Raw genomic sequence first — 115,343 nt, forward strand, 5'->3', positions numbered from 1 at the left:
ATGGAACCACAAACGGGTGTATCGTATTTACCGTGAACTGGAATTAAATTTACGAATTAAGCCGCGCAAGCGGTTAAAGCGGGGTAAGCCCGAGCCATTGGCTGTGCCAGAACGGCCCAATGACACATGGTCGATGGATTTCATGGCTGATCAACTCACCAATGGCAGATCTTTTCGAACTTTTAATGTGCTGGATGACTTCAACCGTGAAGGGTTGGGAATCGAGGTGGATGTATCGCTTCCATCAGAACGCGTTACGCGGGCTCTGGATCGGATTATTGAATGGCGCGGCAAACCCCAAAAGATTCGTTGTGATAACGGGCCCGAAAATATCAGTAGCACTCTTTGTTGTTGGGCAGAAATTCGAGGAATACAACTTGATTACATTCAGCCAGGAAAACCACAACAGAATGCTTATATAGAACGCTATAACAGAACTGTTCGGCATGAATGGCTGGAGATGAATGACTTTGCAACCATTGAAGAGGCGCAACTCACTGCGACACAGTGGTTGTGGATTTACAATAATGAACGTCCGAGCATGGCGCTTGGAGGTATAACGCCAGCCATGAAGTTGGCAGAAGCTTTTAAACTAAAACCCTCTACTGCAAACTCCTGTTAAATATGGGTGGATTACCCAATCTTCATTTCCTAGTTCCTTGTTCGTTTGATTAAGCAACTACTTTACACTTCGTATACCCCACCGTCTGCGACAGCAACACCTGCTGATCATGCGTCAACCCCAGTGCTTCGGCAATCGCCGCACGGTCGATCCAAGCACGTAGCACGGTTGCCAGGTTGTTGCTCGCCGCGAACAGATAAACGTTTTGCGCGATGGCGCCGGCTTCTACCGAGGCATACGACTCGCGTTGGCTGAATGGTACCCGGCTCAGGCGCGTGTAATCGGCGGCATAGACCAAATCCAGCGGCGCTTCGTCGACGAAATCCTGATAACCGGTGATGCGCCGCACATCGTTGGCAGCAACGAGCATTAGCGTATGGGTAACCGCATCGTAGCGGTATGCACCCGTAGGTAGTGCCACAAAAATATCGATTTCCTGCGCATTGAGCGCGGAAGGCGCGGTGCGGCCGCCATCTTCCCGGTTGATGCCGTACGCCGCCCACAGCAGGTTGGATAACAACGGCAAAGGCAACGCATCGGGGGCAAATTCACGTGACGAATGACGTTTGGCCAGTGCTTCCATCACTGGAATGCCCCCGTGTTTTTCCGGTGGCGGCAGAACTATCGCAGTTGCGGCATCCCCCACAGCCGGTTTTGGCCACAATTGTCCCATCATACCGAGTACGAATTTGCCAATGGTATGCATGCGTTATCTCCTTTCTCTACGCTATCGCCTTAAGCATACGCGCTTTCATCAACGGTTAAAACCAGGTTGATTTTTCATGCAGTTGATGCTGATAATAAACAACGCAGCAAGCGCAGCGCATATCCACTTTATCACCCATTGAACTGCCATCGTTGCCTGCGATGAGTTCACTGAGTAACGCGCCGCTGTGATTTTTATTACAGACTGATGAACCCGGCGTCGTCGCCAACAACAATGAAAACCAAGCCTGGTGGGAAGCCAATAACGCCACTTATATTGGCATCCGCGTGAATTAGTTCCATGCGCACTTAGTTGCATCGGTTAAAAAGCTTCTTTGCTCATCGATCTGTCGCAGTGTGAGCAAAGAAGCTTTCAGGCTAAAATTTCATAGTAAATGTTGATTCCGCTGCCAGAGACATGCGATGGGAAAAATAGCAAACACCCGTCATCACCGCGCCTTTGAAACAAAGCTTTGTGCAAGTCGAATGACACTTACTCTATTGAAAAAATAAGCAAATTACTTATAGGCACCATCTTTTTCTTGAACTACAATGGCATTTCCAATTTAGAGTTAGGAGAAATAAAATGAATGAAATACATGCTCTAACCTTAACAGCGAGTAAAAAATTCCAATCGGCAGCGGTGCTGGTTGTGGCGTTGTCCTCTATCGGCTGGGTAGCTCCGGCCGCTGCCGCCGGGATCAATTATGATAACGGCGGGCCTGATGGAAGCAGGGGCTGGTGGAGTGATTTTGATGGCGTAAATCAACAGATGGCGGATAACTTTGTTCTAATCGCCGGGAGCAGTACCCTCACAGGTGTGAACTGGAGTGGTTCGTATTATTCGACCAATTCACCGGCAGCCACGGATAACTTCCTGATCAGAATATTTGGTGATTTAGGCGGCGTTCCAGACATCAACCCAATCTATTCTTTCAGTGTCGGCAATGCCGTCAATCGCGTAGACAGCGGTATCGATGACGCGACCTTTAGTATCGACATCTACAATTATTCAGCCGCCATACCATCAACTACACTGGTTGCCGGAACGACGTACTGGTTATCAGTTGTCAACAACACCAGCGGTTTCACGGATGATTGGCTGTGGGAAAATTCAAACCCCGTAGGTAGCAGCGCTTTTCGTCTAGGTGATGGCAATAGTTGGAATGCCCACACCACAGAATTAGCGTTTCAAATAACAGCCGTCCCCGAACCTGAAACTTACGCTATGCTGCTGGCAGGTCTTGGGTTATTGGGTTTTGCCGCACGCCGCAGAAAATCGCACGTTTAAGTTCGCTTGCGGTACTTTAAAAAGCCTAGGCAGTGGATTTTCTGCCTAGGCATCTGATGATATTTCGATATCCAACCTGATGCCATAGCCCGGCTTTTTGCCATCCGCGTCAGCACTCTTCGTAATCATCGCATTGCATATCGTAGCCTGTCCGGACAATCCCTTTTCTTCAAGCTGATCAAGAAAATTGCGCGCGGGCTGGTGATCAAAGTAGCCGACGGTGTGATTGTTAATGTTGACACTGACAATATCGCTATCGTAGGGGTTGGTATTGTCTGGTATCAGGTGGGCTTTCAGGGCGTGTGATTGAGCGGTCGCAGCATTTTCAAAATCGATACCGTTTTCCTGCGCCAGTTGCTCAATCGCCTGCTGATACGGTTGCGTTGAGATGGTGCAGGCAAATCGGCCGAACTCCGGCCAGACATAAGTGCCTTGTACTGGTTTGGCACTTTTCCGCGCACCTTTTTCCGGTGCCCCCGAAGCAGCGATTTTATCGCGATTGACGTAGAGAATGATCGCGGAAATCAGCGTAACCGGCAGGATTAGCGACACACCGGCCCCGGCACCGGTGATTAATCCCAAAAACACCGACAACCCCAGAATCGAGGCGATGCTGATTCCCGGCTTTTGTTCGCCTGGATTACCTGAAGAATCAGGTTCCTGGTTCATCGCGTTATTGCTGCAAAGCCTGTTCGATCGCCGACACTACCGCCGGATCGGATGGCTTGGTATGCGGGGTGAATTGTGTGATCAGCTTGCCGTCGCGCCCGATCAGGTATTTCTGGAAATTCCAGGTTGGATAAGTACCCGATAATTCCGCCAATTGCACATAGAAAGGGTGGGCATGGCCTTTTTTCACCGGGGTTTTTTCGAACATCGGAAATTTGACGTCGTATGTGAGGCGGCAGAAATCCTGAATTTCCGTTTCGGTTCCGGGTTCCTGTCCCATGAAGTCGTTGGACGGGAAGCCCAATACAACCAGCCCTTTCTGCTCATAGGTTTCATGCAATTTCTCCAAGCCTTCATACTGCGGCGTATAACCGCATTTACTGGCGGTGTTGACAACGAGCAGCACTTTGCCGGAATAAGCTTCGCATAAATTCACCGTATCACTTCCGGCAAGCTTGCGGAAATTCTGATCCAACAGTGAACTGTTGCAGGCGGCATAAACGGGGTTCATCAAAAAAGTTGTGAGTAAAACGAGCAAAATACGCATGGCGATCTCCTCAATCATTGTGGGCTGCATCGAAACGGATAGCAAAGATTATTCTATCTTACTTCGCGCATTAGAAACTGACTTGAGTGCGGAAAGAAAAAACCGACAGATGATCGGTATGCGCCGCAGTACCTATGCCAGCATTTCCGCGCATGGCTTCGGTCAGGTAGTAGTTGAACATGAAGCGGGTATTCGGATACGGATACCAATTCAAACCCAGCGTAATGACTTGAACCTGGCATTTTGACGTGCCGCTGCGGCACGGATTGGCGCTGAGACTTTGACTGAAATTTTCCGCCAGATCATAGCGCCCGGCTAATTCCAGCGCGCCCCATTTGCCGCTTGGCTGCGGTTTGCCGAAAGCACCGCGGTCTTTTCTATACACGGCATGTTCCCCGGTAACAAACCAGCTTGCCTGCGCATAGAAAGCCTGAATCGTGGAATCCCGGTTACTTCCGCTGACTTGATGCGTGTTATCGAGCCGCGCGATGGCGTATTCGCCTTGCAGTGTGAACGGTCCGGCGGAATATGCCGCTTCTGCGGCAAAAGTCGACTGGCTATTGTGATTGGGCGCGCCCAAGCTGGCTCCGGCGGTTCCTAGCGATTGGCTGATGCCTTGGCGTCCGCCGTACACATCGACAATTCTGGCGGACAGCGAATCTTTATTGGCGGTATCCCGGCTGGCGGAAAGTCCGAGATGCAGAATATGGCCTTCTTGATAGACCGGCAGCCAAACCACACGTCCGCCATAACTGATGCCTTCCACAGGCAGGCCGAAATGCGACAGACTCATCACATCAATGCCGAAACCCAGATTATCCTTGACTAGCGCGCGGTAGCCGATGCCGGTTAAAAATTGCCGTCCGCTGTAGATTCCGGTGGATGACGTGGATGGGCGTTCCATGAAGGTAATTTCGTTGGAACTGGTGATTTCTTCCAGGCCCCGGTACGCTTTGAATTGCCCGACTGTGAGCTGGCCCGGCCCTAATTTGGCGGCTACCCAAGCTTCGCGCAGGCTATGCGGAAAAGCGGTAGTGGCATTGACTGCGAAATCATTCTCGAATTTAAAATTAATACCGTAAATTTTTCCGGTGATCGTCGCGTAGGTTCTGCGCCAATTGAATCCGTCGCGATCATTACCGCTCAATAGCTGACTGCCAAACGCGGGATAATCCGGATTTGCCTGATCCGGATACAACGAATGCACATCGAAATGGCCGCGACCATTCAGGCCGATTTCGAAATTACCGTCATCGGACTTGATCCTGGGGCCGCCCTTGTAGGTGAAGTTAACCGCATGGCATGACGCAATGCCAAAATGAGTCAGTACTACGATATTACAGAGCTTGATCGCGCTTTTCAGGCTTTGTTTACATGCCAGCACACCGCCCCCACCCTTGTATGAACGAAGTGCGTTCGATTATATCTCAACCCAAAACGAGTGCATGACATTGTCCATTGTCATTGGGTCTGGCGCTGCAACCGGATAAATCGATGCCTAATCGGTGCGCAAGGCATCCACCGGGTTCAATTTTGCTGCGCGCATCGCCGGTACCACGCCCGCAGCAAGACCAATCACCAGCGACAAACCGAGCGCACCGAACACAAAATTCCATGGAATACTCACCGGTAATCCGCTGATCAACAGTTTGAGCAACCCGGCGATACCCGATCCGATGAGTAGCCCCGCCAAACCGCCGATGGTCGACAACGCGGTCGACTCCAGCAAAAACAACAGACGGATGCGCCCGCGCGTAGCACCTAATGCGGTGAGCAGGCCGATTTCCGATACCCGTTCGGAAACCGCGATGTGCATCAGCGTGATCATGCCGACCGCGCCGACAATCAGCGAAATGCCGCCCAGCGCGGCGACCGCAAACTTCAACACACTGAGTACGGTGGATAACGTGCTGAGCATCTGCTGTTGCGGCTTGACGGTGAAATCCTCGCGCCCATGCCGCGTAACCAGAATACGATTAATGTCCTCGACCACGGCTTGCACTGGCGCATCCGGGTGATAGGAAAAATTGATTTCCATCACGCCTTGCCGGTTGAATACTTCCAAAGCCCGGGCCGTAGGCACAAAAACCGTATCGTCAAAATCAAAACCGAGCACATTGCCTTTCGACGCCATCACACCGATCACGCGAAAGCGCGTCCCGCCGACTTGCAGTAACGCACCCAACGGATTGGCATCGCCAAACAATTCATTGCGCACTTTAGCGCCGAGCACGGCGTACGCACGCGGGTTGCGCGGATCGTCATCGGGCAGAAATTGCCCGATAGCGACTTGCATGTTGAACGCCCGCGCAAAATCAGGTCCCTGTCCATACGCCGTGACGCGGCGGCTGCGACCTTGCGCGCGGATTTCCGCATTACCGGTCACACTGGCGTTGGTATATTGCGCGTAACGGCTTTGTCTCAATGCGATGGCATCGTCAATGGTCAGCAGCCGTGCGCTGCCGATCGCACCGAGCGAACCGCCGTGCGTATTGATTTTTCCCGGCGTAATCGTAACGATATTAGTGCCGAACTGCGTGAATTCCGCCAGCACGAAACGCTGCACACCGTCACCGATCGCAGTCAGCAAAACCACAGCGGCGATACCGATGGCAATTCCGGATGCCGATAAAATAGTACGTAGCCGATGCGCCGTTAACGACCGGAAAGCAAATTGGAAGGTGTCGACAATATTCATCGCTTGTCTAGCGTTTACTCAAAGCCTTCACGGCATCGAGCCGGGCCGCTTGGGTGGCGGGCCAAAGACAGGCCACGATACCGGTAATCAGCGCCACCAGGATTCCGGCTATCGAAGCCCAGGCTGGCGCCCAGGCAGGAAGCTGCGGATAAGCCAGGCGTAGCATCAAGCTGCCGAATTGCCCCAGCAGAAATCCGAAAATGGCACCGGCAAACGACAACCACACCGCTTCGGCGAAAAATAACCGGCGGATATCGCGGGATGTTGCGCCAATGGCTTTCAGCAAACCGATTTCCGCCGTGCGCTGATTGACCGCCACCAGCATCACGTTCATGACCAGAATACCGGCAACAATCAAACTGATCGCGGCAATTCCGGCAACTGCCAGCGTCATGGTGTGAAGAATGCGGTCAAAGGTCGCGAGGATAGCATCCTGCGTAATGACGGTAATATCTTCTTCGCCGTCGTGACTTTGCTTCAGGGTTGCCAATATGGCCTGCTTAGCCGATTCAATGTCGCTGTGGCTTTTGGCTTCGATCAGGATACGAAATAGCGATGTGGTATTGAACATGGCTTGCGCATAGTCAATCGGAATGATGACGATCTCATCGGTATTAAACCCCATCGATTCCCCTTGCGCCGCCAAGACGCCGGACACCATGAACCGGCTATCGCCCAAGCGCACGCGCTGGCCGATGGCCTGGCTGCGAGGAAAGAATTCATTGGCTATTTTTGCGCCCAATACGATTTGCGCATTACGCTCTGTGCCGTGCGCCAGAAACCCTCCCTGCGCCAGTTTCATGTGCCGGATCGGTATCAAGTCGGCATTGCTGCCCAGCACGGTAACTTCGCGCAGGCGATTGGCACCGGATAATTCCGCAGCGCCAACATTGAGCGGCGCATAGCGCCGCACTTGCGGCAACCGGCCCAGCAGTTGCGCATCTTTCAACGTCAGATCGCGCGGCGTTTGGCCGAGCACGGCGCCGAGAAATGAGCCGGAAGTTTCCGCGCGCCCCGGTAATACAACCAGCAAATTGGTACCGATGGAAGAAAACTGGTTGATGACATATTGCCGCGCACCGTCGCCTAGCGCCGTCAACACCACGACCGCAGCCACACCCAACGCCATCGCCAGGATAATCAACAACGAACGGACGCGGTAACTCACCACCGTTTTAAACGACGTCTGTAAGGTATCAACCAGCGTCATTGGCTTGATCCGTGAGTATTTTCCCATCACGCATCGCGATCTGGCGGTGTGCGCGCGCACCCAGCTCGCGGTCGTGCGTGACGACAATCAATGTGGTTCCGCCATGATGCAGATTTTCCAGTAGCGCCATCACCTCAGCGCCGATCTGATGATCCAGATTTCCCGTCGGTTCATCGGCCAGAATGACGCTGGGCCGCATGATCGTCGCGCGTGCAATCGCTACACGCTGGCGTTGTCCGCCGGAAAGCTCGGCGGGACGATGACTGGCACGCTGTTTCAGCTCAAAGGCTTGCAACGCCTCATTGACACGGATTTGCCGTTGTTCCGGCGGGATGCCGCTCAAGACCAGCGGCAGTTCGATATTTTCCGCCGCGGTCAGGCGCGGAATCAGATGGAACGATTGAAAAACAAAACCGATTTTTTCCCGGCGGATTTGCGCTTGCTCCGTTTCCGGCAAATCGGTGATCAACCGGTCATCGAGTTCATAACGCCCGCTATCGGGCCGGTCCAGCAAGCCGATGATATTCAGCAGCGTAGATTTTCCCGAGCCGGAAGACCCCATAATCGAGACATACTCGCCGGAGGCGATGTGCAGATTAATGTCGCTTAACGCATTCACCACCTGATCACCCATGTGAAATGTGCGCGTAATCGCGCTCAGGTGAATCATGGATTCTTGGGTTGCACCGCAACACCGGCCTTGATTTTGTCTTGATCAAATGAGATCAGCACGCGGTCTCCCGCTTTAAGGCCGGTGCGGATTTCGGTGAAGCTCCAGTTGCTCAGGCCGGTTTCCAGCGTCTGTTCCGCCAGGCGATCATTGGTATCCACTAACCAGACTTTTTTATCTTGCCGGATTGCTTGCGTTGGAATGCGCAGCACATCGTCCTTGCGTTCCAGCACGACTTCGACATCGGCGCTATAACCCACCAGCAGCGTATCCGCCGAAACTTGCAGAAAATCCACTTCGATATCGACGGTACGCGCCTGTTTCTCGATTTCAGTCACATAAGGCGCAATGCGCCGGATTCTACCTGGGAAAATTTTGCCCGGCATCGCGTCCAGTGTAATACGTGCTTCTTGCCCAACTTTGATTTTGGGCGCATCGACTTCGTCCATCGGCGCCGTGACGTACAAACAACTGTCGTCGATCAGATCGATCGTCGGCGGCGTGGGAATGCCCGGAGGCGACGGCGTGGTGAATTCGCCCAGCTCACCGGAAATTTTACCAATCACCCCGGAGAAAGGCGCGACGATCACAGTCCGGTCAATTCCGGCTTGCGATACGCGAATCTGCGCCTCGGCGCGTTTGATATCGGTGCTGGCCGCTTCACAACTGGCCTGACGCGAGCGCGCATTGGCATTGGCATCGTCGGCACGTTGCGAGCTGACAAAACCTTGTTCTACTAATTGTTGCGTGCGGTTCGATTCGCGCCGGGCGTTTTCCGCCAGAATGCAGGTTTCGCGGCGCCGTTCCTGCGCCATCGTCAGCTGCCGCTGCGCCAGTTCGCGTTGGGCTTGCAAATCCTGATTCCAGAGTTCCAGCAACACCTGCCCCTTTTGTACATGATCGCCTTCCTTCACCCAGATTTTGGCGATCTGCCCGCCGGTAATCGGTGCCAGATCGGAACGCTGGCAGGATTTGACCGTGCCAGCGCGCGTGTTAACGATAGTGGCTTCGACACTGCCTGGTGCAATCGTGGCCAATTCCACCTCCAGTGGTTTGGGGCGGGTGTAATACCAACCGGCCAGTGCGATTGCACTAACCATAAGGGCAAAGCTGATTAATTTGAACGGTTTCTTGAGGGGCGGCATGATTGGGTGAATGAGGTCAGTACGATATCCGGTGATCGTGTGTTGTGTTTCGTTGCAAATATGCGTATTTTACACGTTCGTTAACGCATAAAGCCGTTTGCTGGCAATTCATCAAAAACCTTGCATAGACATTTTCGTATGATTGATATCTGGCGCAAAAAATTCATCTTATCCGATTCCGACCAACCCCGGAGCATGGAGGATATACGACCCACTGAGGCGGATTACGAAGCGCTTGATCCGAAAACATTTGCGGCGATAGAAACCGAAGCGCTGTTTCATACCATTGACCGCACAAAAACCGAAACCGGCCGCATGGCGCTGTACCGGTCGCTAGCCCGCCCGAATCAGGATGCGCAGGTCATACAGCAAAAACAGATCGCGCTGCGTGAAATCGAAACGAACCCTGAGCTTTATAGCGCTTTAGCGACCCTTACCGAGCAAGTCGTTTCCGGTGAACGGTCATTGAAGCATCTGCTGTACGGCGAGTTTTCCGGCGGTTTTGCAACCGATGAACCGAGCAGCCGCAGCGATAAGCTGGAATTCGGCGGCTACGGCTACCGGCAGTATCAAGACGGTACTCAATTTGCGGTCGATCTGGTTGAGAAAGCCGTCACATTACCACGCCCGCAGTCGGCATATTTACGCACGCTGCTCGATGCCATTCATGATTTTGGCCAATCGAGGACTTACGCGCTGATGAAAGGCCCGGTTTATTCGATGGGCGGGAAATTCAAAACTAAAAAAGAGAAATCCGGTTTTGATCTGTATTCGCGCTTCCAGCCTTCGCTATTTAAAATTATACCGATGCTGACTTTCCTCGCCGGCGGTTATGGCATCTTATTCTTCTTTGAAACCCTGATGCCGCAATTTGGCACGTCGTATATCAGTTACGGCATTCTAGCGCTGACTGCGCCGGTGCTTCCGATTATCCTGCTGGCAATGGGTGTTTCCGACCGCGACTCGATCATTTACCCGCTGCGCAAGCAATTCCGCGAAAGCCCGGATTTGGCCAAAGCGGTCGAAGCATTGGGATTACTCGATGAATTGCTGTCTTTCTACCGTTATGGACAATCATGTACCGGCGATAAAATCTTGCCGGAAATTATCGATGAGAAACAGCACCGTTTAACCGTCAGTCAGGCCAGGAATCCATTGCTGATCAAGGCAATACCGGACTATGTGCCGAACGATGTTCATCTCGATCTGGCAGGCCGGGTACTAATCATCACCGGCCCGAACAGCGGCGGCAAAACGGCATATTGCAAAACCATCGTGCAAATCCAGTTACTCGGGCAAATCGGTTGCTACATTCCCGCCACGCAAGGGCAACTGGTTCCGGCAGAGCATCTCTATTATCAAGTGCCCGATCCAGGCCAACTCAGCGCCGCGATGGGACGCTTCGGCCATGAGCTCCAGCGCACGCGCGAAATATTCTTCAATGCCACACCACGCAGCCTGGTGGTGCTGGATGAATTATCCGAAGGCACGACTTTCGAAGAAAAAATGACGATTTCGGAATATATCCTGAAGGGGTTCCATAAGCTCGGCGCAAGTACTTTGCTGGTCACGCACAATCATGAACTCTGTGAATTGCTGCAAAAAGACGGTGTCGGCCGGTATCTGCAAGTCGAATTCATGCCACAAGGCCCGACACACCGCCTGATCGCTGGCATCTCCAAAGTCAGTCATGCCGATCGAGTAGCCAGTGCGATTGGGTTCAGTCAGAAAGATGTGGAGGAACATTTAGAGCGGCAGAGCGTGACTCGAGAGAGATAAACCTGCCTTTGGATCTCGCGCTTATAAGCTATTTGGAAGCAATTAAGTCCGGATACACCGTTAAGATTTAATCGCTGAACTACATAAAGAAAAATGAATAAACCGGGAGAATGAAGAAACTATCTGAAACAATTTAGAAATTCGCTGATTCGAATTTCTACAACTAATGGCAAATTTCCCAGTCTATTCAAATTCGGAACTTGCTAATACATTTTGTCAGTTTGACAAAACGAGAAAATGCATTCTCGTGTTAATAACCTCTCGCTGACTCGTTCACGGAGGATTCCACGTGTTGGAAATGCTGCTTAGCATATGCAAATAAACTGAATCGATTCTTAATACCTAATTTGCTAAATATAGAGGTCAGGTGATTACGCAACGTGTGCTCACTCATGCACAATTTTGCCGCGATCTGCTTATTTTGTTCTCCGCCACTTCCATCTGAGAATGCTTTAAGGATCATGCACTCCTTGCGTGTCAGCATTGTGATTTTGTCCGAATCTGCATCAGCAGAGATTTTTCCACGTATGCGTGAATTTTGCAGAAGAATACGCCCTGTTGTTATGCGATCAAGCCATAATTCACCATCATAAATCTTTTCAATCGCGCGAAGTACCGTTTGCATCGATTCTTTTCTGTGCACTACTCCACGCGCGCCACTGAGTACTGCTCTGTCAATGATTTCTTTATCATGTGATTCAGTAAAAATTACCACTCGCGTATTTCCATCACTTGCAAAATCAGGAATATAATTTACGCAGTCTATGTCATCCAAGCAAGTGTTTAGAATAACAATATCCGGTTTTTTCTCCAAGATAAGGCGTTTAGCATCGGAAATATTCGTTGCAGTCCCAACAACTTCCATTTTGGGCTTTTCGCTATTAATCAGCTTTTCCAATCCCCAAAGTACAATTTGTTGATCATCGACTAATAAGACCCGGATAGGCTGAGCCGAAAGCTGCTTGATATGATCATTCGATTTATCAATACCATAGTATTGACAAAAACAAGATTCAAAATCCGCATGATGTCTGTTTGTACTGTTTTTATTGATATCGCAGCCCATGGAAGTAGCGATCGTCATGGTGCGTTGCACAATCAAATCACTCGCATAAGCTGTGAAATAAATACAAAGATTCGTGCTATCAGTTTGTAAATTTAATTGCTGCGCCAAGTAGATACCATCACAATCATTCAACTCCATGTCGGTTAGAATCAAATCAGGTTTGTCTTTTTTAACTCTAACTAAAGCTTCTTGACTTGAAGTGCAAACACCAATGATATTATATTCCCAATCATTCAGTATATTTTTCAATGTCTTGCCAGAGATATATTTATCTACAACAATCAGCACTCTAGTTTCATCAATTCTTCTGTGCGAGATTCTTGCGAGTATGTGCTCTGTTTTGTTGGTCATTTATCTTTACCTTTAAACAGTACTACTTTTAAATTCATTCTCAAATTTGCCATTCTTTGATTCACTCTATGAGTATCTGAAGAAGGGTTACTAAAAGACATTTCCATTAAAAACCATTCTTAATCGATGTACCACTTGGTTAACTATAAGCATTTATGCTTAGCAACACTGTCACAGAAACTGTTACGAATATTTCTTCTAGCTAATTAGAATATCCCGTAGTCTAAAATTTGCCGGTCGTTTGATTTCTTTATTGCTTAAATATCGACCAAGTTTTATTTCGGATTTAATTTGAAAAACTTTAAAAGATTTAATTCAGATAAACGGAGATCTCACGCATGAAGCAGTAACTATGATGCGTTATTTTGTGAAACATCCATACTGTTAAAACTATCACCGTAAAATATTAATCAAGGCTCTAGACTAGCAGAGAGATTAATAAAATCTGATGAGTTGCCATAGTTCACTGGCAAGCTCATCAGGATGCTTTTTCCAGCGCCATTCTGATTCTTTTAAATGCAGCTCAAAATTAACTGACACGCCGTTAAACTTTGCAAGCCGCCGCTTGGTAAAGCTCCAAAACGATTCGATGCCGTTAATATGGCAATGCCCTTCACGAGCAAACTCATTATCACCATGAGATACACGAAAATGCTTGGAGTATCCTACGTCTACCAAGCCATTATAACCACGCCAACCGTCACTATAAATGACACTTTCAATGGATACCTTACCCAATATCACCGCTTGTAAAGTCAAGCGTTTGCAATCCGGTACTATTTCGGTGTATACCCTGCCATCCCGCTCAAATACACCAAATACAGGTTGCTTTAATGTGCCACGGCCGCGCTTGAGTTTGCCGTGATAGCCACGATGCCGTTTCGCGCCAAAATAGCTTTCATCAACTTCCACTCTACCTAACAACTTATCTTTAAGGGCAGTCTGATGACGATATATTGCTTGCCTGAATAGACCATACCAGCGATTGATCGTGTTACGATTTTTGCCTAACAGCAGCGCTGCTTTACTGGCTGGTATATCAATGCTAAAGCACTGAATTATCTTTTTAACTCAATAGTTACTTAATTTACTATTTCTTAACATCTTTCTAGACTAACAGATTGTCTCTGCTAGTCTAGAGCCTAATCAATTATGACGTTGCTTTCTTTGTAGTATTTTTTGCAAGTGCAAATTGACAAATTCAGCAATCCAGCGATCACGGGTTGCTATACTTGAACCAGCTGTCTTGCTTAATTTAATTGTAAAAATAGTACGATCATAGCAAAAGCCATTTGACACGAATGTGGGAAAACGCACACAAAAATATATCTGATCGACTATTTATAAACTAACACTTTGAAGTTCATTCATTACAAAATCTTCAATCGATATGAGACTGTTAAGCTGGAATATTCAATGGGGGCGAGGAATAGATGGGCATGTCGATCTTGTGCGCATCAACCGCACAATCAACCAACTGGGGGATTTTGATGTTATTTGCTTGCAGGAAGTCGCGATCAATTTTCCCGGTTTACCGGGTAGCCGTAGTGAAAATCAGATTGCCCAGTTATCCGCACTTCTCCCGGACTATTCTGTCATCTATGGCATAGCAACCGATGTACCGGACAGTCGATGCGGACGCAATCAATTCGGCAATGCGATTTTTACTCGTTTACCAGTTGGTCAAGTTTGGCGGCATTTGCTGCCATGGCAAGCGGAGTTAGCCGTACCGAGCATGCAGCGAGTGCTAGTGGAAGCTGTTGTGGCTACCGATATCGGATCGCTGCGCATCATGACCACACATCTTGAGTACTATTCGCAACAGCAGCGCGAAATTCAAATCGACGCAATCCGGAACTTGCACCGCGATGCTTGCTCCATGTCGCAGCGAAAATTCCTGAAAGAAGAACAAGGCGGAACCTTCGAAGTTTTTCCCAGACCCGCGGAAGCATTATTATGTGGTGATTTCAACTTCCCGGCGACTGCGTCAGAACGCGCAAAAATTCTCGCACCCTTTGACGACAATAGCACACCGAGCTTTCACGATGCTTGGCCGGTTATATACCCCGGTACGCCGCATGCGCCAACTGTCGGAATCCATTCAACCGATTTTGTTGACCAGCCGGAGTGCTTTGATTTTGTTTTTATTACTGACGGATTGGTAAGCCGTCTCAGCAGCATTGGTATCGATACTGAGACGGATGCTTCGGATCATCAACCGTTATGGGTTGAATTCAAATGAGAGACTGGAGTGCTTGCCTTAGAAAATACGCGTGCCAAAACTTTCGAAATAATACTGACCAATTTCATCGCGGGAAAATTGATGATTCTGTCCGCCACGCTGGGCAATTTTCAGTGAACCCATCAGTGAGCCGAGCTGACCTGTTGTTTGCCAATCAAAATTATTCACGATGCCATACAACAATCCGGCGCGATACGCGTCGCCGCACCCGGTCGGATCGACAATTTCTTTCGGTTTTACACAGGGAATTTCATATTTTTTACCATCGGCGTAGATGATGGAGCCTTGCGCTCCCAGAGTGATGATTAACGCCTTGGCGTTGTTCGCCAGCGATTCCAGCTTGCGTCCCGTGCGGTCTTGCAGCATTTCCCCTTCGTAGTCGTTGACCGCGATGTAATCGGCTTTATCAATGAAACCGAGCAGTTCCTCCCCGTTATACATCGGCAATCCTTGTCCCGGATCAAAAACAAACGGAATACCCGCTTCATGAAATTCATGCGCGTGTTGCAGCATGCCGTCACGCCCGTCTGGCGCGATAATGCCCAGACGGATATCGCGCGACTCTTTCACTGAATTGAGATGGGAAAAATTCATCGCGCCCGGATGAAACGCCGTGATTTGATTATCTGCCAGATCCGTCGTGATAAACGCTTGCGCGGTAAAGGTATCGGCAACATGCTGCACATGTTCTTGGGTCAGATTCAATTGCTTAAATCGTGCCGCATACGGCGCATAGTCATCGCCGACAGTGGCCATCATTACCGGTTCACCACCCAACATCTTGAGGTTATAAGCGATATTACCGGCGCACCCGCCGAATTCACGGCGCATTTCCGGAACCAGAAAGGCGACATTTAATACGTGAATTTTCTCCGGCAGGATGTGATTCTTAAAATGATCCGGGAAGACCATAATATTATCGTAAGCGATAGAACCACAAATCAATGTGCGCATAGTTTAACTGCCAATATTAATTAATGATGAAAAACAACTATTAACGTTCTCAAGCACTGGGTTTCCATGCCAAATCCAGCTCACGCGCGGCTTTGACATCATCCAGTTTACGCACCGACATGGTATGCGGTGCGCCTTTGACCATATCCGGTTGCGACTCAATTTCGCTCAGGATTTCTTTCATCGATACAACGAAAGCATCCAGCGTTTCCTTGGATTCCGTCTCGGCCGGTTCAATCAGCAAACATTCCGGCACCAGTAACGGGAAATACGTTGTCGGCGCATGATAGCCCTTATCAAGCAAACGCTTAGCTAGATTCATCGCCGTTACACCGGTCTTATCCTTGATGTCTTTCATCGTAACAATAAATTCGTGACTGGCGCGGCGATTCGGATAAGCAATTTCAAAACCGGCTTTGCGCAATTCCGCCATCAAGTAATTCGCGTTTAGGGTAGCAAACTCGGAAATCCGATGCATACCTTGCATACCTAGCAAGCGAACATAAATATAAGCCCGCAGCAACACACCGGCATTCCCCATGTGGGCGGATAAACGGCCAATCGATTGCGGTTTATCTTTTTCGGCAACCCAACGATAGGTATCACCTTCCTTGGCTACGATCGGGATCGGCATGAAAGGCAACAGCCGCTCAGCCACACCGACCGGTGCAGAACCCGGTCCACCACCGCCATGCGGGGTTGAGAAAGTTTTGTGCAAATTGATGTGAATCACGTCGAAACCCATATCGCCCGGTTTCACTTTGCCCAGCACCGCATTCAGGTTAGCACCGTCGTAATACAACAACCCGCCCGCGGCATGAACCACGCGGCTCATTTCCGCCACATTCTTTTCAAATACACCCAGCGTAGAAGGGTTGGTCAGCATCAATCCCGCAGTTTGCGGGCCAACAGCTGCCTTCAGTGCATCCAGATCCACATTACCGTCTTTGTCGGTGGCGATTTCCACCACTTTAAAACCGCACATTACCGCAGTCGCCGGATTCGTGCCATGCGCCGCATCCGGTACAATAATCTCGGTACGGGCAAAATCGCCGCGCGACTCGTGATACGCACGAATCATCATCACGCCGATCAATTCACCTTGCGCGCCGGCCATCGGGGTCAAGCTGACACCCGCCATACCGGTGACCGATTTCAGAATTTCCTGCAATTCGTACATACAGGCAAGAAAGCCCTGGCCGGTGTCTTCCGGTGCCGATGGATGCCGGGATATGAATTGCGGCAGCATCGCCAATGAATTACACGCACGCGGATTGTATTTCATCGTGCAGGAACCCAACGGGTAAAACTCGGTATCGATCGAGAAATTCTTTTGTGACAAACGAGTGTAATGACGCACCGTATCCATTTCGGAAACTTCCGGCAAAAGCACTTTGGATTTACGCAGCAAATTCTGCGGAATCGCGGATTTGCTAGCCGGTGTCGCAGGTGACTGCGAATAATTGTGCCGTCCTTTGCGTGAGTGTTCAAATATCAGCATAATGTAAGATCAATCTCAGTTTATTTCTTCAAAGCAGCCAGAGCCGCATCGTAGTTGGGTTCATCGGCAATTTCCGGAACCAGTTCGGCGTGAATGATGGTATCCGACTCATCCAGCACGATCACCGCGCGCGCGGTGATGCCGCCAAACGCGCTGTCGGCGATGAAAACGCCATAATCTGTCATGAACTTCGCGCCACGCATGGTTGACAACGTAATCACCTTGTCCAATCCTTCGGCATCGCAGAAACGGCTCATCGCAAAAGGCAAATCAGCGGCGATAATCAACACCACGGTATTGTCCATATTGCTGGCTTGCTGATTAAACTTACGCGTGGAAATCGCACACACCGGAGTATCCAAGCTTGGCACGATGTTTAATACTTTCTTTTTACCGGCATAATTGGCCAGCGTGACATCTTGCAGATCACGATTGACTAAAGAAAAAGCAGGCGCTTTTTGTCCAACTTTGGGAAAAGTGCCTTCAAGTTTGATCGGCTTTCCTTTTAAAGTAACCATAGTTTTTTCCTCTCAAATGAATTTAAATAATGTTTTAACCAAGCGCATGTTTCAATGCGCCGGCATAATTTTGTAAGTCGGCTGCCGTTTTCGTTTCAGTCGCACAAACCAGCAAAGCGTTGCCTAATTCAGGATAATGCGCATGCAAATCAAATCCGCCCAGAATACCTTTCTGTTTCAGCTTGGCTAACACTTCAGCAGTCGGCTTTGGCAGAGTCAGTACGGTTTCGTGGAATGTCGGTCCGCTGAATGTTCTTTTCACGCCACCGGTTTTTTCCAATTGTTCAACCAGGTCCAGTGTATTGGCGTGCGACTGTGCGGCGATACGGCGCAATCCTTCAGGACCGGTCAACGCCATATAAATCGTGGCCGCGGTCACCATCAAACCTTGGTTGGTACAAATATTGGAGGTCGCTTTGGAGCGGCGGATATGCTGTTCACGTGCTTGCAAAGTCAGCACAAACCCTTCTTTACCATCCAAATCGGTAGTGCGGCCGATGATACGGCCCGGCATTTGGCGAACCAGCTCATTCTTGCACGCCATGAAACCAAAGTAAGGACCGCCGCTAGAGAGCGGGATACCCAATGGCTGGCCTTCGCCCACGGCAATATCGGCACCTTTGCTGCCCCATTCGCCGGGTGGCGTCAATAACGCCAGCGCGGTCGGATTGACGACGCCAATCGCAAATGCACCTTTGCTCTGCGCCCAATCAGTCAGGGCATCGACTTGTTCCAGCACACCGAAGAAATTCGGCTGTGGAATCACCAGTGCGGCAAAATCGCCAAAATCCGTTTTCGCCAGTGATGCCGGATCAACTTGACCGGTTTTGGTATCGAACGGCAGCTCCACTACTTCAATCTTTTGATTGCTGACAATCGCACGTACAACCTGACGGTAAACCGGATGCACGGTTTTCGGAATCAGGATACGGCGCGATGTTTTATGCGAACGCACCGCCATCAAAGCCGCTTCCGCCAGCGCCGTGGCACCATCGTACATACTCGCGTTGGAGACATCCATACCGGTCAGCGAAGCCATCATCGACTGATATTCATACAGCAACTGCAATGTGCCTTGACTGGCTTCCGCTTGATACGGCGTATACGAAGAATAAAATTCGCCGCGCGTGGTGATCTGCCATACAGCAGCCGGAATGTGGTGCTCATACGCACCAGCGCCGATGTAATTCTGGTAGAAACCATCCTGGTTCGCGCGTTCCATCATCAGACGCGTGATTTCCAGTTCGCTGAGGCCGGACGGAACACCGGTGAGCTCGCCGCTGACGAGTTCATCGGGAATTTCGTCAAACAGATCTTCAATTGACTTCGCGCCTATGCTGGCAAGCATCTCGGCAATATCTTCTTCGGTATGTGGAATAAACGGCATGATTTATCTTAAAAACTTAAAGTAATGGGAAATTAAAAAGCGAGAAACGCAACCAATCTTAGTGATCTTCGTTTTCCACTAATTCGGTGTAAGCCGCGGCATCCAGCAGTCCATCGATCTCGGCGGGATTGCTGGGTTTCATTTTAAACAGCCAGGAAGAAAATGCATCTTCGTTGATTTTTCCCGGCTCATCGACTAGCGGAGCATTCACCTCGGTCACTTCACCGGAAATCGGTGAATACACATCGGCAGCTGCTTTGACGGATTCCGCCACGGCACATTCTTCTTTTTGTTTGAGTTTGCGTCCGACATCCGGCAATTCGATAAACACCATATCGCCGAGCAATTCCTGCGCATGATGGGTAATCCCAACAGTTACCGTGCCGTCGGCTTCAGATCTCACCCACTCGTGGGATTTACTATATTTCAAATTGGTTGGAATACTCATTTTTTCACTCCAGATAAAAGTAATATTTTTGTTACAGTTTTTATTAAATCAGCACTTTTCCGTTACGCACGAACGGGTATTTTACCACCTTGGCACGCAGTTTCTTATCACGCACGATGACATCGACTTCGTCGCCGACGGCTATTTGCACCGGGACACGCGCCAAGGCAATCGATTGATTCATCGTTGGTGAAAAACCGCCGCTGGTGATTTCGCCCTTGTATTCGGCACCGTCTTTTTGACCAACCACTTCCTGGTGGCTACGCAATACGCCACGATCAATCAGTACCAATCCGACCAATTGGTGCGTCACAGCAGTATCCAGCAATGCCTGCTTACCAATGAAATCGCGCTCGCTTTTCAGATCAACCGTCCAGGCCAGACCGGATTCCAACGGATGCTTGGTTTCGTCCATATCCTGACCGTATAAATTCATCCCCGCTTCAAGCCGCAATGTATCGCGCGCGCCCAGTCCGGCAGGAGCAACACCAGCGGCATGCAATGCTTTCCAGAACACCGACGCATCGGCGGCAGGCAGAATGATCTCAAAACCATCTTCACCGGTATAGCCGGTACGTGCAATGAAATATTGTCCCACGACGGCGGATTGAAACTGCTTCAATTCCTCCGTCACCGCTTGCGAACCGGGGATCACTTGCCAGACTTTGGCACGGGCATTGGGGCCTTGAACCGCCACCATGGCCATATCGCGCCGCGGAGTAATTTCCAAATGAGGCGCCAGCGCATCACGTTGTTTGAGCATCCAAGCTACATCTTTGTCAGCCGTGCCCGCGTTGACCACAATGCGGAACCAAGTTTCAGATAAAAAGTAAATGATCAGATCATCGATAATGCCGGCCTGTGGGGTCAGCATACAGGAATACAGCGCTTTACCCGGAACGGTCAGTTTATCGACGTTATTAGCGACCAATTGACGCAGAAAGCCACGCACATTATCGCCTTTGATATCGACCGGCAGCATGTGAGAAACATCGAACATGCCCGCATCCTGGCGCACTTTATGGTGTTCATCCAACTGCGAGCCGTAATGCAGCGGCATATCCCAGCCGCCAAAATCCACCATTTTGGCGTTCATATCGCGGTGGGTTTGATTCAGGGGTGTCATTTTCAGCACGGTTTTTCTCCCAAAAATATAGAGCCATTCAAAGTGAATGACTTCGTGCCCCTCTGTCCTTTTTACCTGAGAGATTGACAGAATTGAATCCGCATGCCCCTTCGGTGGCCGGAACCAGTTCCGGCACTCTCCAGATCGCCTGTCGCAAGCAGTTCTCAAGGAACAAACGGGGTTTGACCCTGCCTGAGCGATTCCGGGGAGGTTACGCCTTCGGCGGCGCTAATGACTAGCGCACTCTTCTGCTTGGATTGATTTGGCAAAGTGCGAACTATACCTGACGAACAAGGGTTTATACAAGCGATTGCAGTGAATTTTGCTGATCGCAAGTTATCGCACATCAGTGGCTGTGACTACGCTTGGAATGGAAATAACTGCCTGAAAAATACCAGTCAGGTAACTGGATGAAAAACATCGAACCGGATTCAATTAATTGGAATCTTTTTGCTCGACTGCATCAATCCAGGATTGAACCAAAGCTATTTTGTCTTTTGCATCTAGCTGCTGAAATAGCGCCAAAGATTGTTTCCAGTATTTGAGCGCGCGATCCAGATCACCACGCGTTCGGTAGACGTTTCCCAGGTTGCAGTATTGAGTAGCCATACCTTCCTTGCGCCCCAGTTCTTCGTTGATCGCCAGCGCTTTCTCATAATATTCGACGGTATGGGTCAACTCGCCACGGATCCAGTAGACATTCCCCAAGTTGCCGTAAGTGCTGGCCATGCCTTCTTTGTAACCCAGTTCTTGGCTGATCGCTAGCGTTTTCTCAAAAAATTCGATGGCACGGTCGAAATTGCCGCGGATTTCATAGACGATCCCTAGGTTGCCGTAGGCAACGGCCATACCTTCCTTGTTCCCCAGCTCCTGGTTGATCCTCAGTGATTTTTCATAATACTCGATGGCGCGATCCAGATCGCCGCGGATCTGGTAGACGTTTCCCAGGTTGCCATAGGCGCTAGCCATGCTTTCCTTGTTCCCAAGCTCCTGGTTGATACTCAGCGCTTTTTCATAATAACCGATGGCGCGGTCCAGTTCACCGCGGATCCGATAGACAATTCCCAAGTTGCCATACTGATTGGCCATACCTTGCTTGCGTCCCAGTTCCTGGTTGATCGCCAGTGCTTTTTCATAATACTCGACGGCACGGATCAACTTGCCATGGATCCGGTCGACGTTCCCCAAGTTGCCATAAGTACTGGCCATACCCTCCTTGCACCCCAGTCTCTGGTTGATCTCCAGTGCTTTTTCATGATATTCGACGGCTCGATCCAGATCACCGCGGGTCTGGTAAACGTTTCCCAGGTTGCCGTAGGCAACAGCTTCACCTGCGCGGTTAAGTTGCAGCAAGGACAATTTTTGCACAGTCGCATAAGCGTTTTCGGCATTGCCAAGCTCACCGATTCTTCGATAAAGATGACCGAGGTTATTCCAGCCATCCCAATTGTCTGGATCGAGTTCGGTGCTGCGCTTATAGGCATTAAAGGCTTTTTGCGTGTCGTGCAGATAAGCAAGAGAGCCTAAATGTCGCAGTGCTTCGGCTTCCTTAATATTTGCTTCTTTACCTGCCTGCCTTGCTTCCTCGGCCACACTGGCAAAAATGGCTTCCGCCTGAGTGGTATCACCTTGAGCCAGCCGATCGAATGCTTGCTGAATATTGCACTTCGGGGCATTTTGTTGGGTCAGTGCTTGGATCGTTTCCTGCAATGATTTGATGACCTGCGCATCTTTCTCACCTTTCTCGGTAGCCAGTTTCTCGGCCAGTTTCATCGCATCCTCTACGCTGTATCCATAGTGATTATGCGTATCACCAAACTGTTGATTAACCGCCGCATGACCATTTGCCGTAACGGGTGCGATAATTTGCTTACCGGAATTTGGTGAATTCTGATCCTGGATTCCTGCCGATGAATTGCTGTCTTGTTTTTTCTTCCAAACCCATACAGCCCATATTCCACTGGCTATTAGGCCAATGGAAGCAATGGCGTTTTTATGCTGATCCAACCATTCGATGATTTGAGCAATATCCATTGATCAAAAGTGAAACGAGTTTTTCACAATGAAACTGTTACAACAATTACAGCAATCACGGGAACGGTTCACCGTCCCACCCCGTTTCACTTCCCTTAACCACCACTGACGTGCTCGAATCCGACGCTTTCAGCAGCACCGAATGATTCGCATCGACGGTCAGCATCATGCCGTGGTTGATCATGACGCTGGCGGGTTGCGGTAGCTGGCAGTTTCGTTCGCTTTGCAAATCTTCGGAAACATTGCAGACGGCGTCGTACAGTTGCCGAACCATCGCGATTTCGCTATCGGGAATCGTTGCATCGCGCGATGATGGGCTTTTGTTGCGGCCGCCGGTCAAACTTCGGAAATAACCCAGTTCGCGCGAAGTTGCAGTATCGTCGATTTCGACACGGTAGACAGTACTGCGACCGTTGGACGCGGGTTCGCTTTTGGTATACAGCGAAGAATTGACTTGGGTATAACCTTGCACTTGTAAAATGTCAGAAATCTTTTCCGCAGGCGTGGCAAGCGAAACACCGGCAATTTCAATCGCCGTCAGCGGATGTTTTTGCGAGCCTGTGGCAAATGCAAGGCCTTGTGTTGCCATCAGGAGAATCGCCGAAAAACTCCAGATCCCGGCGCGTGTTCTCCAATACGCAGGCCTTGAATTGTGTACACATGGATTGTTCATCTTTACCTCCGGTTAATCGTCAATGCGCATGCTCCCCCGGTGGCGGCATGATTTCACCTTCCTGGTTCAGTTGTGTCAATTGCAGCGTCAAGGCACCGACATTCTGCCAGCCAAAACCTTCAAACTGCGCCACCCAGCGGGCACGCAGGTAGCCGAAGCGGTCGGTGACGAATTCCATATGTTGCGGGAACATGCCTTTGCCCGATAAATCCGGCACGACCCGAACGCGCCGGTACCACCAGTAGGTGTCCTTGATTTCCTGCCAGCCTTCGGTGACGATCGGGAATGGCGCGATTTCGGTGATCTGCTGCAATTGCGCATCGGTCAGCGGATGAATTGGCACTGCCAGTATTTCAGTGTTGAGATCGCGAATCCGGTCATAAGATGCCGCCAGCTGGAAAAAACGTTCTTTCGCTTGTGGCCAGGCGAACAATACCATCAGCACGTTTTTTTGCAGGCGAAAATCCTTCAGATTGCCGCTGGAGCCGTCGCTGGCGGTGTAGTTAAACACGGGCGAGGCGATCGCGGGGGTTTCCGGCACGATCATGCTGCCGAGCAAGCGCGCATCGAAACCGCGCGACATGGCGTGCAGAAAATTGATCAGATCCCAGCGTTCTTCTTCCGACAACTTATCCGCGTATCCCGGCATTTCAGTGCCTGGGATGCCGGACGATAGTTGGTGGAAAACGTTACCCACCGTGTATTTCGCCGTATGTTCCTGGGTGAGCAGATCGGTCGGATCGCGCACGTCGGGATCGGGGGAAGGTTTGGTTCCCTTACCTTGCGGGCCGTGGCAGTTGACACAATTTTCCGCGTACAGATGCGCACCGGCGACGATGGAAATCGCATCAATCGGTACCGTCGGTTTTTTATAGGTTTCCGGAAACGCTTCGACGGCCAGCGGCGGCAGCGCCAGCGCCATCGAACTGATGCCCAGCACGCCGGGCACCAGAATCTTCACCACGCGGCTCCAGTGCAACCGGATGCCGAGCCAAATCGTGCCAAGCGCAATCACAAACAGCACAATGCCCGACCACACTTTATCCTGCACATCTGGCTGATCCCAGGTCGCATCGATCGAAAAACGGAACGGGTACGGCCAGTTCTCGACCATCGCGTGCTTAGCCGGCAATGTATTTGCCAGAACGGTGGCGAACAACACTAGCAGCAACGCCAGCACGAATTCGATGCGCACCCATTGCGTCAAATGCGCAGTGCTGTCACAGCTTTGTTCGTTTTGGCTCCGTTCCAGCAGCGGCAACCAGCGATTGCGCGCTTGGTAGGCGATCACCAGAATGACCGCCAGAATGGTCAGTTTGAAATTCAGCAGCCAGCCGTAAGCGCTAGCAACCAAGGCATAGTATTTTTCGTCCACCAGCCGGTCTGTGACAATCACGCCGGTAATCATCAGCAAAAGCATGACAGGTAACGCGATCGCGGAAAATTTTTTCAGGTAGCCAACGGCTGTTTGCAGCGCGGTAAAACCCATTTCCTTGCGCAGATTCAACAAAATCAGCAAAAAGGCCGGCAGCGCGCCAAACCAGATTCCCGCCAGCAGGATGTGAATGGCGTACGGTGCGATGGCGGTGAACGACATTTCATCGGCGCTGGAATGGCTCATCAACGTGCCCGCGATCAACGGCAACGCCGCGAGTACAGCCCATAGTGCATAGTGACCACGCGTGCGGCTGGAAGATTGCATTTTTACCACCGCGCAAAACATCAGCACCGCGAATAACATCCGCGCCGCCCAGATATGACCGATCTGTGTTTGTTGCACGACCTCCATCCAAACCACGGGATTCCATGCATTCGTGACATCCCCGGTGGCGTCGCTGGTAGTCGTCGCCAAAATGCCGATGAGTCCGGCGACGATAATGCCCGCAAGCCAGGGAAATATCTTCTCCAACCGCATTATCCAAGGCGTCTCCAGAATACTTTTTTGCTGCCAGATAATGGCGAGGAAAACACAGCTTCCAAATAGGATCAAGTTGGCGGTCAGTTGCGACCACCGGGCAAATGCAGCAATGATTTCAATCATGGTTTTACGATAGGAATGTAATGGTTACTTTGACAACACTTGCGCCGTTGGTTGCAACCGGTTATCCGGCTTAGCAGATAATTCTGAAATTCAGACTCGGGAGCGCTGTTGCGGTGTATTTTACTGTACAAAAACGGCATAGCCTAGCGCTGCATTGCGGTATCACAGCAAGTCTCGGATAGAAGCCAATCAACGGCTTATGTAATCCAGTTGGATGGAATGCCGCGAAGGCACTTTTTGAGAAATACGCTACGGTGCGGAAATCCGCATGACTTTGCCAGCTTGCTCGATACGGAAATTCCGCAGCACATTCATACCCAGCAACGCATCTCCGGGCATATTGGGCATCACCATCACATCAACCTGCGTGAACCGGAATGATCCGAATGTGAGTTCCGGCACCTTTGCAGCGCATGCGTCGACTTGACCGTTGGCTGTGGTAACCTGGCGCGGCGTGCATTTCCGGATACCTGCCTGAGCCGCGATGCCGGAAGAAATCGACACGATGGTTGCGCCCGTGTCGATCATAAACACGACGGGAGTGCCATTTATGGTTCCGGAACTGAAATAATGGCCATCCCGTGTCTGCTTCAGCTCCATTTTTCCGGAGCCGATGACCTCAGCAGGTTGATGAACCTCCTGCACACTGCCCGGTTGCGATTGACTATAAGCGAGCGCCAATTGAATTGGCCGCAGACCGGAACCGCTGAATTGCATTGATGTCGTGGAACCCGCATCAACCGAGATACCGCCAGCAACGGAAACGATTGCGCCGTCGGTAAACCCCGTTGCCAAATTACACCAATCCGATCCGACCAGAACTTGCATTCCGTATTTGCCAACCGGCACGCTGAGTTGATGGCTATTACCTGCATGAATGGATAACGCGAGCAGTTGCTGAATACCTGCGGGATCGGATAGTACCGCCACCATCGGATGATCGTAGTCATTTTGGATTTCCAATCCGGCATAAAGCACATCGGTGCGTTTCATGACCGAGGGATCAATCAAATAAGCGGCTCCGTGTTGCGGCAATGCTCCACAGCCGGTTGGTCCGGTGATCGTAACCAGGGAATTGCTGGCAGGTTGGGCATAAGGCTGATTGAATGATTGGAAATACTGAAGGACGATGAGCAAGGTCAGCGCCAGAACAGTCCAGCAAAAAATATCCCGGATAACAGTTTTCCACGGCCACTGCGTAAAATGGCTTGCAGCGGCTTTTTGTTCCGTAGGCCGTGTCATTTCTTTATCACGTTTCCGGTTGAAATAATCTCGATCCTGGATGCTCATTTAATTTTTCGTGTAACCATATCCGTAGGCGGGAGAAATCGGCAGTACCCGGTTTGTTCAAAGGAAGTTCTATCAATCAGAACTGATATTTCTACGGATGCGGGTACTTCAACTTGAGAAAATAAGCTGTGCGGTTTTTCCGGACTTCCTCGTGGCAACGAGAATCTTGAATATTCAGGATTCATTCAGCTCGCAATCCATACTATGCCTCAAAAGAACCTGCGAAACATGAATATGAAAAATCTCGGCTGGATATATTGGATGATTGGTTTGCTGGCACTGACGGCACACGATGCCGTTTTGGCGCGCGGAGGACATGGGCATGGACACGGTCATCATGGTCACGGCCATTTTAGTTTCGGCATCAATGTCGGCGGATTTAATCCCGGTTTCTACGGCCCCGGCTTCTATCCATACGGTTCTTATGCTTTCCCCGGCCCCTACTTCGCCCCGCCTCGTTACCGGTACTCACCCAGTCCGGTAGTATCGGTAACGCCGCCTGTTTATATTCAGCGCGAACAATCGAGAGCGGCTCAACCGCAAGCGGGTTATTGGCACTACTGCCGGAGTCCTGAAGGCTATTATCCCACTGTTAAGAATTGTCCGGACGGTTGGATACCAGTCGCCCCGCAATCACCGGCACCCTAATGTAAAGAGGCACAACATGTTAATCCTAAGAAATCTAATGATCGCAACGCTGGCCGTCTGGCTGACCGCTTGCGCTCATCTGCCAACCGGCCCAAGCGTAATGGCATTGCCAGGCTCCGGAAAAAACTTCGATCAGTTTCGTTCGGATGAATTGGTATGTAAACAGTATGCTTACGAACAGATCGATGGCAACACACCCCGGCAAGCATCGCGGATGAGCGGTATGCAGAGCGCAACTTTGGGTGCCGGGCTGGGAGCCGCTGCCGGTGCAGCATTGGGAGGTGGTCACGGTGCAGCCGTTGGTGCCGGGATCGGTCTGCTATTCGGTAGTTTAATGGGATCAAACACGGCGGCAGCTTCCGGCTATTCCAGCCAGCAGCGCTATGACAACAGTTATGTTCAGTGCATGTACGCCATGGGGCATCGTGTTCCCGTCGACGGAAGAATTTCTGCTAACCCATCGGGGGGAAATATTGTGAACAGGAAACCGGTTACACGATCTGATCAGTTCATACCTCCACCACCGCCGCCAGGCAATCCGCCGCCACCGCCTCCACGTTAGTGCCACCTTTTATAATCAGTGGCTTGTCATCGACCTCCTGACAAGCCACTGATCTTTTCTCCCTTATGGTGCTGTGATTGCTGCTAAGGCGAACTTCCCGGTTTAGTACAAAATCGGTGCTTCTACGGTTGTAAAGCTTTTTATCGAACGGAATAATAACAAAGGCTGCTATCAGCTCTCCAGTTGACGCCGTTTCAACAACTTGTCGGTAAAGAATGCGAGCAACAAAAAGGTGATGATATAAGGTATAGATTTCAAGAACAGATCTTGATAATTGGTTACCTGTATCCGTAATGGATATTCGTAGTGCAACGGCGGCACGCCTTCACCCGTAACGAACAACGTATATTGCCCTGGATCCAGATTGAATTCCCCTTTAATGGTGCCATTCGAATGATTGGTAGAATACAGGGTTGTTACGGTATCGCTTAAAGCTTGCCCGGTGCCTCTGACGATTTTAACGGCAATCGGCATGTCACGCAGCGCTTGATCGACCAAATCCAGAACCCACAACGTTTCACCTTCTTTAGGAATCTCAGTACAGTACTCAGCTTCCGGATCGTATTGCGGCTGGTAAGTGCTCAGATGCACCATACTACCGGACACATTACGCATACAAATATCGGCCTCCAAATTTACTTTTCCATGCGCAGCGGCTAAGCCGGAATATAACGCTACTGATAGTAGCGCTGCTGAAGCCCATATTTTTATAACTTGTTTGATCATATAAACCTCCTCTACTTTTTGACCCACACCAGTGAACTACAGCTCGTTTTTTATTCCCGCAGTCTGCTATAAGCAGAGCCGCGGGAGAGGTTGCACTAACTACCTAGTACTCAGGTTGGATCAAGGAACGATCCGGTTGTTCAGAATTTCTTTACTTTGACCATTCCAGATTACATCGGTCAGGTTTGAGTAACGGGTGATGATTTGTGCTGCAATACCACCCGAGAATAAACCTGCCCAGCCCAGAATCACAAAGCCCCAGTGCAGCGGTGCGCTGAACAGTTCTTCCATGAACCAGAATGCATGACCCCATTCGTTCAAGCCTACGTTTGGCAGAATCATCAGCGGGCCGGCAATTGCCATAACCAGCGGGAACGATGTGCCGCGGCTGTACAGTGGCAGACGGGTCATTGCGTACAGGTATGACGCTACGCCACACACGATGTACATTGGGAATGAACCGTAGAACACCACTACGTGACTTGGCGTGAAGCTGGTGTCACGAATAATCACTTGGTGCCATGATGCGTCTTGTTCGGTGAAGAAGCTGCCGCCCCAGTAAACACCAAACAGATATACGCCCAGCCACATCATCCAGTAGAAATAACGTTTGATTTCCAGCTTGGTGTCTAAGTTGTCCAGTTGTTCTTTGGTGTCACGGGTTTTCAGTATCCAACCCCAGGTTACTAATGCAAACAAAGGCATCAGGGTCATGTGTACGCGCCACAGGCCCATCCATACTTTGTCAAATTCCGGTTCCATCGAGTCCATACCGTGTGAGTATGCAAACGTTCTTTGGTACCAGATCCAGAATATCGCTACCAACAGCATTGTTAACATGCCCAGTTTGTAGTACTTAGAGTCGTACCACAGTGACATGTCATAGCTTGCGCTTGATGCACTTGACGTGCCGTAAGTTGTTGCCATGTTTCTACCTCCTAACTGTTAATCAAAACTACTTCTCGTTCTTTTACTCTTCTACTTCTAATACTAATTAATTAGTACTGCTTTTATCTCGGCAGTTAAATTAACCTATTTTTACCCTTAATTTAACCACGCCTCTCAGGCTAGTCGACCTTACCCCTCAAAGTCAAGTCATTTGTCATAAAATCTCCTTCTCTATCTCAGGGATTTTTACTCATAACTTGCCCGATTCTACTTCGTATACAAATACTAAGAAAACACTCTTTATGCATATTCAAAATAAATCCTGCCCTACTTACTAAACTCAATGGAAGATTAGAATTACATTCTCACTCGCCAAATTAGGTTACTTAATTTTGCTGCAAAGTATAGTTACGTATTATGCTCAATAAACCCTCTGCGGTAAATGGTTTAGTCAGATAATCGTTCGATCCTGCCATTCTGCCCCGTGCTTTATCAAATAATCCATCTTTGCTGGATAACATAATCACCGGCGTAGACTGATAAATTGGATTATTTTTTATTAACTTACATGCTTGATAACCATCCAGGCGTGGCATCGTAATATCCACAAAAATAATATCAGGCTGATTCTCAACAATCTTAGACATCGCATCGAAACCATCTTCAGCCAATATGACTTCACAACCAAATGGTCTTAAAAAAATTTCGGCACTTTTCCGAATCGTGTTACTGTCATCGATCACCATGACTTTAATACCTTTCAACACACCGGTATTATCCACCCGGACTCCTTATGAGAATTGACACATATATTCATAAACCCAGTCGATCATCATAAATTCTATTTCCGCCAGAATGCGGGTGTAAATATAGCAAGCACTGTGAAAAATTCCAATCTACCCAGCAACATGGCAAAGCTACATATCCATGTCTGAAAATCCGTTAGCGATGCATAAGTGGTTGCCGGTCCAATTTCCCCAAGACCCGGTCCTAAATTATTGATGCAAGCCACCGCGGCGGAAAAGGCCGTAATGACATCCAATCCGCTTAATGTGAGCATTAGCATCATCAACACGATACTCGCCGTATAAACAAACAGAAATACCAAAACTGCAAGAATGACCCGGCTTGCCAGCACACTTCTTCCCAGTTTCGCGGGTATCACCGCATTCGGATGCATAATCGTAATGATTTCACGATAAACCTGCTGATAAAGAATACGAGCCCGTATCATCTTAATGCCACCGCCAGTGGAACCTGAAGAAGTGCAGAATCCGGATAAAAATAACATCCATAGAGGAACGAATATCGGCCACAGATTATAGTCGGTGTTACTGTAGCCGGTCGTCGTTGCGACGGACACGATATTGAATGCGGCGTAACGCAAGGCTATTAGCGGTTCGGAATAAACACCGGTTAACCAAAGATAAAATGTCAATCCGGCGCAACTGAGAAAAAGGATCATGACATACCAGCTAACTTCAGAATCATAGCGATAAGGAGTGAAGCTTTTTGCGCGCCAAACCAGAAAATGGGTCGCAAAATTTATCCCGGCAATTAGCATAAAGACCATTGCAACCGATTCGATGAGCGGAGAATCCCAATAAGCATAACTTGCATCATGCGATGAAAAACCGCCCAACCCTAAAGTCGTAAAAGCGTGCATGACCGCATCAAACCAATCCATGCCCGCCCACTTGTAAGCAAAAACGCACACCAAGGTCAAACTCGCGTAGATCGACCACAATCCTTTGGCCGTCTCGGCGATGCGCGGCGTCAGTTTGTTTTCTTTCATGGGACCCGGTATTTCGGCATTGAGCAATTGCCGGCCGCCGACACCCAGCAGCGGCAAGATCGCCACCGCCAGCACAATCAGCCCCATACCTCCAAGCCACACGATTTCGCCGCGCCATAAGTTGATGGACGGCGGCAACGCATCCAATCCCGACAATACCGTACCGCCGGTAGCGGTTAATCCCGAAACAGCTTCAAAATAAGCCATACTGAGATTAAGTTCGGGCAAATAGAGCAATAATGGCAGCATAGCAAAAGCCGGCAACCCGGACCACACCATGACCACCAGCAAAAAGCCATCGCGTGTCTGCAATTCACGTTGATAACGGCGTGTCGCGAGCCACATGACCAAACCGCTACCCAGGGTAATCACAATAGACTCGCCAAAAACAAAATGCGCACCGTCATCGGTCCATAGCGCCAAACCAAATGGAACCAGCATGGTCAGTCCGAATACCAGGACCATCTTGCCCAGCACATTAACAACTATAAGCAACCGATTCATGGAATGATGTACTACAGAAAACCAACATTAACCTGAAATAGTTTTTCCACTTCGCGGATCATCTTCCGGTTGACCACAAATAGAATCACATGATCTTCCGATTCGATGACCGTATCGTGATGCGCAATGATGACGCGTATCGAGTGACTCAAATCAGCTAGATTTTTTTCTAGCTCTGCTGAGCTCAAACTCTCACCGAATAATCCTTCGGTTCTCGGCAAACCGCGCACAATCGCACCAATCGTTGCACCTTTGGGCAGTTTGATTTCTTCAATCTTGCGCCCGACCACACTAGACGATCTGGCATCGCCATGCGCAACCAATTCCAGTGCCTCCGCCGCACCGCGCCGCAGGCTGTGCACAGCGACAACATCGCCGTGCCGGACATAAGCCAGCAATGAACCGATCGTCACTTGCGCTGGCGAGATCGCGATATCAATACGGCTGCCTTGCACCAAATCCACGTAAGCGCGGCGATTGATCAGCGCAATCACTTTATGCGCCCCCATCCGTTTCGCCAGCAGTGCCGCCATAATGTTGTTCTCTTCGTCATTTGTCAGCGCGCAAAACAAATCCATCTCGGCAACGCTCTCACTCTCCAGCAAGGTTTCATCCGTTGCATCGCCGTGCAGCACCAGCGCATTGCTCAATTCACCAGCCAAGCGCTCACAAGCTTGGTAATTGCGTTCTATGATCCTGACCTGATAATCTTTTTCCAATGTCATGGCCAGACGCCTGCCGATTTTTCCGCCACCGGCGATCATCACATGCTTGACCGGCCTGTCCATTTTGCGCAATTCACGCATGACGGTGCGAATGTCTTCGGCTGCGGCAATGAAAAATACTTCATCTTCCGCTTCGATGATGGTGTCGCCTTCCGGAATGATCGGCCGGTCTTGACGGAAAATAGCCGCCACGCGGGTATCCACATTGGGCACATGCTTGCGCAATTGCTGTAATTCCTGTCCGACCAGCGAACCGCCTTTTAATGCGCGCACCGCCACCAAGCTTACTTTTCTTGATGCGAAATCCAGCACCTGCAAGGCTTCGGGAAACTCAACGAGTTTCTCAATATATTCAGTCAGAATCTGTTCCGGAGAAATCGCAAAATCGACACAGAAATTCTCGGTCGAAAAAATTTCCGGATGCGCCAAGTACTCCGTAGAACGAATCCGGGCAATTTTAGTCGGCGTGTTAAACAGTGTGGCGGCAAGCTTACACGCCACCAAATTGGTTTCATCGTGTTCGGTGACCGCCAGTACCATATCCGCATCATGCGCCCCGGCATTGACGAGTACCGACGGATGCGAAGCGTTACCAGTGACGGTGCGCAAATCCAAGCGATCCTGCAATAACGCCAAACGCTTGGGATCGACATCGACCATGGTAATGTCGTTGGCTTCGCTCACCAAGCTCTCAGCCACCGATGAACCGACTTGACCCGCACCCAGAATAATGATTTTCACTTGAATAACCTATTCTTTCCGGTTCTCGCGCACCCAGTCGCGCCATTGCGCAAATAACCCAGGATCCAGCGCCGCTATCACGGATCGCGTCCACGGCGATCCTGCCCAGTAATCATCCTGCTCGAAGCCGCACATATGTCCGCCCGCTTCCGCCAAAATCAATGAACCGGCGCCGTAATCCCACGGCTTCTGTCCGCCGTGCAGATACAAATCAAAATAACCAGCGGCGGTATAGCACCATTCCAGCGCGCACGCACCGAAGTTACGCTGCGAAGCAAACGGTGGAAAGGCAGCCACTCTGGCCGCGAATTTCCGATCCAGCCGTTTTAAATCGACATTGGCCATGGCGCCCGATAATGCCGGTATATAAGTCTTCAGCGGCAACGCGATGCCATTCAAAAAAGCGCCGCCGCCTTTGGTGGCATAAAACATCTCATCCGTCACCGGATTGTAAATCACGCCCAGCACACTCTTGCCTTGCTCCATGAACGCCACCGAAATGGCGAAATACGGTAATCCATTGAGAAAATTGGATGTGCCATCGATCGGGTCAATGCTCCACAAACCGGATTGTCCCTTGATCCACTGCGCTTCCTGCTCCTGCTTTGTCATTTCCTCGCCCATCGCGGCGGCTGGATGAATTCTCTGCAACTTTTCCAGCAGTGCATTCTGTGCCGCAACATCCGCTTCGGTAAAAAAGCTGCCATCCGCTTTAATCTGACGGTCGACTTGCAGGTAACGCGGCATGATGACTTGCTGCGCGACTTCTCTTACCGCCCCAATCACTTCCTCTAACACGTTTACTCCGACCGCCATTTGATCGAACAGCCGATGCTGGGGATTTGTTCCGCCGGACCGCGGCCGGTTTTGGCGACTTGCAGCATGGCTTCAAACAAATCGCGCCGCACATCGGCAGGTGCTGCTTCTTTCCGCGAGGCATCCAGCCGTCCGCGGTATTGCAATTCCAGTTTGTTGTTGAAACCGAAAAAATCAGGCGTGCACACCGCGCCATATTTTTTGGCGATTTCCTGCGTTTCGTCCCACACGTACGGGAAAGGATAATTTAACTGTTTCGCCACCAGCGCCATATTCTCAAACGAATCCTCCGGATAATCAGCCGGATCGTTCGACATGATGGCAATCGCATTCATGCCGTGCGGTTTCAGCTCGTTCACATCGCGAATGATACGATCCTGCACCGCTTTCACGTACGGGCAATGATTGCAGATAAACATCACCAGCAGACCGTTCTCCCCTTTTGCGGAAGCCAGGTTATAGCGCTTGCCGTCGACGCCCAACAAATCAAAATCAACCGCTTTCCAGCCAAAATCACAAACTGGTGTTTCCAAACTTGCCATATTCTTTTCTCCTACTATCGATAATAATCTTGAAAACCGCTTCTCCAGCGCCGCCGCGTTCACCCACTGAAACAGCGGTCAGACAATGAATGCCGGATAAATAACGTGCTATATTATCATGAGTCCATTTATCGAATTGCTACTTACCCCAGCCAGCCCCCATCATGCATGCGCGCTTCTACCATCCCGAAGAAATCACTGCCGGAACAGTTATCGAATTATCGGCTGAGAACAAACACCATGCCGCACGGGTATTGCGGCTGAAAGAGGGTGATGCGGTCACGTTGTTCAATGGACAGGGCGGTGAATTCTCCGCGCACATCACCAGCATCACCAAATCCGGCACAACCGTCCGGGTCGATGCCTATCATGCGATAGATCGGGAATCGCCGCTGTCGATTGAGCTGGCCCAGGCAGTCTGTGTCAATGAAAAAATGGATTGGATCATACAAAAAGCAGTGGAATTGGGCGTAACGCGCATTCAACCCGTGACCACGGCGCGCAGTATCGTTCATCTGTCCGGCGAGCGTGCTGACAAACGTCAGCAACACTGGCAAAAAATCGTCATCTCCGCGTGCGAGCAATGTGGCAGAAATCATGTACCACAAGTACTGCCGCTAATTTCGCTGCCGGAATGGCTGAGCCGGAAAAAATCCGGCCGGTCGCCTCATGATATTTGCTTTATGTTATCCACGACAGCCACGCAAAGTTTGAAAGAGATTCCCAAACCACCTGCCGATGCCAATCTGGCGCTCGTGATCGGACCGGAAGGCGGGTTTACGCCGGAAGAAGAAGAAGCAGCTGTTTTACACACCAACTTCGTTCCGGTGCACCTGGGAAAACGCATCCTACGCACCGAAAGTGCGGCTTTGACGGCTATCGCCGCATTACAAACCCTGTGGGGCGATTTTTAATCGATCGCATGAACAAAAATCCGCTATCTTCACTCACCATGAACACACCTGCTGAATTCGTCGCCTGGTTCCGCTCGGTTGCTCCGTATATCAATGCGTTCAGAGGCAAAACCTTCGTCATTGGTTTCAGCGGCGAAATGGTCACGAACGCCACCTTTGTCGATTTTATCCACGACGTCAATCTGCTCGCCAGCCTGGGTGTTCGGCTGATATTGGTGCACGGCGCTCGTCCGCAGATTCAACTGCGCCTGGATGAATCGCAACTGGAAACGCAAACCGTCATGGGCATGCGCGTCACCGACCCCGCTGCGTTGCAGTGCGTCAAGGAATCGGTCGGGCGCGTACACCACGAGATCGCTGCATTGTTGTCGATGGGGTTGCCCAATTCGCCGATGGCCAATGCCGCCATCCGCGTGACCAGCGGAAATTTCGTCACCGCTTGTCCGCAGGGCGTGATTCAGGGCGTCGACTTGATGCATACCGGCAAAGTACGCAAGATCAACGCATCAGCGATTCATTCGCGCCTGGAGCAAGGCGATGTGGTGCTGATTTCGCCACTGGGTTACTCGCCCACCGGCGAGATTTTTAACTTGACGATGGAAAATGTGGCGACCGAAACCGCCATCGCGCTTCACGCCGAGAAACTGATTCTTCTGTTGGATAGCGCTGATACCTCAGTATTGCCGCGTGAACTCACCTTGCCGGAAAGCAAATTGCTACTAGAAAACAAAACACCGGCAACCGCAGCGCCGATACCGGATGCGATCCGGTCATCGCTGCAATACGCGACCAAAGCCTGTGAATTGGGTGTGACACGCGCGCATCTGGTCAGCCGGCATATCGACGGCGCCATCATCCAGGAACTGTTTACGCACGACGGCATCGGTTGCATGATTTCGCAGGAAACACTGCAAGCGCTGCGCAAAGCGCGCATCGACGATGTCGGCGGCATTCTGCAGCTGATCGAGCCACTCGAAGCCGAAGGCATTCTGGTCAGGCGTGGCCGTGAATTGCTGGAAATCGAAATCGACCGTTTTACCGTACTCGAGCACGACGGCGTCATCCTCGGCTGCGCCGCGCTGTATCCCTTCCCCGAAGAACACGCGTGCGAACTCGCCTGTCTGGCGATCCACCCGGATTATCGCGACCAAGGACACGGTGAACGCCTGCTCAAGCACATCGAAAACAAAACCATCGCGCAGGATATCCACAAACTGTTCGTTCTCACCACACATGCCACGCATTGGTTTATCGAACATGGCTTTAATCCCGCTACCCCGGCTGAATTACCCAAAGCCAAACAGAATTTATACAACTATCAGCGCCGCTCGAAAGTGCTAATCAAGCACTTATAATTTTCCATAGAAAATACGCTTCCGCTGTTTACTCAGTGAAACGAACGTTTCATAATGCCGGTCTTTCCTAAAAAGGAAACTCTGACCTTGTCTTTCGACAAGATCAGCACGAGACGCGATATGTGGTTCAGAGAATTTCCAATACTCTTTTACTGACTTGGAGCAAGGATACGAAATGGCAAGAATGGTGAAATGCATCAAACTAGGCCGCGAAGCCGAAGGCCTGGATTTTCAAACCTACCCCGGCGAATTGGGCAAGCGGATTTTTGAGAATGTTTCCAAAGAAGCCTGGGGGCAGTGGATCAAACACCAAACCACACTGGTTAACGAAAACCGTTTAAATCTCTCAGACGCCAAAGCACGTAAATACCTGGCGGAACAAATGGAAGCGCATTTTTTTGGGGAGGGTGCGGAACAGGCGGCGGGATATGTGCCTCCTAAAAGCGAATCATAGTAACTTACGTATCACCATTATTACAAAACTTATCGTTATTTCTCAAAATACTTCGAAACATGATGTAGAGATAAGTAGCATTTTCTCCAAGGGTAGACGATAAATTATGGAGCGCCACTAATCATGGTTTAAAAACTCCTCGATACACTTAACTCAATCAAAATTTTAGATATTCCAATCTTTAGCAAGAAGAATTGCATCAATATTATTTGCGTGCAATAAATCAAAAAACGGCAAAGAGTGAGCAGCACCGCATATAAAAAGAACTGGCCACATATTGAATTCCTGAAGTTGTTCAAGCCAATAGTGCTCACGGTCCCGCATAGATTTCTCGGTTCGTTGTTGGATAATAGACTCGGTGGTTCCTTCTAAAAAAGCCATAGCGCGAATGTCGTTCTCCTGAGAAATTCGAAGCACTGCACGTTTCTGACGGTCTGGATCACAATGTCTGTGCGGTATCGCGAGTTCACGCGCCATTATTTGAATGACTGATTCCTTTTTATCTTTCTCGTCTAGTGCTTCAGGATTATTTTCCTCGGCAAACGCAACAACTTTATAAGCTCGCGCTGTAGTCGCAACAAAAGCAATAAATTGCTGATGCTGTGAATCGGTAAAGTCTGGACTTTTCCACTGAAAACGATGATCAGTACCAAGAATTAGAGCGGTACGACTCATAATAAGCAAAATTCAAGACTTATGAAAATGCTATCAATACTATTTCGACTTGAATCCCATGATTGATAATGTAAACCGCGCAATCAATCATGGGAATATTGAATACTACTGGACTTTGACTACTTAATAACTGCGTTCAATTCGCCTTTAGCATAGCGATTTGCCATACTTTCCAGAGAAATCGGTTTGATTTTTCCGGCTTGTCCGGCGCAGCCGAAGGCTTCGAAGCGTGCTTTACAAATGTCTTTAGCAGCGGCAGTCGCTTCTTTCAGGAATTTGCGCGGGTCGAAATTGCTTTTGTCTTTTTCCAGGCTGCGGCGGATCGCACCCGTCATCGCTAGGCGAATATCGGTGTCAATATTGACTTTACGTACACCGTATTTGATCCCTTGTTGAATTTCTTCGACAGGTACACCGTAGGTTTCTTTGATGTCGCCGCCGAATTGACGGATGATTTCCAGCCATTCTTGCGGTACTGAGCTGGAGCCGTGCATGACCAGGTGAGTATTGGGAATGCGCGCATGAATTTGTTTGATGCGTTCGATCGCCAAAATATCGCCGGTGGGTTTGCGGGTAAATTTGTACGCGCCGTGTGAGGTTCCGATAGCGATTGCCAGTGCATCCACACCGGTTTTACGCACAAAGTCGGCGGCTTCTTCCGGATCGGTCAGCAATTGGTCATGCGATAAAACGCCTTCCGCTCCGTGACCGTCTTCGGCTTCCCCCATACCGGATTCGAGCGATCCCAGACAACCCAGTTCGCCTTCTACCGATACGCCGACGGAGTGCGCGATGTTAACGACGTCGGCAGTGACATTAACGTTGTATTCGTAGGTCGATGGTGTTTTTGCGTCTGCTTGTAATGAACCATCCATCATGACGCTTGAGAAACCGCTACGGATCGCATTGACACAAACGGAGGGCGATGCGCCATGATCCTGATGCATCACAATCGGTATATACGGATAGGATTCAACGGCGGCCTCAATCAAATGACGTAAAAATGCTTCACCGGCATATTTTCTCGCACCGGCGGAACCTTGCATGATGACCGGGCTGTTGCATTCATCTGCGGCTTGCATGATCGCCTGGATCTGTTCCAGATTGTTGACGTTGAAAGCCGGCAAACCGTAGCCGTTTTCCGCTGCGTGATCGAGTAGTTGTCTTAATGATACGAGTGCCATTTAGATCTCCTTATTGATTATCTTAAAAAATTCATAGCCATTAGTATAAGCAATTATTCTGTGTGAATACTGCTCGTTCTTTTTCCTAGTCTCAGCGTGTTTGTCCGGATTGCATTGCATTTGACCGGTCAGATTGCTTCAATGCCTTGCCTTGTTTTCCATTCGCCGACTTTAATGATTTTCATCGTATTGGTGCCACCGGTTTTGCCCACCGGCTCTCCGATCGTCATCACCATGATATCACCACTGCGCACCACGCCGCGGCTGAGTAATTCCTGCTCGGCCAGATTCAGAATTTCTTCCGGATCGTTGAGTCCCGCGCCGAATTCCACCGGATAAACACCTCTGAACAACGTCACCCTTCTGCGCGTTTCTTCATTGGGACTCAACGCAAAAATAGGCACTTTGGAACTCCTGCGCGACATCAGCAAGGCGGTTACACCGCTTTGCGTGAGTGCGGCGATAGCACGAATCTGCAAGCCGCTGGCAGTGTACATCGTGGCGCGCGCAATGGCTTCTTCGATGGTCGCCGGATTGATATTTTGCATCCGCCGGTCGGTGTTGACCAGATATTCCTTTTCCGCTTCCAAGCAAACTCTGGCCATCGCTTCAACCGCTTCCACCGGATATTCCCCGGCAGCGGATTCCGCCGACAACATGACCGCATCGGTACCGTCCAGCACCGCGTTAGCCACATCCGATACCTCCGCACGTGTTGGAATCGGATTGGTAATCATCGATTCCATCATTTGTGTGGCGGTTACCACGGTTTTATTGTTGGCGCGCGCGGAGCGGATCATTCGTTTTTGCAGCGCCGGAACGGCAGCATCGCCGACTTCAACCGCCAGATCACCGCGCGCTACCATAATGGCATCCGATGCTTCGAGAATATCGTCCAAAGCAAGAATAGCTTCGGAGCGCTCGATCTTGGCCATGATCATGCCTCGACCGCCTGCCTCGTGAAACAATGCACGCGCTTGGCGGATGTCGTCGCCTGAGCGGACAAACGATACGGCTAAGTAATCCGCGCCCAGTTCGGCGGCGGTTTTAATATCTTCCAGATCCTTACTGGTCAGCGCTGGCGCACCGAGTCCGCCACCCTTACGGTTAATGCCTTTATTGTTTGATAGTATGCCGCCCTGTTCGACCACGCAGAACACCTGATGACCTTTAACATGCGATACACCCAGCACAATACGGCCATCGTCCAACATCAAAGTCGCCCCGGTTTCCAGATCATTCGGCAGCTCTTTATAATCCAGACCGACTCTTTCCTGATTGCCTAATTCACAATTAGCATCCAGAATGAACTGATCACCGACTTCGAGCCTGATTTTACCGTGCTCAAATCTACCGACGCGTATTTTCGGCCCTTGCAGATCGGCCAGTACTCCGACTGTAAGACCAGCAGCTCGCGCCAGCGACCGTGTCATTTCGGCGAATTCGATATGCTGTTCGCGCGTGCCGTGCGAAAAATTGATCCGAACAACATCAACGCCGGCCCGGATTAAACGATCCAAGATTTTTGGATTTTTACAGGCGGGGCCCAGGGTCGCTACAATTTTTGTTCTTCGAATCATGTTTTTTCTGGTTGATTATTTGGCACGCATCTCCAATATTTCTACCGCTGGCAATTTTTTGCCTTCCAAGAATTCCAGGAATGCGCCACCTGCGGTTGAAATATAGGAAACTTTGTCGTAAATATCATACTTTTGAATAGCTGCAATGGTATCACCGCCGCCTGCTAACGTAAAAGCCTTCGTTTCTGCAATCGCACGCGCGATTTTTTCGGTTCCGGCACCAAATTGATCAAACTCAAACACGCCAACCGGGCCGTTCCACACCACCGTACCGGCTTTCATAATGATATCCACCAGTTCCTGCGCGCTTTTGGGACCGATATCAAAAATCATGTCATCATCCGCCACAGCGCCTGCATCTTTCAATACCGCAGGTTCATTGGCATCAAATTTTTTACCGGTCACGACATCGACCGCGATCGGAATCGACGCATTGCGTTTCGCCATTTTATCCATCAATGTTTTGGCTGTCGGGACCAGATCATCTTCACACAACGATTTGCCGACATTTTTGCCGGTTGCTTTCAGGAAGGTATTGGCAATACCGCCGCCGACCACCAGTTGATCGACTTTCTCGGACAATGATTCGAGCACGGTCAGCTTGGTGGAAACTTTCGAGCCGCCGACAATCGCCACCATCGGACGCGCTGGACTCAACAACGCTTTAGTCAGCGCATCCAGTTCTTCTGTCAGCAGGATACCGGCGCAAGCCACGGGAGCATATTTGGCGATGCCATGGGTCGAGGCTTCCGCGCGATGCGCGGTGCCGAATGCATCCATGACAAAGACATCGCATAATTTGGCATACTTTTGCGCCGTTTCCTCGACATTTTTCTTTTCGCCTTTATTGATGCGACAATTCTCCAGCACCACCAATTCTCCATCGGCTACATCAAATCCACCATCGACCCAATCCTTGATCAGGCGCACCGGTTTTCCTAACTGGCTGGCAATATTATCCGCCACGGGTTTCAGAGAATTTTCTTCAGCCCACACACCTTCTTCGGGGCGGCCCAAGTGAGACGTTACCATCACTTTGGCGCCTTGTTTGATGCAGTGATTAATCGTCGCCATCGAGGCGGTGATGCGCGCATCCGAGGTCACTTTTCCATCTTTCACGGGCACGTTGAGATCGGCGCGTATAAATACACGTTTACCTTTAAGATCAAGGTCAACAAGTTTAATAACAGACACGGTAAGCTCCAGATTTGTCTTTAAGAAAGTATAAAGGATAGCAAACGCTACCCTTTATGTCTTAATAAATTAACTATTTAAATCAGATGGCAATCAGAATCCTAACGCTTGACTGTCCATCTGAAAGCACTTAATTACTTGGCGACGGTACGAACCATCTCCAGTACTTTGGTGGAATAGCCCCATTCATTGTCATACCATGCAACGACTTTGACAAAGCTTTTGTCCAGCGCCATACCCGCTTCGGCATCGAAAATGGAAGTGCAGCTTTCACCGCGGAAATCGGTAGACACGACTTTCTGATCGGTATAACCCAGCACGCCTTTCATCGAACCTTGAGAAGCTTCTTTCATTGCTTGGCAAATTTCGTCGTAGGTCGCTTCTTTTTCCAATTCGCAGGTCAAGTCAACCACGGACACATCCGATGTTGGAACACGGAAAGCCATGCCAGTCAGTTTCTTATTCAATTGCGGTATCACCACACCCACAGCCTTGGCAGCACCGGTTGAAGAAGGAATGATATTTTCCAGAATACCGCGGCCGCCGCGCCAGTCTTTATTGGATGGTCCATCCACCGTTTTTTGCGTCGCAGTTGCGGCATGAACCGTGGTCATCAGACCGCGTTTGATACCCCATTTATCGTTCAATACTTTGGCAATCGGCGCCAAACAGTTGGTGGTGCAGGACGCATTGGAAATGATGCTTTCACCTTTGTAAGACTTATCATTAACGCCGTAAACAAACATCGGTGTATCATCTTTGGATGGCGCCGACATGATGACTTTCTTTGCGCCAGCCGCCAAGTGTTTCTCACACGTTTCCTTGGTCAGAAACAAGCCGGTCGATTCAATGACGACATCCGCGCCTACTTCGTTCCACTTCAATTCAGCCGGATCTTTAACTGCGGTCAAACGGATTTTCTTGCCATTAACCACCAGAGTATTGCCTTCGATCGCAACATCGCCATGGAAACGGCCATGCACTGAATCATGCTTCAACATATAAGCCAGGTAATCCGGTTCCAGCAAATCATTGATTGCAACGATTTCGATATCCGGAAAATTCTGTACTGCTGAGCGGAAAACCATACGGCCGATACGACCAAATCCGTTAATACCAACCTTAATTGTCATGCCAAAACTCCTTGAATAAAAAAACCTATTACTTCCGGATGAATGCAATTCATCATCCGGTTGCTTTAATCATAAATTGGATCAGAGAATGCCTTTGACTGTTTTAACAACGTTCTCGACAGTAAAACCAAAATGCTTGAATAACACATCTGCAGGCGCTGATTCACCAAAAGTGTCCATGCCGACTACCGCGCCATCCAGCCCAACATACTTACGCCAGAAATCAGTTACGCCCGCTTCCACCGCTACGCGTTTAACACCCTTCAGCAAGACACTGTCCTTGTAGGATGGTTCCTGGCGATCGAATACATTCGTGCACGGCATGGAAACCACGCGCACATGAACGCCTTCTTCGGCCAGCGATTTTTGCGCATTCATAGCCAGCCCTACTTCGGAACCTGTCGCAATCAAAATTGCTTGCGGCTTGCCATTACCGGCTTCGGATAATACATAACCGCCTTTATCGATCAGCTTGATGGTAGCAGCATCGCGTTTTTGGAATGGCAGATTCTGACGGCTGAATATCAATGTCGAAGGACCATTTTTGCGTTCGATGGCACGCGCCCATGACACGGTTGACTCAACCGTATCGCAAGGACGCCATACATCCATATTAGGGATTAAACGCAAGGTTGAAGTCTGTTCTACCGGTTGATGCGTTGGACCATCTTCACCCAGACCGATGGAGTCATGCGTAAAGACGAAAATATTGCGAATCTTCATCAGTGCGGCCATACGCAATGCATTACGCGCATATTCGGAGAACATCAGGAAAGTGGCGCCGTAAGGAATCAAGCCGCCATGCAATGACAGACCATTCATCATGGCACTCATGCCAAATTCGCGCACACCGTAGTACACGTAGTTACCGCCATTCTGCTTGCTAATCCCTTTGGAGCCTGACCACAGCGTCAGATTGGATCCGGCCAGATCAGCAGAGCCGCCGAGTAATTCAGGCAAAACTGGCGCCAGACCTTCAATCGCATTTTGCGAAGCCTTACGGCTTGCAATGGTTTCCGCTTTTGCGTTAACTTGATTGATAACACCGTCGACATGACTGCGCCAGTTCGCTGGCAACTCACCAGCCGTGCGGCGATTGAATTCGGCCGCTTCAGCCGGATATTTTTCCGCATATTCAGCAAATTTCTGATTCCATTCTGTTTCCAGCGCCTGCCCTTTCGCTCTTGCGTCCCAGGCGCTATACACTTCTTGCGGAATCTCAAAAGGCGGGTGATGCCAGCCGATGTGTGGACGAGCGGCAGCGATCTCCGCGTCACCTAATGCTGCACCGTGTACCGAGTGGGTATTGGCCATATTGGGTGATCCCAGTCCGATGACCGTTTTGCAACAAATCATTGTTGGCTTATCGTTGACTTTTTTAGCAGCTTCAATCGCTGCTTCTATGGCCACCGGGTCATGCCCATTGACGTTTGGCACTACATGCCAGCCATAAGATTCAAACCGTTTCGGCGTGTCATCGGTAAACCAGCCTTCCACATGACCATCGATAGAAATGCCATTATCATCGTAAAAACAAATCAGTTTTCCTAGACCCAAGGTACCCGCCAAGGAACAAGCTTCGTGCGAAATACCTTCCATCAGACAACCATCGCCCAAGAAAACGTAGGTATGATGATCGACAATGTTATAACCGGGACGGTTAAATTCAGCGGCCAGTATTTTTTCCGCCAGCGCCATGCCCACGGCATTAGTAATACCCTGACCCAATGGACCGGTTGTGGTTTCCACACCTGGCGTGTAGCCATATTCCGGATGCCCGGGTGTCTTGGAATGGAATTGCCGGAATTTCTTAATTTCTTCCATCGGCAGATCATAGCCGGTCAGATGCAGTAACGCATAAATCAGCATCGATCCATGCCCGTTGGAAAGAATAAACCGGTCACGGTCAACCCACCCCGGATTACCAGGATTATGACGCAGATGATGAATCCACAGTACTTCAGCGATTTCCGCCATCCCCATCGGCATACCGGGGTGACCGGAATTGGCTTTTTGCACAGCATCCATCGCCAATGCACGAATTGCGCTGGTTAAATCCTTAAACACCGGCGCGTCAAAATCCTTGAATGTCCCCATTAACACTAACTCCCTAATATTTTAAACGAATAGAAAAGATCGAACTGTGCGCCAATTGAATAGGAACACATCGTATCGGCAAATAAATTAATGCGATATTATCCCCTAAGATAGAGGATACGACAACTAGAGATCTTCATTTTTTGCGCCTAAAACCAATCCAGTAGCAGCGGAATTTCTTTAAAAAATCAGTTGCCCCGCAGTTTAATTCCCAATAATTTTATTTTGCGGTACAGGTGCGTGCGCTCTAATCCAGCGCGTTCCGCGACTCGCGTCATGTTGCCATTTTCCTGATCGATCAATCTTTCAAAGTAAGTTTTTTCAAACAAATCGCGCGCTTCGCGCAGGGAAAGATCGAGTGGAATCTCCGGCGAAACTGATGACGAGGCCGATTCCGGGAAAACCATCGCCTGCTGCACGGCTTCAACCGAAATCTCATCAGACGTGCAAGTCAGTGCCAGCGAATGCACCACACCGGTTAACTGCGTCAAGTTGCCGGGCCAATCGTAATTGCGCAGGCAGTTTAACGCTGCGGTACTGAATTGTAACGTGGACGAAGCCTCTCCCGATTCAACGAAACGCGACAAGATTTGGCCGGCTAGCTCAGGGATATCTTCCCGGTGTGCGCGCAATGCCGGAATGCCGATGCTGAGGCTGCTCAATATCTCGTACAATTTGGGATGATAAGCACCCTGCGCGGTCAGCTCCGCCAACGGTTGCGATGTAGCGCAAACCAGCCGGACGTTATACTTCTCCAGCTTACTTAGCAATAACAGCAAGCCTTTTTGCGCCAACTTACTGATCTCGCCGACATCCTTAAGAAATAACAGCCCATCGCGCGCAAGCCCCAGCAAATCCAGCGGCGACTCGGCCAACCCCGTCAACGTCTCGGGTTCCACCCATGGCGTGCCCGGACGATGCATAAAACGCGCGCAAATTTCCGCGCCCGCTCCCGGTTCCCCCATCAGCAGCACAGGCGTTTTCAAGTTCACCACTTGCTCCAGCCTTTTTCTCAGATCAAGAATCAAAGCGCCTTTACCCAGACTGGCCAATGACAGCGCTGATTGCTGCTTATTTTGCGCCCCGCGCAAAGCCTTGCTGACCGTGCTCAACAGCTTTTGCAGCGGTATCGGCTTCTCCAAGTAACCGAATGCGCCAATGCGGGTAGCCTCCACCGCCGTATCAATCGTGCCGTGTCCGGACATCATGATCACCGGCATCGTCAGCAAGCCATTGCTGGCCCATTCTTTCAAGAGCGTAATACCATCCGTATCGGGCATCCAGATATCCAGCAACACCAGATCGGGACGCGTTTGCGTGCGCCAGATCCGCGCCTGTTCGGCATTCTCGGCCAACGCCACGCGATATCCTTCGTCCCGCAAAATTTCAGACAGCAATTCGCGGATGCCAATTTCGTCATCAACAACCAGTATTGTATTGTTCGTTATCATTGAGTGTTTCTCCACTTCTGAAATCTAATCAGCTTAACCACAACTGTCAAATTTCACGGTCATCTATGAATTCCAAGTTTTTTGATTAACAGATATCTTGCCAGGAAAGATTTCATGCCTCTTTTCTGTTATCACCGGTTGTTCCCTAATGAGCCGCCAGCCGGTTATCGTTGGTGGATGCGCTTTTCTCCACCGCCGGCAGGATAATTGAAATTTGCGCGCCCTGCGGTTTAATATTTTCGATATGGATAATCCCTTCATGTTCTTCAACAATTTTCTTCACAATTGGCAATCCCAATCCGGTTCCCTTGGCCTTGGTGGTGACATAAGGCTCAAAAACCCTGGCTCTGATCTCATCCGAAAAACCGCAACCGTTATCACGCACACTGAGTTGCACCCCGCCATGCACTTTTTCGGTTTTTACCTCGATCACGGGTTGCGGCGTATCAATCAGCGCGTCTTGCGCATTTTGCAGCAAATTATGCAGCACTTGGCGCAATTGTGCCGAATCGCCTTTGATCAGCGGTAAATCATCCCCCAATAGCTGCTGGATTTGCACATGTTTGCTATGCTCAGCCGCCATATTCGCGGTTTCGTAAAGCGACAATACCTCGCGCACCAGCCGGTTAAAATCCAGTTGATGCAATTGCATTTCAGGCACGCGCGCATACTGATTAAATTCATTGACCATCCGTTTCAGGGCTTCCACCTGATTGACAATAGTCTCAGTAGAACGCCGCAATATCTTGGCGTCTTCTTCATTGAGCTTATTGATTAATTTGTGCTGCACGCGCTCGGCGGACAGTTGAATCGGTGTCAGCGGATTTTTAATTTCATGCGCCAGCCGGCGTGCGACCTCACCCCAGGCAACCGCGCGCTGCACTTGCAATAGATTGGTGATGTCATCAAAAACCACCACGCCACCACCGCTGGATACCTTGGGTAAACGCGTTCCTCTCAGCAATAGAACCTGATTACGGCCATCTTCCGAACGCGTCAATTGGCGCTGCCAAACGCCGGTTTCTCCGGAATTAAACCCCTCCTTGATCTCGGCAATCAAGGTATCCAGTTGCGGTTCATTGCTCACACAGCCTTCGATAATCGAACCGTCCAAGCTGATCAGCGGTATTTGCAGGATCTGCTCGGCACTGCGATTGGCCTTGGATAATACTAATTGATCGTCGAATACCAGCACACCCGATGACAAATTCGCCAGGATACTTTCCAAGTGCGCTCTCGCACTCTCGACCGCCTGCTGATTATGCAGTGCTGCTGCGCGCGCTTCTTCCAATTGTTGCGTCATCAAATTGAAGGACTCCGTCAACACCCCCAATTCGTCACGACTTTGCACCAGGTGTCTGCGGCTGTAGTCACCCTGCGCAATCGCCCGCGTGCCTTCCGCCAGCATGCCCAGCGGCGCGCTCAGTTTCTCACTGAGCAAAGAAGCGGTCGCCAATGCTGAAAACAACGATAACAACAAGGCCAGCGTCAAGGTAACACTATACAGCCGGGTCAATCCATGGCGCGACAAAGAAAGTTCCTGGTAATCCTGATAACCGGCCTGCACCCGTTCGGCGTCTTTTGCCAATTGCAGCGGAACCGGCTGCAGCATTTGCAGCATCCGGATATCCTCTTTCAAACTCAGCACATTAACCGGAGCAACGACGCGCAAATACAAGCCTTTATCGGCAATCGACTCAATCGCGCCATACGCTTTCTGCATCCGGATATAGCGCATAACGACGGCATTCGGCATCCCAGGAAATAACGTCAGATTACTCTCGCTGGAAAAAGCGATGACTTTGCCATCCTGATTAAACAAGGTCGCTTCTTCCACTTGCGATTGCAGCAGCAATTCATTCAGCACCAATAAAGGCGGATTAGCGGGATCGGACAATATTAACGCCGTCGCCTGCGCTTTGCGCTGTAACTCTTCCAGCAGATTATCCAGCATGGTATGCCCCAGATTCAAGCCGCCTTCCAGGGCGCGATCCACTTTAACGTCAAACCAGGATTCGATACTCTTCTCAAGAAATTGAACGGACACGGCATACACTAAAACACCGGGAAGTGTCGCCATCATGGAAAAAACCAGCATCAACCGTAACGCCAGCCGGGATCCAAAAACACCCGATTTCAGGCGACGCCTGAACCGCCACAGTAGAAATCCCAGAATCGCCATGAGAAAGATCACAAAGGCGATATTGATGCCTAGCAATAAGCGGTACTTCCGTTCAAAAAACTCGGTATTGGCTCCCGCGGTAGCCAGCAGAAAGAGCATCACAGCCCCCACACCGGCCCCCACAATGAGCACGTATTTCATCAGTGACCTTTAATCTGTACCGGTTCCCCGGGTGTGGGCAGCTTCGTGTGCCATTCCAGTTTATCCGAACTCAAATTCCACTGACTGGAACCCAATGTTTCAACTTGGAACGGTTTTGGCATCCGCGTCAGATCGAGCCAGATTCGCAGCGACGCCACATAATCGGCGTCTGGCTTTAATTCAGTTTTAGCCGTCAACGGAAGATCGCGTATCCGCCCCAATGCTTGCAATGCTTCTTTTAATGAAGAATAACTTTGTGAAAACACCGGATGGTTGAGATGATATTGCCGTGTTAGCGCATAATAGCGCAAACCAACCACAAACTTACTGCGCGCCACCTCTTCATTGAGCTTATACCAGCGCGTGTCCAGCAAGCCGAATTTGGTGACGAAATAAAGCACGATACCTTTCTCAAGCGTCTGTTCCAACGTCTCGTTCAGTGTAATCTCGGAATCCATGCTGATGGTATAACCTTGCTCGGTCGCCGCCAGACTGACAGACTTTATCTGGATACCTTCCGCCCGAGCAACGGACATTGGCGATAGCAAAATCAGTAACAGCAGTACAAGATTGAGGTAGGGTAGCTTTATTCGGCGCACTTGCGGATCAGGCTTTTTGCAGTAGGTTATAGAAGAAGCCATCATGTCGAATATCAGGTAACAGTTGTCCATCCGCCATTGCCGCTGCGGAAAGCGGTAATAAACTTGCATCAGGGTGATGGTTAAGGAATTTTGCAATCTGCATGGCATTTTCTTCAGCAAAAACTGAACAAGTCACATACAGCAACTTACCACCCTTGCTCAAAATTTTCCACAAGGCATGCAAAATTGCTTGTTGAATTTCTGCAAATTTGACCAGATCGCTTTCACGCCGCAACCATTTGATATCCGGATGCCGGCAAACCACTCCGGATGCCGAACAAGGCACATCCGCCAGAATACGGTCATAGTAGCGGCCATCCCACCAGGCATCGGGATCCGACGCATCGCCGCACACCATCTTTTCTGCCGTCATATGCAGGCGCTGCAAATTCTGTTGCACCTGAGTCAATCTTGCTGCTTCATTATCCAGTATCGTCAATGCGACATCGGCCAATTCCAACACATGCGTGCTTTTTCCTCCCGGTGCCGCGCACGCGTCCAACACCCGCATGCCATCATGCACATCCAGAAATGGCGCGGCAAGCTGCGCTCCGGCATCTTGCACCGTCACCAGCCCGGCGCTGAAACCGGGCAGATGCTCCACCGCGACCGGCTGACTCAGTTGCAACGCGCCGGACCAGAGTAGTTCCGCTTGCATCGCTTTTTCTGTCAATAAATCACGATAAGCGGCCACGCTAATTTTGCGTTGATTCACCCGTAACGTCATTGGAGGGCGTTTGTTACCGGCTTGCAGTATTGTGTGGAATTTTTCCGGATATTGCTGCCGCAACTTGTCAATCCACCACTGTGGATACGAGTAAAGTCCATCCTCATGGGTGGCCGCTTGTTGCAACAAGCGCTCACGTTGCCGGATAAAATTGCGCAAGACGGCATTCACCAGCCCTTGCATTCCTTGACCATGCGCCAAGGAGCGCGATGCAGATACGGCTTGATCCACCACTGTGTGCGGAGATGCTTTACTGTACTGCAATTGATACAAGCTCACGAGCAGCAACTGCTGCAAACTTTTATCGCGTAACGGTTTTTTCAGTAACAACGCGAGAATCGCCTGTAATTGGCCGTAAAAACGCAGGACGCCATAACTTAAATCCTGAATGGCGCCCTTTTGTTGTTTTGATAACATGGGATCGGCGCGCCAGACATCCTGCAGCACGCCGGTCAGGCTTGATCCCGTCAACACTTTACCGATTGCGGAAGCTGCCGCCAGCTGCGCCTTAATCATGCGATGCAGCAGCAGGATGATGCGCAGTCATAAAACACTCGCCAGGTTCTATCGGATTGCCAGCCAAAAAATCCGCCGCGCTCATTTTCTTGCCGCCAGGTTTCTGCACCACGGCTATCCGTAACAAACCCGAACCGCAGGCGACCGTGATGCCCGCACGATCCACTGCAACAATTTCTCCCGGCTTTCCTGCATTTCCGTCTAGCGCTTCAGCTTGCCAGATCTTCAGCGCCATATCCCGGAAATGCGCATAGGCGCCGGGATTGGGATTAAATGTCCGCACCATCCGGTCTAGCTGCTGCGCGCTGTGCCGCCAATCAATTTCTGCTTCGGCTTTGGTTATCTTGGCGGCGTAGCAGGCTTGCGTCTCGTCTTGCAGCACGGGAGCCAGTTTTTCCTGAGGCAGCAGCGTCAGCGCCTCAACGATGCTTCGCGCGCCGCACACACTTAATTTATCGTGCAGCGATTGCGTGGTATCGTCCGGCGTAATTTCCACGTTGTGCGCTAACAAAATATCACCCGTATCCAATCCGGCATCCATCTGCATGATGGTGATACCGGTCTCGCGATCGCCCGCCAGAATGGCGCGTTGAATCGGTGCTGCACCCCGCCAGCGCGGCAATAGCGAAGCATGAATATTCAAGCATCCCAGACGGGGAATATCGAGTACCGCTTGCGGCAAAATCAGTCCATACGCCGCCACAACCATCACATCCGCGTGCAGTGCCTGCAATTGCTGTTGAATGCCGTCAGTTTTCAGGGTCAAGGGTTGCAATAATGCCAGATGATGTTGTTCGGCCAGCAATTTAACGGCGCTGGCGGCAGCTTTCATTCCTCTGCCCGCAGGGCGGTCCGGCTGGGTCAACACCATAACAATCTCATGCCCTGCTTGAATCAGCGCATCCAGCGCCGTCGCGGCAAAGACGGGGGTTCCAGCAAATATGATTTTCATGCTAGTGCATCGATTACTTGTTAATTGGGGTGACGGGATTCAATCGTACCAACGAATCGTATTATTGATTCAGAAGATCCGGATGCAGCGCACAGCTTTATTTTATGCCAACATGCGCCCGCTACATGGTACTGCGCTGTTTTTTCTTTAATCTGGCCAAGGTGCGCGATTGCTTGAGCTTTGACCAGTATTCCACAAACACTTTTCCCGCCAAGTGATCCATCTCGTGTTGAATACATACTGCCAATAATCCATCGGCATCCAGAACAAAGGATTCGCCTTGCGCATTCAGCGCTTTCACAGTCACGGATTCGGCGCGCCGCACTTTCCCATAGATGCCGGGTACTGACAGGCAGCCTTCCTCATAGTCCGATAGGCCGTTACTGGCGATAATTTCCGGATTGATCAATACGAGCAATTCATCACGCGTTTCCGATGTATCGATCACAATGATGCGCTCGTGCACATCCACCTGGGTTGCAGCCAACCCTATACCGGGCGCAGCGTACATCGTTTCGGTCATATCTCTTATCAGCGAACGGATTTCATCCGTGACTTGTGCTACGGGAACCGCTACAGTATGTAGCCTTTCATCCGGATATTGTAGTATTTTTAGAATAGCCATGAAAAAAATGTGTAGTTTAACAAACCCAATTTCGCATTTAGACCGTATCATTAACCAATCATTCTGTATGCCTTATCACTGCCTGTGAGATCATCCATGCGAAAGCTTATTATAACTATGATTTTATTTCTGAGCCTGCTTTCCGTCACGTCAATAAAGGCTCAAGAGATCGAATTGCGTAGTGATACGCCCGATTATCATGTGGTCGTACCAGGCGATACACTATGGGGAATTGCTTCCCGGTTTTTGAAAGATCCTTGGCGCTGGCCGGAAATCTGGGGACTCAATCGCTCGCAGGTAAAGAATCCGCACAAGATTTACCCCGGCGATGTTGTCATACTGGAAAAATCACTGCATGGCATCCGCTTACGCCTTTCGGAGGACGATGAATACGGTGTGAAAACCGTTAAATTATCACCGAAAATCCGTACGGAGCAGTCCGGTACTTCGGCAATTCCCAGCATCCCAGCAGCAGCGATCGAACCTTTCCTGAGCCAGCCGCTGGTCATCGAAAAAGACGGCCTCGACAATGCACCGTATATATTAGGCTCAAGCGAGGGCCGGGTTGCTTTGAGCACAGGCAATACCGCTTATGTCAGCGAATTGCCTAAAGATAAGGGTTCGGCATGGCAAGTTTTCCGTCCCGGCAAGGCACTGAAGGATCCGGATCAAAAAGGCGCTGTTCTGGGTTTTGAAGCGACTTACCTGGGAAATGCCAAGGTGAATGCTTTTTCGGATGTCAGCACGGTCATCATCACGCACGCCTCGGAAGAGATCTTGAAAGGCGATCGTTTGGTTCCGGCACCCAATACTATCTTCAATAACTACGCTCCGCATGCACCGGATTTTTCGCTCAACGGAAGAATTATCTCAGTTTATGGCGGCGTCTCCGAGATTGGCCGAGGCGATATCGTCACACTCAACAAAGGTGGGTTGGATGGCCTGGAAATGGGCCATGTTCTGGCTATCTACCGGAGAAGCCAAGCCAAATCGCTCAAAGGGCAAACGGTACAATTACCGGATGAAAGAACCGGATTGGTATTCATCTTCCGTGTTTTTGAGAAAATATCCTACGCATTGGTCGTACAAAGCACGCAAGCCATCAAAGTATTGGATGCCGTCAAAACGCCCTAAAATTAACTCGTATCGTCATGAAACATGCACCGGATCTTGAAGCATGGCTGAGTCTTAATCTGATCGACGGTCTGGGTGACGAATCCATCCGCAGACTTCTGATCGCTTTTGGCAGCCCCGCGGCCATCCTGTCAGCGCATATGAGCACATTGGAGCGCATCGTAAAAAAACCCGTCGCGCAGCGCATTTCGCAAGGTGCCGAGCAACATAAAATCGCCGCCGTGTTCCGCTGGCTGGAGGACCCTGTCAATGCGATCATCACTTTAGCCGATTCCGATTACCCGGCGCAGTTACTCAATATTGACGCCCCACCCCCGCTGCTATATTTCAAAGGCCGGCGGGAGCTGCTGCAGCGCCCGGCGCTGGCCGTGGTCGGCAGCCGCAACGCCACGCCGCAGGGTTTATCCAACGCGGAAGCCTTTTCAGAAGCCGCCAGTAGCGCCGGATTATGCATCATCAGCGGTATGGCGCTGGGTATCGATACCGCCGCGCACCAGGGCGGTTTGCGCGGCTTAGCCTCCAGCATTGCCGTTGTCGGCACTGGCTTGGATATCGTTTATCCGGCAAAGAATCATCCGCTCGCGCACAAGCTGGCAAAAGAAGGCGCATTAATCTCCGAATTTCCGCTGGGTACCCCTGCCATCGGCAGGAATTTTCCGCGCAGAAATCGTATCATCAGCGGTATGAGTCACGGCTGCCTGGTAGTGGAGGCGGCATTACAGAGCGGATCATTGATCACAGCCCGGCAAGCATTGGAACAAGGGCGCGAAGTCATGGCAATCCCGGGTTCGATACATTCGCCCTTGTCAAAAGGCTGTCATGCGCTGATAAAACAAGGCGCCAAATTGGTTGAAAATACCCAGGATATTCTGGATGAATTGAATCATTTACCCTTAACCCGGCATGTGAATAGCGCCGCAGCGAAAGAATTTTCTGTCACAAAGCCAGCCGAAAACACGTTATTACTCAAACACCTAGGTTATGATGTCGTTGATATTGATACGCTCTGTTCGCGTAGTGGCTTGACGGCTGAGGTTGTATCAGCCATGCTATTAACGCTCGAGCTTGACGGTCAGATCAGCAGTTTGCCGGGAGGATGTTACCAGCGGATTCAATCGATGTGATGGCATTAACCGGAAGCACTGATCTGTAAACATACTCGCTTTTTTAGACACAATTATGTTCGATATACTCGTTTATTTATTTGAAAATTTCTTTGACTCGGGCAGCTATCCGGATTCTGCGACATTGACGCGCAAACTGACCATGGCCGGATTCGCCGACGAGGATATCCATGAGACCCTGAATTGGCTCTCGGAACTCGAACGCCATGATATTGGCAATTATCCTGCCAGCTTCGCCGAAAACGACTCTTTCCGCTGCTATACCGAATATGAAATGGAAAGAATCGACACCGAAGGGCGGGGTTTTATTTTCTTCCTTGAACAAGCTCGCATCATTAACCCGCTACAACGGGAATTGTTAATCGACCGTGTACTGGCCATGGATGAAAATTCCTCCAGTTTGGAAAAAATCAAATTGATTGTTTTAACCGAACTATGGATTCAAAATCAGCTGACTGATGATACTGTTCTTGAGAAATTGCTGATCGTCAGCGACTCGCATTACCGGCACTAAGAAAAAAATCCATTTCATATTAAGCCGCATCTGACTCAATGGCTGCCGGAGTGAATACCTCCACTACACTCATTAAATTTTGACCATGTTTGCAACCCTGATACATCAAGTAACCCAAAGGCTGGGAAACACAGTGCCGACGAATGATTTATTTTGGGGAATTAATGAGTAAATCGCTGATTATTGCAGAAAAACCTTCTGTCGCAGCGGATATCGCGCGGGCATTGGGTGGCTTTACCAAACACACGGATTACTTCGAGAGCGATCAATACGTGGTCTCTTCCGCGGTAGGTCATTTGCTTGAGCTTGTCATTCCGGAAGAATATGAAGTCAAGCGCGGCAAATGGAGTTTTGCCAATTTGCCGGTTATTCCGCCACATTTTGATTTGAATCCGATCGAGAAAACCTCCGCGCGGCTGAAACTTCTCAGCAAGCTCATCAAACGCAAAGATATCGAAACGCTCATCAATGCCTGTGACGCGGGACGCGAAGGTGAATTGATCTTTTACTATATTCTGCGCCATGTTGGCACAAGTAAACCGGTAAAGCGCCTCTGGCTGCAATCGATGACCCCTGATGCCATACGCGATGGATTCACCCGGTTACTGGATAATTCGGCTGTGCAGTCATTGGCTGAGGCAGCGGTCAGCCGGTCGGAATCGGATTGGCTGGTCGGCATTAACGGCACACGCGCAATGACTGCGTTTAACTCGCAGGAAGGCGGGTTCCACAAAACGACTGTAGGACGGGTACAAACACCCACATTGGCAATTCTGGTAGAACGCGAAGAAAAAATTAAAAAATTCCGCCCGCAGAATTATTGGGAGATTCACGGCACGTTTGAAGCCAGTAATGGCATTTACACCGGCCGATGGTTTGATGACAAATTCAACAAGGATAAAGCCGCCCAGGAAGCAAAGCCTGAACGGTTATGGGAACAAAAACAAGCTGAGGCTATTCACGACAAATGCCAGGGAAAACCGGGGCACGTTAGCGAAGAAAGCAAACCCAGCAAAGAAATCTGTCCGTTGCTCTACGACTTGACCAGCTTACAACGCGATGCCAACAGCCGCTTTGGTTTTTCCGCCAAGACAACGCTGGGTCTGGCACAAGCCTTGTATGAGAAACACAAGGTGCTGACTTATCCGCGTACGGATTCACGCGCACTGCCGGAAGATTATATCGCCACCGTCAAAGACACCTTGCTCAGTCTCGAAAATACCGATTATGGCAAATTTGCCCGGCAAGTTCTGGCATCCGGCTGGGTTGTTCCCAACAAACGCATTTTCAACAACGCCAAGATTTCGGATCACTTTGCTATCATTCCGACCTCGTTAAGTCCGACCAAATTAAACGAAATCGAAGCCAAACTGTACGATTTGGTCACCAAGCGTTTCCTGGCCATTTTCTTTCCCGCTGCTGAATTTCTGGTCACTACCCGCATCACCCGGGTTGAAAATGAACCGTTCAAAACGGAGGGTAAAGTCATGGTCAATCCGGGCTGGCAAGCGGTTTACGGCAAGTCTGTCAAACCGGATGATCAGGAAGAAGATACAACGCTCGTAGCCATAACGCCCGGTGAATCCGTTACCACCCAGGCGATCGAAATTATCGCCAACCAAACCCGTCCGCCAGCACGATTCAATGAAGCGACACTACTCTCCGCGATGGAAGGTGCAGGCAAACTGGTCGAGGATGAAGAATTGCGTGCGGCGATGAATGCCAAAGGTTTAGGAACTCCGGCAACACGGGCAGCCATTATTGAAGGACTGGTATTTGAAAACTATATCCAGCGCGTGGGCCGTGAACTGCATCCGACAGCCAAAGCGTTTTCCTTGATCACGCTATTGCGCGGCCTCAAGATCCCTGAATTGATATCACCTGAGTTAACCGGCAACTGGGAATCCCAGTTGCGCCAAATTGAGCAGGGCAATCTTAAACGCGCCGCATTCATGGAAAAAATTGCCGAAATGACACGGCATATCGTGGAACAAGCCAAAACGCATCGCGGCGAAACCATTGCGGGGGACTTTGCGACACTCCAATCCCCATGCCCCAAATGTGGCGGAACCGTGCATGAAACCTACAAAAAGTTTCAATGCCAGAAATGCGATTTCGCGCTATGGAAAATTCTGGCGGGCCGTCAGTTTGAAGTGGAAGAGATGGAAACGCTTATTACCCAGCGGGAAGTCGGGCCGCTACAAGGCTTCCGGAGCAAAATGGGACAGCTGTTCAATGCCATGATCAAACTCACCGACACATTTGAGATGAAATTTGATTTTGGCAACAATAATGACAATCATGAAGAAGTCGATTTCAGCGGCCAAACACCCTTAGGCAAGTGTCCGAAATGCGGTCATGCGGTGTATGAACACGGCTTACAGTATGTGTGCGAGAAATCTACCGGCGCTAACCGTACCTGCGATTTTAAAACCGGCAAAATCATCCTTGAACGCCCGATAGAACAGGAACAAATCACCAAACTGCTGGAAACCGGAAGAACTGATCTGCTGACCAAATTCATTTCCAAGAAAGGCAAGCCTTTCTCAGCCTACTTGGTCAGAAATACGGATGGAAAAATAGGTTTCGAGTTTGAGCAGAAAGCGCCCAAGAAAACAGCCGGAACAAAATCTAAAACGAAGCAAGCGGAAACTCCTGCGGCCGACAATACAACCTCATGATATATATTGCGCAGCGCTGGTTTCATATCAGTCCGCCAGCACATCGGAAAGCAGGTGACAAAAAATTTCCGGGCATCAGCATGCGCTAATGCCCCGGACAATTAATACTTCCAATACGGTTTTTTATGTACCATAAAAATTAAGAACGTATTTGAGCACACCGCTGGAACCCATGATAATCATGATGAGTCCGCCTACAATCGCCGTACCCTCAAGAATAATCGATCCGAATGCTCGTGCCGTATTTTCAAACTCTTCCTCACCCATTTCATTTCTGCGTCTCTCTCTACGATTCTTCACCCACAACTGCAACCAGATAGCCACTGGGATCATTAGCAAAGAAAACATTAAAACAATTTCTGCATCTTCCATTCATCAACCTCTTTTATATAAAGTGTCTTTTTCGTAAAAAAGATAGATTACCTCAAACGCGATAGTTTAATAAAGATTTTTCCAAATGCAATAAATCTACCCAAACAATTTCCATAGCACTGGCACTCCCCGAGAATCAATAAAATTACGCTCTCAATATCTTTATGGGATATCATCTTACAATTTTCACTTGCATACACCATGAAATGGCTTGACCTCCCATTTGCCAAGAATGCTCAGGGCACTGTGCAATTACCCGGATCAAAGAGTATCTCGAATCGCATTCTTCTGCTTGCCGCGTTGGCGGAAGGCGCCACGGAAATTCATGATTTATTGGCTTCCGACGACACCGCTCGCATGCTGGACGCACTTACCCGTTTGGGTGTGCCCATCACGCACACAGGCAATAATGATTACACGATCACCGGTGGGGACGGCGTGTTTCCGGTCAAAGATGCCGACCTATTTCTCGGCAATGCAGGAACAGCTTTCCGCCCTTTGGTGGCGGTATTATCTTTGATGCATGGGCATTATCGCTTATCCGGCGTACCACGCATGCACGAACGGCCGATTGCGGACTTGGTCGATGCATTGCGGCAATTGGGCGCAGACATCAATTACCTGAGCAATTCCGGCTTTCCTCCTGTAGAGATCAGACCAGCTGTACTGCTTGACCAGACTGACACTCAAACCGTGACAGTCAAAGGCGATGTTTCCAGTCAGTTTCTTACCGGATTGCTCATGGCACTGCCATTAAGCGGGAAAAAATCCATCATCAATGTATCCGGCACGCTCATTTCCCAACCCTATATTGAATTAACACTGGCGCAAATGCACCATTTTGGCGTGCAGGTCGAGCATTCCGGCTGGCAGCAATTCATCATACCGGCGCAACAAAAATACCGTAGCCCCGGCCACATTTTTGTCGAAGGTGACGCATCGTCCGCTTCGTATTTCCTGGCAGCCGGTGCGATCGGGCATGGTCCGGTTCGCGTCCAAGGCGTGGGCCGCGGCAGTACACAAGGCGATATCCGGTTTGCTGCAGCACTTGAACTGATGGGTGCAGACATAGCGATGGGGGAAAATTGGCTTGAAGCCAGCAACAAGGGAAAATCTCTCCGCGCTATCGATCTGGATTGCAACCATATTCCCGATGCAGCCATGACACTGGCTGTCACAGCGTTATTCGCTGAAGGTACCAGCACGTTACGCAATATTGCCAGCTGGCGCTTGAAAGAAACGGATCGTCTCGCCGCCATGTCAACAGAATTGCGCAAACTAGGCGCGATTGTGGAGGAAGGCGCGGATTATCTGCGCATCACACCGCCCGTACATGGCTTAACTCCCCATGCTGCAATCGATACCTATGACGATCACCGCATGGCCATGTGCTTTGCTTTGGCGTCCTTGGGAGCGCCAGTGCGGATTAACGATCCCAATTGCGTCGCCAAAACATTTCCTGATTATTTTGAGAAATTTTCACAAATAATTCACTCTGAAATGAAATAATCTGCACCCCGCCCATTTAATTCATAACAAAACTGCTGCATGAATACGAATAAGATTCCCGTCATCGCTATCGATGGTCCATCCGCATCCGGTAAAGGCACTGTCGCTCAACTGGTTGCGCGCAAGCTTGGTTTCCATTACCTCGATAGTGGCGCTCTTTACCGTCTGGTCGCATTAAAAACGATGCAGTTGAATACGGATACTCAAAATCCCAGCGCAGTCGCGAAAATTGCCATCCATCTGAATGTCTTTTTTAAGGATGAACACATTTACTTGGACGATACAATTGTCACGAATGCTATTCGTACCGAGCAATGCGGCATTGTGGCTTCCCAACTGGCCGCCTATCCGCAGGTTCGCACCGCGCTTACCGAACGTCAACGCGCATTTCGTCAACCACCCGGGCTAGTGACGGATGGACGTGACATGGGTTCTGTTATCTTTCCCGATGCCGTTCTCAAAATTTACTTAACCGCCAGCGCGGAAGTACGTGCGCAAAGACGATATAAGCAGTTGATAGAGAAAGGAATGAATGCTAATATCGCCGACTTACTGCAAGATATCCAGAAACGGGATGAACGCGACAGCAGTCGCAGTATCGCGCCTTTGCAACAAGAGGTTGATGCCAAATTGCTGGATACGACTTCATTGACCATATCCCAGGCGCAAGATGCAGTTCTCTCCTGGTATAATGACATTCTTGCAAAAACCCGCGTTTGAACACGAAATAAAGCCGCTTTTCCTAACATTCCCGTGCAGAAAAGTAAATGGAGTGATTGTTTCAAACATTTTTACTAACCAACCCAATCCGCAGGATACCCGTCCCGCCGGAATGATAAATCAGGTATTTTTATAATGACTACAGCTTCTACTGCAAACCAGCAATCTCCCGATAGTTTCGCCGCACTTTTTGAAGAAAGCCTCTCGCGCCAGGAAATGCGTATCGGCGAAGTAATCACCGCCGAAGTAGTCCGTGTTGACTATAACATCGTTATTGTTAACGCCGGCCTCAAATCCGAAAGCTTTATCCCGGTCGAAGAATTTAAAAACGATCGCGGCGAAATCGAAGTTAAACCGGGGGATTTTATCAGTGTTGCCATCGAATCTCTCGAAGACGGTTATGGAGAAACACGGCTTTCCCGTGACAAAGCCAAGCGCCTGACCGCCTGGCATGATCTGGAAGAAGCCATGGAAAGCGGTAAGATAGTGACCGGTATGGTCAATGGCAAAGTGAAAGGTGGTCTGACGGCCATGATCAACGGTATCCGTGCCTTTTTGCCCGGCTCTCTGGTGGATATCCGTCCCGTCAAAGACACCACGCCTTATGAAAATAAGGAAATGGAATTCAAGGTCATCAAACTGGACCGTAAACGCAACAACGTGGTCGTATCACGCCGCGCGGTATTGGAAGCGACACAAGGCGCCGATCGTGAAACCTTGTTATCCAATCTGCAGGAAGGTTCGGTTGTTCATGGTATCGTTAAAAATATTACCGACTACGGCGCATTCGTCGATCTGGGCGGCATAGATGGTCTGCTGCATATTACCGATCTGGCATGGCGCCGCGTCAAACATCCTTCCGAAGTCGTCAATATCGGTGATGAAGTTACTGCCAAGGTTCTCAAATTCGATCAGGAAAAAAATCGTGTTTCACTGGGTATGAAACAACTGAGCGAAGATCCGTGGGTTGGTTTATCACGGCGTTATCCGGCACGTACCCGTCTGTTCGGAAAAGTCACCAACTTAACCGATTACGGCGCATTCATTGAAATCGAACAAGGCATTGAAGGATTGGTGCATGTCTCGGAAATGGATTGGACCAACAAAAATGTTTATCCTTCCAAGATTGTGCAGTTAGGTGATGAAGTTGAAGTCATGATTCTTGAGATCGATGAAGAACGCCGCCGCATATCACTCGGTATGAAGCAATGCCAAACCAATCCATGGGAAGAATTCGCCGCGACCCATGAAAAAGGCGATAAAGTTAACGGTCAAATCAAATCCATCACCGACTTTGGCGTATTTATCGGCTTGCCAGGCAACATTGATGGACTTGTGCATCTATCTGATCTGTCTTGGAACCAACCCGGTGAAGAAGCGGTTCTGAATTACAAAAAAGGCGATGAAGTTGAAGCCATGATTCTCTCTATCGATGTCGAACGCGAACGTATTTCACTCGGCATCAAACAAATGGAAGGCGATCCTTTCACCAGTTTTGTCGCTGAACATGATAAAAACAGTATCATCGAAGGCACTGTAAAATCCATTGATGCGAAAGGTGCTGTCATCGCCCTGACCGACGATGTGGAAGGTTATTTACGCGCTTCCGAGGTGTCGCGTGACCGCGTTGAAGATATTCGTACGCACTTGAAAGAGGGCGATAAGGTCGAGACGATGATTATCAATGTCGACCGTAAAAATCGCACCATCAATCTTTCAATCAAAGCGAAAGATAAATCGGATGAATCCACTGCCATGCAAAAAATCAAAACACCAGCCAATGCTGGAACTACCAGCTTGGGTGCTTTGCTGAAAGCTAAAATGGATAGCAAGAATACAGAGCAATAAGGAAAATTCATGACAAAATCTGAATTAATTACTCGACTTGCGGCACGATTTCCGCAATTAGTTACCAAGGATGCCGAGCTCTCAGTCAAAATGATTATTGATGCCATGGCAAAAAGCTTGGCAAAAGGTCAGCGTATTGAGATTCGGGGCTTTGGCAGCTTTGACCTGAATTACAGGCCGCCGCGGATTGGACGGAACCCCAAGTCGGGTGAGAAGGTTAAGGTACCGGAAAAATATGTTCCGCATTTCAAGGCAGGAAAAGAAATGCGCGAACGTGTTGATTACAAAGAAAGGAAATAAAAGATAGCATGGAGAGCGCTGCTGAATTTTTGGAGCGCTCTCTAAGAAAAAAGCGCTAGAATTTCTTCTGGCAAGTTGTAAATTAGCTTTTTTGTCAGTTTATATTAAGACATCTATCAACTCGTAGGCAAACTCATCATGATCAATCTAATTACCTGGCTTTTGCGTATTGCAGTCTTTGTTATTCTCGCCGTATTTGCTTCAAAAAACTCCCAGTCTGTTGTACTTCAATATTATCTGGATCAATCTCAATCCATTGAGCTTCCCTTGAGCGTAGCACTGTTGATTTTCTTTGCGTTGGGTGTGCTCATTACTGCTTTGTTTGTTCGATGCCGCTGCCATAACCAATAATCCTCATGCATGATCCTCGCATTATTGTGGCACTGGATTTTTCCAGCGCGGTTGATGCGCTGCAACTAGTCAACAGACTTGAACCACGACTATGCCGGTTAAAAGTAGGAAAAGAACTCTTCACTACTGCTGGTCCGCAGTTTGTTGAAAAACTGATTGCCAAAGGCTTCGATGTTTTTCTCGATTTGAAATTTCACGATATACCTAATACTGTAGCAAAAGCCTGTGCAGTGGCGGCTAATCTCGGGGTATGGATGATCAATGTTCATGCGCTGGGTGGCCGCAAGATGATGATGGCGGCACGTGAGGCCATTTCAAATAGCCCCACACGGTTGATAGCCGTTACATTGCTGACCAGCATGGATCAAGGCGATTTGGCCGATATTGGCTTACAAGGAACTCCAGAGCAAATTGTCGAGCGCCTGGCACAGTTAACTAAAGATTGCGGTCTGGATGGCGTAGTCTGTTCTGCGCTTGAGGCCAAACGCTTGCGTCAACAACTAGGCGATGATTTTTGTTTGGTGACACCGGGAATCCGGTCTGCTGATAGTCAATCCGATGACCAAATGAGAATTGCCACTCCTAGACAAGCCATCCTCAACGGCGCGCATTATTTAGTCATTGGCAGACCAATTACTCAAGCAGACGATCCAATTCTTGTATGCCGCCAGTTCAGTAAAGAAATCTCATCAATTTAACAAGCCGCCACGAAGAACAGGATGCTGCTTATATCAAGCACTGCCACCAAAACGATACCTTCATACGGAATACTATCAATATATTGGCATAATTTGCCTATCACCGAATTGGCTGCAAAGTTACGGCAGACGCAAATGCAACATCCCTGTCAAACAAAATCCGTAGACTGGATCATCCTTCATACAAATTCTGGTCAACCGGCAGGTATTGCCAATCTCGTTGATATCAATTGTGCATCGCCGCACCGAATTTATGATCGGCTTACCCATTCCTGACGATCACGCGCGCGGTATCCCACTCGAAGCGACCTTACTGATCCTTGAATATGCGTTTAACCGTATTCAATTGAACAAACTGACAACTATTATCTTTATGCAACCAATCTATAGACTCACGCACTATCGCTAATACTGGACTTTGTTCAAGAAAGTCATTTTCGCGAACATTTGTTTAAGCCTTTTGATGAGCAATTTCTGGATATGTATGTCAGCGGCATGACACAAAGTGATTTCCGTTCCAACACTGGAATCGCAAAATATCCTACCGCTGGCTTGGTCAGGACATTACCGCAACGCAGCCGGATAATCCCATTCAGTTACTTCCTCTGCTTATTAACCAGCGTTACTAACTAATTTTCCGCAGAGATTATTCTTACTGGAAAACGAAATCGCGCTTCGGGATTTCTTTATACTGAAAAGTGATAAATCCATGAAAGACGGTGACTGTGTATCAAGTTGCAATCTTCACTCTCTTGCGTTCGCATCCGTTGCATTATCCGAGCTCGTTGGCACATCGAATCAGGATGTTATGCTTCTCTAAATATTAGAAGAGTTTCGATTCTTATCATTGTACCTGAGTAGAGTTCGGAGCAATTTCTCCTGCAAGTGCTCGTGCGTAAGCTGCGCGAGCCGTCTGTGCAATTGCCAGCTGGATCCGCAGGCGTGCGATCTCCTGCTCGGTGAGACGTAGATTAACAATTTGGGTACGAGCATTAGCACTCAGATCATCGAGCACGTATTCCTTACCGTCAATGGTTACGGTGGTTCTTTTTGATTCTTGATTCATGGGTTAATCCTTAGATTTATTCGAAAAAAACCCCGCCTTTTGTCGAGGCGGGGTTTTTTTATTTAATACCGCAGAGCGCAAGAAACACGCTCCAAAACATTATACGATCTTACTAGGCAATCTCGATGAGACCAGCAGCACCGCCAGTCACAGCTTCGACACCATTGAAGACACCAGTCAACTCAACTACCGTGTCTGAAGCGCCATCCTGGAATACGAAGGAACTATCAGCCGCTGTAATTGCACCGTCACCATTGGCGTCGTAGTTGAATACAACTGTTGCGCCGGTACCGTTCAGATTAGTCGCCAGATAAGAAAGAACATTTGCTATCGATAGCTGATCGGCACCTGTACCCACTAAAACCGGAGCTGCGTAAACATCGTTATCATCAAAGGTAACAAGATTATTGGCAGCTACGCTATGAGAGAATACATCCGCAACGTTGGTGCCATCCACTGCGCCAAGCGCTACCGCTGCAAACGCTGAAGGTAGATCGAGAACATCGTCCCCTGCCGTGGTAGAACCAGCAACCACACCCGCAGCACCTGCCACACCCGCATCTTGGAAGCCAGCAATCACATCCCAGCCAGCTGCAGTCGAATCACCATCAGCAATAACGATCGTGTCAACCATACCATCGAGAGCAGCTACATCTTGCAGTACAAACTTATCGGCACCGATGCCACCACTGAAGGTATCGTTATCAATGGTACCTACTGCTGCATCATTACCAGAGCCGCCATTGAAGATCAAACCATCAGCCGCTGCAGAACCGGTCCACATGGCGACGTCATTACCGCCATTGCCATTGACAGTTTTAACGCCTGTAGAAAGTCCAGCAACACCCGTGCTCAATAATGTCGCACCAGCACCAGCGATGATATTGAGATTGGCGTTTGCATCGCCATTAAGGGTAGCGGCACCAGCTGCATTCTCAACTACTGCCAAACGGCCATCCAGCACTGCAGAATTATCCCGCAGTCTGTCACCAGTCCAACTCAGAGTCAGATCGGAACCATTGCCTACTGCGATCGTTTGATCTATATCACCTGCACCTGCACCGTTACCCGCTACGTCAATGAATAACGTTGTCACACCGCCACTCAAGGAAACGGTGTTGGTAGCCAGAATAGCATTGATGCCGGTCGATAAATTGTCAGTTACTGAGTCGATACCGGTACCTACGTCGAAGGTATCGTTACCGTCCTTAGCGGTCAGAGTATCATTGCCCGCACCGGTACTGATTACATTATCACCACGATCACCCACAACAGTATCCCAGCCGGAGCCCGTGTTGATGTTGTCTTTCTGAGCCGATCCGGTAATGGTGTTAAAGCCATTACCTGCATTAATTGTGATGTTGTTACCTGCCGAACCCAGCGCAGAGAACACATTATCACCGTCAGCCAGCGTTACAATGGCATTGTTGCCCAGCGAAATAACAGTCGCTGTCAGGTCGCCACCGACGTTAGCAGCATTGAAGGTAGTCAATGAGTTATTGAGCGCAGCGCCAGATACTGTACCCAGCACCACGTCATCTTCTGCCGACACTGTCAGTGAAGTCATGGTTTTCGACCAGATGTTATTGATCGTGGTTACAGCATTAGCAGCATCTGCAGTGACATCTTCGTCGGAAACGACAATGTTCATCGAAGTAATGCCGTGAGCTGTCAACTGCCCAAGATTGTAAGCCGTCGCACCGTAAATCACGTCATCCAATGCAGCGTTGATATTGACTGTAAGCGCGGTCGCAGCATTGTTAGCCAGCGTCACACCATTGAAATTGGCAACCAGACTTTCATCGTTGATCGTTAACTTGTAAGCCGCATCACCTGCAGCACTGGTGCCGATGCCGTCCCAATCCGGATCTGCAAGCCGTGCAGCTGCATCCGCAGCAGTCTGGTTCGCAGTGGTGTTGTCATCATCTGTATCCAAATCGGCACTGAAGTTCAACACGGTCAGATTAGTATCGGTCAAGGTGATGACATCAGTCACGGCTACGCCAGCAACATTAAACGGCTCTGCAGTCAGCGGCGAAGCATCTGCGTCACCATTGGCCGCGATATCTGCCAGAATCACCAAGCCATCAACATCGGCATTTGCCATACCGAGCGTGACGTTTTCATTAGCGATTACGTGCAAGTTCTCGACACCTGTCAATGTCAGCGCTGAATCCTTGCTGAATGCAGCACGAACAGTATCAGTGCCAGCCGCATCGCTGATTTTATCAGTTGCATCAAAATCATCGATGTTAACAAAAGTCAATATATCATCGCCACTACCCAAACGTATATCCTGCGTAATGGTAGTAATTGGAGCAACCGCATCCCCAACGCTTAAACGCAGATTACTGAGCTGAGCTGAGGCTTCAATGGTTTTTGCGTTAAGTGTTGAATTCACAGTGTAATCATCACCCGCACGACCACCGGACAAAGTAATGGTACCGGTATGTTCTTGAGCAGCTGTCAAAGTCACAATGTTATCTTCGGTGTCAGCATCTACGATAGTGACATTCTCAATAGCACCTACACCAGTCGCTTGACCATCAAAGTTTAAGGTGTAGTTGAATGTATCTTGCGTATTCCGGTCATTTTCTACGCGAATAGCAGCGGTATCATTCGTGCCTGATGCATCGGCCAGACGAACCCGCACGGTAGCGTTATTCGCAAGCACGGTAGGTTCAGTGACTGAGTGGCGTAACACTAGACCATCGGCGGCCAGCGCAACACCTACATCATCCAAATTAAACGTGGCAGCATTGTTATCGGAATCTTCGTCGCGCATGATGACAGAAGTAAGATTCGCATCGAATGCATCAAAGTCAATATTGTGAACATCATTTACAATCGGCTGATTACGTAACTCGAGTGTTTGAATGTTGCTGATACTTGCATCACCATCGATATCACCATCAGTTAGAATCAAGCGATTAGCACCTGTTCCTCCGTCGATCACATCGCGGTTGGTATCCGTGGTTGCTGCAACACCACGCGAACTCCAGAAAGTATCATTGCCCAAACCACCGGTCACAACACCATGAACAGTCTGTCCTGAATTGGCCGGATCAGCAAAGCCGCCTAGCGAGTTAGTGATATCAAGAGTTAATGTGCCTTCAAAAGCAGAAGCATTCAGATTGAGCAGACCTACAGCGCCAGGGTTACCGATACCAGGTGCACCCAAGGCATCAAACTCAGGAGTAGTTACGATTGCTGTTGGAGTCAAACCCGCAATTTTCAGCGAACCGTCACCAGTGATAACCAGCGACTCCATTTCATTAACCGATAACGCAGCGAGATCAACACCATTGGAAACATCAAGATTAACAACCTCAAAACCCTCAGTATTTGCACCAGCTCCTCGCGCATTCTGTGCCACGCTATTAGCCAAAACACCATCGAGTTCTAGTGCCAGCGCATCATCACCTGTTAACACACCCTGTTTAAACCGGAACAGTACGTTCACATTATCGGATGCGGTATTAGCAACACGGAAGTCAGCGGCCGGGGTGCCAATATTATCAACCGTGACCGCAGTCGCGTCAGATGTCACACGCTTGACATTCACAGCCTCGGTAGCATCGGCATTACGCAAATCGAGGGTTGTGGTATTGCCAGTCCAATCGATATTAACATTCTGTATATTAAACAAATTAGGCGTAACTGTAGCAGTAGTTCCTTCATCTGCATTGATATTACCCATTGTCGCGTTCAGAGTGTTATCAGAACGACCAGCCAAACCTGTCAACTGATCTTCATCTTGCAACGACAGAATACGGTCAGATCCATCTGGAACGAATACCATCGGCGCGTTAAAAACATTGGCCGTAGCAACATCTGAACTATTGGTCAGCGTAAATGCATCTCCAGAAGAGATTGCATTCAATATTGCCTGTACCTCCGCATCCGAATAAGCCGCTGTACCAGTGACTCCATTCAGAACTTGCGTAAGCAGACTAAAATCAGTTGAATTATTTACTTTTGAGAAAGCATCCGCAACCTTGACTTTATTTTCCAGCAAAGTTTTAGCTTCAGCAAATACAGGGTCGGTTGTTGCTGACAAAAAGGTTACCGCATCGTATACGATATCACCAATATTATCACCGGCTTCGATACGATCATGAAAATAGTCATGCGCCAGGGAACCCGCACTAGCTGGATCAGAATCTGCAGTCACACCGAAGTGATCCATCAGAATACCGACTTGATCTTCTACTGTAACTTTACCAGCCAGAATGTTCGTGACGAATACCGCATTGGAACTCAGTAAGTTTGACAGCTGCTGGACAGTCCCACCATCTGAAACAAAATTTGCCAACTCAGACAGATAGGTTCCTCCGGGTGCACCATTAAACAAACCCGCAACAACCTTCAAAATGTCTGCTTTCTGTGTATCATTTATAGCCATGGGAGCTCCCTTGATAAGAAATTAAAAATAGTTACGAAAGTAAATTACTTGCAAGTTTTTCACTTTTCACTTTGTCTCTATGTAACCTCTATGCAGTTAATAGTATAACTGCCAGAAGATACCACAAAAGCCAAGTTAAAGTACATTCTGCCGAAAACAAAACCGCTTTGCAAGTATGCGACGGAAGTTTACGTTGAATATGTTGTTTATTTGCAACAATATAGAGAGTAGGATTTTTAGCATTATTTACAGTACTTGAGAGAATACTGTAAATGCACTCGTTTAACTTTACTGGATCGCCAAGAAATCTGGCTGCTTTATCAAAGTCGCGGGAAGTAGCGCAAGCTGACGGAACGTTTCCATGTCAACCGGCCAACGGTTTATGCCGTACTGAAACTGCCAGACTTTAGGAATTCACCGCATGCAACAACACCAACCAGCGGTTCAGAATGCTGCAATACGATATCAAACATTTAGGCCAAAGCGAACACAACAACCCAGATATGTTTCAAGCGTGAAGCCAAACGCCATATTGAACGGATTTGTCCCTCAAACCGTCAGCAACCAATTGCACAAGAGATACGAAACGTACTCCCCAAGACCATCGGCTGATGGCTCCGCCTCCCAAGCTTAGGGGATTGCGGCTCAATGCGCTACAGCAACACTTGCCAAGGTATTACCCCTTCCACCTCGCTTAAGAAACCCTCCCGCCCTGTCCGGCGTTTCGTTTCTTGTTACTGTAATTAAGATCGGCAAAGCTCGTTTGGTGTGACATGGCGTATTTATAAAGCCGCCAGAAAAATCCATCATCTCAGACTTCAGGATTTGTTCAGCGCTTCCTTAGAGTGATTATTCCCAGTTCATTTGTAAAAAAGGGCCAAAAAACTCCCGATCGCTTACATGCAAAACCAATATTACATTGAAATAAGAAATTTACATGATTCTGCAAAGGTCTCGTAATACATTATGGTGCATGCAGCGATTGAAACGCTCGATGCAGAACGGAGCACCTTATTTTGCAAATAAGCGCTTAAATTATCAGCGGATTTGGATGTATCTGCTTCAAAATGCCCTGGAAAGATTATCCAGGTCAACTCATCCCATTTCTATCCGATATTTTTGTTAGTTTTTCTGCGATAATACGCCCGTCAATTTTACTGCTATCTATCCAAATTCTTGCATTTGTTCAATACTACTTTTTTTAATAGCTTTCTCACTTTACGGCAGCACTATCCGCTTATCCTGCAGATGACCAAGCGGGAGGTCATTAGCCGATACCGAGGTTCATTTCTGGGTTTGCTATGGACATTTATCAATCCGATTTTGATGTTGTCTATCTATACGTTTGTTTTTAGTGTGGTTTTTAAAGTACGGCTGGATTCGCACAACAGCTCTGTTATGCATGGTGATGAATTTGCTTTTGCCTTGCTGCTATTTACAGGACTGATTCTATTCAACTTATTCTCAGAATGCCTAGCTCGCGCCCCCGGATTGATATTGGCCAATATTAATTACGTCAAGAAAATCATTTTTCCCCTTGAGATCCTGCCTCTGATTTCTTTATGCTCTGCGCTATTTCATGCCGGGATTAGTTTTTTAGTATTATTTTCCTTTTTGTTGATCACCAGCCATCCTATCGAATGGACAATCATTTTTCTGCCAGTGATTTTGCTGCCACTTGTTTTACTTACTCTGGGATTATCCTGGATACTGGCTTCAATTGGCGTTTTTGTTCGTGATATCGGTCAATTTATTGGCCTGGTGTTAACCATGCTGTTATTTCTTAGCCCTATTTTTTACCCTGCTTCCGCGTTGCCGGAATCTATTCGTGATTACTTGTTTCTTAATCCGCTGACTCTGATCATCGAGCAAGCGAGAGCAGTCATTCTTTACGGGCAATTGCCAGACTGGAGCGGCTTGATTCTATACTATCTATTCGCTTTTCTCATTGCCTGGATTGGTCTGCTATGGTTTAACAAAACGCGCAAAGGGTTTGCCGATGTTCTTTAGTACCGCAAATTCTGAGTCCGCCATTGCAGCACTGAATCTCTCAAAATGCTATCAACTGTACGAACACCCGACGGATCGTCTCAAACAATTTTTATGGCCGCACCGCTGGTTGGGTGCGCGGCAATACTATCGCGAACTGTGGGCGTTACACGATATTAATTTAACGATCATGCCCGGAGAAGTCATTGGTATCGTGGGCCAAAATGGTTCCGGAAAATCGACACTACTGCAATTGGTTTGTGGCACCTTAACACCAACACACGGCGATGTTCGAGTCAATGGCCGGATAGCCGCCCTGCTGGAACTCGGCGCCGGATTCAATCCCGAGTTCACCGGACGTGAAAATGTTCTCATGAGTGCAGCAATCATGGGGCTCAGTCAATCTGAAATTGCTGATCGCATTGAACACATTATTGATTTCTCCGGTGTTCGCGATTTCATTGATCAACCGGTCAAAACTTATTCCAGCGGTATGTATGTTCGTCTGGCATTTTCCGTTGCGATTAATGTAGATCCGGATATTCTGGTGATCGACGAGGCTTTGTCCGTCGGCGATGGTGCTTTTGCCCGTAAATCATTTGATCGCATCATGCGAATGCGCGACGCCGGGAAAACGATATTGTTTTGTTCACATTCGCTCTTTCAAGTTGAATCCTTATGCGCGCGCGCCATTTGGATCAATAAAGGCGAGATCGTACTGGATGGTGAATCAGCGCAAGTGGTATCCGCTTATCAAACATTTCTGGATAAAAGCGCATGGAATGCAACACTTGAAACTCCCACCGCCGCTCATACTGAACCAGCATCCAATACACAACACGGATCCGGTAGCGCACGCCTGGAAAGAATCAAATTACACGTCAATGATATGCCTGTTCAACAGGCCATCGTTACAAGCGGCGAGTCACGCATGATGATAGAAGTGGTGTTCACTTCCGATCCTGCGCTACCCTGCCCCACGATTGCTATGACAATACAAACAAAGGATGGACGCACGATCACCAGTGCGGCCACATGGGAAGACCAATTTGATTTGCAGCGTGCGCCATCCGGCGCAGGCCAAGTTTGTCTCGGATTCGATCAGCTGCCACTGCTTAAAGGTGAATATCTGATTAATGTATATTTGCTGTGTGAGCGCGGTTTGCATCTTTATGATGCAGCGGAAGCTGTAGCAAACTTGCAAGTCAAACAAGCTGGGCGCTTACAAGGATATTTTTCAATTCCTCATCAATGGGAAAATAACACGGCTCCCCATAATGACTAAGTCAATCAATCAGCATCTGATGCCAGACACCCAGCACTACCGGCAGACCGATACTTTTGCCGCGGCGGGCATGTCTACGCCATCCTCCCCCTTTAGAGATTTGACATTCCCGGCGAATGTCTATGCCCATGCATTATCATTGCAAGAAGATAAAACCGCCGATCTGCATTATGGGTTATTTGAAAATGACAAAACCAGCTTAAGCACCGCGCAGCAATTTTCCACCAATCTGCTGATGGCGCGGCTGCCGCTTCCCCCCTGCCGCATTCTGCAGGTCGATGTTGGTCTTGGCACCACCTTTTCTTTACTTCGCCAGCACGGCTATGATGTGCATGGCATCACTGCCGATATACAGCAATTAAAATATATTCAAAAATCATTGGGGCCGGAAGCTTCTGTAAGCCACCATTCTCTGGAAACATATACAGCCGAGCCAGGCAGCTTTGATGCCGTATTATTCCAGGAATCGGCGCAATACATTGAGCCGCTGTTGATTTTCGAGAAAGCGATGCATCTGCTCACCTTATCGGGTGATTTAATTATCATCGATGAATTCGCGCTTAAGTATGATAGCGTTGGAATTAGCAGACTCCATTTACTGCAAGACATGATAGAGCTGGCCGGGCGATTTGGATTCGAGCTGCTTGAACACTTGGATCTATCCATGATGGCTGCCCCCACATTGGATCACCTGCTGCGAATGACCACAACCCACCGGAGAAGTCTGCTGCAAGACCTTGCTCTGAACACCGAACAACTACAACAACTGGACGAGTCAAACCGGAACTATCGCAATCAATATGCAAGCGGCCATCATGGCTACGCTTTGCTGCATTTCAGAAAAAAGTCACTCCCCAAATGGCGCTTGCAACTTCTGGGCAAAAACCATATCCCGGCAATGCTCGGATTGTTCAAAGACACCTTTCATCATGACATGACACAGGCCACCTGGCAGTGGAAATACGGCTCCAATTTAAGTCATCAGGTTGGCGCGTGGCTGGGCGATAAACTGATCGCTCATTATGGCGGTGTTGGCCGGAAAATTCTGCTCTTCGGCCAGCCGCAAATGGCCGTGCAAATCTGCGATGTCATGGTGGATACGAGTGAACGCGGCATACTCACCCGCAGAGGGCCATTTTTTCTGACAACGGCGACCTTTCTGGAGCGTTTCATCGGCTATGGTAAACCTTATCTGGTAGGTTTTGGCTTCCCGAACGACCGTCACATGAAAATTGCGGAGCGGCATGGATTATATGCAGCAGTCGGGCGCATGACTGAATTCTCTTGGAGCACACGATCGCGTTTCCCATTATGGGGAACACGTTTGCACCTCATTAGCCATGATCAGACTAGCCTCACAAAAGCCACGGTCAATCAATGCTGGCAGCGTATGGCTAAAGATCTGCAGAACGCGATTGTCGGCGTGCGCGATTGGGAATATGTGCTGCACCGTTACCTTAATCATCCGCAGCAACGCTATCAGGTGATATTGGTAAAAAGCCGTTTCAGCCCGCGCGCGCGCGGCATCTTAGTACTGCGTTTCGATCCAGAAGGTTGCGAAATCCTTGATTTGATTGCGCCCTTAGCTGAAATTCCGTTATTGATCACTCATGCCAGAAGACTGGCTGGCCTGCAGGGCGCCGCAAGAGTGTTTTGCCGGATTACCGAGAATTTCGCTCGCCACTTTGCCGTTACAGGCGGTACTCAACAGTCCGTGAACATCCATATACCTGCAAACACTTGGAGCGACGGCCCCTCCCCCGAGACACTGAAAGATCGTTGGTGGCTGATGAGCGGCGATAAAGATTTCCGTTGAACCGAAAAACCCGGCAGAGCAGAAAAAAGATTCAATCAATTGTTCTCAACAGCTTTTTCAACCCGGGTGACCGTTAAATCTTCCAATCGATATTGGTAACTCTCAACTAAATTTTCTGTCGTTACATTAGAAATACCCGTCAATAACTCGAGTTCGCCCAGCTTTTGAAAGAAACCTTTCTTCTGATACTTATTCAACAATTCCTGATTAATTTCGACTAGATTGGTATTGTTAGCAGTGCATACACTGATCCATTGCTCACGCTCCTGCACCGCAGCTACCAATAGCTGATTATCGTTTTGAATTTGCCGGGCCTGATCAATAATTTTCTGTTGTTTCTTTAATTGTGTCTGTGCTCGTTTCTGCGCTTTTTCCAGGTTTGATTCCAGCTTGCCTCTAATGCTCTGGAGAGTTTCCGTGTCGGCACGATAACGATCAACCTCTTGTTGCAATGGCTGCAATCGTTTGACTTCCGCTTCCAGATTTTTAACCTGCTGTAGAAGCTCGGATTTTTCCGCTTCCAGCGCTGCTTTCTCCTGACCTAACTGCCGCAGCATGCCTTGCGCTTTTCTTAACGCTTGGTCCGCGGCGTTACTCTGCTTAGGCGCTTGCGCATGAATGGCTGGCGCGTTCAATACCAACACGCATAGCAACAAGGATGTTAAAACAGCCGTTCCTTTTATTCTCATTAATCCAAACCTCTCATCTAAAAACGCACATTCAGATCCAGCAACAGCGAATCTACGTTGAGTGTTGGTCCATGAATAGCGGAAGCGCTCATCCAGCGGAGATTAACCCAAGTATTATTGGCAATGCCATAATTACCGCCGATCCACCAGCCTTGCGCATTGGTGCCGCCCAGATGAAATACCGAATCCGTAAAGGCATCCAGAACAGCATCACGCTCGATATACCGGTAAGCAATAAACGCATTCCAATTCTTAAACTTCAGCGCATCACGATCGCCCACATCCATACGGAATTGGTATGCAGTGGTCTTGTCTCGATTATCGAGCAAACGGCCAGCGAATTCACGCTGTATCCGGTTCGCGTTATAGCCAAAGTTCTTTGTAAAATCAAAAGTAAACATGACATTGATCGGCGCAAATCCGGCGTAGTCATACAACGCGGTAAAGTTAAAGATATTGAAATCGGATGCCAAACCATACAAGCAACCTTGACCTACAAAGCTTTGCGTGCTGTTGCAACGGCTATTGATCGGTGTGCCGTCAAGCTCGTTACCCTCATTCACGTTAATCGGCACCATGGTATTGCCCCATTGCACAAATTGCGGCGCTGTCCAATCGTTGGCAAAGCTATTAGGAGCATTGGCTCGAGCGCGTGTATTATGAAAATGATAGAAACTAACCGCCGCTTTGAAGCGGGATTGGTCATGAACTAACCAATCCACACCGGCCTGGCCACCGAACAGCCATTTATCCTTTTCCGAGAGATTCACTTCCTGAATCGGAAAAACGCCGACTGTGGCAAACATTGTATTCGGTGTTTGCGGCCCCATATTAATACCGAAGCGGCCGCCGAGATCGACCAGTGCGGGCGGTTTATAGTTTTTAACATTGGGGGCATCTTCATTAAAGCGTTGCCGGAATGTTGCAGCAAATCCCTCAAAACTTAAATCGGAATCGTAGACGACGTCGGTAGAGAAGAATGGATTGCGGAAACGGCCGCCATACACACTAAACCGGTCTCTGCCTTTTTCGTCGCGATAATCGTATTGCAAAAATCCTCGATCGATTGCCAATTCATAACTCTGTCCGGTAACTCCTAAGCTTTGATCGTTGGACACCGGGTTGCGCATATTGCTGGTCGCCAAGCGGACGCCCGCTTTGAGGCTATCGGTAATATCCATCTCAATACCGGCACGAAAACGCTGGCTGAAACGCAAACGATCAAACTCCGTATTTTGAAATTCTTCGTTTCTTTGAAAAGCCGGAATATGACCGCCATCCCGGTTAATCGCTATATAATCGAGAAATGGGGCATTATCATTTCCAAAAAAATCATTTGAACCCCGTAAGCGCATATCAAAGGTTAACCTTGTTCTGTTAAGCCATTCCGGCAAAGCAGCGGGAACACCCCATGCCTCTTTCTTTGCATTGGCCTTCACTTCCTGCACAACTTCATCTTTAAGATCCGCGCGGACCTGCTGGCGTATCTCATCCTTGACGAATTCCGGCACATAACCGACGAAAACCGGCCCTTTTCCTTTTACTTTCTCGCCAGTTGGTTTATCCGGCGCCGTACCTTTCACAACTTTCGGCTCCGCCACCTGTTTTTCTTCGACGCGCTCTTTCGCTATTTGATCTCTGGCTTCTTGCGCTGCTTTCTTTTTCGCCGCATTCACGAGCACCTTGGCTTTCTCTTTGTCCAACAACCCTTGTTCAACAAACAATTCGATCAAATTGGTGGTGGTATTCTTGAGTTCCAGAAGCTCCTCACGCTCGTTAGCGATTTTTTCCTTGAGCTTGAGCAATTCGCTCTTTTCATCGGCCATGACCGGTACCGGTATCATGCTGGCCAGTAAAACGGCGATGATCATTCTCGAAATCATTATGTTTCTCTTGAAAATAATAGGTTTCAGGTTGGCGGTAAATACAGTCATCATTTGCTTCGTCACGTTAAATCCTTGATATCAGTTTTATTTTTAGCGGTTGCGGCATATTTTGCGGTGGCGCTTTACCGATCGCGATGCGCAGCTTGGGCAGTGCCGCTTGGATGCTCTGGTCGACATCTTTCTTGCCACTGGAGCCGATCAGTTCCGCGCGGCCAATACGCCCATCGGGATTGATCCAGATATTCAGCAACACGCTATATCTTTCCTTCCGGGCGCCGCTGTCAGCCAGCAGCGTTTGTAATTCTTCTTCTAAGCTTTGCTTGACCTGGTTGCCATACCACAAAATGGCATTTCCACCGCCCCCACCCAGCAAACCGCGCCCGCCCTTTTTACCGAGTAGACCGAAACCATCGCTCCCGGCAGCGCCTTCTGCGTCCAATCCCAACTCATCACCAGCGGGTGCGTCCACATCCGTATCGTCTGGCGACGGTTCCGGCTCACTGTCAGGTTGGGGCTCCTCGATGGGTTGGGGCTCCGGCTCCGGAATCTTTTCCTCGGGTGGAGGAGGTGGCGGAGGCGGAGGTGGCTGAATCACCGTAATCTGCTGGACTGGCTTTTTAGTTTGTACCGGTTTATCGAACTGGCTTTGGATGTAATAAATGATCGCCACAATACTGACAGCCAGTATCACTCCGATAATGATGGGCAGGCGGCGTAGCCAAGGCTCGTTTTTTTTCACTTCGGACCAACCTTACTTCACCAGTTTCTGTGTAACCAAGCCAAGCTGGCTAATCTCAAGCCGCGATACCACATCGAGCACTTCAATGACCTTCTCGTATTGAATCGTGGCATCCGCCTTGAGTATCACCGGCAAATCCGGATTGGCCGCTTTGTATTGACCCAGCCGAGTTTCCAGGTCGGCAATCGATACCGGATAAGTATCCAAATAAATCGTGCCGTCCTGCGTAATCGAAATGGCCTTGGTTTTGGGTTTGCTTAATGACGGTGTGCTACTGGCCTTCGGCAAGTTGACAGCGATCCCTTCCACTGACGCGGTCGTCATGATGATGAAAACGATCACTAATACATAAGCCACGTCCAGCATTGGGGTAATGTTTATGTCGTCATAAATTTTGTCGTCCTCTCCAACTTTCATGACTCGCTCCTTTTTTGTCTTTCGGCGATACGTTCCGAAACCACGGCCAGAAACTCATCCGTGAATACATGCATATCAGCCGTGATATCTTTGATTTGCACCAGCAAATAGTTGTAGGCAAACAAGGTTGGAATGGCGACGGCAAGACCGGCAACGGTAGCGGCCAATGCCGCGGAAATACCGGGGGCGATTGAATTGATATTAACGTCGCCGGTTGCGGCGATTACTGCAAAGGTAATCATCACGCCCATGACCGTACCCAACAGTCCAAGGAATGGGCCACCGGAAATCGAGATTGTCAGCAACACCATGTTTTTGTTGAGCTTTTGATGTTCCCGGACAACCGCGGCATCCAACCGGGCGCGAATCACGTTCAGTGCTTCGGAACTCAGTGTTGTCTGGTTGCCATTGATCCGCTTACGTAATTCTTGTACGCCGACATGATAAACACGATAGATCGGAGAACCCTGGAAGTGGTCGTGCTTGCCAAACATCGCCAGAAAATCGGAATCTTCAGCCGGTTGATCCTCTTCTTTTTCGTCGTGATCCAATGAATCCAAGTCGGATACATTAATATTCCGGTATTGATGCAGAAACGCAGCGTTTTCCTTTCTCGCCTGTTTCAAAGTGACACCCTTGCTAATCATCACCATCAAACCGATAACCAGCATCACACCGCACAAAGCGATCACGACCCAACCGTCGACCGTCAGGTTCTCCAGAATAATCCGGCCATAATTGACACTGGCGCCGCCTTCCGCCGATTCGTCGGAACCGAAATTGATCACGGTAAAATCGGGGCTTTGGCTACGGAATTGCAATTTAATCCAATCCGGACTACGCGCAATCTTGGCGATCTGCACTTCATCCAGCCAACCGGTCAGATGCGCCCCTGCTTCGGATGAGCCGATCAAAAGCGCCGGTGAAAATGGTTTCAATGCAATCGGCGCATTCGCAACCTGTACGCCATCGAGATAAAGCAGCAAATTGTTTTTCTCAACCACCAGCGCCAAATGCTGCCACTGTCCTGGAGTCAAGCTGATTGCACCAGTTTGGTTGGCGCCGCCGCTACCGTTCTGATAACTGGCTTGTATAAATGCGCCTTGTAACTTGATTTCAAGCTGCGCAGTGGCATCTTTGGCCTGCAGAATCGTCGCATTCTGCTCCTGCTCCGTTTTAATCCAGGTGCTGAATGTCCAGCCATTTTCCGGATCAATCTCCAGCGCTGGATGCGCCCCTGCTTTAATCCCGCCCTGTCCTTCAAAACGCGCAGCAGCAGCGATATAGCCATTCGGATCGATAATGGCCTTGGAATCGTTTGCGTGCAGTAAATAAGCCGTTGCATCCTGCGGCAGCGCTTCGCCCTCCTTGAAATGGTAGGTCAGCACTTGATTGACATCGTAAATGCCTTGGGGATCAGAACCGTTTGCTGCATTGGCATTGCCGTAATACATCGTGAAATTATCACTACTGATACCGCCACGAACCACGGGTAATTTGACCCAGACCAATCCAAGCTCTACCAATGAATCGATCCTCTCGACATCATGCATAAGCGCGGCTTTATCTTGCTGCATAAAGCGCAGATCTTTACCGTTTTCCGCCAGATCGAGAAAAAAGCCAAAATTACCGCTGTGCAAACGCACCAATACCGGGAAATCCTCCACGGTACCCTGTATATCAGCCCCGGTGATGCTGGCATCAACCGTTAATTGTTTGCGTGAAGGCCATGCATCGTTCCACCAGGCGCGGCCCTCCACGGATACTAATGTCAGTATCAACAGCAATATAAAACGATGCATAAACAAAAATTTCTTCATTAACCAACGATTCCCATATCAAAAATAAATACCGTGCGTTTAATCACCGCAACCTTTCTTTCCTTCCTTGATGTCTTTCACACTGCAATCGCCATAGCTCACCACATCAGTGCTCAACATGCTGACTCCCTTCTGTTTATTTTTGTCATCCTGTTCGCGCCCGGAACCTCCACGCGACGCGGATTGCGATGCCGATTGCGCCGCGCTGGCAGCGGCGCCATCCGCTCCAGCCACGCCGGTCGGCGCAACAACACTGGTTGGCACACCCACCGTGCCGCCCGAAGCTTGAATATTGGAAGCGCCAATAACCGCCGTTGCCGCAATCACAATTTGACTGCCGCTGATACCTGCTTCACCGGCATCCACCACCCCTACGGGCGCAGCCAAAACCACATTTCCCTTACCGACTGCTTGTATGCCGCTGCCAGATACGATCGGCGGAAAAATGGTGACGATATTGCCGCGCTCGTCCACCACGCTGACTGGCGGCGGTGCAGAGATCGCTGACTTAGCGCCTTTACCGGCATCGATGCTGCCTTCGGACGACCACACGAGAATGTCGCCACCGAGTAAAGTAAAGACACGCGATTGATTGACATTGAAATTGTCATTGACTACAGCACTGAGATTACCCTTCTGCTGTACGACCAGACCCAGTTGTTCCGGGGTTTTACGAATCCCCGCCAATTGTCCGGCCAGGCCGACATCGACATTGCCCCCGGGAACCGCCAGATTGATGTCGCCGCCGTCCAACGTTTTAATCTGACTGAATACCAAACCGAGATTTCCGGCATAGGATTCATCCGGGAAAAGGGTTTTGATCGCTTCAAAACCGCGCTCGTAAAGATCCTTGCGTTTTGATTCGAGCGCAGCAGCCGCAGCCGATGCAGATTCTTTGATTTCATTGTAAAAAACATTCAATAACGTACCCAGATGCTGGCGTTGTTCAGCGTCCGGCAAATCGGCAAGCCCCTGCAGAATTTTTCGATATTTGTCGGTATTTTCATAACGCTTGATAAAACCGGCCAGATCCATTTTCCCGGCTAAACCCGTCAGAATCGTAATCGCCGCGCCACCTTCGTCGCTCAACGTGCGATTGAATAAATTACCGATGGTTTGAATGCCGTTGGAGCTGCCGAGGTTAATGTTTTCCCCAGCCAGCACTTGTAATTGACCTGGTCCGCCAAGCTCCAGCTTTCTGATATTGGAAAGAATATTTCCATCGTTATTGATGATCGTGTCGTACAGGATATTTCGCCCCGCCTGTACGCGAGTAATATCATCAGCCGCCAGATTCTGACCTTTCAGGGTCAGATTCTTGATGTCCCGGCCAGCAACAAATTCGGCCGCTTTGGGCAAATAAAAGGTTGCTTCCTTATCGGTGGCAAATGCGATATCACCCAAATGCGCAATGACTTGAGGTTTGTTGGAATTGCCCAAATGTACCGGGACCGGGGCATTGATAAGGAGCGGATCAGGCGTGGTCAGATTTAGACGTTCGCGCGCGCGGATAATACCGCTGACCAAATTGCCTTCGACTTGCTGCGCGGGTGAAACAACACCCGGCAACAATGAAATATCCGTATTGGACATGCCGATATTAAAGAACTGAGCGGCATTTCTATCTGCGGATACATTTCTCTGCGCCAGTAACTCAAATTGACCTTGGGATGACGGAAACAATGTCATCGAATTATTGACACGAATGTCGCCAGAGTACGCAACCGTTTTCAAAGTACCCGGGTACACGCTGAAACCGAACCCCGGTTCGGGGCTATTATTCAGAACTACGCTGCCGCCGGTTGTTGCAAGTGAAATGGCACTTCGATCACTGTACGTAAAAAAGCGCGAATCGGTACCGCCGGAACCAACCGGTAAAGAATCCTGACCGCGTATCGTGGGATTGCCCACGGATGCCAGAACCAGATCATTGCGCGCACTGACATTGACCTGCGCATCACCCAGATGCAGCGCGGTGCCTGCTTCCGCCGATGCGGAATAACTGCCCCCTGCGGTTATATTGGCCTGTCCCTTGCCGACATAATATTCGCCACCGGCGATGTTATTACCCGCCGTAACCGACAATGCGCCACCGCCATTAATCTCCGTACCGTTAGCGCTCCAGGTGGTGGAAAAACCGGAAATAGCATTAATCGTACCGAGCGGCTTACCCGTGGTAGGCAGCATTGCGGATAAATTACGGATATCCCCGCCGGCTTCAATCGTAACTTCACCGCCGCCCAGCGCTCCGACATTCTGGTTAAACGTTCTAACACCGCGATTACTGAAAGTATCGCCGCTGATATTGATACCCCAAGCCGTGGGCCGTTGATTCACGTCCCAAACGCCGCCGCGTACCAGCCAGTCACTGATTTTCTGGCCGGTTGCAATGCCTTGTATGTCTCCCCCCGCATGGATCGAGATATCGCCGCCTTGCGTCGGATAATCCGCCACGACAAACTGTGTGCCGAGCAAAACTTCATTGGCAAAGCCATAACGCAACACGCTGTTTAACCACGCTGGATCCAGCCGGTTCAAATAATTGGCGTCAGATTCGCCGGGAAAACGCGCAGGCGCGCCAGGAATACTGCCAGCCAATAACTGACCGCGCGTGTACTGTGCCGGTGTGCCCATGGTATAAATCGCTGCCGCGGCTTTTGTATCGCCGGGATTACTCAGGTAGCGCAAATCATTTCCGGCTTCCACATCAATACTGCCGGTACCCGTCCGGACTACCACCTGGGCCGGGCTCGATTGATTATCGGTTGCTGCCAGATTGATATCGCCACCTGCATATAAACCATAACTCCAGGATAAGCCCGGCTGTATCATGTCAGGGAAACGGTTTTCCGGTTTCTGCCCGGCGATGGGGGTTCTCGCAAAGGCGTCGGTTAAAGAGGCATTGATATTGAGATTGTTATTGGCTCTCAGAGTAAGAAAGCCCGGCAAGATTTTTTGTCCGTCCACAGCCGAGTAGCGCCAATTGGAATCCCAGCTCAGCGTTTTTTCATTCCATGCACCTTCCATGAAATCCCAGCGATCTTGCAGCGTCAAATCACCTTTGCTTTGTATTTCTATGCCCGGTAAGAATTGCAGCGCCGATCCGGAAAGATTCGCCAGCGACGGCTTGTTCGCCATGAATGCAGCGGTGTCGGCTTTCCACGCCTGGATGGCATCATTCGTAATGACCGATTCACCGGAATAGACCCGGGCTGCTTCGAGCACAGCGTGATTCGGATCAGCGCCTGTAATGCGCGTATTGATTGCTGAAACGGCAACGGCATGATTCGAATCCCTGCCGGTACGTAAATGGACATCCCCTCCAGCGCCGCTACTGCCGCCGGAAACATCGATCACTGCGCCGGAAGCCGACAAATCCAGCAAGCCGCTGCCAGCATCCTGCCGGTACACGGTATCCAAGGTTACACTGCCGCCTTTTGCGCCATTCGCAGTAGATTTAGCCGTAATTGCGCCAGTGGAACCCAGCGCAATACCATTAGCGCCGTAGATATTAACTGAACCGGCAGCATCGCCCCCTGCATCGATCCGGCCTGCGATAGTCACTTTACCTTGATCGGCAGTCAGATTGAATTGATCGGCTTTGATCGTATCGGTTGCAGCGATTGCGATATCGCCATGACGCTGCCGCAGGCTCAATTCCTGATTAAATCCCGCCTCTGCTAATTTGGCATTCAACGCAGACAAACCATCCGCGCCAAAATCATTCGCATCCAAGCGGATGCTCCCGCCTGGGGTGTTTGCCGGAGCCGATGCGTCTATGTCACCGTGCCAATTGAACTGACCTTTGGGCACTTGAACGTGCAGCGTGCCAGCTTTGCTGGCATACTGAATTTGATTGGCTTCGCTGCCCGCCGCACCGGCAAGCCGAATGTTTGCATCGCTTTCAAAATTAATATTCCCGGCATCGGCCGACAATACAACGCGCCCCGCCGGTGCATATCGAGTCAGCTCTCCGAATGGCACAGCACGGCCTGAAACATCAATCTGCGCACCGTTATTCAGATTGATATCACCGGCAAGCGCATGCAACTCCAGAATACCCCCCGGCAAATCAAAAAAACCATTACCGGCAATTGCATTGGCTGTTACCGACCATGCCGATCCCAAGCCCGCGGAGCTTACCGGCGCAGTGCTGCCTAGCCGGTTAAAGTTGATTTGATGACCGCTGGCATCAATGCGCGTAGTGGAACCGGAATTACCGGCAAAATAAGCGGCATTTAAATTCAGGTCTCCGGCTACGCTTAATGAACCTGGCTTGGCCACAGTGCTATTACCGGTCTGCGCATCCTGCATTAACCCCAATCCGGTAATCGCATTGGATGCATTAAAGGCGGTGTTACTGAAACCAGAAATGGCATAGTCGCCTTCCGCCAGCAGGATATTTTTCGCATTCAGCGCTAACGCGCCTGTACCTGTGCCGGTCCGATCGGAATTGAAACCCGGATTTCTTAACGTAATGCTATCCGCATTGATCTGCGCGCCAAGACCAGCATTATTAAAACCATTGATTCGCGCCGCATTGATATCGAGCAGCTTGGATTGCAAAACGACATCACCGTACAAATTGAAATCGGAGGTACTGATCAGCTTCAGCTCATTGAGATTCAAGGGAATATTCTTCAGTACCAGCCCTTCCGTGCCAAGCGGTGCGGCACCCGCGCTGATGCGGCTGGATTTCAACGCCAGCGAACCGCCATTCATATCGATAAGACCGTCAAATACCGTATTTCTGGTGGAATCGAGCGCCATTGAAGCGTTCGCTTTCAGCCGCGCGCCTTCCTCAATGGTCAAAACACCGGTGCTGCCAGTGACACTGCGGTCGCGGTTCAATCCTACTTGATTGAAGGAAGAAACCCGTAGCAAAGCGCCATCACTATTGGTTGCACCGCTGTTTTCGATAAACAGATCCACTGCCGTGCCGCTGCCATTATTTTTGCTTTCGATCAGCGCACCGGAGGAAACCCTCACTTCATCACGTGCCGCCAAAATGACTTCCTGACCCTGCAAATGACTATTTCCGTCGATATTCAGGTTTTGTGCGGTTACCGTTACCCGTTGACCCCTCGTATCTTTTCCACGCACCCCGCCGAGCAGCAAGCTGGGGGCATTTAAGCGGTTCAGATCGTCAGCCAGTAATTTGACTGTGCCGGGAACCGGCGCCTGCAAATCTTCCTGGCGGCCTACAATAGCTAAGCGGTCGGCACTGATATCCACTTGCCCGCCCCTGCCGTTTTTGGCGGGAGACGCCACCAGATCCGCTGCCAACGTCAGATGCTCACGCGTGGTAATTGCCAAACTGCCCGCATCCTCAGGCAACTGTGGACGAGCGATGCCTCTTTGCTCTGCCGCTTTGGCAAAAAACTGATTGGCGGAATAATTGGTATATTCGGAGAAAAGTCTCGCTTGCGTTCCCGGCGCCACGGAGAAACCTTGCGTGCGAGGATTTTGAATATCCGCGGCTGCCGTGCCATAGTGCCCGGAAACAATCGTTGCACCGGTAAAATCGGTAAAGCGCTGACTCGGTGTAATGTCCGGAACGTCCGGTCTTGGTGTAATCAGATACGCGCCGGGCAGCAAAGCGTAGTGTGCGGGCAGTAAGGTATACCAGCCTTCCTTCAAGGCGGAACCGGCACTCAGATAAACGCTATCGCCAACATGCAAATTCGCGGATGAAAATTCCAGCGGATCAATCGGCGTCAGTGCCGGATTGAAATCTGGCATCACTGCGAATTTAGGAACATAACCGGCAGCACGCGGATCCAGAATATCGCGCGACCCGCCCGGGCCCGGAATGAATTCGTAGGCGTACAAATCGCCACCGCCCGACAGATCAAGCTTGGCGCCTTCTTGCAATTCAACGTTGGTACCCGTCAGCGCCAGCCGTTTTTCCGGCGGCGATGAAATCAACCGGTTAATTGCGCCATCGGCTGTCATTGGATATAGCCAATTAATACCCGCCGCGCCGCGGCCAAACGGTACGGTTAAGTGATTACCCGATACCGAAGTATAACTACCGTGCGCCAATACCAAATGATTACCGGCGTTCAGATTGATGCTGCCGAATGGAACCTCGATGGTGCCATGTTGCTTAATGTTCGGCGCGTTAATCGTCAGACTACCGCCCGCGGAGAGCACCGGTGTTTGTGCGCCGGCGCCTTGCAGAATAGTCAGCGTTTCCTGCCCGGTACCGCCGAGTGCAAACGTATAATCGGTCAATGTCGCGGTATACAATTGCGAAGCGGTCATCACCAAATCGCCCGCAAATTTGAATGTGCCCAGAAAATTCTTCGTGTCCGGTCTTATCTGAATGCCCACGGCGCGCACATCGCCTGCGCTGAACAAATCGGCCTGGCCAAAACCGTTAAAACTCAGGCCGCCAACCAAATCAATCCCTTTCGCCGCTACCGAGAACCGCCCTGTACCGCCCACTGCATTTGGCGCCAGCCGGGTATCGAATAAACCTTGCGATAATTGGGTATCGATACGGCTTTGCGTCGATCCCAGCGCCGCATAGGTTGTGTTCAGACTGACCTGGTTACCAGCAGTCTCGATACTGGGCGTATCCAGAATGATTTCCTTATGCGCTGCCAGCTGCATATCGCCATTAAAACGAATGCTTCCGCGATATTGGCCATCGCCGCCAAGCACATCGGTTTTAAGCTGTAATGCGTTGAATCCGGAGTGACTTAATTGATCATTGTTGAAAAAAGCCAGACCACTGTAGCGTTCCGTATTGATGTTACCGCCCAGCGGCAAATCGCCCGCGATCACAGGATCTGATGCGGCTGAAATCACAATACTGCGTGGTCTATTGGTCAGCGCAGCTACATCGTCCGGAAAAAAGCCACCGCCCACGGGAAACTCGGGTTTATCGCGCAACCCTTTGTTGATTTCGGCAGACAGTGTGCCGCCGCCGGAAGCCGTACCGCCATCCGCTTTGAAGGTGCCGTCGATTAGCATCCCTTCACCCGCTTTCAAGGTGACTTGACCGCCAAACGAAGGAATATCGCGCGAGACCGGTACAAATGCATTGCCGCCTTGATCCGGCTCACGAAAATCAACGCGTTCACGCGTACCGCTCACATCGATTAAAGAGCCTGCATAACTGACAATATAGCCCCTATTGGCGATGAGATCGATATGTCCGCCCGGCAAAACGTCGCCCATGTGCAAGCCATAAGGATTCAACTGTTCTTTGAAAACACCCCGTGCATTCAGGCTGCTATTTGCGCCCAGCCAGATGCCTTGCGCGTTATAAAAACCTGTGTCGCCACGCACTGGCGGATCGATGGTCGCGCTGATTGTCCCTGCGGGTGCATTGATGCTGCCTTCGATCAGGATAGAAGTTGCCGAATTCATATCAACCCGGCCGCCGATATCGGTTTTAATCGATGCGCTTGCACCGATTGTCAATTGCTCTTGGCGATTCTGCGCGATCGACGGTGCGACGGAAAGATGCAGATTAGCGGGCTGACGGATTGCTTCCGTTAACGTCACGATCGAACTGAATGCTTGCAAATCAGCACCGGTGTGCTGGGTGGCGGCATTAGCCGATAAATAAAAATTCTGCTGAAGTGGGTGGACGCTGACGTTATCGGCCACTTTCAATCCGTACAGATTCGCACTCAAACTGAAATCGGAGAAACCGCCTTGCTGGAAAAACTCCGGCGCCAGCACCAAAGGCTGAACAGTCGAAGCGGAACGTGCGGGTACATCCGCGGCGCTGCCAATAACCACTTCATTGGAAGCCAGATGCAGCTGACCGCCTTGATTGAGCGCGAAAGCCGATAATTCGCCATCGAGTATCAAGCTGGATGATTTACCGCCCGGCTCGACAGTAGCGGCTTCAAGATGAATCGATCCGCCGCGTCCCCCCCGTGTGCCGCCGATGATTTGCAACCAAGCACCGCCATTGGCGTTGATCCGGCTGCCATCATTTAACCGCAAATCCCCTTGTTCGCTGATCAGCGTGACCGAGCCGCCGTCGACCGATACAGGATCAAATGGCAGGCTCGAACGGATGCTTTGCAGATCATTAACCCAGCGCCCGCTGACATCGATTTGTGAATGCGCACCCAAGGTGATCGGGTTCGGCAGCAACTGATCACTATTGACTACCACCGGCTTGAAAGTGATATCGCCAGACGGTGCTGTCAGCGATCCTTGAATTTCGCTACCGCTCGCCGCCACAGTCAACTTGCCGCCTATCGGCAACTCAAGTTGCACATCCGGACCGATGGTTACTGAACCGTTGGTCGTGACACTGACGTTCCGTACTCCGGATTTTTTGAGATTTTCCGCATCGATATTCAGCGCGATGGGTTCTTTCTTATTAGCCTCTCTCGGTATGGGCGCATTCGGTTTCAGTGCCGGTACCGGCGGATCCATGTTCTGGCTGAATATTACGTTTTGTTTACCGAACAGGTTGTTCTGACTCAAATCGATCGAGAAATTGCTGCCATCGGCGCGCTGGGCATGTTGTCTCTGCAAGGAACCATCCACAGTCGTGCCATCCAGAACACCATTCAGCATCGCCTCATAGGTATTAATCGTCAGATTGCCGCCTGCTTTACCTTCGATATAGCCGCGTTCAAAGTGCTTGAGCGCCATGCCGGAAATCGCCCAGCTTTCGATGATGCCCCATTTCGGATGAACTTTTGTGAATTGATTCAGTATGGCGTCATAAGGACGGTTGGGGTCGGCATGCGCAATATCGGAAATAAAGCCACCGGAAACGACTTTAGTGGTTTCGATATAACCATCCCGGTAGGCAACCGTACCACCGGAGAAATCTATCTTGCTGCCCGCTTGCGTAATCACATCACCGCTGGAAGTCAAATTGATGGAACCGCCCGCTGTGCTGCGCTCATCAATATTCCGTTCAATGCGATCAACCGCGCCCTTGATATCGGCGATTGGAATGGTGGCGCTGGTCAGTACACCGGTATTCGGGTCATAGACCAGCGTCGCGTCACGCAAATCAACCGATACTTTCTCGGCAAATAAAACGCCATCGCGTTGTAAAGGGGCATCGCGCAATTCGTTCTTGCGCAACTCCACTTGCACAACATTACGTTCCATCGGTAACACGACGTTCTTGACCCCGGATGCATCGATTGTGCTGCCGGTTTCAAGATAGATGCGGGCACTTCCTTTAATCGATGCGTCGGCCAGGTTATCCAACGCCTTGACATCGATAATCCCGGATTTTGCTTCGAGCACGGAACGATCTTTCAAATGAACTTCATGGCCGCTGATTTCAATCTTGGAGGATTCCTGCGGTTGCGCATCGATGGCCTTCGCCGTTTTGTCGGCATCCAGATCAACGCTGGTGCGGCTGCCTTCGGCCAGCGTGACGGTCGCGCTTTTACCTAACCCATCATCCTTTTCAGTTCTGCGTGTTGTAACGCTGCCCGTTAATTTACCGCCCGTGCCGCTTGGATCTTGAATGCCTTCACGCGCCAGCAGCCGGACCGATCCGTCCAATTGCACCGAAGTAGTCGCCGATGCAATGCCTTCCTGATTTACGGCAAAGCCGATCAGACTCGCATTGCCGCGTTCCGCCAGAATCTTACCGATATTTTTGACTTCACCGCCGGTTCCGACTTCGACCAAAAGCCCGCGAATATCGGATTTGGTACCGGCTTCTTGCAAATACACTTTATCTTGCGCACCGGCGAGAATGGTCTGGCCGCCCGGTGTTTGAATCGTGCCTGCATTGGTGACTACTGGCGCCGCCAGTATCACGCGGCCGCTGTCGCCACTGGTTTTAATCTGCGCGCCGGGTTCGACAAAAATCTGAATTTTTATTTTTTCGCCATTCGGATCCAGGATGAACTGACCTTGCTCATTTTTCAGATAAATTTCATTATTACCTTGCAAGGCTGCGGCATTGTTGATGTCGAAAACCTTGGTGATACCTCGCTGGAATGTCTCTTCGCTGATACCCAGGGCAGTGGCTACCAAAGCATTCACATTGACTTGCGAGTCCTTACCGAAAAGAAATCCGTTTTGATTGACCAGATAGACTTGGCCATTAGCCGTCAGGGAGCCGAGAATACGGCTGGGATCAGCCTGGTGAATATTGTTTAATGAAATGGCCGTTGCAGATGGTTGTTCAAATTTGATACTATTATGTTCACCGATATTGAAGCTTTGCCACTCCAGCGTCGCCCGATCCGAGATCTGTTTAATAATCATGCTGTCACCCGCAATACTGGCGGCAGCTTGCCCATGCGATGCTAGCGCGGCAGGATCAACCGGTACCGGCAATTCGGCGCGAACATCGTAACTGTTGCTCATCAGGGTGATGCTACCGGCCAAGAGTGTGCGTATCGCCAGAAACAATGGTTTTAGCGGGAAATGCTCATCCGTATGTGTGGTTTTTTTGTTTTTGTTCATACCCAACCTCTATTTGATAGGCGCTAAGCAAAATCTAAAATTCGTAATTCAGCCGGAAATCAAAGCGCTGATCGCCCACATCCACTTTGCCTTGCCGGTACAGCGGGTAAGCCCAGTCAAACTCGCCACTTAAGAATTTGTGCAATTGCATTCTGAAGCCTGCGCCAGCACCTGCCAGTTTGTAGAAATCAGGATTCCGGGGGAGCGGCTCTTTAATCCATAAAGCCGCGTAATCGAAAAATATGTGCGGACGGAAACTGCGGATGATTTCCCAGTTGGTCGGCTGAGGCATCGGGCTCTGCAACTCAACCGAAAAATTAACGCCGTGATCACCCAATTGCTGCGTCATGTGGTATCCGCGCACGCTTTGATGACCGCCGACGGAGAATTGCTCATTACTGATGAGCGGGGTATTCGTGACTTGGCCTCTCGTTCGTACGGCCACTCTGAAATCGCCTGGCAGCTCCTGCAAATGTCTGACCCCTAAAGTCAGATAAGCATAATTCGCTTGCGCCTTAAAGCGCCGGTCTTCAAACTCCTGCGTTTCATTTCCCAAGCCACGTATCGCAAAATTGGCAGCCGCATTAAAAGATGTCACCGCCTTGTTGTAACGCCAATTTCCGTCGTAGCCCAATTGGAATGCCGTGTAAGAAATGGGGGTGGAATTCTCGTCTTGCCCCTGAACGGTAATGGCCTGGTTAAAGTTTTTGTAGTCAAAACCAAGAACCAGATTGTGGTTGTAGGTTTCCCGGGTAGCCAAAGGCTTGGTCAAACGTGCGCCATAAATCGTACCGGCGCCGACGACGGTCAATCCGCCGATGGGTGTTCCCAGCTTGGTATTCGAATCAATGCCGATGCCATACATCGCCAGGCGGGTATCGGAAAAACCGGTCGGCATGACATAAGTGCCCGACCACACCTGAATCTCGCTGGGATTTTCCGGTGTTACTTGATATTGAAAAGACGCACTATGGAAACGCTGCCATAAATTGTCGTAACGTAATGTGCCTACAAGGCGCGGACGCGTTGTCCCTTCCGGATTATTGCCATGAATTTCCAAACTGCCGTGCAATGGAAACGTGTCAGCAACCCGCAGTTCGACTTCGGTTTTACCGGGTGTGGAACCAGCCCGGAATATCGGCGTGACTTGACGATCACCCGATTGCTTACCCAATGCGACCACCTGTTCCTGAACATCCGGCATATGCGGCACTTGTCCCGCAGCCAATGCGGGGACTTGTTCACGGATTTTTCCCAAAGAAAAATAGCGCGACCCGGTAATCTTCAGACGTTCGATGGTACCTTCCATGACTTGCAGACGGACCTGCCCTTCCACCACATCCTGCTCGGGGATTTCCACCAGCACGGTAGGATAACCTTGCTCCTTATAAACCGCTTCCAGGGCTTGGCGGGCACTTTCAACATCGTCGATGGATTTGTCGTAACCCAGAAATGGATATACCGTTTTCTCAATTAATGGTTGCTCCAAGATGGTGTTCCCATCTACTTGTAGCACCAGCAAATCGAATTTTGGCTGTGATTGCTCGGCATATACCTGTTCCGATGATTTTTGATCTCCCCACGCAGGCATGGATAGACAAAACGCAAGCAGTGAAATTAATAGGGGCAGTATCATCCGGAGCATTCAATCAGCAATTAATTAAAGGTAATGAAACAATAAAACAAAATAACCAAGCATTATTTAGACAAAGAAAGTGCGTGCACTCAATGCACAATCCTTACAAACTCTTATTTATTGATTGATTAGTAAGAGAAAATAGCCAGATTCTTCAGAAGCGCTCGCCATGTCCCAAAGGGCATAGCGAGTCAACTTATCAAATACCCTGGAATTTATTTCAACTCGAATTCCGCCACACCGGGATCCGCAACCGGTGCAACCTCCAGACTTGGATACGGGAAAGCTTTAGGCACGCCACCCGCACTCAAATGTGTATAAGGAACCACTGGATTGTTTTCGTTGAAAGGAACTGCTCCTCTGAAACCGCGAGGATCTTTTGTGGTAGCAAAAATTCCGGAGCGGCCGAAGGTCAGATTGGAATTTGCATTCGCTGCAGCAGCCACAGTCGGGCTACCCAGATCTTGCGCAAAAGCGATCAGTGCACGCGCTTTAATCGCCCAATCAGGATCCCATGGTTTTTCGATTTTCCCCAGAACCACACCTTCCGCCCAATAGGGATAGGTGCCGGCTGCTACGTTAGCGATGGTCGGTGCATAGCCATCGATTTTGATATAACGCCAACCTTGACCGCCGGTACCTTCAACCGTTGCTCCTGCGTTGCGGTCACCGGACTGGAATGCGATTCCCCAGCGTTTGGCAAAACCGGCGCCATCCGACACATTATTCCATCCGGTGCTGTTTGTGCCATTCTGCCAGTCTTTCAGCAAATCATCGGTCGGCCTTGCACCGCCTGGAGCCTTAACAATCGGCAAAGTCGATTCTTCTTCAAATTCTCCATCGGGGGTGACCGGTGCGGGTGGATTCGATCCCTTGACAAAAGGATAATTGAGCAACTTGGCATGACCTACGGCCCCAATTGCCGCACCTCTGTTACGACGGCTGATGGCAACCGGCGTTAATTGACCACCCGTTACCGACTCTTTGGTTGGCGCATCGACACCCGCATCGGAAAGAATCTCTGAATCGGTCAAGCTTCTGACTTGATTACCATTGAGCTTATCCACAATCTTCACGTGATCCCACGCCGATATTTTTCCTGCAAATAACGAAGCCAGGAAAGTACGGTTCAGCGATGGCAAGCTTTTATCGTCATAACGGCCGACGACCGTGTCGCTCGGTAATTCTCCGGATCGGATTTGCGCAGCCTGTAACACACGATACAGATCTTCGGTGACACTAATGCCGTACACCAAACCGCCGGTTGATAGTGCTGCAAAGGTATCGGGGAAACGATCGATATTGGTCGGCCAATCAGCTTCAAACTGACCAGAAATCAATTCTTTAACTTGTTCAGGATAATTCTCGGTACCCGGTTTTAACAAAATATCGGGGTCGACGCCAAGAAAACCAGCATCCGAAGGTACCTTGGCTAGGTAGGTGCTGGCATTGGCGCCGGTGATGGTTGCAACCCAACGTTTGGCTCCGTCCGCTGTCCAGGCGGTTTGCGGCAAGCCCTGGATATTCAAGTGCTCAATAGGAATACCCCGTCCATCATTGGCCACCAGAGGAATAACCCCGTAACCGGCAGCACCGTAGGATCGCTTCTCAAAGAGAATTTTCCGCCCTGCCAGACCCTCACCCAACGTAGATTTGCCAACAAAGTAATAAGCGCGCCAACGGCCTCCGATAGAACCGGTTGAAGTTTTATCACTAAACCAGTCATCGGTTCCCGGCTCAACCAGGGAGCTTACGACCGCCAAATCAATTGCTCTGTCCTGTGCAGCGCCACCGGACGTGTAGATTACGATATCAGGCGGACCGTCATTCCATGGCGTCAGCGCATGCGCCATATTCGACCCAGCGAGCAGAGACAACGCTGCCGCAAGACTTTTTAGTTTGTTTATTTTCATGGTGTAATCCTTACTGTAACAATAAGAGGAGAATAAGGGCTTCAAGCTCAGCGGCTTTATAACCAGCCCCGCAGAGCATTAATGCGCATTGCAAATACCCTATTCATAGTGATACTTGACTCTCGTGATCAATCCAATCCGATCACTTGCGCGCATTATAAGATTGAGATCTTATATAAGAGAAATAATATATAAATATATTCTTATATTCTTTTAGAATATAAGTAAGATCTTTTTACGATACAAAGCTTAAGGAGCTGCAGCCAAGAAGCACGAACCACATCAGTCAATACATTCATTGCACGCTTCCTGACAGCATTTGCGAGAATAGAAACAGAAAACTAGAAAAGGCGCGCTTTATCGATGCCAAAGCGCAGTCCGCATGTCCGTGATGGAAAATTGCAAGTTAAAACAATAAATGCGAACATTGCCGCCACAGACTCTCAAGACAAGAATATCCGCACCACTTGAGAGCCGGATCTGTAATGTACGGTAAGAATTTTTAGCGAGAAACATTGGAAAACACACTCATTCCCTACCAAGCTATTAGAAAAATCCCTGGTAATTGCGCACTTGTATTTGCCCCTCATCCCGATGATGAAGTATTCGGTTGCGGTGGAGCCATTATGCGGCACCTTGAACAAGGCATTCCTGTTCACGTCATCGTAGTATCCGATGGCGCCTATGGCGCAAGCGAAGAAACAAAAGCTGAATACATTCTGCAGCGTCAACAAGAAAGTGTGGCTGCGGCCGGCATCCTTGGCTATGGCACACCCGTTTTCTGGCAATACCAGGATCGGCAAGTCTGTTATGGTGAGAAACTGATTGAGGAAATTTTAACCGCCATTCGTGAAACTGGCGCTGATCTGGTTTATGTCCCATCGGTTTTTGAAATGCACCCGGACCATCGCGCGCTGAGCATGGCAGCCGTTGAAGCTGTCAGACGTATTGGCGCTACGGTCAACATTGCGTTGTACGAAGTGGGCATTCCATTGCCCCCCAATCGGTTACTCGATATCAGCGATTTGGCTGCACGCAAGGCAGCCGCGATGGCCTGCTTTATTTCACAAAATACAAAGCAGCGTTACGATCAGCATATTGCATCATTGAATCACTACCGCACCTATACGCTGCCAGCCGATGTCACAGCAGCGGAAGCCTACATTCTCCTTTCTGCGGAAGCGTTAGCGAACGATCCACTCAAACTCTACCAATCCGAACATACCCGCCAAAAATCACTTGGACTTCCGCTGGATAGCGGCGATCTGCCATTGGTCAGTGTCATTATCCGCAGCATGGATCGGCCCACGTTATCCGATGCACTGGACTCCGTGGCTTTGCAGACTTATCAGCATATCGAAGTGGTGGTGGTAGACGCAAAGGGAGGAGACCATCGGAAACTAGGCGAATGGTGCGGACGCTTTCCACTCAGAACCATTGAAAATGGTGAACCATTGGATCGAAGCCGGGCAGCCAACATTGGGCTGCACGCGGCAAAAGGAAACTATCTGATTTTCCTTGATGACGATGATTTATTTTATCCGGAACACATCACCCATCTTGTGACTGCGCTAAAAAATCACCCCAGCGCTCGATGCGTATACTCTGGGGTCCGTGTTGAACACTACGTGGATCATCAACTTCAGGAAGTCACTGCATTTAACGAACCTTACGATCAGCGCCGACTTTTGGGCAGAAACTTCATCCCGATTCATGCCATGCTGTTTGAACAATCTTTAGTCACGCAAGATCATTGCGGTTTTGATGAAAACCTACAGGTTTTTGAAGATTGGGATTTCTGGATCCAAGTCGCACAGCACAGCGAAATATTGCATATCGACAACATTACCGCTATTTACCACAATTATGGACACTCCGGCTTAGGGCTCCAGCAAGATAAGGCTTTTCTAAAGGAATCGAGAAGCAAAGTTTACGATAAATGGAAAATGCTGCTAACCGGCAAGCAACTGGAAGATTTAATTGAATACCGTGAAGATCTGATATCCAGCTTTCGCAGCCAATTAGCGCATAGTGAACATTTGGGATCCAATCTTCGCAATCAATTAGCGGAGAGTGAACATTTGGCATCCAGTCTTCGCAATCAGTTGACTGAGAGTGAACATTTGATACCCAGTCTTCGCAACCAATTAGCGAACAGTGAACATTTGCTTGCTTCGCTACACAATCAACTGACACAAAATACACTTGCAAGTACTCAGCGCGAGCGATCGCTGCAAAAAACAATTCATGACATATTTCACTCAACTTCATGGAAAATCACAGCCCCTTTGCGGTTCCTTGTTCGAATAATCCGCGGACAGCATCACGCCGCGTGGGATGGGGTGCGCCGTAGAATTTTCCCTTTACTCAAAGCCATCTACTGGCAATTTCCGGTGCGATGGCGCAAACAGGCATTGAATATCGCCTATCGCGTCGCCGGTCCACTGTTTTCCGGGATGGGGCACTATGAGACATGGCGCGCAAGCAAGGCCGGTGATTCGACTCCAGGGACTGTAGATTCCTATGGTTCTCTGGCAGGAATGGTGGATCTTTCCACGATTGCTCCGCTAGCAACACCACCAGCCGGACGTATTGCGATCCACGCGCATATTTTTTATGCGGATCTCGCAACAGAATTTGCAAACTATCTGAGTAATATGCCTTTTCCATATGACTTGTTTATCTCAACACCCGATGAGGCAGCAAGCCAAGCATGCAAGCATGCTTTTTCTCATTTACCGCATCTAGGGCAATTAATCATCTCTATCGTGCCCAACCGCGGACGTGATATTGCACCTATACTCTGTACTTTTGGCACAACATTACAAGAGTATGATTATATAGCGCATATTCATAGTAAAAAATCGCTATATACCAATGGCGCGGCCGATGGTTGGCGCGAATATTTGTTGACCCATTTATTGGGCAGTCCATTACAAATCCAGAAAATCTTTTCACTGTTAAGTGGTGACAAAAATATCGGCTTTATTTATCCGCATAATTCAACCGTTCTACCTTATTGGGCAAATACCTGGCTCTCCAATAAAACCAACGGATATATTCTGTGTAAGAAACTGGGCATCACCGATTTTCCAATGGGCTATTTTGACTTCCCGGCCGGATCGATGTTCTGGGCGCAATCCAAAGCATTACAACCCTTATTCAACGCTCATCTTAGTATCGAAGATTTTCCAGAAGAAACGGGACAAACCGATGCAACACTGGCACACTGCATTGAACGATTATTCGTCTTGGTTACCCGGAAATCCGGCCATAATGCCGTTATCCTCTGGGATAAGCAATCCAATCACTGGTCTCGCTGGCGCATTGACCAATACCTGTCGCACAAACCGGAAGACGTCCATACTCAACTCAGAAACCCCGCCATACGCCTGGTGGTATTCGATATATTCGATACACTGATCACGCGCCCGCTGCTGGATCCTGAGAGTATCAAGCGAATCATCGCCCGGCGTATCGGTGGCCAAGCAGGTCAGCTTTATCTTGAATTCCGCGCCACGGCAGAAAACGAAGCACGCCGGATCGCAGGACACGACGTTGGTTTGGATGCCATTTTCAAACAATTCGCGGCCATGTCCGGCCTATCAGCCGATATTGCCGAAGAAATCTGCGAGCTTGAGAAATCCATCGAGCTGGCCATCGTGTCACCCCGCCCCGAAACAATTGCCTTATTTAAACTTGCGATCAATCTCGGTAAACACGTCGTTCTTGCCAGCGACATGTATCTACCCCGGTCCGTCATTGAAACCATGCTGACACGTTGTGGAATCGAGGGATGGCACAAATTTTACTTATCTTCCGACAATCGGTTGAGAAAAGATACCGGTGATTTTTATCGCCAACTCCTGGCCGATGAAAATGTATCACCCCATGAAATCCTGGTCATCGGTGATAACGAACATTCTGATGTGCAAATCCCAGTCGATATGGGATTTAGAACCATGCATATTATGCGCCCTGTCGAACTTGCCCGGGCAACGCCGCGTTTTGAACCGGTTATCGAACGAGCGCTCAACCGGGATGCCCGGAATGACCTGAATAAGCAGCTTACGCTCGGCATCATCACACAAGGCAACTTCCACCCCTTGTTCTATCCCCGCTTCGATCCAGCCGATTTTGTTCCCGCTTCACCTTGGGCGATTGGATTCACTATCGCTGGGCCCCTAGTACTCTCTTTTGTGCAATGGTTAGTTAAAAAAGCTGCAAGCGATGGCATGAAACGTTTATATTTTCTCGCACGAGAAGGTCAAATACTCAAAATCGTTTACGATTTGTGGGTATCCGGTAAAACTGATGCAGTTGCATCTGAATATCTGGTGCTCTCACGGCGCGCAATCACTGTCCCGATGATTTCAAATCTGGATGATATTTTCAAAATTGCATGTACTCACTATGCGCCCAACCCAATGCCGGATTTTATTTTTGAACGGTATGGATTAAACCTGTCGGACGAAGAATGTGAAGAATTGGCACGTCGCAAAATATGGTCAACGAAAAAAATGGTTGCGGTTGAAGAAGAAAATATCGATCATCTAAAACCGCTTTTGCAAGCACTAGAAGAGCGGATCCTGAAGCAGGCTGAACAAGAACGCCCCGGATTAATGGCCTATTTAGATAATCTTGGATTAAACAAAGATTCGACTGTTGCCATTGTCGATATTGGTTACGCAGCGACAACACAAAAACGCCTCAATCAACTTCTGGGGCAAAAAATACATGGTTATTATTTAATGACGCTAGACTCTGCAGAGCAGGTTGCTTTGAAACATCAGGTCATTGCACAGGGTTACTATTGTCATTATGCTAAACCGACTGCGACCGAACCAATCATATATAGAAAAAGCTTTACACTTGAAAAATTTTTAAGTGCCGACGACGCGCAAATAGTGTGCTACAGAACAACCAATTCAACTGATATAACACCTGAATTCCGCGAGCAATCGAATGAAGAACGTCAAACGGCTGTGGCACGCGCGGAAATCCGGCGAGGCATGCTGGATTTTGTTAACCAATCAATTAATCTAAGAGATAACTTATTAACTGATTTTGAAGTACCCGGAGAAATTGCAGAGGATCTTTTCTTGCAGTTTATTAAAAACCCTTCCGGATCCGAAACTGATTTGCTGCGCACATTAGTATTAGATGATTATTATTACGGCCACGGTCTGGTACGTTAAGGAAGCGCTGATTAATTGACTACACGAGCGAATTGCTTCGTTGCGCGGCACTCACTCCCTCGCCTATCAGATTGATAGGTCTCGGTTGTTGCGTTCCGTGCGCCTCGCCTTTCATCACGTTCGTTGAATTAATCAGCGCTTCCTTAACAAACGATCACCGCATACTATAAAATGCCCTTTAATTGCTGCCCCACAAAATATCAATAAGAAACCGTTGCATTTCAATGGGTTTCCGAAATACGTTAAAACCAACAAAAGCAAGCCTACAAATGACCAAACTATTTAAATACGTTCCAGCCGCATTAAACATTCTAAAAACACAAGGATTTCGTGCGTTACTCACACGAATCCACAGAAAGTGCTTTTCTGCCCCTCAGAAAGCCCAGCCACATAAAAATGATTATTCAATTGCAACCCGCTATCACACACTGAGTTTTCCAGAGACTCCTAATCCCGATATTTCTATTGTCATCCCGGTTCACAACAAATATTTGTACACTTTCACCTGCTTGAAATCGATTCATGAAAACAGTGGAGAAAGTGTCTATGAAGTGATTGTCGTGGATGATGCATCAACCGATGACACTTCCAAGATGCTCAGTACCATCAAAGGAATTACAATCATCCACAACATAGAAAACAAGGGATTCATCTATTCTTGCAATGCCGGAGTGAATGTCGCGAAAGGACGTTTTATCGTACTGTTAAACAACGATACGATCGTCACTCGTGACTGGTTGAATGCGTTAACAAAAACATTCTCAGATTTTCCAGATGCCGGATTGGTGGGAGTCAAACTGGTTTATCCTGATGGCAAGCTGCAAGAAGCCGGGGGTATCGTGTGGCAGGATGCTTCAGCCTGGAATTATGGGCGCACTGATGATCCGGAAAAGCCGGAATATTCTTATTGTAGAGCCGTTGATTATTGTTCGGGAGCTTGCTTAATGATTAAACGGCAAGATCTTGTCGATCTCGGACTATTGGATGACTACTATACCCCCGCTTATTATGAAGACACCGATCTCGCTTTTCGTGTCAGGAAGACTGGAAAGAAAGTGTACTATCAGTCCGCCGTTACGGTCATTCATTTTGAAGGCGTGTCTTCTGGAACAGATGTTACACAAGGCACCAAACGATATCAGACGGTTAATCATGAAAAGTTTTATCGACGCTGGCACGAAACACTGCAATCTCACCGGCCCAACGGAGACATGCCCCATCTTGAGAAGGAACGCGACGTCCGTAAGCGTGTGCTTGTCCTCGATGACCTGGTTCTAATGCCCGATAATGATTCCGGCTCATTACGCATGTTTAATTTGCTGCAAATTTTCAAAAAATTAGGATACAAAGTCAGTTTTATCGCAAAAACGCTGGCATACCATCCGGTTTATACACGAAGAATGCAGTCTCTCGGTATCGAATGCTTTTATTTGCCTTATCTGGAATCGATTCATTCGCATTTGATAGCACATGGGCATCTATACGATGTTGTATTACTTAGCCGGGTCAATGTCGCTGAGCAATTTATAGATACCGCAAAAAAATACTGCACGAATGCAATGATACTGTTCGATACGGTGGATCTACATTTTTTGCGTGAACAGCGGCAAGCTTTGATCAATCAGGATAAACAGCAATTGGCTGCAGCCGAAAGGCTAAAATTGCAGGAATTGAGCACTGCACGTAAAGCGGATAAAACTTTATTAGTCAGCCCGGTAGAAATTGAATTATTTAAACAAGAAGCCCCCGATGTGCCGGTAGCACTATTATCGAATATTCATCAAAACCAGGAAACGGTTTACGGATATCAAGAAAGAAAAGATATTCTGTTTATCGGCGGCTTTGAACACCGGCCTAATGTTGATGCAATGGAATTTTTTATTAACGAAATTTTCCCGATCCTCCATTCATTAAAAACGGATTTAAAACTTTTGATAATTGGCTCCAATATTCCCCCAAAAATTGCTGCTCATGCTTCCTCGCATATCATTATTAAAGGCTTTGTATCAGACATAAAACCAATTTTTGATCGCATCAGACTATCTATCGCCCCCATTCGCTATGGCGCTGGCGTTAAAGGCAAAATCAACACCAGCATGACTTACGGTGTGCCGGTAGTTGCCACCACAATCGCAGCCGAAGGAATGAATCTCACGCACGGCAAAGACATCCTGGTTGCAGACACTCCGGAAGACTTCGCCAGGCAAATTGTCCGCGCCTACGATGATGAACAATTATGGACAATTTTATCCAATTCAGGAAAAGTTAATATCGAGGAGCATTTCTCATTTGCTGTTGCCGAACGCCAACTGCGTAATATTTTGCAAGATGGCCAGAATTCCAAAAATACGGTCAATCAAGCAATCAATGCGTGAGTAAATCATACTTAATCATGAAACCTGATCATGAACTGCCAAACGAATGACTCGCGCACAGCCCCCTTTGAACCCTTTTATTTCTGTTATCGTTGTCAACTACAATTCCGGAGAGATGCTGCCCAAAGCTTTGTCGGCATTAGCAGAGCAAACATACTCAAATTTTGAGGTCATCGTAATAGATAACCACAGCGTGGATAATTCTTGGCAGGCGGCCGAGAAAACAAACTTCCCATGCCACCTTGTTCGCCTAAACGAAAATACCGGTTTCGCAGCTGCAAATAACCTCGCCGTCGCGGATTATATTCAAAGTGAATGGATTTTTTTTCTGAACCCTGATGCTTATCCTGAGCCGGAATGCCTGGAAGAAATTGTAAAAAACATTCATCGGATTCCGGACGTCGATTGCTTTGCCTGTGCACTGATTGACGCAAATAATCCATCGCACTTGGATGGGCTGGGCGACAGTTACCACCTATCCGGACTACATTGGCGCACCGCCCATGGATACCCTCGCGATATCACTCCCAAACAGCCGGTAGAGATTTTTTCAGCATGTGCAGCCGCAGCGATATACCGCACCGAAACATATCGCCGCTTAGGCGGCTTCGATGAAACTTATTTTGCTTACTCTGAAGATGTCGATCTTGGTTTTCGTCTGCGGCTCAACGGTGGTAAAAGCCTGTTACTACCCAGTGCGAAAGTGCATCACGTCGGTTCAGGCATCACAGGAAGTTCGAGCAACTTCTCGGTTTATCATGGGCATCGTAACTTAACCTGGACATTTATCAAGAATATGCCCAGTCCGCTAATTTTTATTCTCTTGCCGATCCATCTCGCCATGATTCTTTACGTGGGATTTTTTTATGCTGCTTCTGGCCGTCTTAGGCTTTATTCGCAAGCCAAAATCGATGCCTTTAAGCATATCGGATCACTATTGGAACAAAGAAAAAAAATTCAGAGCAAGCGAATCTGTTCTTGTTTAAGCTTACTGCAAGTGATGGCTTGGTTGCCACGCAGGGCTTTTATTAAAGCACCTGCCAAACCAGAGAATACAACCCATTGACACTGTGAGATAATTACCGATAATACTGAGCAGCAGTTATTTCACCTCATAGTGACCTTATTTAAAAATAGACAATGCACGCTCCACAACAAATCTGTCACGACATAGAAGAACGACGATGCATACAACCCATATCTGTAATAATTGTCAACTATAACGCCGGCCGAATATTAACCCAGTGTGTTCAGGCAGCTATGCAACAAGCGCAGCAAGTCTTAGTCATTGACAACGCCTCATCTGATTCCAGCCTGTCAGAACTTGAATCCAGTTTTTTCGCAGACAATCACCTCCAAATAGTTCGCCTGAATAGTAATACTGGCTTCGCCACCGGTTGCAATATTGGACTTGCTGCATCAACGCAGCCTTATATTCTTTTCTTAAATCCGGATTGCATCCTGCAAGAAAATTCACTGCAGCGTATGATGCAAGCCATGGAATCGGATCCTCGCATCGGCATGATTGGCGGCTATCTCGTTAACCCGGATGGTTCCGAACAAGGTGGCGGGCGGCGCGCTATCCCTACGCCATGGCGAGCTTTGGTACGCGCCTTCGGTTTGCATCATCTGGGAAAATACTCGCCACGGTTGTTTTTTGATTTTCATCTGGATAAACAACCTTTACCCCAAACCCCAATCGAAGTTGAAGCAATATCCGGCGCGCTGATGCTGGTAAAGCGCCAGGCCATCGACGATGTCGGCTCTTGGGATGAACAGTATTTCCTGCATTGCGAGGACTTGGATTGGTGCATGCGATTCAAACAAAAGAACTGGAAAATTGTTTTTGTGCCGGATGCTCCGGTTGTTCATTTCCAGGGAACCTGCAGCCGCGCCCGGCCATACTTTGTTTCTTGGCATAAACATAAAGGCATGCTACGTTTCTACCGGAAATTTTTCCGTCGGCAATATCCGGGCATTTTGATGGGGTTGATCACTATCGCGGTGTGGCTGCGCTTTAGCGCCACAGTGCTAGTTTATGCAGCGCAAAATGGTTACCGGACGCTCAAATTCAAATATGAATGAGCAACGCATCGGATTGCTGGGTGCAACGAGCCTTGCAGGAGAATGTTTAATCAGGAAACTGATTGAGTATGGCTGGCATGTCACCGCATTCTCTCGCCATTCCATCACAAACAAAACATTGCATCCGCAAATCACGTGGAAACAATTTGCTACAATGGATAGCACAAAGGTTTGCAATGAAGGCCGCAAAATTCGCGCTTGGTTATGTGTGGCCCCAATTTGGGCGTTATCCGAGCATTTTGATCTTTTATCGGCCTATGGCGCTCGACGGATCGTCGCATTATCCTCCACCAGCCGTTTCACCAAAAATACTTCATCCGATCCCAACGAAAGGAAGATTGCACAACAATTAATTAAAAGCGAAGAGTTACTGCAAACATGGGCCGCCGCACATGAGGTAGAATGCGTCATTTTGCGTCCGACACTGATTTACGGATACGGACGTGACAAAAATATTACTGAAATTGCGAAATTTATCCGCCGGTTTGGGTTCTTTCCCTTATTCGGATCAGCAAGCGGTTTGCGGCAGCCTATCCACGTGGAAGATGTAGCCGCTGCGTGTTATGCCGCACTGAGCAGGGAAAATTTGACCAACCGGACTTATAACCTCAGCGGCGAGGAAACTTTGACCTATCGCGCAATGGTTGAACGTATATTTACGGCGATGAACCGTTCTCCACGCATGCTGATAGTGCCGCTGTGGCTTTTTGAGATCGGAACATGGGGACTACGATGGCTGCCGAAATACCGCAATTGGACCACGGCGATGGCGGAAAGAATGAATCAGGATTTGAAATTTGACTGGTCCGAAGCCAAACGGGATTTAGATTTTTCCCCACGGTCATTCAAACTGACGGCAGAAGATTTACCAGGTCAACACTAACAATCGACAACTATAATCAATTCAATGGATCACGTATTCACTGATGAATTATTCAACTCCATGGCATTTATATTCAAATGAAGTTCAAATTTAAAGCGCCTCAGAATGAAATCGCGCAAGTACTGACCAGCTTTAAAAGAACCTTTAGAAACATTGGTGTTTTTAGCGCGGTCATCAACATACTGATGCTCATGCCGGCCATTTATATGCTGCAACTCTATGACAGCGTATTGACCAGCCGCAATGAAATGACTTTATTGATGCTGACACTGATCATGCTAGGCGCCTATATTTTCATGGGCGCGTTGGAATTCGTCCGCAGCTTTGTATTGATTCGTGTCGGTGCGCAACTCGATATGAAATTGAATAAACGCGTTTATACCGCTGCCTTTGAGGAAAGTCTCAAAAAAGGCGATAGCAATGCCGGGCAAGCTTTAAAAGACTTGACCAATTTACGGCAATTCCTGACCGGCAATGCTTTGTTCGCTTTTTTTGACGCACCATGGTTTCCGATTTATTTGTTCGTGATCTTCATGTTTCATCCCATTCTGGGGGTTTTCGCTTTATGCGGCACAACCCTATTGATTGCATTAGCGTACATCAATGAGAAAATCTCGCATAAACCTCTAGCAGAAGCCAATTCGATGTCGATTGCGTCCAGCAATATCGCCTCCAACAATTTGCGCAATGCCGAAGTCATCGAAGCGATGGGCATGCTGCCCAATCTCCAAGCACGCTGGTATAAGCTGCATCGCCGTTTTCTCAATCTGCAAGCCGAAGCCAGTGAGAAATCCGGTATCGTCACCGCACTGTCAAAATCTTGTACCGTCGCACTACAGTCGCTGATGCTAGGATTAGGCGCCTTATTAGTGCTGGATAACAGCATCACCCCGGGTATGATGATCGCCGGTTCAATCCTGTTGGGCAGAGCTATTGCACCTGTACAATTACTCATCAGTGTGTGGAAGCAGATTGGCGGCACCCGCAGCGCTTATGAGCGTCTGACGCGGTTGCTTGAACAGAATCCGGAACGAACGGCTGGCATGGCCCTGCCCAAACCGCTCGGCGTGATTGCGGTGGAAAATGTCACGGCAGCTCCGCCCGGCAGTAAATTTCCGGTCATCAAGGGATTAAATTTTTCCCTCGCTGCTGGTGATGTGCTCGGTATTATCGGTCCGAGCGGATCGGGAAAATCAACTCTGGCGCGCTTATTGGTCGGCGTGTGGCCGGCAGCGGCAGGGAAAGTCAGATTGGATGGTGCCGATGTTTATCTGTGGAACAAGGATGAATTAGGTCCGCATATCGGTTATCTACCGCAAGATATCGAACTCTTCGCTGGCACGGTTTCGGAAAATATCGCCCGTTTTGGCGAAATCAATGCGGAAAAAGTTATTCTAGCAGCCAGACGTGCCGGGGTTCATGACATGATTTTGAATATGCCGGAAGGTTACGACACACATCTGGGTGACGGCGGCGCCGGTCTTTCCGGCGGACAAAAACAACGCATTGGTTTGGCGCGCGCCATGTATGATGATCCATCCTTGATCGTTCTCGATGAACCCAATTCGAACCTGGACGATGTGGGAGAACAGGCACTTCTGACCGCCATCACCGATCTGCGCAAACGCGGCAAAACCATTGTCTTGATCACACACCGCACCAGTATCCTCAGTGTAACCACGAAATTGCTATTATTGCAGGACGGCACAGCAAAAATATTCGGGCCGACCAATCAAGTGGTGGAGGCGCTCGCAAAGCAACAGCAAGCGCATCAGGCACAGCTGGCACAAAAGAAAGCCGAGCAGCAAGCTGCGCAAAACCCAGCACCCCCAACCGTTCATGCGGCCGACTCTCAAACCGGGTGATTTTTACCGCGCCTTTCAATCTTACCTTGAGAACATACTGATTACCGGACAGGAAGAATAATGAAGCTTGCAGCTGAAGAAAAGAAGAACGTTATTGAAAATGTTCCCGCCGATTTATCCCATCAGGTTGATACTGATGAGACGCTCCATACCAAATTGGGCTGGTGGATCGTTCTGGCAGGCTTTGGCGGATTTATTCTGTGGGCCACTTTTGCACCGCTGGATAAAGGCGTGCCAGTTCCTGGCACGGTAACTGTCGCCAGTCATCTGCAAGCAGTCCAGCATCAAATCGGTGGCATTATCGACAGCATTCTGGTGAAGGAAGGCGATCATGTCGCAGTCGGCCAAGTGTTAGTTCGGATGAATGATGTTCAGCTCAAAGCACAAGCTGAAATCACCCGCAGTCAGCTGTATACCGCGCGCGCAGTGGAAGCGCGTCTATTGGCGGAACGCGATGGCATCAAGGAAATCACTTTTCCGCAGGACTTGCTCACACTCCAGCATGATCCGCGTATCGCCAATAACATCATCACTCAGAACCAATTATTCACATCGCGCCAGTTAGCCTTGCATCATGAAATCGCGGCACTGGAAGAAAATATTGCAGGCTCAAAAATGCAATTGCGCGGATTGGAAGCATCGCGGAGCAGTAAAAATGCGCAATTGAAGTTCCTGGAAGAACAGCTTGTCAATCTGCGCGACTTGTCACAGGATGGTTTCGTTCCTCGCAATCGCGTATTGGAACTCGAACGCACATATACCCAGTTGACCGGGGAGATTTCTGCGGAAACCGGCAATATCGGCCGCATTCAGCGCCAAATAGCCGAACTGGAACAACGGCGCATTCATCGCCAGCAGGAATACCAGAAAGAAGTGCGGCAACAGCTATCCGATATCAAACGGGAAATTGATTCTTTAAGCAGCCGCTTGAGCGGACAGGATTTTGAACTGGCCAATGTGGAAGTTAAAGCACCCGTCGATGGCATAGTAGTGGGAATGAACGTATTTACCGAAGGCGGTGTGATCAGCCCGGGATTTAAGTTGATGGATATCGTTCCGAGCGATGATATGCTGATCATTACCGGGCAAGTGCCGGTTCATCTGATTGACCGGGTACACGTGGATCTTCCAGTCGATCTTATTTTTTCCGCGCTGAATCAAAAGAAAACCCCTAACATACCGGGCACCGTCACTCAGGTATCAGCGGATCGTCTTATGGATGAGCGCAGCGGGCTTCCGTTTTATAATATCAAGGCCAAGGTTACACCGGAAGGCATGAAAAAGCTGACCGACCAACAAATACGCGCCGGCATGCCGGTAGAAATATTCATTAAAACCGGTGAACGCTCGTTGATGAGCTATCTATTCAAACCGATCCTGGATCGCGTTCATTCGGCCTTGAGTGAAGAATAACGGTAATGATAGATATCCGTAAAATTTTAATTTTAGCCGGGTTTATCTTGAGCCCGATCAATCTTGGTCATGCAATGAGCCTTTTAGATGCTTATGAAGCTGCATTACAGCATGACCCGACTTATCGTTCCGCTTATCATGAAAATGAGGCCGGACAACAAGCCGAGGCCATCAGTCTAGCTAGCTTGCTGCCCAACCTTTCAATCACACATACACAAAACAAAAGCTCAGGAACCATTACGGGTAAAACACAAACCGGCCAGAGTGTTTCTGACGTTGTTACTTTTGATAGCCAGATAAGCTCATTGACTTTGCGTCAACCTTTGATCAATTTGGAAGCGGTAGCCAGTTATCGCATCGGAAAAGCACAAGCCGATTCCAGCCGGGCAAAATTTACCGGGCGCAGTCAGCAGCTCATTGTTAGGTTAGTAGAGGCTTATGTGGAAACATTGCTGGCACAAGATCATGTCAAGCTTGCAGAAGCACAGCTGGTTTCCCTTGAGGAACTCAAGCGCGTCAATGAGCGCATGTTAATCAAGGGTGAGGGAACAACGACCGATGTTTTGGAAACGCAATCGAAACACGCCATTGCACAAGCACGTGTTATTGAAGCCAATGATGAGCTGGAAGGAGCTCAACTTAAACTTGAAGCCATTATAGGACAAAAAATAAACCAGTTAGATCGATTGTCCGATGCGTTTAATACGCGCGCCATTCAGTTGCAAGATTATGACAATTGGTATGCTTTGGCGCTGGAACGCAATGCTGAGCTGGTGACACAACGCCATGCGGTAACATCCGGTAAAGAGGAAATCAGAAAGAGTTTTGCCGGACATACCCCGCGCGTCGATTTAGTCGCCAGTTTATCCAAGAACAATAGAGGATCATTTATCACACGCAATCAAGATGCCGAGCTTGGCACAATCGGTGTTGAAGTTAATTTCCCTCTATATGCCGGTGGCCGTGTAAACGCCCTTACGGCTCAGGCTAAAGCGAATCACGCACGCGCGGAAGCCGATCTCGACGCGGTAACCGACAAAGTACTGGTCGAATTGAAAAAACAATACAATCTGTTAAAAAGCGGCATCAAAAAGATTGAATCATTGGAGCTGGCAGTTAAATCGGCTGAACTGCTCGTCGATGCAACAGAAAAAAGCATCCGTGGCGGTATCCGTATCAATTTAAATCTTTTGGATGCGCAACAACAACTGTATACCGCACAACGCGATCTTTCACGGGCACGGTTTGATTATCTGCTGGCTTATCTGCGCTTGCAGTTAGCAGCAGGCACGCTGGTACTGGATGATTTAAGAAATATCGCCAGCTATTTCAAAACCAGCTTGCGCTAGAAAGCGCATTTTCTGTGATCGTCCTGCTGGCAATCAGATCATGACATTCTTTTCCACTTGCTCCGCTCTCGACTTAAAACGCAGCCGCCAATTTCAGCAGATAGCATTCGTATCCGATCAATGTGCTATACCCAGCAAGGATTGCGTATTTGAGATGCCTGACACGCAGGCACTCAATCAACCGGACATTATGATGAATAACCAATAAAATGAGCGCCATCGCGGTAAGCGCCAGTTTTACAGCAACAAACTTTTCCGTACTTTCTTCGATCAGCACCGCCATGAACCAGTTAATCTCTTCCCCGCCCTTGTTAAGGATGTTGAGCGTCAGGTAGGCATCCAACGCGCTCAGTAATAAAATAGCAATGACACTAAACAGCACATTTCCCGTGTAACGATCGACGTACACCGGTTTCCCTTTCTCCGACACTCTGCGCTCTCCGATCCGCCTGCCCATTCTGATCCCCACATGGTAAGCGCAGAAAAACGGCATATCCTGACGGCGATCCTGTTTTCTATTATTTGAAACCGCAATTGCATCAATCATAAAAAAGCTCCTACAGATACTTGTGCTCACTCGCATAATAGCAAAAACTGCGGATAATAATATCAGCGTAGCATCTCTTTATTTCTAGTACAGATGTACTAGAAAAAGAGGAGGTGATACCTATGTACTCAGAGGATCTGCTGTTTTAAATTGCAGAAGTAAAAACTGAACGAATCAATAAAACAAAACGATACAATTTTTTATACACGATGGAGATTGTGAAATGAACAAGAAAATATTGGCTAATATCACCACACTGGTGATTCTCGGTGCGGCAAGCAGCGCATATGCCGCCCTCACTCCGGACAGTTACAACATGCTGAACGGCAATACCGGCAGTTATAACTATTGGGATGAAACCTACAGCGGGGCGGGTTGTGTAACATGTGATAACGCTGCACTGTCTGGCGGCCGTGGCGATCTGACCGATGGAATCATTGCCACCGACAACTGGTTTGTCACTGAAGCACCTGCTGGCAATGGCCCCTATGTCGGCTGGACTCTGGATCCGACCATTACCTTTCACTGGAATGCGCCTGTCAATATCAGTTCAGTCACTTTTCATTTTGATGACTCAAATGGCTCCGGTGGCGTCAGCGCGCCAGCAAGCGTGGATGTGAACGGAATCAATTTCCTCATTTCGGATCCTGCCGGTTCTGCGCCATTCGCATTTGTGGCAAATGGCTTATCGTTCACGGGTAACGATCTCGCCGTGACAATCCATAGAAGTAATGCATGGGTTTTCCTGAGCGAAGTCGAGTTTAATGTCACACCGGTTCCAGAACCCGAAACTTATGCGATGTTACTGGCCGGTTTAGGTTTAGTTGGTTTTGCCATTCGCCGTAGAAAAGCAGTGGCTGTTTAATTCCGCTTCATTTTGGATTGAAAACGGGAGCCGAGGCTCCCGTTTTTATTGGATATGGATAAATCAACCAAAACAAAGCCGATCATCTAACCGGCTCAACAGTTTTGGCATGTTGCAAACGGTAACCATAACCGTAGATTGTCAGAATATCCCATTCACTTCGCGTGGCGAGATTGAGCTTATTCCGGATCCGGCTGATGTGCGTGTCCACGGTACGGGTATCGATTTCCGCCGACAATCCCCATATTTTTTCCAACAGGTGAATTCTCGACAGTAGTTTATTCATATTCTGAAACAGATAGCAGGCCAGCACGAATTCTTTCTGAGTAAGTCCGGCATTTTTGCCGTCGACACAGATTGCCTGATTTTCTGAATCAATTTTGTAGGGGCCGAATTGCAGCATTGCGGGCGGCTTTTCGCGGCTGCGGCGCGCTAGCGTCTCTATTCTGGCAAGTAACTCAAAATGCCGGGAAGATTTCACGAAATAATCATCAGCGCCCATATGTAAAACATTAACAACATCTGATTCACTGTTACGCGAAGTCACGCAAATGATCGGAATATGCCAATCCATATTTCCCCGGATCCATTTAAGCGCTTCCCCGGCAGTACCATCCGGCAATATCCAATCGATCACGAGCAGATCAAATCTTTTATCCCGGAGTGCATCGAGAAAGGATGCAATGGTTCCAAAAAATTCACATTGGTAGCGATCGGGCGAAAGCAGTAGCTCATAGATAGCTACTTGAGTGGGTTCGTCTTCAAGTATTCCTAAACGCATAGACTGATGAATTTACACAAGATTGATTTATTGGATATCCGGTTTCTTTCAACCCGGGTGGCGCACACCCTTCCATACGCAGCAACCGGCTGGATTGGTAATCGGGAATTCAAGGCATTTCTTGAATCGAGTATGAAGGGCAAAATGCACTCAATTACAAAAGTTGCCGAGCTATCTGGGTCCGCTGCGGATATCATGTCCGGTACCGGCCGCGCCACGTTCAGTTTCCTTTCATCAGTCATGGCATGCCCCTTCTAAGCATGAACAGACAGGCAGCAGTAGCATTTTTACGAGCGCAAGATTCGAGCAAAAAACGAAATGATTGCAATCCAAAGCATATCAACGGGAATATTTTCAATCTGCGTTATTGCTTCTTTTTAAACTATCGAATCAATCCACTAGAGCCACGTTTAGTTTTTAATTCTTGAGTTATCACTCCAGAATTATCAATAAATGCTTGAACTTTGTCAGGAAACGTGTATCTTAGGAGAGTCTTTTGGATTCAAGTTGTGAAATGTGATGCTTATGGTTGAGCTTTTTCCTTGATATTCGATGGCCACTACGGGTCACTGTAGAAGAAGTAAATTCATTAATAATTAAGGAAATAAACATGGCAACAGGTATAGTTAAATGGTTCAATGACGCTAAAGGTTTTGGCTTTATTACCCCAGATAACGGTGGAGAAGATTTATTTGCACACTTCTCTGCAATCAACAGTAACGGTTTCAAATCACTGCGTGAAGCACAACGCGTTACCTTCGATGTAACGACAGGCCCTAAAGGCAAGCAAGCATCGAATATCGTGCCGCAGTAAGTCGAGCGTAAAGCTTAAACAAAAAACCCCGGTAATCCGGGGTTTTTTGTTTGGTGAGATCAGATATTCATGAGTACCATTACTTCTACTTATTTCTTTTAATTGCTATTTCGCTTGCGCCTGAATTCAAAATGCAGAAGGCATAGAGCCTAACAAATAGACAAACCTATCTATCTATCTATCCAATTATTGTCTAAATATGGAAGACCAAATTCCCATCTGATCTTTGCAACATTCGTATCGAATTTCCGTGCAAATTCCCGCAGGATCGGCTTATATACATCTGGAAAAAGGAACCAACGATAATGGCTCGCAAACAACTATTAATTGAAGCATAGACCGGATGCTCATCCTGGCCAATATAGATCCAACGCCATTCTGACTCAGCCTCCCAGTCAGTCGTTTTCGTAAAAAATAAAATTTTCTGATATTTGAGAATATGGGAAAGAATGTCACCAGATGCATTTTCACTCATAGAGTCACTATCAAAATCAGTTGCGTCAAATATAGCTAAGGGGCGATCATCGTAGATAACTTCATCAGAGAGAAGTATTCCGTCAGGTGACATTATCTGTTTAATGGAGCATTCCAATCGCTGACGATCGAAGGCTAAGCAAATACCCTCATGAGATTGACCGTAATGAGCCCACATATATGGTCGTCCAAAACCTTTATGCAAAAAATCTTTTTCAGGTAAACCAATGTCGTCATAAGAAGATTTCTTGCGATCCATTGATGTCGATAGGATAAAAGAATATGAATGCAACGTTCTTGCAAACAGATCATGTCGTTCGAAGAATTCCTGCGGAGTAAGTTCTCTAACACCACCAGCTGTAAACATCCACGGAGATGTTTCACGAGGATCATTTGTTTTAGCAATCGAATTCAGACGAATCGTTGCCGATGGAAGTATGTGCTCGAGAGCTATGTTTTGACTAGTGTAGTGACATACTAACTCATTATCCCACCATCTCATTATCAAAATCTTTTTCTATAATATGTAATCATATTAAGTAAGTAGTAAATTAAAGCAACCAGAAACTATTTTCTCAGATAATTTAGCTGTTGAAAAATTATCTAAAACTAGCAACCTTAAAATCGTTAAGATCATCATCAGATTTTCTGGAAAATCCCATTACAGATACGGTAGCATAGCGGCTTTTCAATCATCATGAGGAATGGCCATGCCCGTCAATATTCCGCCGTTAATGCCTGAACAATTGCTGCCCGTTGCGGGCGTCGCGCTCGGCATTGCCGAGGCCGGGATCAAAAAGGCCAACCGCAAGGATTTGCTGGTGATGGTGCTGGACGAAGGCACGCAAGCGGCCGGGGTGTTTACGCAGAACCGTTTTTGCGCTGCACCGGTGACCGTGGCGAAGCAGCATCTGGCGCACGCCGCCATCCGTGCCTTGGTGGTCAACACCGGCAATGCCAACGCCGGAACCGGTGAGGCAGGCATTCAGCATGCCCTGGCAACCTGCACCGAAGCGGGCCGGTTGTTGGGTTGCGCCACGCAGCAGGTGCTGCCGTTCTCGACCGGGGTGATCATGGAGCCGTTACCGGTCGACAAGATCATCCAGGGATTGCCCGCCGCGGTGGCGAATTGCAAGGCGGATAACTGGTTCAACGCCGCGCACGCGATCATGACCACGGACATCGTGCCGAAAGCAGCATCGCGGCAGGTGCAGATCGGCGGCAAAACGGTCACGGTGACCGGCATCGCCAAGGGCTCCGGCATGATCCGCCCGAACATGGCGACGATGCTGGGGTATGTCGCGACCGATGCGGTCATCAGCCAGCCTTTGCTGCAAGAGATGACGCGCTATGCGGCGGATCATTCGTTCAACCGCATCACGGTGGACGGCGACACCTCGACCAACGACGCGTTCATCTTGCTGGCGACGGGCAAAGCCGGGCACGCTGAAATCACCCGGCAAGACAGCAGTGAATTCGCGCAATTGCAGCAAGCCGTGACCGCCGTTGCCGCCGAGCTGGCGAAAATGATCGTGCGCGACGGCGAAGGTGCAACCAAATTCATCACGGTGCAGATCGAAGCGGGCAAGGATGCCGATGAATGCGCCAAGGTAGCTTACGCGATTGCACATTCGCCGCTAGTCAAAACCGCTTTTTTCGCGTCCGACCCGAATTTGGGGCGGATTCTCGCGGCCATCGGTTATGCCGGAATCGATGATTTAAATGTCGATGGCATTCAACTGTATCTCGACGATGTGCTGGTGGCGGAAAAAGGCGGACGGGCTGCCGATTATCGCGAAGCGGACGGGCAGCGCGTGATGAATCAGGCTGAAATCACCATCCGCGTGGTGTTAAACCGCGGCACGGCTGCTACTACCGTGTGGACTTGCGATTTTTCGTACGATTACGTCAAGATCAATGCCAGTTACCGTAGTTAATCGAAAGGCAAACACAACGTGAGCGATTGGGACAAATTCTATAAACGAGCGGATAAGCTGCTCGATCATCTGGAAAAGATACTACCAGCTGCGCAGCCGGAACCGGATTGGCAAACGGCGATTGCTTTCCGCTGGCGCAGGCAGGGAAACAGCAGTTTTATTCAGCCGGTGACGCAACCGCACCGCATTACACTTGATGCATTGTGCGGCATCGACGAGCAAAAACAACGCATCGATCAGAACACGCGGCAATTCGTGCAGGGATTTTCCGCCAACAACGTGTTGCTGACCGGCGCGCGCGGCACCGGCAAGTCCTCGCTGATCAAAGCGCTGCTGAACAAATATGCGCAGGATGGCTTGCGCTTGATCGAAGTGGAGAAACATCATTTGGTCGATCTGCATGACATCGTGGAAAAGATTTATCAGCGCCCGGAGCGTTTCATTCTGTTTTGCGACGATTTGTCGTTTGAAACCGATGAGCCGGGCTACAAAGCGCTTAAAGTGGTACTGGATGGTTCAATTGCCACGGTTTCCGACAATGTGCTGATTTATGCCACGTCGAACCGGCGTCACATGGTGCCGGAATTCATGCGCGACAATCTCGACACGAAGCATATTGGCGACGAAGTGCATCCGAGCGAGGCGATCGAGGAAAAAATCTCGTTGTCGGAACGTTTTGGGCTGTGGG

At 49.2% G+C, this 115,343-nt stretch carries 90 protein-coding genes and 1 riboswitch (1 of these 91 running past the window's edge); of the genes, 36 read left to right on the forward strand and 54 right to left on the reverse strand.

The window, feature by feature from the left end; all coding sequences use genetic code 11:
• Positions 1-622 (forward strand): IS3 family transposase (locus DU481_RS02010; protein WP_350131926.1); only part of this gene is annotated, 622 nt, incomplete at its 5' end.
• A gap of 49 nt (positions 623-671) precedes the next feature.
• On the opposite strand, the gene DU481_RS02015 is transcribed toward DU481_RS02010, so the two are convergent.
• Together DU481_RS02015 and DU481_RS02020 are read right to left on the reverse strand one after the other, a co-directional pair.
• Entirely contained in the window at positions 672-1,328 is a 657-nt protein-coding gene (locus tag DU481_RS02015) for a SagB/ThcOx family dehydrogenase (RefSeq protein WP_350131929.1), read from the reverse strand.
• Positions 1,329-1,383: 55 nt separating this feature from the next.
• Positions 1,384-1,599, reverse strand: a complete 216-nt coding sequence (locus DU481_RS02020; protein WP_350131932.1) for a hypothetical protein — start codon at positions 1,597-1,599, stop codon at positions 1,384-1,386.
• 314 nt (positions 1,600-1,913) lie between these two features.
• Between DU481_RS02020 and DU481_RS02025 the strand changes: the two genes are divergently transcribed.
• The gene (locus DU481_RS02025) at positions 1,914-2,618 is read left to right on the forward strand and encodes an FxDxF family PEP-CTERM protein (protein WP_350131935.1); all 705 of its coding nucleotides are present in this window, start codon (positions 1,914-1,916) and stop codon (positions 2,616-2,618) included.
• Between the two features lie 45 nt (positions 2,619-2,663).
• On the opposite strand, the gene DU481_RS02030 is transcribed toward DU481_RS02025, so the two are convergent.
• The 7 genes from DU481_RS02030 to DU481_RS02060 all read right to left on the reverse strand — a co-directional run bounded on the left by DU481_RS02030 (position 2,664) and on the right by DU481_RS02060 (position 9,557).
• The gene (locus tag DU481_RS02030) at positions 2,664-3,287 is read right to left on the reverse strand and encodes a hypothetical protein (protein ID WP_350131938.1); all 624 of its coding nucleotides are present in this window, start codon (positions 3,285-3,287) and stop codon (positions 2,664-2,666) included.
• 4 nt (positions 3,288-3,291) lie between these two features.
• Positions 3,292-3,852: a glutathione peroxidase gene (locus DU481_RS02035; protein WP_350131940.1), complete on the reverse strand. Its 561-nt coding sequence runs from the start codon at positions 3,850-3,852 to the stop codon at positions 3,292-3,294.
• 52 nt (positions 3,853-3,904) lie between these two features.
• Positions 3,905-5,218: an OprO/OprP family phosphate-selective porin gene (locus tag DU481_RS02040; protein ID WP_350131943.1), complete on the reverse strand. Its 1,314-nt coding sequence runs from the start codon at positions 5,216-5,218 to the stop codon at positions 3,905-3,907.
• A gap of 114 nt (positions 5,219-5,332) precedes the next feature.
• The gene (locus DU481_RS02045) at positions 5,333-6,532 is read right to left on the reverse strand and encodes an ABC transporter permease (RefSeq protein WP_350131946.1); all 1,200 of its coding nucleotides are present in this window, start codon (positions 6,530-6,532) and stop codon (positions 5,333-5,335) included.
• 7 nt (positions 6,533-6,539) lie between these two features.
• Positions 6,540-7,742 (reverse strand): ABC transporter permease, encoded by a 1,203-nt coding sequence (locus tag DU481_RS02050; protein ID WP_350131948.1) that lies wholly within the window; start codon positions 7,740-7,742, stop codon positions 6,540-6,542.
• Entirely contained in the window at positions 7,729-8,412 is a 684-nt protein-coding gene (locus DU481_RS02055; protein ID WP_350131951.1) for an ABC transporter ATP-binding protein, read from the reverse strand. The genes DU481_RS02050 and DU481_RS02055 overlap by 14 nt, the downstream gene beginning before the upstream one ends.
• Entirely contained in the window at positions 8,409-9,557 is a 1,149-nt protein-coding gene (locus tag DU481_RS02060; protein WP_350131954.1) for an efflux RND transporter periplasmic adaptor subunit, read from the reverse strand. Before DU481_RS02060 ends, DU481_RS02055 begins: the two co-directional genes overlap by 4 nt.
• Positions 9,558-9,752: 195 nt before the next feature.
• Between DU481_RS02060 and DU481_RS02065 the strand changes: the two genes are divergently transcribed.
• On the forward strand, positions 9,753-11,336 hold the full coding sequence (locus DU481_RS02065; protein ID WP_350131957.1) for a MutS-related protein: 1,584 nt from the start codon (positions 9,753-9,755) through the stop codon (positions 11,334-11,336).
• 250 nt (positions 11,337-11,586) lie between these two features.
• On the opposite strand, the gene DU481_RS02070 is transcribed toward DU481_RS02065, so the two are convergent.
• Positions 11,587-12,753: a response regulator gene (locus DU481_RS02070; protein WP_350131960.1), complete on the reverse strand. Its 1,167-nt coding sequence runs from the start codon at positions 12,751-12,753 to the stop codon at positions 11,587-11,589.
• A 435-nt stretch (positions 12,754-13,188) separates the two neighbouring features.
• Positions 13,189-13,815 (reverse strand): IS1595 family transposase, encoded by a 627-nt coding sequence (locus tag DU481_RS02075; protein WP_350132194.1) that lies wholly within the window; start codon positions 13,813-13,815, stop codon positions 13,189-13,191.
• 328 nt (positions 13,816-14,143) lie between these two features.
• Between DU481_RS02075 and DU481_RS02080 the strand changes: the two genes are divergently transcribed.
• Positions 14,144-14,995, forward strand: a complete 852-nt coding sequence (locus DU481_RS02080; protein WP_350131963.1) for an endonuclease/exonuclease/phosphatase family protein — start codon at positions 14,144-14,146, stop codon at positions 14,993-14,995.
• Between the two features lie 18 nt (positions 14,996-15,013).
• Here the strand turns inward: DU481_RS02080 and DU481_RS02085 are convergent, their stop codons facing one another.
• The 10 genes from DU481_RS02085 to DU481_RS02130 all read right to left on the reverse strand — a co-directional run bounded on the left by DU481_RS02085 (position 15,014) and on the right by DU481_RS02130 (position 26,967).
• Complete coding sequence (locus DU481_RS02085) at positions 15,014-15,949, reverse strand: carbohydrate kinase family protein (RefSeq protein WP_121165421.1); 936 nt, start codon at positions 15,947-15,949, stop codon at positions 15,014-15,016.
• A 49-nt stretch (positions 15,950-15,998) separates the two neighbouring features.
• Entirely contained in the window at positions 15,999-17,450 is a 1,452-nt protein-coding gene (gene gcvPB / locus DU481_RS02090) for an aminomethyl-transferring glycine dehydrogenase subunit GcvPB (protein WP_090320628.1), read from the reverse strand.
• 20 nt (positions 17,451-17,470) lie between these two features.
• Positions 17,471-17,968, reverse strand: a complete 498-nt coding sequence (tpx, locus tag DU481_RS02095) for a thiol peroxidase (protein WP_090320631.1) — start codon at positions 17,966-17,968, stop codon at positions 17,471-17,473.
• 34 nt (positions 17,969-18,002) lie between these two features.
• Positions 18,003-19,355: an aminomethyl-transferring glycine dehydrogenase subunit GcvPA gene (gene gcvPA / locus DU481_RS02100; protein ID WP_350131967.1), complete on the reverse strand. Its 1,353-nt coding sequence runs from the start codon at positions 19,353-19,355 to the stop codon at positions 18,003-18,005.
• A 58-nt stretch (positions 19,356-19,413) separates the two neighbouring features.
• On the reverse strand, positions 19,414-19,803 hold the full coding sequence (gene gcvH, locus DU481_RS02105) for a glycine cleavage system protein GcvH (RefSeq protein WP_350131969.1): 390 nt from the start codon (positions 19,801-19,803) through the stop codon (positions 19,414-19,416).
• A gap of 43 nt (positions 19,804-19,846) precedes the next feature.
• Positions 19,847-20,938 (reverse strand): glycine cleavage system aminomethyltransferase GcvT, encoded by a 1,092-nt coding sequence (gene gcvT, locus DU481_RS02110; protein WP_350131972.1) that lies wholly within the window; start codon positions 20,936-20,938, stop codon positions 19,847-19,849.
• A gap of 43 nt (positions 20,939-20,981) precedes the next feature.
• Positions 20,982-21,082, reverse strand: a riboswitch (glycine riboswitch).
• A 282-nt stretch (positions 21,083-21,364) separates the two neighbouring features.
• Positions 21,365-22,963, reverse strand: coding sequence for a tetratricopeptide repeat protein (locus tag DU481_RS02115; RefSeq protein ID WP_350131975.1), 1,599 nt, complete (start codon positions 22,961-22,963; stop codon positions 21,365-21,367).
• Between the two features lie 55 nt (positions 22,964-23,018).
• A complete protein-coding gene (locus tag DU481_RS02120; protein WP_350131978.1) occupies positions 23,019-23,552 on the reverse strand; it encodes a hypothetical protein in 534 nt (177 codons plus the stop codon).
• A gap of 103 nt (positions 23,553-23,655) precedes the next feature.
• On the reverse strand, positions 23,656-25,677 hold the full coding sequence (locus DU481_RS02125) for a CopD family protein (RefSeq protein WP_350131981.1): 2,022 nt from the start codon (positions 25,675-25,677) through the stop codon (positions 23,656-23,658).
• Positions 25,678-25,926: 249 nt separating this feature from the next.
• Entirely contained in the window at positions 25,927-26,967 is a 1,041-nt protein-coding gene (locus DU481_RS02130) for a retropepsin-like aspartic protease family protein (protein ID WP_350131984.1), read from the reverse strand.
• A gap of 228 nt (positions 26,968-27,195) precedes the next feature.
• Here DU481_RS02130 and DU481_RS02135 point away from each other — a divergent pair, with 228 nt between their 5' ends.
• Entirely contained in the window at positions 27,196-27,615 is a 420-nt protein-coding gene (locus DU481_RS02135) for a hypothetical protein (protein ID WP_350131987.1), read from the forward strand.
• A 16-nt stretch (positions 27,616-27,631) separates the two neighbouring features.
• Complete coding sequence (locus DU481_RS02140; protein ID WP_350131990.1) at positions 27,632-28,177, forward strand: glycine zipper family protein; 546 nt, start codon at positions 27,632-27,634, stop codon at positions 28,175-28,177.
• 171 nt (positions 28,178-28,348) lie between these two features.
• On the opposite strand, the gene DU481_RS02145 is transcribed toward DU481_RS02140, so the two are convergent.
• From DU481_RS02145 to DU481_RS02175, 7 genes are all read right to left on the reverse strand, one after another.
• Positions 28,349-28,903 (reverse strand): hypothetical protein, encoded by a 555-nt coding sequence (locus DU481_RS02145; protein ID WP_350131992.1) that lies wholly within the window; start codon positions 28,901-28,903, stop codon positions 28,349-28,351.
• A gap of 120 nt (positions 28,904-29,023) precedes the next feature.
• Positions 29,024-29,830: a methane monooxygenase/ammonia monooxygenase subunit C gene (locus tag DU481_RS02150; RefSeq protein ID WP_350131995.1), complete on the reverse strand. Its 807-nt coding sequence runs from the start codon at positions 29,828-29,830 to the stop codon at positions 29,024-29,026.
• Between the two features lie 347 nt (positions 29,831-30,177).
• Positions 30,178-30,573, reverse strand: a complete 396-nt coding sequence (locus DU481_RS02155) for a response regulator (RefSeq protein WP_350112264.1) — start codon at positions 30,571-30,573, stop codon at positions 30,178-30,180.
• A gap of 59 nt (positions 30,574-30,632) precedes the next feature.
• Positions 30,633-32,090 carry a TrkH family potassium uptake protein gene (locus tag DU481_RS02160; RefSeq protein WP_350131998.1) on the reverse strand — a complete coding sequence of 486 codons (1,458 nt, stop codon included), beginning with the start codon at positions 32,088-32,090 and terminating at the stop codon, positions 30,633-30,635.
• Between the two features lie 11 nt (positions 32,091-32,101).
• Positions 32,102-33,556 (reverse strand): Trk system potassium transporter TrkA, encoded by a 1,455-nt coding sequence (gene trkA / locus DU481_RS02165; protein WP_350132001.1) that lies wholly within the window; start codon positions 33,554-33,556, stop codon positions 32,102-32,104.
• A 9-nt stretch (positions 33,557-33,565) separates the two neighbouring features.
• Positions 33,566-34,354, reverse strand: a complete 789-nt coding sequence (locus DU481_RS02170; protein ID WP_350132197.1) for an inositol monophosphatase family protein — start codon at positions 34,352-34,354, stop codon at positions 33,566-33,568.
• A gap of 2 nt (positions 34,355-34,356) precedes the next feature.
• On the reverse strand, positions 34,357-34,914 hold the full coding sequence (locus tag DU481_RS02175) for a thioredoxin family protein (protein WP_121166046.1): 558 nt from the start codon (positions 34,912-34,914) through the stop codon (positions 34,357-34,359).
• 164 nt (positions 34,915-35,078) lie between these two features.
• Between DU481_RS02175 and DU481_RS02180 the strand changes: the two genes are divergently transcribed.
• The 3 genes from DU481_RS02180 to DU481_RS02190 all read left to right on the forward strand — a co-directional run bounded on the left by DU481_RS02180 (position 35,079) and on the right by DU481_RS02190 (position 37,637).
• Positions 35,079-35,828, forward strand: a complete 750-nt coding sequence (locus DU481_RS02180) for a 16S rRNA (uracil(1498)-N(3))-methyltransferase (RefSeq protein ID WP_350132004.1) — start codon at positions 35,079-35,081, stop codon at positions 35,826-35,828.
• Between the two features lie 8 nt (positions 35,829-35,836).
• Positions 35,837-37,183 carry an amino-acid N-acetyltransferase gene (gene argA / locus DU481_RS02185; RefSeq protein ID WP_350132007.1) on the forward strand — a complete coding sequence of 449 codons (1,347 nt, stop codon included), beginning with the start codon at positions 35,837-35,839 and terminating at the stop codon, positions 37,181-37,183.
• 175 nt (positions 37,184-37,358) lie between these two features.
• Positions 37,359-37,637, forward strand: coding sequence for an oxidative damage protection protein (locus DU481_RS02190; protein WP_350132010.1), 279 nt, complete (start codon positions 37,359-37,361; stop codon positions 37,635-37,637).
• Positions 37,638-37,802: 165 nt separating this feature from the next.
• On the opposite strand, the gene DU481_RS02195 is transcribed toward DU481_RS02190, so the two are convergent.
• The 12 genes from DU481_RS02195 to def form a co-directional block, all read right to left on the reverse strand.
• Positions 37,803-38,312, reverse strand: coding sequence for a hypothetical protein (locus tag DU481_RS02195; protein ID WP_350132012.1), 510 nt, complete (start codon positions 38,310-38,312; stop codon positions 37,803-37,805).
• A gap of 119 nt (positions 38,313-38,431) precedes the next feature.
• Positions 38,432-39,496 (reverse strand): class II fructose-bisphosphate aldolase, encoded by a 1,065-nt coding sequence (gene fba / locus DU481_RS02200; RefSeq protein WP_350132015.1) that lies wholly within the window; start codon positions 39,494-39,496, stop codon positions 38,432-38,434.
• Positions 39,497-39,624: 128 nt separating this feature from the next.
• A complete protein-coding gene (pyk, locus tag DU481_RS02205) occupies positions 39,625-41,076 on the reverse strand; it encodes a pyruvate kinase (protein ID WP_350132018.1) in 1,452 nt (483 codons plus the stop codon).
• A gap of 15 nt (positions 41,077-41,091) precedes the next feature.
• A complete protein-coding gene (locus tag DU481_RS02210) occupies positions 41,092-42,270 on the reverse strand; it encodes a phosphoglycerate kinase (protein ID WP_350132020.1) in 1,179 nt (392 codons plus the stop codon).
• A 134-nt stretch (positions 42,271-42,404) separates the two neighbouring features.
• Positions 42,405-43,403, reverse strand: coding sequence for a type I glyceraldehyde-3-phosphate dehydrogenase (gene gap, locus DU481_RS02215; protein ID WP_090317535.1), 999 nt, complete (start codon positions 43,401-43,403; stop codon positions 42,405-42,407).
• Between the two features lie 81 nt (positions 43,404-43,484).
• Positions 43,485-45,500 carry a transketolase gene (tkt, locus tag DU481_RS02220; protein WP_350132024.1) on the reverse strand — a complete coding sequence of 672 codons (2,016 nt, stop codon included), beginning with the start codon at positions 45,498-45,500 and terminating at the stop codon, positions 43,485-43,487.
• 188 nt (positions 45,501-45,688) lie between these two features.
• The gene (locus tag DU481_RS02225) at positions 45,689-46,951 is read right to left on the reverse strand and encodes a sigma-54-dependent transcriptional regulator (protein WP_350132026.1); all 1,263 of its coding nucleotides are present in this window, start codon (positions 46,949-46,951) and stop codon (positions 45,689-45,691) included.
• Between the two features lie 145 nt (positions 46,952-47,096).
• A complete protein-coding gene (locus DU481_RS02230) occupies positions 47,097-49,274 on the reverse strand; it encodes an ATP-binding protein (RefSeq protein WP_350132029.1) in 2,178 nt (725 codons plus the stop codon).
• Positions 49,274-49,945 (reverse strand): DUF4390 domain-containing protein, encoded by a 672-nt coding sequence (locus DU481_RS02235; RefSeq protein ID WP_350132031.1) that lies wholly within the window; start codon positions 49,943-49,945, stop codon positions 49,274-49,276. The genes DU481_RS02230 and DU481_RS02235 overlap by 1 nt, the downstream gene beginning before the upstream one ends.
• A complete protein-coding gene (rsmB, locus tag DU481_RS02240; RefSeq protein WP_350132033.1) occupies positions 49,881-51,158 on the reverse strand; it encodes a 16S rRNA (cytosine(967)-C(5))-methyltransferase RsmB in 1,278 nt (425 codons plus the stop codon). The genes DU481_RS02235 and rsmB overlap by 65 nt, the downstream gene beginning before the upstream one ends.
• Positions 51,151-52,110, reverse strand: a complete 960-nt coding sequence (fmt, locus tag DU481_RS02245; protein ID WP_350132035.1) for a methionyl-tRNA formyltransferase — start codon at positions 52,108-52,110, stop codon at positions 51,151-51,153. Before fmt ends, rsmB begins: the two co-directional genes overlap by 8 nt.
• A gap of 121 nt (positions 52,111-52,231) precedes the next feature.
• Positions 52,232-52,735: a peptide deformylase gene (def, locus tag DU481_RS02250; protein ID WP_090317556.1), complete on the reverse strand. Its 504-nt coding sequence runs from the start codon at positions 52,733-52,735 to the stop codon at positions 52,232-52,234.
• Between the two features lie 96 nt (positions 52,736-52,831).
• Here def and DU481_RS02255 point away from each other — a divergent pair, with 96 nt between their 5' ends.
• The 4 genes from DU481_RS02255 (at position 52,832) to DU481_RS02270 (ending at position 58,188) form a co-directional block, all read left to right on the forward strand.
• Positions 52,832-53,869, forward strand: coding sequence for a LysM peptidoglycan-binding domain-containing protein (locus DU481_RS02255; RefSeq protein WP_502889903.1), 1,038 nt, complete (start codon positions 52,832-52,834; stop codon positions 53,867-53,869).
• Between the two features lie 17 nt (positions 53,870-53,886).
• Complete coding sequence (gene dprA / locus DU481_RS02260; RefSeq protein ID WP_350132042.1) at positions 53,887-54,993, forward strand: DNA-processing protein DprA; 1,107 nt, start codon at positions 53,887-53,889, stop codon at positions 54,991-54,993.
• Positions 54,994-55,048: 55 nt separating this feature from the next.
• Positions 55,049-55,507, forward strand: a complete 459-nt coding sequence (locus DU481_RS02265; protein ID WP_350132045.1) for a Smg family protein — start codon at positions 55,049-55,051, stop codon at positions 55,505-55,507.
• A 164-nt stretch (positions 55,508-55,671) separates the two neighbouring features.
• Complete coding sequence (locus tag DU481_RS02270; RefSeq protein WP_350132048.1) at positions 55,672-58,188, forward strand: DNA topoisomerase III; 2,517 nt, start codon at positions 55,672-55,674, stop codon at positions 58,186-58,188.
• A gap of 123 nt (positions 58,189-58,311) precedes the next feature.
• Here the strand turns inward: DU481_RS02270 and DU481_RS02275 are convergent, their stop codons facing one another.
• Positions 58,312-58,560 carry a hypothetical protein gene (locus DU481_RS02275; protein ID WP_350132051.1) on the reverse strand — a complete coding sequence of 83 codons (249 nt, stop codon included), beginning with the start codon at positions 58,558-58,560 and terminating at the stop codon, positions 58,312-58,314.
• 201 nt (positions 58,561-58,761) lie between these two features.
• Between DU481_RS02275 and aroA the strand changes: the two genes are divergently transcribed.
• From aroA to pyrF, 6 genes are all read left to right on the forward strand, one after another.
• Positions 58,762-60,069, forward strand: coding sequence for a 3-phosphoshikimate 1-carboxyvinyltransferase (gene aroA, locus DU481_RS02280; protein WP_350132054.1), 1,308 nt, complete (start codon positions 58,762-58,764; stop codon positions 60,067-60,069).
• Positions 60,070-60,108: 39 nt separating this feature from the next.
• Positions 60,109-60,789, forward strand: a complete 681-nt coding sequence (cmk, locus tag DU481_RS02285) for a (d)CMP kinase (RefSeq protein ID WP_350132057.1) — start codon at positions 60,109-60,111, stop codon at positions 60,787-60,789.
• 135 nt (positions 60,790-60,924) lie between these two features.
• Positions 60,925-62,637 (forward strand): 30S ribosomal protein S1, encoded by a 1,713-nt coding sequence (rpsA, locus tag DU481_RS02290; RefSeq protein ID WP_350132060.1) that lies wholly within the window; start codon positions 60,925-60,927, stop codon positions 62,635-62,637.
• A 9-nt stretch (positions 62,638-62,646) separates the two neighbouring features.
• A complete protein-coding gene (locus DU481_RS02295; RefSeq protein WP_090317579.1) occupies positions 62,647-62,937 on the forward strand; it encodes an integration host factor subunit beta in 291 nt (96 codons plus the stop codon).
• Between the two features lie 138 nt (positions 62,938-63,075).
• Positions 63,076-63,288, forward strand: a complete 213-nt coding sequence (locus DU481_RS02300) for a lipopolysaccharide assembly protein LapA domain-containing protein (protein WP_350132064.1) — start codon at positions 63,076-63,078, stop codon at positions 63,286-63,288.
• A 5-nt stretch (positions 63,289-63,293) separates the two neighbouring features.
• The gene (pyrF, locus tag DU481_RS02305) at positions 63,294-63,986 is read left to right on the forward strand and encodes an orotidine-5'-phosphate decarboxylase (RefSeq protein WP_350132066.1); all 693 of its coding nucleotides are present in this window, start codon (positions 63,294-63,296) and stop codon (positions 63,984-63,986) included.
• An 844-nt stretch (positions 63,987-64,830) separates the two neighbouring features.
• Here the strand turns inward: pyrF and DU481_RS02310 are convergent.
• Both DU481_RS02310 and DU481_RS02315 read right to left on the reverse strand, forming a co-directional pair.
• Positions 64,831-65,052, reverse strand: a complete 222-nt coding sequence (locus DU481_RS02310; RefSeq protein WP_350132069.1) for a hypothetical protein — start codon at positions 65,050-65,052, stop codon at positions 64,831-64,833.
• A 112-nt stretch (positions 65,053-65,164) separates the two neighbouring features.
• Positions 65,165-69,457, reverse strand: a complete 4,293-nt coding sequence (locus DU481_RS02315) for a beta strand repeat-containing protein (protein WP_350132072.1) — start codon at positions 69,455-69,457, stop codon at positions 65,165-65,167.
• Positions 69,458-70,705: 1,248 nt separating this feature from the next.
• On the opposite strand from DU481_RS02315, the gene DU481_RS02320 reads away from it, so the two are divergent.
• From DU481_RS02320 to DU481_RS02330, 3 genes are read left to right on the forward strand one after another with little or no spacing between them, the layout of a single operon-like run.
• Positions 70,706-71,467, forward strand: coding sequence for an ABC transporter permease (locus DU481_RS02320; protein WP_350132075.1), 762 nt, complete (start codon positions 70,706-70,708; stop codon positions 71,465-71,467).
• A complete protein-coding gene (locus tag DU481_RS02325) occupies positions 71,457-72,731 on the forward strand; it encodes an ABC transporter ATP-binding protein (protein ID WP_350132078.1) in 1,275 nt (424 codons plus the stop codon). Before DU481_RS02320 ends, DU481_RS02325 begins: the two co-directional genes overlap by 11 nt.
• Positions 72,724-74,547 (forward strand): bifunctional class I SAM-dependent methyltransferase/GNAT family N-acetyltransferase, encoded by a 1,824-nt coding sequence (locus DU481_RS02330; protein WP_350132081.1) that lies wholly within the window; start codon positions 72,724-72,726, stop codon positions 74,545-74,547. Before DU481_RS02325 ends, DU481_RS02330 begins: the two co-directional genes overlap by 8 nt.
• A gap of 35 nt (positions 74,548-74,582) precedes the next feature.
• On the opposite strand, the gene DU481_RS02335 is transcribed toward DU481_RS02330, so the two are convergent.
• The 7 genes from DU481_RS02335 to DU481_RS02365 all read right to left on the reverse strand — a co-directional run bounded on the left by DU481_RS02335 (position 74,583) and on the right by DU481_RS02365 (position 92,165).
• Entirely contained in the window at positions 74,583-75,236 is a 654-nt protein-coding gene (locus tag DU481_RS02335) for a hypothetical protein (RefSeq protein ID WP_350132084.1), read from the reverse strand.
• 17 nt (positions 75,237-75,253) lie between these two features.
• The gene (locus DU481_RS02340; protein WP_350132088.1) at positions 75,254-77,119 is read right to left on the reverse strand and encodes a putative porin; all 1,866 of its coding nucleotides are present in this window, start codon (positions 77,117-77,119) and stop codon (positions 75,254-75,256) included.
• A 67-nt stretch (positions 77,120-77,186) separates the two neighbouring features.
• A complete protein-coding gene (locus DU481_RS02345) occupies positions 77,187-77,861 on the reverse strand; it encodes an energy transducer TonB family protein (protein ID WP_350132091.1) in 675 nt (224 codons plus the stop codon).
• Between the two features lie 12 nt (positions 77,862-77,873).
• The gene (locus DU481_RS02350) at positions 77,874-78,278 is read right to left on the reverse strand and encodes an ExbD/TolR family protein (protein WP_132427258.1); all 405 of its coding nucleotides are present in this window, start codon (positions 78,276-78,278) and stop codon (positions 77,874-77,876) included.
• A complete protein-coding gene (locus tag DU481_RS02355) occupies positions 78,275-80,098 on the reverse strand; it encodes a DUF2341 domain-containing protein (RefSeq protein WP_350132094.1) in 1,824 nt (607 codons plus the stop codon). Before DU481_RS02355 ends, DU481_RS02350 begins: the two co-directional genes overlap by 4 nt.
• A gap of 39 nt (positions 80,099-80,137) precedes the next feature.
• A complete protein-coding gene (locus tag DU481_RS02360) occupies positions 80,138-90,520 on the reverse strand; it encodes a filamentous hemagglutinin family protein (protein ID WP_350132097.1) in 10,383 nt (3,460 codons plus the stop codon).
• A gap of 34 nt (positions 90,521-90,554) precedes the next feature.
• The gene (locus DU481_RS02365) at positions 90,555-92,165 is read right to left on the reverse strand and encodes a ShlB/FhaC/HecB family hemolysin secretion/activation protein (RefSeq protein WP_350132099.1); all 1,611 of its coding nucleotides are present in this window, start codon (positions 92,163-92,165) and stop codon (positions 90,555-90,557) included.
• On the opposite strand from DU481_RS02365, the gene DU481_RS02370 reads away from it, so the two are divergent.
• Entirely contained in the window at positions 92,051-92,284 is a 234-nt protein-coding gene (locus DU481_RS02370) for a hypothetical protein (RefSeq protein WP_350132206.1), read from the forward strand. The two genes, DU481_RS02365 and DU481_RS02370, sit on opposite strands and share 115 nt — an antisense overlap.
• Positions 92,285-92,371: 87 nt before the next feature.
• Here DU481_RS02370 and DU481_RS02375 read toward each other — a convergent pair whose 3' ends face one another.
• Positions 92,372-94,069, reverse strand: a complete 1,698-nt coding sequence (locus DU481_RS02375; RefSeq protein ID WP_350132101.1) for a hypothetical protein — start codon at positions 94,067-94,069, stop codon at positions 92,372-92,374.
• Positions 94,070-94,584: 515 nt separating this feature from the next.
• On the opposite strand from DU481_RS02375, the gene DU481_RS02380 reads away from it, so the two are divergent.
• From DU481_RS02380 to DU481_RS02415, 8 genes are all read left to right on the forward strand, one after another.
• On the forward strand, positions 94,585-99,267 hold the full coding sequence (locus DU481_RS02380) for a rhamnan synthesis F family protein (RefSeq protein ID WP_350132104.1): 4,683 nt from the start codon (positions 94,585-94,587) through the stop codon (positions 99,265-99,267).
• Positions 99,268-99,536: 269 nt separating this feature from the next.
• Positions 99,537-101,642, forward strand: a complete 2,106-nt coding sequence (locus DU481_RS02385) for a glycosyltransferase (protein ID WP_350132106.1) — start codon at positions 99,537-99,539, stop codon at positions 101,640-101,642.
• A 46-nt stretch (positions 101,643-101,688) separates the two neighbouring features.
• Complete coding sequence (locus tag DU481_RS02390) at positions 101,689-102,708, forward strand: glycosyltransferase family 2 protein (RefSeq protein WP_350132109.1); 1,020 nt, start codon at positions 101,689-101,691, stop codon at positions 102,706-102,708.
• A gap of 74 nt (positions 102,709-102,782) precedes the next feature.
• A complete protein-coding gene (locus tag DU481_RS02395; RefSeq protein ID WP_350132111.1) occupies positions 102,783-103,727 on the forward strand; it encodes a glycosyltransferase family 2 protein in 945 nt (314 codons plus the stop codon).
• Positions 103,720-104,610 carry an NAD-dependent epimerase/dehydratase family protein gene (locus tag DU481_RS02400; RefSeq protein WP_350132114.1) on the forward strand — a complete coding sequence of 297 codons (891 nt, stop codon included), beginning with the start codon at positions 103,720-103,722 and terminating at the stop codon, positions 104,608-104,610. Before DU481_RS02395 ends, DU481_RS02400 begins: the two co-directional genes overlap by 8 nt.
• 77 nt (positions 104,611-104,687) lie before the next feature.
• On the forward strand, positions 104,688-106,475 hold the full coding sequence (locus DU481_RS02405; RefSeq protein WP_350132117.1) for a type I secretion system permease/ATPase: 1,788 nt from the start codon (positions 104,688-104,690) through the stop codon (positions 106,473-106,475).
• Positions 106,476-106,535: 60 nt separating this feature from the next.
• Positions 106,536-107,888: an HlyD family type I secretion periplasmic adaptor subunit gene (locus tag DU481_RS02410; RefSeq protein WP_350132119.1), complete on the forward strand. Its 1,353-nt coding sequence runs from the start codon at positions 106,536-106,538 to the stop codon at positions 107,886-107,888.
• Positions 107,889-107,962: 74 nt separating this feature from the next.
• Complete coding sequence (locus DU481_RS02415; protein WP_350132122.1) at positions 107,963-109,237, forward strand: TolC family outer membrane protein; 1,275 nt, start codon at positions 107,963-107,965, stop codon at positions 109,235-109,237.
• 73 nt (positions 109,238-109,310) lie between these two features.
• Here DU481_RS02415 and DU481_RS02420 read toward each other — a convergent pair whose 3' ends face one another.
• Positions 109,311-109,784, reverse strand: a complete 474-nt coding sequence (locus tag DU481_RS02420) for a DUF5658 family protein (protein WP_350132125.1) — start codon at positions 109,782-109,784, stop codon at positions 109,311-109,313.
• A 223-nt stretch (positions 109,785-110,007) separates the two neighbouring features.
• Between DU481_RS02420 and DU481_RS02425 the strand changes: the two genes are divergently transcribed.
• Entirely contained in the window at positions 110,008-110,649 is a 642-nt protein-coding gene (locus DU481_RS02425) for an FxDxF family PEP-CTERM protein (RefSeq protein ID WP_350132128.1), read from the forward strand.
• Positions 110,650-110,731: 82 nt separating this feature from the next.
• On the opposite strand, the gene DU481_RS02430 is transcribed toward DU481_RS02425, so the two are convergent.
• Positions 110,732-111,430, reverse strand: coding sequence for a response regulator transcription factor (locus tag DU481_RS02430; protein WP_350132130.1), 699 nt, complete (start codon positions 111,428-111,430; stop codon positions 110,732-110,734).
• Between the two features lie 6 nt (positions 111,431-111,436).
• On the opposite strand from DU481_RS02430, the gene DU481_RS02435 reads away from it, so the two are divergent.
• Together DU481_RS02435 and DU481_RS02440 are read left to right on the forward strand one after the other, a co-directional pair.
• On the forward strand, positions 111,437-111,688 hold the full coding sequence (locus DU481_RS02435; protein ID WP_350132133.1) for a hypothetical protein: 252 nt from the start codon (positions 111,437-111,439) through the stop codon (positions 111,686-111,688).
• Positions 111,689-112,040: 352 nt separating this feature from the next.
• A complete protein-coding gene (locus tag DU481_RS02440) occupies positions 112,041-112,244 on the forward strand; it encodes a cold-shock protein (protein WP_107802181.1) in 204 nt (67 codons plus the stop codon).
• Between the two features lie 193 nt (positions 112,245-112,437).
• On the opposite strand, the gene DU481_RS02445 is transcribed toward DU481_RS02440, so the two are convergent.
• Positions 112,438-113,220, reverse strand: coding sequence for a DUF2971 domain-containing protein (locus DU481_RS02445; protein WP_350132136.1), 783 nt, complete (start codon positions 113,218-113,220; stop codon positions 112,438-112,440).
• Between the two features lie 208 nt (positions 113,221-113,428).
• On the opposite strand from DU481_RS02445, the gene argJ reads away from it, so the two are divergent.
• Both argJ and DU481_RS02455 read left to right on the forward strand, forming a co-directional pair.
• Complete coding sequence (gene argJ, locus DU481_RS02450; RefSeq protein ID WP_350132139.1) at positions 113,429-114,655, forward strand: bifunctional glutamate N-acetyltransferase/amino-acid acetyltransferase ArgJ; 1,227 nt, start codon at positions 113,429-113,431, stop codon at positions 114,653-114,655.
• 18 nt (positions 114,656-114,673) lie between these two features.
• A protein-coding gene (locus DU481_RS02455; protein ID WP_350132142.1) for an ATP-binding protein crosses the window boundary here: on the forward strand, positions 114,674-115,343 show its 5' portion. 212 nt of this gene lie beyond the right edge of the window; only the first 670 of its 882 coding nucleotides appear in the window; it begins with the start codon at positions 114,674-114,676; its stop codon lies off the right edge, out of view.

The organism is Nitrosomonas sp. (genome assembly GCF_040240425.1).
In the GTDB taxonomy this organism is placed as follows: domain Bacteria; phylum Pseudomonadota; class Gammaproteobacteria; order Burkholderiales; family Nitrosomonadaceae; genus Nitrosomonas.

Excerpts from the sequence above, each read along its gene's own strand:
- gcvPB (WP_090320628.1), bottom strand. The coding sequence starts at position 17,450 with ATGCTGATATTTGAACACTCACGCAAAGGACGGCACAATTATTCGCAG.
- DU481_RS02445 (WP_350132136.1), bottom strand. The coding sequence starts at position 113,220 with ATGAGATGGTGGGATAATGAGTTAGTATGTCACTACACTAGTCAAAAC.
- DU481_RS02340 (WP_350132088.1), bottom strand. The coding sequence starts at position 77,119 with ATGATTTCGAGAATGATCATCGCCGTTTTACTGGCCAGCATGATACCG.
- DU481_RS02265 (WP_350132045.1), top strand. The coding sequence starts at position 55,049 with ATGTTCGATATACTCGTTTATTTATTTGAAAATTTCTTTGACTCGGGC.
- gap (WP_090317535.1), bottom strand. The coding sequence starts at position 43,403 with ATGACAATTAAGGTTGGTATTAACGGATTTGGTCGTATCGGCCGTATG.
- DU481_RS02315 (WP_350132072.1), bottom strand. The coding sequence starts at position 69,457 with ATGGCTATAAATGATACACAGAAAGCAGACATTTTGAAGGTTGTTGCG.
- rpsA (WP_350132060.1), top strand. The coding sequence starts at position 60,925 with ATGACTACAGCTTCTACTGCAAACCAGCAATCTCCCGATAGTTTCGCC.
- DU481_RS02330 (WP_350132081.1), top strand. The coding sequence starts at position 72,724 with ATGACTAAGTCAATCAATCAGCATCTGATGCCAGACACCCAGCACTAC.
- DU481_RS02140 (WP_350131990.1), top strand. The coding sequence starts at position 27,632 with ATGTTAATCCTAAGAAATCTAATGATCGCAACGCTGGCCGTCTGGCTG.
- DU481_RS02435 (WP_350132133.1), top strand. The coding sequence starts at position 111,437 with ATGAATTTACACAAGATTGATTTATTGGATATCCGGTTTCTTTCAACC.
- DU481_RS02070 (WP_350131960.1), bottom strand. The coding sequence starts at position 12,753 with ATGACCAACAAAACAGAGCACATACTCGCAAGAATCTCGCACAGAAGA.
- DU481_RS02275 (WP_350132051.1), bottom strand. The coding sequence starts at position 58,560 with ATGGAAGATGCAGAAATTGTTTTAATGTTTTCTTTGCTAATGATCCCA.
- DU481_RS02060 (WP_350131954.1), bottom strand. The coding sequence starts at position 9,557 with ATGCCGCCCCTCAAGAAACCGTTCAAATTAATCAGCTTTGCCCTTATG.
- DU481_RS02115 (WP_350131975.1), bottom strand. The coding sequence starts at position 22,963 with ATGGATATTGCTCAAATCATCGAATGGTTGGATCAGCATAAAAACGCC.
- DU481_RS02270 (WP_350132048.1), top strand. The coding sequence starts at position 55,672 with ATGAGTAAATCGCTGATTATTGCAGAAAAACCTTCTGTCGCAGCGGAT.
- cmk (WP_350132057.1), top strand. The coding sequence starts at position 60,109 with ATGAATACGAATAAGATTCCCGTCATCGCTATCGATGGTCCATCCGCA.
- DU481_RS02065 (WP_350131957.1), top strand. The coding sequence starts at position 9,753 with ATGGAGGATATACGACCCACTGAGGCGGATTACGAAGCGCTTGATCCG.
- DU481_RS02255 (WP_502889903.1), top strand. The coding sequence starts at position 52,832 with ATGCGAAAGCTTATTATAACTATGATTTTATTTCTGAGCCTGCTTTCC.
- gcvPA (WP_350131967.1), bottom strand. The coding sequence starts at position 19,355 with ATGCCGTTTATTCCACATACCGAAGAAGATATTGCCGAGATGCTTGCC.
- DU481_RS02300 (WP_350132064.1), top strand. The coding sequence starts at position 63,076 with ATGATCAATCTAATTACCTGGCTTTTGCGTATTGCAGTCTTTGTTATT.
- argA (WP_350132007.1), top strand. The coding sequence starts at position 35,837 with ATGAACAAAAATCCGCTATCTTCACTCACCATGAACACACCTGCTGAA.
- DU481_RS02125 (WP_350131981.1), bottom strand. The coding sequence starts at position 25,677 with ATGATTGAAATCATTGCTGCATTTGCCCGGTGGTCGCAACTGACCGCC.
- DU481_RS02375 (WP_350132101.1), bottom strand. The coding sequence starts at position 94,069 with ATGAAAATAAACAAACTAAAAAGTCTTGCGGCAGCGTTGTCTCTGCTC.
- DU481_RS02420 (WP_350132125.1), bottom strand. The coding sequence starts at position 109,784 with ATGATTGATGCAATTGCGGTTTCAAATAATAGAAAACAGGATCGCCGT.
- argJ (WP_350132139.1), top strand. The coding sequence starts at position 113,429 with ATGCCCGTCAATATTCCGCCGTTAATGCCTGAACAATTGCTGCCCGTT.
- DU481_RS02295 (WP_090317579.1), top strand. The coding sequence starts at position 62,647 with ATGACAAAATCTGAATTAATTACTCGACTTGCGGCACGATTTCCGCAA.
- DU481_RS02235 (WP_350132031.1), bottom strand. The coding sequence starts at position 49,945 with ATGGACAACTGTTACCTGATATTCGACATGATGGCTTCTTCTATAACC.
- DU481_RS02180 (WP_350132004.1), top strand. The coding sequence starts at position 35,079 with ATGCATGCGCGCTTCTACCATCCCGAAGAAATCACTGCCGGAACAGTT.
- dprA (WP_350132042.1), top strand. The coding sequence starts at position 53,887 with ATGAAACATGCACCGGATCTTGAAGCATGGCTGAGTCTTAATCTGATC.
- DU481_RS02120 (WP_350131978.1), bottom strand. The coding sequence starts at position 23,552 with ATGGCAACACAAGGCCTTGCATTTGCCACAGGCTCGCAAAAACATCCG.
- DU481_RS02030 (WP_350131938.1), bottom strand. The coding sequence starts at position 3,287 with ATGAACCAGGAACCTGATTCTTCAGGTAATCCAGGCGAACAAAAGCCG.
- DU481_RS02365 (WP_350132099.1), bottom strand. The coding sequence starts at position 92,165 with ATGCTCCGGATGATACTGCCCCTATTAATTTCACTGCTTGCGTTTTGT.
- DU481_RS02225 (WP_350132026.1), bottom strand. The coding sequence starts at position 46,951 with ATGATAACGAACAATACAATACTGGTTGTTGATGACGAAATTGGCATC.
- DU481_RS02390 (WP_350132109.1), top strand. The coding sequence starts at position 101,689 with ATGACTCGCGCACAGCCCCCTTTGAACCCTTTTATTTCTGTTATCGTT.
- DU481_RS02320 (WP_350132075.1), top strand. The coding sequence starts at position 70,706 with ATGACCAAGCGGGAGGTCATTAGCCGATACCGAGGTTCATTTCTGGGT.
- DU481_RS02130 (WP_350131984.1), bottom strand. The coding sequence starts at position 26,967 with ATGAGCATCCAGGATCGAGATTATTTCAACCGGAAACGTGATAAAGAA.
- DU481_RS02080 (WP_350131963.1), top strand. The coding sequence starts at position 14,144 with ATGAGACTGTTAAGCTGGAATATTCAATGGGGGCGAGGAATAGATGGG.
- DU481_RS02335 (WP_350132084.1), bottom strand. The coding sequence starts at position 75,236 with ATGAGAATAAAAGGAACGGCTGTTTTAACATCCTTGTTGCTATGCGTG.
- DU481_RS02195 (WP_350132012.1), bottom strand. The coding sequence starts at position 38,312 with ATGAGTCGTACCGCTCTAATTCTTGGTACTGATCATCGTTTTCAGTGG.
- DU481_RS02400 (WP_350132114.1), top strand. The coding sequence starts at position 103,720 with ATGAATGAGCAACGCATCGGATTGCTGGGTGCAACGAGCCTTGCAGGA.
- DU481_RS02430 (WP_350132130.1), bottom strand. The coding sequence starts at position 111,430 with ATGCGTTTAGGAATACTTGAAGACGAACCCACTCAAGTAGCTATCTAT.
- DU481_RS02395 (WP_350132111.1), top strand. The coding sequence starts at position 102,783 with ATGCACGCTCCACAACAAATCTGTCACGACATAGAAGAACGACGATGC.
- DU481_RS02035 (WP_350131940.1), bottom strand. The coding sequence starts at position 3,852 with ATGATTGAGGAGATCGCCATGCGTATTTTGCTCGTTTTACTCACAACT.
- fmt (WP_350132035.1), bottom strand. The coding sequence starts at position 52,110 with ATGAAAATCATATTTGCTGGAACCCCCGTCTTTGCCGCGACGGCGCTG.
- DU481_RS02415 (WP_350132122.1), top strand. The coding sequence starts at position 107,963 with ATGAGCCTTTTAGATGCTTATGAAGCTGCATTACAGCATGACCCGACT.
- gcvH (WP_350131969.1), bottom strand. The coding sequence starts at position 19,803 with ATGAGTATTCCAACCAATTTGAAATATAGTAAATCCCACGAGTGGGTG.
- DU481_RS02190 (WP_350132010.1), top strand. The coding sequence starts at position 37,359 with ATGGCAAGAATGGTGAAATGCATCAAACTAGGCCGCGAAGCCGAAGGC.
- DU481_RS02055 (WP_350131951.1), bottom strand. The coding sequence starts at position 8,412 with ATGATTCACCTGAGCGCGATTACGCGCACATTTCACATGGGTGATCAG.
- DU481_RS02135 (WP_350131987.1), top strand. The coding sequence starts at position 27,196 with ATGAATATGAAAAATCTCGGCTGGATATATTGGATGATTGGTTTGCTG.
- DU481_RS02150 (WP_350131995.1), bottom strand. The coding sequence starts at position 29,830 with ATGGCAACAACTTACGGCACGTCAAGTGCATCAAGCGCAAGCTATGAC.
- def (WP_090317556.1), bottom strand. The coding sequence starts at position 52,735 with ATGGCTATTCTAAAAATACTACAATATCCGGATGAAAGGCTACATACT.
- DU481_RS02310 (WP_350132069.1), bottom strand. The coding sequence starts at position 65,052 with ATGAATCAAGAATCAAAAAGAACCACCGTAACCATTGACGGTAAGGAA.
- aroA (WP_350132054.1), top strand. The coding sequence starts at position 58,762 with ATGAAATGGCTTGACCTCCCATTTGCCAAGAATGCTCAGGGCACTGTG.
- DU481_RS02085 (WP_121165421.1), bottom strand. The coding sequence starts at position 15,949 with ATGCGCACATTGATTTGTGGTTCTATCGCTTACGATAATATTATGGTC.
- tkt (WP_350132024.1), bottom strand. The coding sequence starts at position 45,500 with ATGGGGACATTCAAGGATTTTGACGCGCCGGTGTTTAAGGATTTAACC.
- rsmB (WP_350132033.1), bottom strand. The coding sequence starts at position 51,158 with ATGATTAAGGCGCAGCTGGCGGCAGCTTCCGCAATCGGTAAAGTGTTG.
- DU481_RS02355 (WP_350132094.1), bottom strand. The coding sequence starts at position 80,098 with ATGAAGAAATTTTTGTTTATGCATCGTTTTATATTGCTGTTGATACTG.
- DU481_RS02175 (WP_121166046.1), bottom strand. The coding sequence starts at position 34,914 with ATGGCAAGTTTGGAAACACCAGTTTGTGATTTTGGCTGGAAAGCGGTT.
- DU481_RS02325 (WP_350132078.1), top strand. The coding sequence starts at position 71,457 with ATGTTCTTTAGTACCGCAAATTCTGAGTCCGCCATTGCAGCACTGAAT.
- DU481_RS02160 (WP_350131998.1), bottom strand. The coding sequence starts at position 32,090 with ATGAATCGGTTGCTTATAGTTGTTAATGTGCTGGGCAAGATGGTCCTG.
- DU481_RS02360 (WP_350132097.1), bottom strand. The coding sequence starts at position 90,520 with ATGAACAAAAACAAAAAAACCACACATACGGATGAGCATTTCCCGCTA.
- DU481_RS02025 (WP_350131935.1), top strand. The coding sequence starts at position 1,914 with ATGAATGAAATACATGCTCTAACCTTAACAGCGAGTAAAAAATTCCAA.
- DU481_RS02405 (WP_350132117.1), top strand. The coding sequence starts at position 104,688 with ATGAAGTTCAAATTTAAAGCGCCTCAGAATGAAATCGCGCAAGTACTG.
- DU481_RS02410 (WP_350132119.1), top strand. The coding sequence starts at position 106,536 with ATGAAGCTTGCAGCTGAAGAAAAGAAGAACGTTATTGAAAATGTTCCC.
- DU481_RS02425 (WP_350132128.1), top strand. The coding sequence starts at position 110,008 with ATGAACAAGAAAATATTGGCTAATATCACCACACTGGTGATTCTCGGT.
- DU481_RS02050 (WP_350131948.1), bottom strand. The coding sequence starts at position 7,742 with ATGACGCTGGTTGATACCTTACAGACGTCGTTTAAAACGGTGGTGAGT.
- DU481_RS02015 (WP_350131929.1), bottom strand. The coding sequence starts at position 1,328 with ATGCATACCATTGGCAAATTCGTACTCGGTATGATGGGACAATTGTGG.
- fba (WP_350132015.1), bottom strand. The coding sequence starts at position 39,496 with ATGGCACTCGTATCATTAAGACAACTACTCGATCACGCAGCGGAAAAC.
- DU481_RS02440 (WP_107802181.1), top strand. The coding sequence starts at position 112,041 with ATGGCAACAGGTATAGTTAAATGGTTCAATGACGCTAAAGGTTTTGGC.
- DU481_RS02045 (WP_350131946.1), bottom strand. The coding sequence starts at position 6,532 with ATGAATATTGTCGACACCTTCCAATTTGCTTTCCGGTCGTTAACGGCG.
- DU481_RS02350 (WP_132427258.1), bottom strand. The coding sequence starts at position 78,278 with ATGAAAGTTGGAGAGGACGACAAAATTTATGACGACATAAACATTACC.
- pyrF (WP_350132066.1), top strand. The coding sequence starts at position 63,294 with ATGCATGATCCTCGCATTATTGTGGCACTGGATTTTTCCAGCGCGGTT.
- tpx (WP_090320631.1), bottom strand. The coding sequence starts at position 17,968 with ATGGTTACTTTAAAAGGAAAGCCGATCAAACTTGAAGGCACTTTTCCC.
- DU481_RS02145 (WP_350131992.1), bottom strand. The coding sequence starts at position 28,903 with ATGATCAAACAAGTTATAAAAATATGGGCTTCAGCAGCGCTACTATCA.
- pyk (WP_350132018.1), bottom strand. The coding sequence starts at position 41,076 with ATGATTCGAAGAACAAAAATTGTAGCGACCCTGGGCCCCGCCTGTAAA.
- DU481_RS02230 (WP_350132029.1), bottom strand. The coding sequence starts at position 49,274 with ATGAAATACGTGCTCATTGTGGGGGCCGGTGTGGGGGCTGTGATGCTC.
- DU481_RS02385 (WP_350132106.1), top strand. The coding sequence starts at position 99,537 with ATGACCAAACTATTTAAATACGTTCCAGCCGCATTAAACATTCTAAAA.